The organism is Acinetobacter entericus (assembly GCF_026168575.1).
In the GTDB taxonomy this organism is placed as follows: domain Bacteria; phylum Pseudomonadota; class Gammaproteobacteria; order Pseudomonadales; family Moraxellaceae; genus Acinetobacter; species Acinetobacter bouvetii.
In genome coordinates this window covers 54,031-169,373 of sequence record NZ_JAPEQW010000003.1, presented here as the reverse complement: position 1 = coordinate 169,373, position 115,343 = coordinate 54,031, and the positions used below count along the sequence as shown (strand labels likewise).

General features: G+C 44.5%; 111 protein-coding genes and 2 pseudogenes (2 of these 113 only partly in view). 71 read left to right on the top strand and 42 right to left on the bottom strand.

The genetic code is table 11. The annotated features are described in order from the left end of the window. The 13 genes and pseudogenes from gltB to OKC24_RS03685 form a co-directional block, all read left to right on the top strand. Positions 1-1,502, top strand: partial view of a glutamate synthase large subunit gene (gene gltB / locus OKC24_RS03745; protein WP_131276139.1) — the 3' end only. It extends 2,974 nt beyond the left edge of the window; 1,502 of the gene's 4,476 nt are visible here — the last part of the coding sequence; the start codon falls outside the window, past its left edge; it ends in the stop codon at positions 1,500-1,502. Between the two features lie 90 nt (positions 1,503-1,592). Further along, positions 1,593-3,014, top strand: a complete 1,422-nt coding sequence (locus OKC24_RS03740) for a glutamate synthase subunit beta (protein ID WP_130143993.1) — start codon at positions 1,593-1,595, stop codon at positions 3,012-3,014. Between the two features lie 276 nt (positions 3,015-3,290). Next, the gene (locus OKC24_RS03735; RefSeq protein WP_131276138.1) at positions 3,291-4,175 is read left to right on the top strand and encodes a metal-dependent hydrolase; all 885 of its coding nucleotides are present in this window, start codon (positions 3,291-3,293) and stop codon (positions 4,173-4,175) included. A gap of 433 nt (positions 4,176-4,608) precedes the next feature. Further along, positions 4,609-5,199 carry a LemA family protein gene (locus tag OKC24_RS03730; protein WP_130143991.1) on the top strand — a complete coding sequence of 197 codons (591 nt, stop codon included), beginning with the start codon at positions 4,609-4,611 and terminating at the stop codon, positions 5,197-5,199. 30 nt (positions 5,200-5,229) lie between these two features. After that, positions 5,230-6,321 (top strand): TPM domain-containing protein, encoded by a 1,092-nt coding sequence (locus OKC24_RS03725; RefSeq protein ID WP_131276137.1) that lies wholly within the window; start codon positions 5,230-5,232, stop codon positions 6,319-6,321. Beyond that, complete coding sequence (locus OKC24_RS03720; protein WP_265464816.1) at positions 6,315-6,875, top strand: TPM domain-containing protein; 561 nt, start codon at positions 6,315-6,317, stop codon at positions 6,873-6,875. The genes OKC24_RS03725 and OKC24_RS03720 overlap by 7 nt, the downstream gene beginning before the upstream one ends. Before the next feature lie 203 nt (positions 6,876-7,078). Further along, complete coding sequence (locus tag OKC24_RS03715) at positions 7,079-7,540, top strand: pilin (RefSeq protein WP_130143988.1); 462 nt, start codon at positions 7,079-7,081, stop codon at positions 7,538-7,540. 66 nt (positions 7,541-7,606) lie between these two features. Further along, positions 7,607-9,490 (top strand): hypothetical protein, encoded by a 1,884-nt coding sequence (locus OKC24_RS03710; protein WP_130143987.1) that lies wholly within the window; start codon positions 7,607-7,609, stop codon positions 9,488-9,490. A gap of 179 nt (positions 9,491-9,669) precedes the next feature. Continuing rightward, complete coding sequence (locus OKC24_RS03705; protein WP_130143986.1) at positions 9,670-10,095, top strand: pilin; 426 nt, start codon at positions 9,670-9,672, stop codon at positions 10,093-10,095. Between the two features lie 9 nt (positions 10,096-10,104). Further along, a complete protein-coding gene (locus tag OKC24_RS03700) occupies positions 10,105-10,968 on the top strand; it encodes a glycosyltransferase family 2 protein (RefSeq protein WP_228257536.1) in 864 nt (287 codons plus the stop codon). Positions 10,969-10,974: 6 nt separating this feature from the next. Further along, positions 10,975-12,690 carry an ABC transporter ATP-binding protein gene (locus OKC24_RS03695; protein ID WP_265464815.1) on the top strand — a complete coding sequence of 572 codons (1,716 nt, stop codon included), beginning with the start codon at positions 10,975-10,977 and terminating at the stop codon, positions 12,688-12,690. Between the two features lie 402 nt (positions 12,691-13,092). Further along, the gene (locus OKC24_RS03690; RefSeq protein ID WP_165381111.1) at positions 13,093-14,232 is read left to right on the top strand and encodes a glycoside hydrolase family 99-like domain-containing protein; all 1,140 of its coding nucleotides are present in this window, start codon (positions 13,093-13,095) and stop codon (positions 14,230-14,232) included. Positions 14,233-14,857: 625 nt separating this feature from the next. Beyond that, a pseudogene (locus OKC24_RS03685) lies at positions 14,858-14,959 on the top strand (IS5/IS1182 family transposase); the annotation flags it as partial. A gap of 117 nt (positions 14,960-15,076) precedes the next feature. On the opposite strand, the gene OKC24_RS03680 reads toward OKC24_RS03685, so the two are convergent. Beyond that, the gene (locus tag OKC24_RS03680; protein WP_130143983.1) at positions 15,077-15,730 is read right to left on the bottom strand and encodes a class I SAM-dependent methyltransferase; all 654 of its coding nucleotides are present in this window, start codon (positions 15,728-15,730) and stop codon (positions 15,077-15,079) included. Between the two features lie 456 nt (positions 15,731-16,186). Here OKC24_RS03680 and OKC24_RS03675 point away from each other — a divergent pair, with 456 nt between their 5' ends. From OKC24_RS03675 to OKC24_RS03660, 4 genes are read left to right on the top strand one after another with little or no spacing between them, the layout of a single operon-like run. Further along, positions 16,187-17,101, top strand: a complete 915-nt coding sequence (locus OKC24_RS03675; protein WP_130143982.1) for a glycosyltransferase — start codon at positions 16,187-16,189, stop codon at positions 17,099-17,101. 29 nt (positions 17,102-17,130) lie between these two features. Then, complete coding sequence (locus OKC24_RS03670) at positions 17,131-18,036, top strand: glycosyltransferase family 2 protein (protein ID WP_165499129.1); 906 nt, start codon at positions 17,131-17,133, stop codon at positions 18,034-18,036. Between the two features lie 3 nt (positions 18,037-18,039). After that, positions 18,040-19,134 (top strand): UDP-galactopyranose mutase, encoded by a 1,095-nt coding sequence (gene glf, locus OKC24_RS03665; protein ID WP_130143980.1) that lies wholly within the window; start codon positions 18,040-18,042, stop codon positions 19,132-19,134. A 33-nt stretch (positions 19,135-19,167) separates the two neighbouring features. After that, positions 19,168-20,259 (top strand): glycosyltransferase family 4 protein, encoded by a 1,092-nt coding sequence (locus OKC24_RS03660; protein WP_228257535.1) that lies wholly within the window; start codon positions 19,168-19,170, stop codon positions 20,257-20,259. 2 nt (positions 20,260-20,261) lie between these two features. Here OKC24_RS03660 and OKC24_RS03655 read toward each other — a convergent pair whose 3' ends face one another. The 7 genes from OKC24_RS03655 to gmk form a co-directional block, all read right to left on the bottom strand. After that, positions 20,262-21,479 (bottom strand): glycosyltransferase, encoded by a 1,218-nt coding sequence (locus OKC24_RS03655; protein ID WP_130143978.1) that lies wholly within the window; start codon positions 21,477-21,479, stop codon positions 20,262-20,264. Positions 21,480-21,685: 206 nt separating this feature from the next. Then, complete coding sequence (gene bfr, locus OKC24_RS03650) at positions 21,686-22,150, bottom strand: heteropolymeric bacterioferritin subunit Bfr (protein WP_130143977.1); 465 nt, start codon at positions 22,148-22,150, stop codon at positions 21,686-21,688. 276 nt (positions 22,151-22,426) lie between these two features. Beyond that, positions 22,427-22,621 carry a bacterioferritin-associated ferredoxin gene (locus tag OKC24_RS03645; RefSeq protein WP_005013177.1) on the bottom strand — a complete coding sequence of 65 codons (195 nt, stop codon included), beginning with the start codon at positions 22,619-22,621 and terminating at the stop codon, positions 22,427-22,429. 221 nt (positions 22,622-22,842) lie between these two features. Continuing rightward, positions 22,843-23,226, bottom strand: coding sequence for a deaminase RidA (gene ridA / locus OKC24_RS03640; protein ID WP_067669215.1), 384 nt, complete (start codon positions 23,224-23,226; stop codon positions 22,843-22,845). A gap of 71 nt (positions 23,227-23,297) precedes the next feature. Beyond that, positions 23,298-25,403: a RelA/SpoT family protein gene (locus OKC24_RS03635; RefSeq protein ID WP_265464814.1), complete on the bottom strand. Its 2,106-nt coding sequence runs from the start codon at positions 25,401-25,403 to the stop codon at positions 23,298-23,300. A gap of 216 nt (positions 25,404-25,619) precedes the next feature. Then, entirely contained in the window at positions 25,620-25,898 is a 279-nt protein-coding gene (gene rpoZ, locus OKC24_RS03630; protein ID WP_130143975.1) for a DNA-directed RNA polymerase subunit omega, read from the bottom strand. Positions 25,899-25,974: 76 nt separating this feature from the next. Then, a complete protein-coding gene (gene gmk, locus OKC24_RS03625) occupies positions 25,975-26,601 on the bottom strand; it encodes a guanylate kinase (protein WP_130143974.1) in 627 nt (208 codons plus the stop codon). 133 nt (positions 26,602-26,734) lie between these two features. Here gmk and ispH point away from each other — a divergent pair, with 133 nt between their 5' ends. The 12 genes from ispH (at position 26,735) to rplS (ending at position 38,453) form a co-directional block, all read left to right on the top strand. Then, positions 26,735-27,685 carry a 4-hydroxy-3-methylbut-2-enyl diphosphate reductase gene (gene ispH, locus OKC24_RS03620; protein ID WP_265464813.1) on the top strand — a complete coding sequence of 317 codons (951 nt, stop codon included), beginning with the start codon at positions 26,735-26,737 and terminating at the stop codon, positions 27,683-27,685. A 163-nt stretch (positions 27,686-27,848) separates the two neighbouring features. Then, on the top strand, positions 27,849-28,340 hold the full coding sequence (locus tag OKC24_RS03615) for a GspH/FimT family pseudopilin (RefSeq protein WP_265464812.1): 492 nt from the start codon (positions 27,849-27,851) through the stop codon (positions 28,338-28,340). Continuing rightward, entirely contained in the window at positions 28,337-28,846 is a 510-nt protein-coding gene (gene pilV, locus OKC24_RS03610) for a type IV pilus modification protein PilV (protein WP_265464811.1), read from the top strand. The genes OKC24_RS03615 and pilV overlap by 4 nt, the downstream gene beginning before the upstream one ends. Then, positions 28,846-29,844, top strand: a complete 999-nt coding sequence (locus tag OKC24_RS03605; RefSeq protein WP_265464810.1) for a PilW family protein — start codon at positions 28,846-28,848, stop codon at positions 29,842-29,844. Before pilV ends, OKC24_RS03605 begins: the two co-directional genes overlap by 1 nt. Further along, entirely contained in the window at positions 29,844-30,653 is an 810-nt protein-coding gene (locus OKC24_RS03600) for a hypothetical protein (protein ID WP_180170705.1), read from the top strand. The genes OKC24_RS03605 and OKC24_RS03600 overlap by 1 nt, the downstream gene beginning before the upstream one ends. A 25-nt stretch (positions 30,654-30,678) precedes the next feature. Then, positions 30,679-35,178 carry a PilC/PilY family type IV pilus protein gene (locus tag OKC24_RS03595; protein ID WP_265464809.1) on the top strand — a complete coding sequence of 1,500 codons (4,500 nt, stop codon included), beginning with the start codon at positions 30,679-30,681 and terminating at the stop codon, positions 35,176-35,178. Between the two features lie 11 nt (positions 35,179-35,189). Then, positions 35,190-35,690 (top strand): type IV pilin protein, encoded by a 501-nt coding sequence (locus OKC24_RS03590; protein ID WP_265464808.1) that lies wholly within the window; start codon positions 35,190-35,192, stop codon positions 35,688-35,690. A gap of 1 nt (position 35,691) precedes the next feature. Continuing rightward, positions 35,692-36,150, top strand: a complete 459-nt coding sequence (locus tag OKC24_RS03585; protein ID WP_265464807.1) for a type IV pilin protein — start codon at positions 35,692-35,694, stop codon at positions 36,148-36,150. Between the two features lie 138 nt (positions 36,151-36,288). Next, positions 36,289-36,546 (top strand): 30S ribosomal protein S16, encoded by a 258-nt coding sequence (gene rpsP / locus OKC24_RS03580; RefSeq protein WP_005013161.1) that lies wholly within the window; start codon positions 36,289-36,291, stop codon positions 36,544-36,546. 18 nt (positions 36,547-36,564) lie between these two features. Next, on the top strand, positions 36,565-37,113 hold the full coding sequence (gene rimM / locus OKC24_RS03575) for a ribosome maturation factor RimM (RefSeq protein ID WP_005013148.1): 549 nt from the start codon (positions 36,565-36,567) through the stop codon (positions 37,111-37,113). Positions 37,114-37,155: 42 nt separating this feature from the next. Continuing rightward, positions 37,156-37,890, top strand: a complete 735-nt coding sequence (trmD, locus tag OKC24_RS03570; protein WP_265464806.1) for a tRNA (guanosine(37)-N1)-methyltransferase TrmD — start codon at positions 37,156-37,158, stop codon at positions 37,888-37,890. Between the two features lie 188 nt (positions 37,891-38,078). Then, positions 38,079-38,453 carry a 50S ribosomal protein L19 gene (gene rplS, locus OKC24_RS03565; protein WP_005013144.1) on the top strand — a complete coding sequence of 125 codons (375 nt, stop codon included), beginning with the start codon at positions 38,079-38,081 and terminating at the stop codon, positions 38,451-38,453. 60 nt (positions 38,454-38,513) lie between these two features. Here rplS and OKC24_RS03560 read toward each other — a convergent pair whose 3' ends face one another. The 3 genes from OKC24_RS03560 to OKC24_RS03550 all read right to left on the bottom strand — a co-directional run bounded on the left by OKC24_RS03560 (position 38,514) and on the right by OKC24_RS03550 (position 42,113). Next, positions 38,514-39,482 carry an esterase/lipase family protein gene (locus OKC24_RS03560; protein WP_265464805.1) on the bottom strand — a complete coding sequence of 323 codons (969 nt, stop codon included), beginning with the start codon at positions 39,480-39,482 and terminating at the stop codon, positions 38,514-38,516. A 180-nt stretch (positions 39,483-39,662) separates the two neighbouring features. Next, positions 39,663-40,628, bottom strand: a complete 966-nt coding sequence (locus OKC24_RS03555; RefSeq protein WP_438800931.1) for an esterase/lipase family protein — start codon at positions 40,626-40,628, stop codon at positions 39,663-39,665. A 453-nt stretch (positions 40,629-41,081) separates the two neighbouring features. Then, positions 41,082-42,113, bottom strand: coding sequence for a lipase secretion chaperone (locus tag OKC24_RS03550; protein WP_131276129.1), 1,032 nt, complete (start codon positions 42,111-42,113; stop codon positions 41,082-41,084). Positions 42,114-42,254: 141 nt separating this feature from the next. Here OKC24_RS03550 and truB point away from each other — a divergent pair, with 141 nt between their 5' ends. Both truB and OKC24_RS03540 read left to right on the top strand, forming a co-directional pair. Further along, positions 42,255-43,160 carry a tRNA pseudouridine(55) synthase TruB gene (gene truB / locus OKC24_RS03545; RefSeq protein WP_130143962.1) on the top strand — a complete coding sequence of 302 codons (906 nt, stop codon included), beginning with the start codon at positions 42,255-42,257 and terminating at the stop codon, positions 43,158-43,160. A 35-nt stretch (positions 43,161-43,195) separates the two neighbouring features. Further along, complete coding sequence (locus OKC24_RS03540; RefSeq protein ID WP_130143961.1) at positions 43,196-43,969, top strand: sulfite exporter TauE/SafE family protein; 774 nt, start codon at positions 43,196-43,198, stop codon at positions 43,967-43,969. A gap of 155 nt (positions 43,970-44,124) precedes the next feature. Here OKC24_RS03540 and OKC24_RS03535 read toward each other — a convergent pair whose 3' ends face one another. Next, a complete protein-coding gene (locus OKC24_RS03535; protein ID WP_130143960.1) occupies positions 44,125-45,000 on the bottom strand; it encodes an EamA family transporter in 876 nt (291 codons plus the stop codon). 192 nt (positions 45,001-45,192) lie between these two features. Here OKC24_RS03535 and OKC24_RS03530 point away from each other — a divergent pair, with 192 nt between their 5' ends. Next, a complete protein-coding gene (locus tag OKC24_RS03530) occupies positions 45,193-47,019 on the top strand; it encodes a hypothetical protein (protein ID WP_265464803.1) in 1,827 nt (608 codons plus the stop codon). A gap of 92 nt (positions 47,020-47,111) precedes the next feature. On the opposite strand, the gene OKC24_RS03525 is transcribed toward OKC24_RS03530, so the two are convergent. Both OKC24_RS03525 and serA read right to left on the bottom strand, forming a co-directional pair. Beyond that, entirely contained in the window at positions 47,112-47,984 is an 873-nt protein-coding gene (locus OKC24_RS03525; RefSeq protein ID WP_265464802.1) for an EamA family transporter, read from the bottom strand. A 112-nt stretch (positions 47,985-48,096) separates the two neighbouring features. Then, positions 48,097-49,329: a phosphoglycerate dehydrogenase gene (serA, locus tag OKC24_RS03520; protein ID WP_130143957.1), complete on the bottom strand. Its 1,233-nt coding sequence runs from the start codon at positions 49,327-49,329 to the stop codon at positions 48,097-48,099. 351 nt (positions 49,330-49,680) lie between these two features. Between serA and OKC24_RS03515 the strand changes: the two genes are divergently transcribed. The 5 genes from OKC24_RS03515 (at position 49,681) to craA (ending at position 55,538) form a co-directional block, all read left to right on the top strand. Beyond that, complete coding sequence (locus OKC24_RS03515) at positions 49,681-51,090, top strand: D-2-hydroxyglutarate dehydrogenase (protein ID WP_130143956.1); 1,410 nt, start codon at positions 49,681-49,683, stop codon at positions 51,088-51,090. A gap of 137 nt (positions 51,091-51,227) precedes the next feature. Further along, positions 51,228-51,599 (top strand): hypothetical protein, encoded by a 372-nt coding sequence (locus OKC24_RS03510; protein WP_130143955.1) that lies wholly within the window; start codon positions 51,228-51,230, stop codon positions 51,597-51,599. Between the two features lie 90 nt (positions 51,600-51,689). Next, entirely contained in the window at positions 51,690-53,084 is a 1,395-nt protein-coding gene (locus tag OKC24_RS03505; protein ID WP_265464801.1) for an AbiH family protein, read from the top strand. An 86-nt stretch (positions 53,085-53,170) separates the two neighbouring features. Next, positions 53,171-54,034, top strand: a complete 864-nt coding sequence (locus OKC24_RS03500; RefSeq protein ID WP_130143953.1) for a pirin family protein — start codon at positions 53,171-53,173, stop codon at positions 54,032-54,034. 274 nt (positions 54,035-54,308) lie between these two features. Then, entirely contained in the window at positions 54,309-55,538 is a 1,230-nt protein-coding gene (gene craA / locus OKC24_RS03495) for a chloramphenicol efflux MFS transporter CraA (RefSeq protein ID WP_130143952.1), read from the top strand. 52 nt (positions 55,539-55,590) lie between these two features. On the opposite strand, the gene OKC24_RS03490 is transcribed toward craA, so the two are convergent. Then, the gene (locus OKC24_RS03490) at positions 55,591-55,890 is read right to left on the bottom strand and encodes a DUF3817 domain-containing protein (RefSeq protein WP_130143951.1); all 300 of its coding nucleotides are present in this window, start codon (positions 55,888-55,890) and stop codon (positions 55,591-55,593) included. Between OKC24_RS03490 and OKC24_RS03485 the strand changes: the two genes are divergently transcribed. Next, entirely contained in the window at positions 55,889-56,029 is a 141-nt protein-coding gene (locus OKC24_RS03485) for a hypothetical protein (protein ID WP_165381107.1), read from the top strand. The genes OKC24_RS03490 and OKC24_RS03485 overlap by 2 nt on opposite strands. 55 nt (positions 56,030-56,084) lie before the next feature. Here the strand turns inward: OKC24_RS03485 and yccS are convergent, their stop codons facing one another. The 4 genes from yccS to OKC24_RS03465 form a co-directional block, all read right to left on the bottom strand. Then, a complete protein-coding gene (gene yccS, locus OKC24_RS03480) occupies positions 56,085-58,235 on the bottom strand; it encodes a YccS family putative transporter (protein ID WP_265464800.1) in 2,151 nt (716 codons plus the stop codon). Between the two features lie 220 nt (positions 58,236-58,455). After that, positions 58,456-59,016, bottom strand: coding sequence for a superoxide dismutase family protein (gene sodC, locus OKC24_RS03475; RefSeq protein WP_130143949.1), 561 nt, complete (start codon positions 59,014-59,016; stop codon positions 58,456-58,458). Between the two features lie 117 nt (positions 59,017-59,133). Then, the gene (locus OKC24_RS03470; RefSeq protein WP_165381119.1) at positions 59,134-60,264 is read right to left on the bottom strand and encodes an AI-2E family transporter; all 1,131 of its coding nucleotides are present in this window, start codon (positions 60,262-60,264) and stop codon (positions 59,134-59,136) included. 124 nt (positions 60,265-60,388) lie between these two features. Beyond that, entirely contained in the window at positions 60,389-61,033 is a 645-nt protein-coding gene (locus tag OKC24_RS03465; RefSeq protein WP_130143947.1) for a ParA family protein, read from the bottom strand. 122 nt (positions 61,034-61,155) lie between these two features. Here OKC24_RS03465 and OKC24_RS03460 point away from each other — a divergent pair, with 122 nt between their 5' ends. After that, positions 61,156-61,623 carry a Holliday junction resolvase-like protein gene (locus OKC24_RS03460; protein WP_130143946.1) on the top strand — a complete coding sequence of 156 codons (468 nt, stop codon included), beginning with the start codon at positions 61,156-61,158 and terminating at the stop codon, positions 61,621-61,623. 12 nt (positions 61,624-61,635) lie between these two features. Next, positions 61,636-62,229, top strand: a complete 594-nt coding sequence (locus tag OKC24_RS03455; protein WP_130143945.1) for a hypothetical protein — start codon at positions 61,636-61,638, stop codon at positions 62,227-62,229. A gap of 33 nt (positions 62,230-62,262) precedes the next feature. On the opposite strand, the gene OKC24_RS03450 is transcribed toward OKC24_RS03455, so the two are convergent. Then, the gene (locus OKC24_RS03450; protein ID WP_265464799.1) at positions 62,263-62,886 is read right to left on the bottom strand and encodes a class I SAM-dependent methyltransferase; all 624 of its coding nucleotides are present in this window, start codon (positions 62,884-62,886) and stop codon (positions 62,263-62,265) included. 285 nt (positions 62,887-63,171) lie between these two features. Here OKC24_RS03450 and OKC24_RS03445 point away from each other — a divergent pair, with 285 nt between their 5' ends. Together OKC24_RS03445 and OKC24_RS03440 are read left to right on the top strand one after the other, a co-directional pair. Next, positions 63,172-63,732: a hypothetical protein gene (locus OKC24_RS03445; protein WP_130143943.1), complete on the top strand. Its 561-nt coding sequence runs from the start codon at positions 63,172-63,174 to the stop codon at positions 63,730-63,732. 55 nt (positions 63,733-63,787) lie between these two features. After that, positions 63,788-64,195, top strand: coding sequence for a protease inhibitor I42 family protein (locus tag OKC24_RS03440; RefSeq protein ID WP_130143942.1), 408 nt, complete (start codon positions 63,788-63,790; stop codon positions 64,193-64,195). A 228-nt stretch (positions 64,196-64,423) separates the two neighbouring features. Here the strand turns inward: OKC24_RS03440 and OKC24_RS03435 are convergent, their stop codons facing one another. Beyond that, positions 64,424-64,756 carry a HopJ type III effector protein gene (locus tag OKC24_RS03435; protein ID WP_130143941.1) on the bottom strand — a complete coding sequence of 111 codons (333 nt, stop codon included), beginning with the start codon at positions 64,754-64,756 and terminating at the stop codon, positions 64,424-64,426. A gap of 158 nt (positions 64,757-64,914) precedes the next feature. Here OKC24_RS03435 and crcB point away from each other — a divergent pair, with 158 nt between their 5' ends. Further along, a complete protein-coding gene (gene crcB / locus OKC24_RS03430; RefSeq protein WP_130143940.1) occupies positions 64,915-65,292 on the top strand; it encodes a fluoride efflux transporter CrcB in 378 nt (125 codons plus the stop codon). Positions 65,293-65,449: 157 nt separating this feature from the next. Here the strand turns inward: crcB and OKC24_RS03425 are convergent, their stop codons facing one another. After that, positions 65,450-65,704, bottom strand: coding sequence for a type B 50S ribosomal protein L31 (locus OKC24_RS03425; protein WP_130143939.1), 255 nt, complete (start codon positions 65,702-65,704; stop codon positions 65,450-65,452). Positions 65,705-65,849: 145 nt separating this feature from the next. Beyond that, positions 65,850-67,148: an ABC1 kinase family protein gene (locus OKC24_RS03420; protein WP_130143938.1), complete on the bottom strand. Its 1,299-nt coding sequence runs from the start codon at positions 67,146-67,148 to the stop codon at positions 65,850-65,852. 199 nt (positions 67,149-67,347) lie between these two features. Between OKC24_RS03420 and OKC24_RS03415 the strand changes: the two genes are divergently transcribed. Continuing rightward, entirely contained in the window at positions 67,348-67,557 is a 210-nt protein-coding gene (locus OKC24_RS03415; protein WP_130143937.1) for a DUF1737 domain-containing protein, read from the top strand. Between the two features lie 88 nt (positions 67,558-67,645). On the opposite strand, the gene OKC24_RS03410 is transcribed toward OKC24_RS03415, so the two are convergent. Further along, a complete protein-coding gene (locus OKC24_RS03410) occupies positions 67,646-68,941 on the bottom strand; it encodes an MATE family efflux transporter (RefSeq protein WP_165381117.1) in 1,296 nt (431 codons plus the stop codon). Between the two features lie 98 nt (positions 68,942-69,039). After that, positions 69,040-69,498 carry a DMT family transporter gene (locus tag OKC24_RS03405; RefSeq protein ID WP_130143935.1) on the bottom strand — a complete coding sequence of 153 codons (459 nt, stop codon included), beginning with the start codon at positions 69,496-69,498 and terminating at the stop codon, positions 69,040-69,042. Between the two features lie 128 nt (positions 69,499-69,626). Between OKC24_RS03405 and hemW the strand changes: the two genes are divergently transcribed. Next, the gene (hemW, locus tag OKC24_RS03400; protein WP_130143934.1) at positions 69,627-70,781 is read left to right on the top strand and encodes a radical SAM family heme chaperone HemW; all 1,155 of its coding nucleotides are present in this window, start codon (positions 69,627-69,629) and stop codon (positions 70,779-70,781) included. 14 nt (positions 70,782-70,795) lie between these two features. Beyond that, positions 70,796-71,755 carry an acyltransferase family protein gene (locus OKC24_RS03395; protein ID WP_130143933.1) on the top strand — a complete coding sequence of 320 codons (960 nt, stop codon included), beginning with the start codon at positions 70,796-70,798 and terminating at the stop codon, positions 71,753-71,755. A 103-nt stretch (positions 71,756-71,858) separates the two neighbouring features. Here OKC24_RS03395 and OKC24_RS03390 read toward each other — a convergent pair whose 3' ends face one another. Further along, on the bottom strand, positions 71,859-73,682 hold the full coding sequence (locus tag OKC24_RS03390) for an acyl-CoA dehydrogenase C-terminal domain-containing protein (RefSeq protein WP_130143932.1): 1,824 nt from the start codon (positions 73,680-73,682) through the stop codon (positions 71,859-71,861). A 230-nt stretch (positions 73,683-73,912) separates the two neighbouring features. On the opposite strand from OKC24_RS03390, the gene OKC24_RS03385 reads away from it, so the two are divergent. After that, entirely contained in the window at positions 73,913-76,354 is a 2,442-nt protein-coding gene (locus OKC24_RS03385) for a hypothetical protein (protein ID WP_265464798.1), read from the top strand. A 49-nt stretch (positions 76,355-76,403) separates the two neighbouring features. Here the strand turns inward: OKC24_RS03385 and aroE are convergent, their stop codons facing one another. The 3 genes from aroE to hemF all read right to left on the bottom strand — a co-directional run bounded on the left by aroE (position 76,404) and on the right by hemF (position 78,719). Then, a complete protein-coding gene (aroE, locus tag OKC24_RS03380) occupies positions 76,404-77,192 on the bottom strand; it encodes a shikimate dehydrogenase (RefSeq protein WP_131276122.1) in 789 nt (262 codons plus the stop codon). 100 nt (positions 77,193-77,292) lie between these two features. Next, positions 77,293-77,499: a hypothetical protein gene (locus OKC24_RS03375; protein ID WP_130143929.1), complete on the bottom strand. Its 207-nt coding sequence runs from the start codon at positions 77,497-77,499 to the stop codon at positions 77,293-77,295. 278 nt (positions 77,500-77,777) lie between these two features. Beyond that, complete coding sequence (gene hemF, locus OKC24_RS03370) at positions 77,778-78,719, bottom strand: oxygen-dependent coproporphyrinogen oxidase (protein WP_130143928.1); 942 nt, start codon at positions 78,717-78,719, stop codon at positions 77,778-77,780. Positions 78,720-78,943: 224 nt separating this feature from the next. Between hemF and hemN the strand changes: the two genes are divergently transcribed. Beyond that, complete coding sequence (gene hemN / locus OKC24_RS03365) at positions 78,944-80,314, top strand: oxygen-independent coproporphyrinogen III oxidase (RefSeq protein WP_131276121.1); 1,371 nt, start codon at positions 78,944-78,946, stop codon at positions 80,312-80,314. A gap of 94 nt (positions 80,315-80,408) precedes the next feature. Here hemN and ribA read toward each other — a convergent pair whose 3' ends face one another. Further along, positions 80,409-81,011, bottom strand: coding sequence for a GTP cyclohydrolase II (gene ribA, locus OKC24_RS03360; protein ID WP_130144103.1), 603 nt, complete (start codon positions 81,009-81,011; stop codon positions 80,409-80,411). Positions 81,012-81,320: 309 nt separating this feature from the next. On the opposite strand from ribA, the gene dxs reads away from it, so the two are divergent. Further along, the gene (gene dxs / locus OKC24_RS03355; protein WP_130143926.1) at positions 81,321-83,228 is read left to right on the top strand and encodes a 1-deoxy-D-xylulose-5-phosphate synthase; all 1,908 of its coding nucleotides are present in this window, start codon (positions 81,321-81,323) and stop codon (positions 83,226-83,228) included. A gap of 115 nt (positions 83,229-83,343) precedes the next feature. Continuing rightward, positions 83,344-84,174 carry an inositol monophosphatase family protein gene (locus OKC24_RS03350; RefSeq protein WP_026253394.1) on the top strand — a complete coding sequence of 277 codons (831 nt, stop codon included), beginning with the start codon at positions 83,344-83,346 and terminating at the stop codon, positions 84,172-84,174. 88 nt (positions 84,175-84,262) lie between these two features. Here OKC24_RS03350 and OKC24_RS03345 read toward each other — a convergent pair whose 3' ends face one another. Further along, the gene (locus OKC24_RS03345) at positions 84,263-85,036 is read right to left on the bottom strand and encodes a hypothetical protein (protein WP_265464795.1); all 774 of its coding nucleotides are present in this window, start codon (positions 85,034-85,036) and stop codon (positions 84,263-84,265) included. A 616-nt stretch (positions 85,037-85,652) separates the two neighbouring features. On the opposite strand from OKC24_RS03345, the gene OKC24_RS03340 reads away from it, so the two are divergent. From OKC24_RS03340 to OKC24_RS03315, 6 genes are all read left to right on the top strand, one after another. After that, positions 85,653-87,533: a DEAD/DEAH box helicase gene (locus tag OKC24_RS03340; RefSeq protein WP_130143924.1), complete on the top strand. Its 1,881-nt coding sequence runs from the start codon at positions 85,653-85,655 to the stop codon at positions 87,531-87,533. Positions 87,534-87,914: 381 nt separating this feature from the next. Next, positions 87,915-88,730 (top strand): ABC transporter ATP-binding protein, encoded by an 816-nt coding sequence (locus OKC24_RS03335; protein ID WP_130143923.1) that lies wholly within the window; start codon positions 87,915-87,917, stop codon positions 88,728-88,730. After that, positions 88,730-89,509, top strand: a complete 780-nt coding sequence (gene mlaE, locus OKC24_RS03330; RefSeq protein WP_130143922.1) for a lipid asymmetry maintenance ABC transporter permease subunit MlaE — start codon at positions 88,730-88,732, stop codon at positions 89,507-89,509. The genes OKC24_RS03335 and mlaE overlap by 1 nt, the downstream gene beginning before the upstream one ends. Further along, positions 89,509-90,192, top strand: coding sequence for an outer membrane lipid asymmetry maintenance protein MlaD (gene mlaD / locus OKC24_RS03325; RefSeq protein ID WP_130143921.1), 684 nt, complete (start codon positions 89,509-89,511; stop codon positions 90,190-90,192). Before mlaE ends, mlaD begins: the two co-directional genes overlap by 1 nt. A gap of 18 nt (positions 90,193-90,210) precedes the next feature. Beyond that, complete coding sequence (locus OKC24_RS03320; RefSeq protein ID WP_130143920.1) at positions 90,211-90,846, top strand: MlaC/ttg2D family ABC transporter substrate-binding protein; 636 nt, start codon at positions 90,211-90,213, stop codon at positions 90,844-90,846. Positions 90,847-90,858: 12 nt separating this feature from the next. Beyond that, positions 90,859-91,146, top strand: a complete 288-nt coding sequence (locus OKC24_RS03315) for an STAS domain-containing protein (protein WP_130143919.1) — start codon at positions 90,859-90,861, stop codon at positions 91,144-91,146. A 93-nt stretch (positions 91,147-91,239) separates the two neighbouring features. Here OKC24_RS03315 and OKC24_RS03310 read toward each other — a convergent pair whose 3' ends face one another. Further along, the gene (locus OKC24_RS03310) at positions 91,240-92,253 is read right to left on the bottom strand and encodes a CorA family divalent cation transporter (protein WP_130143918.1); all 1,014 of its coding nucleotides are present in this window, start codon (positions 92,251-92,253) and stop codon (positions 91,240-91,242) included. 154 nt (positions 92,254-92,407) lie between these two features. On the opposite strand from OKC24_RS03310, the gene OKC24_RS03305 reads away from it, so the two are divergent. Both OKC24_RS03305 and OKC24_RS03300 read left to right on the top strand, forming a co-directional pair. Then, positions 92,408-93,004, top strand: a complete 597-nt coding sequence (locus OKC24_RS03305) for an LOG family protein (RefSeq protein WP_005013031.1) — start codon at positions 92,408-92,410, stop codon at positions 93,002-93,004. Further along, entirely contained in the window at positions 93,001-93,399 is a 399-nt protein-coding gene (locus OKC24_RS03300; protein WP_130143917.1) for an NUDIX hydrolase, read from the top strand. The genes OKC24_RS03305 and OKC24_RS03300 overlap by 4 nt, the downstream gene beginning before the upstream one ends. 18 nt (positions 93,400-93,417) lie before the next feature. On the opposite strand, the gene OKC24_RS03295 is transcribed toward OKC24_RS03300, so the two are convergent. Both OKC24_RS03295 and recG read right to left on the bottom strand, forming a co-directional pair. Continuing rightward, positions 93,418-94,047, bottom strand: coding sequence for a ComF family protein (locus OKC24_RS03295; protein ID WP_130143916.1), 630 nt, complete (start codon positions 94,045-94,047; stop codon positions 93,418-93,420). 120 nt (positions 94,048-94,167) lie between these two features. After that, positions 94,168-96,213 (bottom strand): ATP-dependent DNA helicase RecG, encoded by a 2,046-nt coding sequence (gene recG / locus OKC24_RS03290; protein WP_131276120.1) that lies wholly within the window; start codon positions 96,211-96,213, stop codon positions 94,168-94,170. Positions 96,214-96,263: 50 nt separating this feature from the next. Here recG and OKC24_RS03285 point away from each other — a divergent pair, with 50 nt between their 5' ends. Together OKC24_RS03285 and OKC24_RS03280 are read left to right on the top strand one after the other, a co-directional pair. Then, the gene (locus OKC24_RS03285; protein WP_265464793.1) at positions 96,264-97,046 is read left to right on the top strand and encodes an NAD(P)H-binding protein; all 783 of its coding nucleotides are present in this window, start codon (positions 96,264-96,266) and stop codon (positions 97,044-97,046) included. A 59-nt stretch (positions 97,047-97,105) separates the two neighbouring features. Next, positions 97,106-97,834: a hypothetical protein gene (locus OKC24_RS03280; RefSeq protein ID WP_131276118.1), complete on the top strand. Its 729-nt coding sequence runs from the start codon at positions 97,106-97,108 to the stop codon at positions 97,832-97,834. Between the two features lie 124 nt (positions 97,835-97,958). Here OKC24_RS03280 and plsB read toward each other — a convergent pair whose 3' ends face one another. Further along, complete coding sequence (plsB, locus tag OKC24_RS03275; RefSeq protein ID WP_131276117.1) at positions 97,959-100,535, bottom strand: glycerol-3-phosphate 1-O-acyltransferase PlsB; 2,577 nt, start codon at positions 100,533-100,535, stop codon at positions 97,959-97,961. A 289-nt stretch (positions 100,536-100,824) separates the two neighbouring features. Here plsB and OKC24_RS03270 point away from each other — a divergent pair, with 289 nt between their 5' ends. Next, complete coding sequence (locus OKC24_RS03270; protein ID WP_131276116.1) at positions 100,825-101,697, top strand: acyl-CoA thioesterase; 873 nt, start codon at positions 100,825-100,827, stop codon at positions 101,695-101,697. A gap of 395 nt (positions 101,698-102,092) precedes the next feature. Then, complete coding sequence (locus tag OKC24_RS03265) at positions 102,093-103,340, top strand: dicarboxylate/amino acid:cation symporter (RefSeq protein WP_130143909.1); 1,248 nt, start codon at positions 102,093-102,095, stop codon at positions 103,338-103,340. 8 nt (positions 103,341-103,348) lie between these two features. Here the strand turns inward: OKC24_RS03265 and OKC24_RS03260 are convergent, their stop codons facing one another. The 7 genes from OKC24_RS03260 to OKC24_RS03230 form a co-directional block, all read right to left on the bottom strand. Beyond that, on the bottom strand, positions 103,349-103,762 hold the full coding sequence (locus OKC24_RS03260; RefSeq protein WP_131276114.1) for a VOC family protein: 414 nt from the start codon (positions 103,760-103,762) through the stop codon (positions 103,349-103,351). 149 nt (positions 103,763-103,911) lie between these two features. Continuing rightward, entirely contained in the window at positions 103,912-104,856 is a 945-nt protein-coding gene (locus tag OKC24_RS03255) for a metal-dependent hydrolase (RefSeq protein ID WP_130143907.1), read from the bottom strand. A 163-nt stretch (positions 104,857-105,019) separates the two neighbouring features. Then, positions 105,020-105,904 (bottom strand): ribosome biogenesis GTP-binding protein YihA/YsxC, encoded by an 885-nt coding sequence (yihA, locus tag OKC24_RS03250; protein ID WP_130143906.1) that lies wholly within the window; start codon positions 105,902-105,904, stop codon positions 105,020-105,022. 99 nt (positions 105,905-106,003) lie between these two features. Beyond that, complete coding sequence (locus OKC24_RS03245; protein WP_131276113.1) at positions 106,004-106,447, bottom strand: RrF2 family transcriptional regulator; 444 nt, start codon at positions 106,445-106,447, stop codon at positions 106,004-106,006. Positions 106,448-106,535: 88 nt separating this feature from the next. Then, on the bottom strand, positions 106,536-107,744 hold the full coding sequence (hmpA, locus tag OKC24_RS03240) for an NO-inducible flavohemoprotein (protein WP_131276112.1): 1,209 nt from the start codon (positions 107,742-107,744) through the stop codon (positions 106,536-106,538). Between the two features lie 150 nt (positions 107,745-107,894). After that, entirely contained in the window at positions 107,895-109,478 is a 1,584-nt protein-coding gene (locus OKC24_RS03235) for a helicase HerA-like domain-containing protein (RefSeq protein ID WP_131276111.1), read from the bottom strand. Between the two features lie 18 nt (positions 109,479-109,496). Continuing rightward, positions 109,497-110,699, bottom strand: coding sequence for a PLP-dependent transferase (locus OKC24_RS03230; RefSeq protein ID WP_131276110.1), 1,203 nt, complete (start codon positions 110,697-110,699; stop codon positions 109,497-109,499). Positions 110,700-110,859: 160 nt separating this feature from the next. Here OKC24_RS03230 and OKC24_RS03225 point away from each other — a divergent pair, with 160 nt between their 5' ends. The 9 genes and pseudogenes from OKC24_RS03225 to rpsC all read left to right on the top strand — a co-directional run. Next, positions 110,860-111,597: a type 1 glutamine amidotransferase gene (locus OKC24_RS03225; RefSeq protein ID WP_005012995.1), complete on the top strand. Its 738-nt coding sequence runs from the start codon at positions 110,860-110,862 to the stop codon at positions 111,595-111,597. Between the two features lie 269 nt (positions 111,598-111,866). Continuing rightward, a complete protein-coding gene (gene rpsJ / locus OKC24_RS03220) occupies positions 111,867-112,178 on the top strand; it encodes a 30S ribosomal protein S10 (protein ID WP_004725677.1) in 312 nt (103 codons plus the stop codon). 59 nt (positions 112,179-112,237) lie between these two features. Continuing rightward, the gene (gene rplC / locus OKC24_RS03215; protein ID WP_130143901.1) at positions 112,238-112,876 is read left to right on the top strand and encodes a 50S ribosomal protein L3; all 639 of its coding nucleotides are present in this window, start codon (positions 112,238-112,240) and stop codon (positions 112,874-112,876) included. Between the two features lie 11 nt (positions 112,877-112,887). Beyond that, the gene (gene rplD / locus OKC24_RS03210) at positions 112,888-113,490 is read left to right on the top strand and encodes a 50S ribosomal protein L4 (protein ID WP_005012993.1); all 603 of its coding nucleotides are present in this window, start codon (positions 112,888-112,890) and stop codon (positions 113,488-113,490) included. Continuing rightward, complete coding sequence (rplW, locus tag OKC24_RS03205; RefSeq protein ID WP_005012992.1) at positions 113,487-113,807, top strand: 50S ribosomal protein L23; 321 nt, start codon at positions 113,487-113,489, stop codon at positions 113,805-113,807. Before rplD ends, rplW begins: the two co-directional genes overlap by 4 nt. An 11-nt stretch (positions 113,808-113,818) precedes the next feature. Then, on the top strand, positions 113,819-114,643 hold the full coding sequence (gene rplB / locus OKC24_RS03200) for a 50S ribosomal protein L2 (RefSeq protein ID WP_005012990.1): 825 nt from the start codon (positions 113,819-113,821) through the stop codon (positions 114,641-114,643). A 19-nt stretch (positions 114,644-114,662) separates the two neighbouring features. Beyond that, complete coding sequence (gene rpsS / locus OKC24_RS03195; protein WP_004281508.1) at positions 114,663-114,938, top strand: 30S ribosomal protein S19; 276 nt, start codon at positions 114,663-114,665, stop codon at positions 114,936-114,938. A gap of 9 nt (positions 114,939-114,947) precedes the next feature. After that, positions 114,948-115,277, top strand: a complete 330-nt coding sequence (gene rplV, locus OKC24_RS03190) for a 50S ribosomal protein L22 (RefSeq protein ID WP_001982638.1) — start codon at positions 114,948-114,950, stop codon at positions 115,275-115,277. Position 115,278: 1 nt separating this feature from the next. Beyond that, positions 115,279-115,343 (top strand): annotated as a pseudogene (gene rpsC, locus OKC24_RS03185) (30S ribosomal protein S3) (it continues 752 nt past the right edge of the window).

The window sequence follows — 115,343 nt, the reverse complement described above, 5'->3', positions numbered from 1 at the left end:
TAATCTTTGACTTGAAACAGGTTAACCCACAGGCGATGGTGTCAGTTAAGCTGGTTTCTGAGCCGGGTGTCGGTACGATTGCAGCCGGTGTTGCGAAAGCTTATGCAGACTTCATTACCATTTCTGGCTATGACGGCGGTACAGCGGCTTCTCCACTTTCTTCAATTCATCATGCGGGTTCGCCTTGGGAGCTTGGCTTGTCTGAAGCACATCAAGCGCTTCGTGTGAATGACCTGCGCGGTAAAGTACGTGTGCAAACAGATGGCGGCTTAAAAACAGGTCTAGATGTTGTTAAAGCCGCAATCTTGGGGGCTGAAAGCTTTGGTTTTGGTTCTACGCCAATGATCGCATTAGGCTGTAAATACCTGCGTATTTGTCACCTGAATAACTGTGCAACCGGTGTTGCGACGCAACAGGATCATTTGCGTCAGGAACACTATATCGGTGAGCCTGAAATGCTGATCAACTTCTTCCACTTCATTGCGGAAGAAACGCGTGAATGGCTAGCAGCCTTGGGCGTTGCAAGCTTGAAAGACTTGATTGGCCGTACAGATTTGCTGGAAACCCTGCCAGGTGAAACTGAAAAGCATGCGCATCTGGACTTGAGCGCATTGCTTGAATCGCATCCATCTGCAGAGGGTAAAGCGCAATATTGCCAAGTTGAGGGCAATGCGCCATTTGATAAAGGCTTGCTGGCAGAGAAAATGGTGGCAGAAATGCTTCCAGCCATTGAAGCCGGCACCAGCGGTGAATACAGCTTCACCATCGGCAATTGTGACCGTTCAATCGGCGCGCGCATCTCAGGTGAAATTGCGAAACGCTATGGCAACCTGAGTATGGAAGCGCATCCAGTTAAAATGAACTTAAAAGGCACAGCAGGACAGTCATTGGGCGTGTGGAATGCCGGCGGCTTGCATATCAGCCTTGAAGGCGATGCAAACGATTACGTGGGTAAAGGCATGGCAGGCGGCCGTATTTCGATCTTCCCGCCAAAAGGTTCGCCTTTCCAAACGCAAAATACAGCTATTATCGGCAATACATGCTTGTATGGCGCAACTGGCGGTAAATTGTTTGCTGCTGGTACTGCGGGTGAGCGTTTTGCGGTGCGCAACTCTGGCGCATTTGCTGTCATTGAAGGCGCAGGCGACCATTGCTGTGAATATATGACTGGCGGTATTGTGACTGTTCTTGGTAAAGTAGGCCACAATTTCGGTGCGGGCATGACTGGCGGTTTCGCTTATGTGCTTGATTTGGATAATGACTTCGTTGACCATTACAACCATGAACTGATCGAGCTGAACCGCATCTCTACAGAAGCGATGGAAGAGCATCAAGAGTTCCTTTGCCGCATCCTCGATGAACATATTCAAGAAACAGGTAGTGCTTGGGCGTATAAGATCCGCAATGAGTTTGATTTTTACAGCCGTAAATTCTGGCTGGTGAAACCCAAAGCTGCTAATTTGCAGACTTTGTTGAAAACAACTCAAGCAGATCCGCAATAATTCCACTACTCAAATATTAGGTAGGTGTGGATAACTTTTGATTTATGCACAAGGTGCAGAAGTTATCCACGCTCACCCACGGAGAGAGACATGGCAGAGCGCCTAAATAATGACTTTCAATTTCTGGATGTAGCACGCCAAGATCCGGAGAAAAAAGATCTCACTGTCCGCAAAGCTGAGTTTGTGGAAATTTATAAGCCGTTTACAGCAGAGATTGCCGCCAATCAGACACACCGCTGTTTAGGCTGCGGCAACCCTTATTGTGAATGGAAGTGTCCAGTACATAACTACATTCCGAACTGGTTGAAACTGATTGCTGAAGGCCGTATTTTTCAAGCTGCCGAATTGTGCCATCAAACCAATACTTTGCCGGAAGTATGCGGCCGCGTATGTCCGCAGGACCGTTTGTGTGAAGGCGCCTGTACCCTGAACGACGGTTTTGGCGCAGTCACTATCGGCAATGCAGAGAAATATATCAACGATACAGCTTTCGCTTTAGGCTGGCGTCCGGATATGTCTTCGGTGAAATGGACGGATAAAAAAGTTGCAATTATCGGAGCAGGCCCTGCCGGCTTAGGCTGTGCAGATATTCTGGTGCGCAACGGCGTTAAGCCGGTTGTCTTTGACAAGCGTCCTGAAATTGGCGGTCTGCTGACTTTCGGTATTCCCGAATTCAAAATGGAAAAAGATGTGATGAAACGTCGCCGTGAAATTTTTGCCGGCATGGGCGTGGAATTCCGTTTAAATACTGAAATCGGCACAGACATTACGATTGATCAGCTGCTTGCTGACTATGATGCTGTATTCATGGGTATGGGAACCTATACTTACATGAAGGGCGGTTTTGCCGGCGAAGAGCTGGATGGTGTTGTAGATGCGCTGGATTTCTTGATTGCGAACGTCAACCGTACGCAAGGCTGGGAAAAAGACGTTTCTGAATACATCAGTGTTGAAGGCAAAAAAGTGATTGTATTGGGCGGCGGTGATACGGCGATGGACTGTAACCGTACCTCCATCCGTCAAGGCGCCGAATCAGTGATCTGTGCTTACCGCCGTGATGAAGAAAACATGCCGGGTTCACGCCGTGAAGTAAAAAATGCGCGTGAAGAAGGGGTGGAATTCCAGTTCAACCGTCAGCCAATTGAAATTGTTGGTGAAAACGGCAAAGTGACGGGTGTTAAATTTGTGACCACGCAATTGAGTGAGCCAGACAGCCGCGGCCGCCGCAGCCCTGAGCCAATTCCAGGTTCAGAAGAAATCTTGCCAGCCGATTCCGTGCTTTTGGCATTTGGTTTCCGCACCAGCCCTGCGGACTGGTTTAATGAGGTGAAAATCAATTTGGATGGTTCGGGTCGTGTTGTTGCGCCGGAACAGCAAGAGTTTAAATTCCAGACCTCAAATCCAAAAATCTTTGCGGGCGGCGACATGGTGCGCGGTTCTGACTTGGTAGTGACTGCGATTTGGGAAGGTCGTCAAGCGGCTGAAGGCATTTTGGATTATTTAGAAGTTTAAGATGATTTAATGACGCAATCAGATGCTTATTTGATTCAGGTCCAAGGCATTGCTTGAAAAACCCGCTTCGGCGGGTTTTTTTATTGCGAAGCTGCGCTGCCTGCCTGAATTGCCTGAAATGATACCGAAAAGGAATATGCAGATAAATAAGCCATAATTGACTTGCTACACAGCAAAAAAAGAACATTTTTGCCTATGCGCTAAGCATTTTAGCCATATGGGAAAAGTAAATTCCTGCACATACTGGGCCATTGTATTCGATTAAGAGATACTCAAATGACTCAAGTGGCGGCAGAAAAATCATATCAAAATCGTCCGAAAGCCATTGGCATTACTGTACGGCGGCTGCACTTCAATCCAAAAGCGATACGCCGGCATTATTTTGCCAACTCCCCAGTGATGTCGCATTTATTGACTGCGCTGTCTTCTACCTTTCCGATAGGCGAGCAGTTTTTTGTGCACAGCGTGCGCAATGTGCGCGATCAAGTACAGGATCCAACACTTCAGGCGCAAATTGCCGCTTTCATCGGTCAGGAAGCGATGCACTCCAAAGCGCATGCCGAATTCAATGATGCGTGGCGCAGGGATGATTACAACCTAGACCGTTTTCAGGCATGGCTGGCGCGTAAAGACAGCTATATAAAGAACCTGCATCCGAAAATTCAGCTGGCGATCACCTGCGCTTTTGAGCACTTCACCGCCTTATTGGGCGGCTATATCCTACAGCATCCAGAAGTGCTGAGCACCTTGGATGACGATGCTATGAAACTCTGGGTGTGGCATGCGATTGAAGAAATTGAACACCGTTCTGTTGCTTTTGATGTGTATCAGGCGGTATATGGCGATGACAAAATCCGGAAAATGATTATGCGCAGCGTGACGACTGGTTTTGCCAGCTTAACGTTCTATTCTGCTTCCCGCTTATTCTTGCAGGATCAAAAGAAAAGCTTGCCTAAAGTCGGCGGCAACCTTTTTGGCGTTTATTTATTGGGAAAAATGCTGCTGCAGATGTTTCCAGAGTATTTATCTTATTATAAAAAAGATTTTCACCCTGCTGAGACTGATTACAGCCAAATCATTCAATATTGGAAAAAACGCATGGCGGAAGAATATCAATTAGACAGCTTTCAAACAGAATTAAAGCCGGCGCTGCTGAACTGATTACGTATTTGAATGAATATTCTATCCATTGGCATAGCCTGTCAGGGCCGAAGTTGGCAGGCTTTTATAGCGAAGTTGCAATGTTGAATTTTTTTACTGTACCGGCATGAAGAATACTGAACGTGCTGTTTTGCAATCAATTGAAGTATGCAGTGGGTATTGCGCAGCAAGCGTTTTGCTGAAATGCATCACGTTGCGGATTTGTGAAAAAATACAGTATAGGCGATTTCAAAGTTTGATTTAAAGCCATCAAACTTTGCTGTAAATTTAAAAAGAGGTCACTATATTGGACGCCAAATACCAGCACCATTATAAAACGGGATACCGCAAAGCAAAGAAAAATCATTAAAAAAAAGATACAGAATTTTTGAAAAATACCGATAGAATAAAAAATATTCAAACAAATACAAATAAATACTTGAGGATTAGGCAGATGAACTTGATTAAAAATAGTGCATTGGCCATCGCTTTGGCGAGCACACTTACATTGACCGGCTGCGGCTACAACACGCTGCAAGTCAAAGATGAGGCCGTAACGGCAGCATGGTCAGAGGTGCAAAACCAGTATCAGCGCCGTGCCGATTTGGTGCCGAACTTGGTCAATGTCGTGAAAGGCTACGCGAAACATGAAGAGCAGGTTTTAACGGAAGTGACTCAGGCGCGCGCTAATGTCGCAGGCCTGAAAGTCGATAAAGAAGTACTGGAAGATCCTGCCTTATTTCAGAAATATCAACAAGCTCAAGCGCAGATGACCAGCGCATTGTCACGCTTAATTGCTGTTTCAGAAAACTATCCTGACCTGAAAGCCAATGAGCAGTTTAAAGATTTGCAGGTACAGCTGGAAGGCACAGAAAACCGCATTGCAGTGGCGCGTAACCGCTATATCACCACCGTGCAGGACTTTAACAGTTATGCCCGCCAGTTTCCGCAGGTGATGACCGCTAAAGTCATCGGCATGGAGCCTAAGCCAAACTTCAGTGCAGAGCAGGGGGCGCAAAATGCGCCGAAGGTTTCATTTAACTAATCATCATCCATGAAGTCATAAGGAAGGCTGATGCTGGAATGGTCTAAGCCGCGAAGCATGGCATTAAAAGCCATGACTAAATGGTTGCATATTTTTTTTGCAGCCTGCCTGCTCACGTTCAGCTTTAATGCCTGGAGTGAAACGGCTGCGGCTGATGATGCTGAAATTGCCGCAGCGGGCAAAATTATTCAAAATCAGCAAAAAAGTACGCAGGCCAAGCCAGCAGTGCAGGAATCTGAGACTGCCCTGGCGTCAAATCCAGCCCCGGATATCGCGAATGATATGGCAGATGGAGAATCCATTCGCGGTTTGCCGACACTCAATGAGCCCGTGGTTGATCAGGCGAACTTACTCAGTCCGGCAGAAAAGCAGTCCATTACACAGCAAATTTTGAAACTGCATGCATCCGGCAAAGCGCAAATTGGCATTATTATTGTGCCGACAACAGGGCAGGAAGATATCTTTGGCTTTGCAATGCGGGCAGCAGAGCAATGGAAACTGGGTTCTGCCAAACAGGACAATGGCTTGCTGATGGCGATAGCGGTCAATGATCACCGCATTCAAATCCTTTCGGGTTACGGGCTGGAAGGGGTTTTGCCGGATATTGTGCTAAGCCGGATTATCCGCAATCAAATTACCCCCTATTTTAAGCAAAATCTGTATGCGCAGGGGATTCAGGCTGGATTGCATGAGATTGAAAATGTGCTGAATATGGACCCTGAAGTGGCCGCGAAAGCAGCGCAGGAATTAAAAGAACGGCAAGAGCAGGCCTTGCATGAGCAGCAGGCTAAACAGAAAACCCTCAGCGCAGCTTTATTTATTTTAATTGCTGGGATGCTTGGTTCTTACATCGTCGGCAACCGCCTAAGCGCAGCGACAGCTGCTGTTGCCGGTACGGTGGCGGGCTTAGTGAATGGGGCGGGGCTGGTCACCAGTTTGCTGATTGGCGGCGGAATTTTCTTTTTACTGATTACTGCATTGGCGCAACTGATCTTTCAAGCCGTTTTGTCTGGTGCAGGGCGCGGCGGCGGCCGAGGTTCTGGAGGCGGCTTTGGCGGTGGAGGAGGCTACAGCGGCGGCGGTGGCGGATTTGGCGGTGGAGGCGCTTCAGGCTCATGGTAACAAAATCAGAAACAACAGAAATTTTAACGCAGCCTAAGCTGGAAGAAGTCGCGAGGCCGAGCGTTAAACGCTGGCTGAAGCATTTCTTTTATATGCCCGCGGCCAAACGCTATTTTAATAAGCAAGACCAGCAGGCTATTGCGCATGCGGTTGAGCAGGCAGAGCAAGGGCATGCTGGGGAGATTCAAGTGGTGATAGAAGGGCATATTCCAGCGCATCAGGCTTATTCACAGGATACGCGGGCACGTGCGCAGCAGCTGTTTGCTGAGCTGGGCGTATGGGATACTGAGTTTAACAGCGGCGTACTGCTGTATTTGAACCTGTGTGAACGCAAGGTGGAGATCGTCATTGACCGCGGCATCAAGAGTGCTACTCAGCAGCAGGTTTGGGACAGTATTTGCCAAGATGTTATTGGACAAATGAAGCATCAGCAATACCGTCAGGGGGTGGTTCTAGGGGTATTTGAAATTGGTAAAGTGCTGGCTGATTTTTATCAGCACAGCCGACTGGATGTGAAAAATGAATTAGGAAATGCGCCAATCATTTTAGAGTAGGGTAATAGTTGGGGAAAATGTGACACAAATTGTCACTTTAACGCACAATAAGTGATATAAAAATTACAAAGATACAAAATACTTTTTTAAAGTGCTGTATTTTTTGAAATTTTAATTATAATCAATCTTGGCACAATTAGTGCTATTTATAAAACAAGCTGAACGCTTAATAATTAAATTAAAAGACATTTGTGGAGAATGTTATGAAATCAGTTCAAAAGGGTTTTACCCTTATCGAATTAATGATCGTTGTTGCAATTATCGGTATTCTTGCTGCGATTGCGATTCCTGCGTATCAAAACTATATCGCAAAATCACAGGTTACTCGTGCTGTAGCTGAGTTAGGTGCTGTTAAAACTGCATACGAAGATTGTTTGAATAATGGGCAAGGTAATGGTACAGATTGTCAAATTGGTTGGACAGGCTCGAATATTCAAAAATTACTAACACCAGCAACGGCAGCTGTTAGTACTGCTAAAGCAACAACAAACGCTAATATCACTTCTACAGGCACTATTTCTGGCCAATTTGATGGAGCTGCAGCAGCAACTCTTAAAGATGGTACAGCTAAGAAAGTTACATGGACTCGTTCAACATCAGGTACTTGGACTTGTGCAACTGATGCTGCTTCAAAATATGCACCAACAGGTTGCCCTGGTGTGTAATTTATTTTAAGTAAAAGAGAGTGCTTAGGCACTCTTTTTTTTGCATTTGGTAGGTAAAGAGAATATATGAAAATCTTAAAAAGTAATAAAATAGTTTTTAGCATATTTTTAGCGAGTTTGATTTTTATTTACTGGATCTACCATTTTGGATTTTCAGGTGCCTTTTATTTTGATGATTTTAGACCTCTTTCGAAATTATCATCAGTTAAAGATTTTTCATCAGCGTGGCAATATATTTGGAATGAAACTTCAGGCCCATTAGGTCGGCCAATTTCTATGCTGAGTTTTTTATTAAATGTGAATGACTGGCCGAATAATTCTGAGAATTTTTTTAGAATAAATACAATTATACATCTCATTAATGGCCTGCTTATTTATGGTATCAGCTATAAATTATTCAAATTTTTAAAGCCAAATTCATCTTATATAGCAATTCTCGCTTTATTCAGCAGTTTTTTTTGGCTGATTCTCCCGTTAAATATTTCTACTAATTTAATTGCTGTGCAGCGTATGGCATCACTCAGCGGAATGTTTGTGTTTGCAGGAGTGTTGAGCTATTTATATTGTGTAGATTATCAGCAGAAAAATTATAAATTAGGCAGTTTTCTTTTATATGGTTGTATTACAGTATTTACCTTACTGGCTATGTTTAGTAAGGAAAATGGGCTTTTACTGCCGTTATTACTATTGGTGCTGGAATTAACAGTTTTTTCTTTATCCGATTCAATACAGCAAGGCCGTAAATTAAGAGTGGCGTCTTTAAGTCTTTGTTATCTAGTAGTCCTATTCTATCTTGTAAATGCAGTCTGGCATGCTGAAGAAATTTATGCTTCGCGGCCATATACATTTATTGAACGCATAACTACTGAGCCGCAAATTTTAGTTGATTATTTACGGCTAATTTTTGTGCCAGATATTTATTCATTTAATCCATTTCATGACAATTATCCTTACAATCAATCATTTTTTGAAACAAAATACAGTACTTTTAGTACAGTTTTAATTATTATTTTAATTTTATTGGCTTTACTTTGGCGACAAAAATATAAAGTTTTTAGCTTCGCAATTTTATGGTTTTTGACTGCACATTTATTAGAGTCCACAGTTATTGGTTTAGAGTTGTATTATGAACATAGAAACTATGTAGCTAGCTTTGCTGTATGTTTCGCAGCTGTTTATAGCATGAGTTCAATTCATGGGAAAAAATCACAGATTTTTATGTCTATGCTTTTTATGCTGTATATGGCAGGGCTGAGTATTTGCAGTTTATTAATTACTAAAACTTGGGGTGATCAATATTTGGCAGCGTATGCTTGGCAGTATAACCAAAAAGGCTCTATGCGGGCATCTGAACACTTGGCTTTAAAGCTTTTGGAGGATGGAAACAAGCCAGATGCCTTAATGTTTGTGAAAGAGAATGCTAAAAATTGCCCTGACTGTTTAAATTCTTATTTGCAGCAAATGTTAATTGGCTGCAGTATGGGGTTAAACAGTGAAGTTCAATATACAAAGGAATATCTTTTAGCCTATAGAAAGCCTTTACGATCCGTTGCTGGGGTGCCAAATACTTTAGCAAGCCTTCAGGATGCTGTGGAAAAGAAACAATGTGAATTATTAAGCTTAGATGTATTAAAGGAATTAAATAAAAAGTTTTTGCAATCACCAGTATCTGGTTTAAATGTAGGTAATCATTTAGGCTTATATACAAATTTATATAGCATTGCATTGCTGGAAAAGGATTCTATAGCGGCGGATCAATACTTAGAAAAAATGTGGTTACTTTCGCCGCAGCCTTGGATCGCTTCAATTCAGGTAGATCGTTATTTGGAACAACGAAAATATTCAGAAGTAATTCATTTTACAGAAAATGAAGTTTGTAAAAGAGCGACGAATGAATCGTCACCTTTTAAGCAGGCTTGCTTGCAAAGCATTGAAAAAATAAAAAAATAAAAAATTATGGGGCAGATATAGTTTTTAAATCTGCCCTTTTTTTTAAGTTTATTCTTAAAATGGGAAGAAAGTAACAATAAATAATAAACAACAAAAATAAGATATTGATTTATATTTATTTTATTTTGGCACGAAAATTGACTCATTTTTATATATTTTGTTTTTAAGTGGTAAAGGGTATGACAACAAATAAAGGTTTTACCTTGATCGAATTAATGATTGTTGTTGCAATTATTGGGATTTTATCGGCAATCGCAATTATTTCATATCAAAACTATATGGCGAGAACGCAACTCATAGCCGCATTGTCAGAACTGAATGGTGCAAAAAATCAGTATGAATTAATTATGAATGATGGGGCAACTTCAAGTGAATTTACAATTAATAATATGTTTATTGATGAAAAATCTGAATATTGTAAATACAAAGTATTTGCACCAATTTCAGGTGTGTCACAACCAGCTTTAGAATGTGTGTTGAGCGGTAATGTATCTTCTGTTTTACAAGGTAAATCTATATACTTGAATAGACAGGCAGATGGGCTTTGGGGATGTACGGTATCTGCTGGTGTTGAAAGTAAATATAAGCCGATTGATTGTACTTGAGAGAATAGAGTGAGTGTTAAAAACGTGAAAATAAGCGTTGTTTTGCCGGCAAAAAATGAAGAAGGAGCAATTGGGGAAACAATACTAAGAATAAAAGCTTTAGAAATTATTGATCAAATATTAGTTGTGAATGATGGCTCTGAAGATCAGACACGTCAAATTGCTTTAAATGCTGGTGCAGAGGTAATCGATCATCCTTATTCTAAGGGGAATGGCGCAGCAATAAAGACAGGGGCTAGAAATGCATGTGGCGATGTAATTATATTCATGGATGCAGATGGACAGCATGATCCACAGGATATTCCTAGATTATTAGTGAAAATTAATGAAGGTTACGATTTAGTAGTTGGTGCGAGACAGAGTGGTTCTCAAGCCAGTGTAGGTCGAGGCATTGCTAATAAACTATATAACAACTTAGCAACATATATGTCAGAACATCATGTCGAAGATTTAACATCGGGTTTTAGAGCGGTTCGTGCAGAAAATTTTAGAGAGTTTATTTACTTATTACCAAATGGTTTCTCATATCCAACTACAAGTACAATGGCATTTTTTCGGGCTGGATATTCTGTAACATATGTTCCGATTCATGCGGCTAAAAGAATTGGAAAAAGCCATATTCATCCAATGAAAGATAGTATTCGCTTTTTTTTAATTATTTTTAAAATTGCAACTTTGTATTCACCATTAAAAATGTTTTTACCATTTTCTGTATTATTATTTTTATTGGCTACAAGCTGGTACGGATATACGCTATATGAATTTAAGCGTTTTACTAATATGAGTGCATTATTATATACAGGAAGTATCATGATTTTTCTTATGGGGTTAATCTCAGAGCAGATTACTGCGTTGATGTATAAAGAAAAGTAGGTAAATGTGTTTAGTAGTTTAAAACAGCTTTGGGAAATTCTGTCACCATTAGATAAGCGTAAAGTCTTCTATGTCTTTATTTTAGTGATGGGGATGGCTTTTATTGAATCAGCTGGTGTGATCTCTATCATGCCATTTTTGGCTGTATTGTCTAATCCTGAAGTTGTTGAATCTAATCGCTATTTAAAACTGCTATATGGTTTTACGGGGGCCTTGAATAAACAAAACTTTATACTGTATTTAGGCTTTTTATCTTTAACCATTGTTATATGCTCAACAGTATTTAAAATTGTGACTCAGTATGCAGTCAATCGTTTTGCGAGTTTGCAACGTCACTATTTTGCGACTCGTCTACTTAAAATTTATTTGCAACAAAACTATGAGTTTTTTATTCAGCGTAATAGCGCAACCTTAGTCAAAAATATTTTATCTGAAGTTGATCAACTGATTTGGACGATGATATTACCTGCCCTGACTTTAATGTCATATGGCGTTGTATTATTATCGATGGTTGGTATTCTTCTTCTATATGATCCGCTCATGGCTATTGCAACAGCTTTTGTGTTAGGTATGTTTTATGTTAGCATTTATATGCTAGTACGAAAAAAAATAACCCAAATAGGGCTAGAGTTTACCCAAGCTAACAAAGAGCGTTATCAAACCTGCCAAGAGGCCCTCGCGGGCATTAAAGACGTGATGATTAATAATGCGGAACTAGGTTATGTTGAGAAATTTGACCAATCATCACGTGTATTTGCACGGAATATCGCCACACAGGAAACATTAGGACAAGTGCCACTCAATGTTATAGAAACAGTAGGTTATGGCTGCTTAATTGGCTTGGCGATGCTTCTAGTCGTTTCTGGAAAAGAAGTTTCACATATTTTTCCTGTGCTTGGATTATATGGTTTTGCTGCGTATCGCATGCTTCCTGCTGCACAAAATATATATCGCTCTATTTCTCAAATTAAGTTTGCCGAGCAAGTCTTATCTGTGCTTAAACCTGAGTTTGCATTAGAAAAAGATAAATTTGAGAGTATAGGAAAAGATAGTAATCAATATTTAAAATTTGAAAATTCCATACGTTTAGAAAATATTAGTTTTGCTTATCCCAATCGAAAAGAGGCTCCAATCCTAAACGACTTTAGCTTGAGAGTTAAAAAAAATTCTAGCTTGGGTATTGTTGGAAAAAGTGGCACTGGAAAAAGTACCCTCATGGATATCATGTTAGGTTTACTTATCCCACAACAAGGCAAAGTGTATATTGATGATGTCGAGTTAACTCTAGATAATATTAGTGCTTGGCGAGATTTAGTGGGTTATGTACCTCAATTTATTTATTTGGCAGATAAAACTATAGCCGAAAACATTGCATTTGGTATTCCCAAAAAAAACATAAACTTGGAACAAGTAAAAAAAGTAGCAAAAATTGCTCAAATTGATGATTTTATTGAGAGTAAACTAGCTTTTGGATATAACACTTGTGTAGGAGAGCGTGGCGTTATGTTGTCAGGAGGTCAGCGCCAACGAGTCGGAATAGCACGTGCATTATATAAAAGTCCACAAATTCTATTTATGGATGAAGCAACTAGTGCTTTGGATAATGAGACAGAGCAAGCAGTAAATGATGCAATTCAAGGTTTAGATGGGGATATTACAATGGTTATTATTGCACATAACGAAAGTGCTGTAGAAAAGTGCGTTAATATAATTAAATTATAATTTCCAAAAAAAATAAGGATTTTTTAAATAGCTATTTAATATTATGCAATGAAGAGAAAGAATTATGCATAGTTATGATCTCTATGAGATTATTATATATGCGGTGAATATTTTATTCGCATTTTTTTTTGAAAATTTATTTTATAGCGAATAAAAATAGAATATTATAATGTTTATATAGTAAGTATTTGGTAGTAGTTTGAAATTGAGGTAGTTATGTTGTTTCGAAACATATTTAAAGCTTTTCAAAAGCGAGGTTTTTCGTTTCTGATCTTCGTTTTGAAATTGATAAATAGATATGGTTTTAGTACAGCTAGAAAATGGTTGATTAGTTATGATGTTAGTTCCTTAAGTTTAGGTAGGACTGGATCTCTTCGATCTCAGCTTCTAGATAGCAGTGGTATGGATCATGACGGACACAATTCCCTATATGTAGCTTATGATGAAAAAGATATTGATATTGATAAATGCCCAGTAAAAACAATTGCTTTCTATTTACCTCAATTTCACCCAATCCCTGAAAACGATCTTTGGTGGGGGAAGGGTTTTACTGAGTGGACTAACGTATCAAAGGCAATACCTCAGTTTGATGGTCATTATCAACCACATTTGCCGGGTGAATTTGGGTTTTATGATTTACGTATAAAAGAAATACAGAAAGCACAAATTGAACTTGCGCGAAATTATGGAATATATGGGTTTTGCTATCACTTTTACTGGTTTGATGGGGCAAGATTACTGGAAAAGCCCTTAAATGAAATCCTAGCAGATAAAAATCTTGATTTTCCATTTTGTATTTGTTGGGCAAATGAAAACTGGACAAGGCGTTGGGATGGTTTAGAAAATGAAGTTTTAATGAAGCAAAGTTATTCATCAGACTTCGCTTTGTCTTTTATTCGTGATATCGAGCATATATTACGGGATCCAAGATACATTCGAGTTAATGGGCGTCCTCTTCTTATCATTTATAGAATATTATTATTGCCAGATCCGGCTGCTACTGTTGAGTTTTGGAGAAAATACTGTAGAGATTGTGGAATTGGAGAGATTCATTTAGTTGCAGCATTGACTTACGATCTTATCGATCCATCTATTTATGGCTTTGACGCAGGTGTTGAATTTCCGCCTCATCAAACCTTGTCAATGAAAATACATAAGCCACTTTTAAGATTATTTAATCCAAAGTTTAGTGGAGCAACAAGGTGCTATTACTCAATTGTTGCGTCAGAAACAACACTTAGAAAATATTCATTCCCGTGTTATCGAACAGTTTTTCCATCTTGGGATAATACGGCAAGAAAGCCTGATAATGGGCTTATTTTCCAAGGAGGCGATACAAAAATGTATCAAAAATGGCTTGGTTGTGCTTTTGATTCTGCTATTGAGTCTAAACGGGCATCACGATCTATTGATTCATTAGTATTTATTAATGCATGGAATGAATGGGCTGAGGGTGCGCATCTTGAGCCAGATAGAAAATATGGATATGCATGGTTAGATTCAACAGCAAAGGTTGTCGCAAAATACTCAACTAATATGTAGTAAGCTATATTGCCAGTATTTAAAGCTAAAAACGATGATAGATTATGGATTAGTTAATTTATTATGATCTCTTTTGATATTGGTAATATTATATTTATTATTAAAATTTTAAATGTTTTGTATTTAGGCTTATTTTATAAATTAGTTTAAAGATTTGTTAATTTTATGAGTGAGTGTTTATATTTTTTTATTTTAATATAATTGATCTTGTATTGTAATTTATTGTGAATGTTTGTGTGTTCCAGTTAATATCTTTATTTACCTGTTATTGATTTCAGTTGTCGTGTCTTATTAATAATATAGAGGTTTTTTTTTCTTCATTTTTGTGAATCATCTCTTTAATTATTTTGATGCTAATCATTGTAGTTCACTAATTTTCCCTGCCAAGTGATGGCTTTTTATGTTGAAAAATTACTACAATAGAGTCGCCAGCTCATGATGTGAATGGGGTGGGGGAGTTGCTTCTTCAAATGGCTTGGTTGCGCAAACCAAACATGAGAGGTTTATTCATCAATATAATTTCAAAATGAATAAACCCATAGCTAAAATCTATTGGACAACAAATTGGTCCTCTCCTATGCAAAAAGAATAGACTAAATTTGTCTAGGATACTGGGAGCAGTCCAGCAAGGAGTTTTCCTAATCAGGTGAATGAGACTCATGCACGTGTAACGGTCTTGAATAAATTCACAGAATTAAGTAGACCTCATACCCAAGTTGTCACTTAAATTCGGGGTATTTAGAGTAGCTCTGTCTTTCAAGTCTTTATGCAGCAACGCCTCTTCAAGTTAATAGATATTGTATAATGTATTTAGGGTTAATTTTTTAAAAATCGTAGGTGGTATCTATTGATTCTGTTTTATTCGGAAGGCAAATTGAGTAAACATAATATCCCATCCAAATAAGAGGCCCAATAAAATCTTGAATAATGGCCATATATAACGATATCTTGTTGTGGTTATTGGATTAATACCAGTCAAAACGTCAATGTCATATTGATGCTCTAAAAAGGCTCTACGAAGGCTTCGCTTTGTAAAAAAACGTAAGTGTGTACGGTCAAGAACACCATATGGTTCATATTTCCAGTCTTTTTTAAGTATTAGTGAGTACAGAACAGGTAAATAGCGAATGTTTGGAATAGAGCCTATGATATAGCCATCAAAAGTCATCTTATTGCGGATTTCTTTAAGAAACTCATCATGACTGACCATGTGTTCAATTACGTCATTACAAATAATTAAATCAAAATAAGCATCGGGTAGTTCATTTTTAACAGATTCATAAGTACCAGTCAGTACTCTATTTATTTTTAGTGCTGCTATATTTGCAACTGATATTACCGGTTCGATACCCCAATATTCACAATCTGACCTTAAATTTGATCGGAATCCACCTTCGCCACAACCAATTTCTAGTACACGAGTGTAGCGTTCTGGTAGAAAGGCTACGATTTCTGATCTAGACCCAATATAATAGTGGGAGGTGGGAGGAACATTCATTATACTAATCCGAAATCTAGTGCTAAGTATGTGATCATATCAAACAAAATGTTTGTACTCTAGAGATGGCATGTTTGTTACTGATAAAAAATCTTGGCGTAGATTTTTTGTTAATCATGTTTGATTTTTTTATCTTAAGTGTGATGAATCTAACAGAAATACTATCTATATTTTATATAGTAGAGAGATGTATGTATGGGAAATATTATACTTTAGAATATCAGAATGAGGAATTAAAACTAATCAATATACTCAGATGCTTATTACTTAAATAGTCCAATCGTTATGAAGTAATTATGGTGTGCTAGAGCGCTCTATTGCCTTATCATTAGATTATAATTCATCATGATTATTACTTATTATGTGCACTAATTGAGCTTACTTAAATAAGCTGTAATATTTTTTGTAGTTTGATATTGTTATATAATTATTTCAGTGGAATAGGGAGTTGTTACCATTATTTATCCATTAATTTCTATTGCATTAGCTACCTTTAATGGCGAAAAGTTTCTTGTACAACAAATGGATTCTTTGTTGTCTCAAGACTATCCTAACTTAGAAATAGTTATCTCAGACGATTGTTCTAGTGATCGTACTTGGGAAATATTACAGCATTATGCTGTGAATGATGATCGAATTAAACTTTTACCTCGTGAGAAAAATCTAGGCTATGTCCATAATTTTATACGTGTATTTATGGCATGTAAGGGGGAGTTTATTTCTCCTTGTGATCAAGATGATATTTGGTATCAAAATAAAACAAGCCGTCTCTATGAATCTATAGGTGATGCAACACTTACTTATTGTAATAATAGGTTTATTAATGAACATAACAAATCTTTAGGGAAGAGATTTTCAGATACAGTGAGTATGATTTCTGGGTCAGATTCTAGAAATTTATTATTTTGCGCAACCGTATTGGGACATACAATGCTATTCCGTAGAGATCTTCTTAATTTTAATGTTAGATTGGATATAGCTCCTTATATAGATTGGATACTATCTTTTTTGGCGGCCGAGAACGGATCCATTATATATTTAGATGAAGTACTTGTTGATTGGCGTCAACATGGTGATTCTGCTACAGCTCATATTAGAAAAAAATTAAAAGGATCAAAGGAAAAAGCATTGAAAGCGGATCAAGAGCATCTTAAAGCATGCCTATTAATTCCAAGCAAACATCACGATTTTATTTTAGTAGCTTTTCTGGCATGGAATAAATGGGTTAATAGTTACATTAATTTTTCTATGTTTAGATTAGTTATTCGTTATGGTTCTATTACACATCGTGCTCATGCAGCAAGATTTCCGGCATTAAAATATTTATTGGGTTATAAATTAAAAAAACTATTACGACCAAACCACTACTGATGGATGATGCTTTTTTTGAGAGTTTTTATATGAATATTAATGCACTTGTTGTGACGTATAATCGTAAAGAATTACTTGTAGAGTGTATTAAAGCTTTAGAGTTACAAACATTGACGCCATCTAGGATTTTGGTTATTAATAATGCATCTACTGACGGAACAGTAGGGTTTATAAAGAAATCCAATTTACTTGAAAATAGTAAAATAACATTAATTAATTTGGATGAAAATATTGGTGGGGCAGGTGGCTTTTCAACTGGAATGAAATACGCTTTTGATAATGGTGCTGATTATGTTTGGATGATGGATGATGACGCAATGCCTCATCCTAAAGCACTTGAAAATTTGATGAAATATGCAACTTCAAAGCATATCTATGGTTCATTGGCAATCAATGGAGAGTATACTGCATGGAAAACATACTTAATTTCAGAAAATAGATCTGTTAATTTAAAAGAAGAAGTACCTGAAATATCCGAAGTTCAAAGTCTTCCATTTCTTGGTTTTTTAACGAGTAAAGAGATTTATAAAAGTATTAAGTTGCCTGATACATCTTATTTTATAGCAGCAGATGATACTGAATATTGTATGCGTGCTCAAGAGAATGGTTTTAAAATATTTATTTGCGGGAATAGTTATATTGATCATCCAAAGGCTGTGTATCAAGAGTTTAATGTTTTGGGAAGAACAATTAATTATGTATCCTTGCCACCTTGGAAACGATATTACGATACTAGAAATAGAATTTTTATAGCCAAGAAATATTTTGGCATTAGACTTTATTTACTAACATTACCAAGTATTTTTTTTAGACTCTTAATCTCATTAACTATTGAAAAAAATAAATATCAACAGTTAAAGGCATATTTTTTTGGGGTATATGATGGTTTGCTTAAAAAAGGTGGAAAGCGTCATGAGCAACGAGGATTTATTTAGCAAATGAACATTTTGATTATTGGTGCTGGTTTTGCTGGATCAGTTGTTGCAAGAGAGCTTGCGGAAGCTGGGCATCAAATATTAGCTGTCGATAGACGTGAACATATTGCAGGTAATGCTTTTGATGTAAAAGATCAACATGGCATTCTCATTCATCAATATGGCCCGCATATTTTCCATACTAATAGTGAAAGAATTTTTAACTATCTTTCGAAATATACTGAATGGTATCAATATGAACATCGTGTCCGTGGTGTCGTGGATGGAAAAGAATATCCATTTCCCATTAATCGTGATACTTTAAATCAACTTTATGATTTAGATTTAACAGAAGAACAAGCATCTGAATATTTTGAAAAAGTACGTGAACCCAAAGAAAAAGTACTAACCAGTGAAGATGTTGTACTTAATTCAGTCGGTCGAGATTTATATGAAAAGTTCTTCTTAAACTACACCAAAAAACAATGGGGTTTAGATCCATCTAAACTAAAAGCAGGTGTGGCGGCACGTATTCCAACACGTACCAATACAGATGACCGATACTTTACCGATACTTATCAAGCAATGCCTTTACATGGCTATACAGTTATGTTTGAGAATATATTAGATCATCCAAATATTAAAATTCAATTGTCTACAGAATTTACAGATATTTTAAAATCTAATCTCATATTTGATCATATTGTTTATACAGGGCCGATTGATGCTTTTTACGAATTTAAATTTGGCCATTTACCTTATCGATCATTACGCTTTGAACATGAACATTTATCATCTCAAGAATGGTATCAGTCTGTTGGAACAGTAAATTATCCAAATAATTATGAATATACGCGTATTACCGAATTTAAACATCTAACTGGGCAAATGCACTCATCCACTTCTATTGTAAGGGAATATCCAACAGCAGATGGTGACCCATACTACCCGATTCCACGAGATGAAAATGAGGTTCTATTTAAGAAGTATAAAGCTTTAGCAGATGCTGAAGAGAGGGTAACCTTTGTTGGGCGTTTAGCTGAATATCGATATTATAATATGGATCAGGTTGTAGGCGCTGCCTTAAATGCAGCTGATAAAATTTTAGTGAGAAAATAATTGAAAATAGCATTCTTATGTAAACGGCAATATATGTCTAAAGATGTAATACTGGATAAATATGCCCGTTTATATGAGATACCAAATCAATTAGCATTGTTAGGACATCATGTAGAATGTTTTTGTTTGAGTTATCAATCTCATTCTGAAGGGCGTTGGGATGAGTCTAATGAGTCTAAAACATTGGTTTGGCATTCAAAAAGTTATAAAGGCGTGAAAAAAGTTGGGTTGATCACTTACCCGATTTTACTTTTACAGCGGCTAAAAAAAATTCAACCAGATGTAATTGTTGCTGCTTCAGATATTCCTCACATTGCATGGGGGGCATGGTGTGCTAGAAAGTTAAATATTCCATTTGTAGCTGATCTTTATGATAATTTTGAAGGATTTGGTCAAGCTAAAATTCTAGGTATGAAAACGCTTTTACGCAAGGCAGTATGTCGGGCGGATCTCATAACAACAACAAGCCAACCCTTAGCTGAATTAGTGAAACATGCTTATGGGGCCCAAGGTAAAGTTATATCGATGCCGAGTACAGTAGATACTAAAATATTTGTATCAAATAATAAATCTGAAGCAAAAAAGTTATTAGGTCTACAGTCTGATTGTATTTATATTGGTACGGCAGGTGGGTTGTATCGTGATAAGGGGGTTGATGTGATTTACCAAGCCTGGAAAATTATTGAAAAACATATGCCGAATGTACATTTGGTCATTGCTGGCCCATATAATGATAACTGCCCACCACCAGAAGGCGAGAGAGTTCATTATCTAGGTTCATTAACACATTCAAAAATTGCAATGCTATTTCAGGCTTTGGATGTTGGTATCATCTCAATTTTAGATACGCCTTTTGGGCGCTATTGTTTTCCCCAAAAAGCCTATGAAATGTTGGCATGTCAATTACCTGTTGTTGTTGCGAATGTAGGGGAGATGAATTATTTATTTAAACAAACACCACAATCGTTATTTGAAGCTGGTAATGCTCAAGATTTGGCAAATAAATTGATGAAACAGATTCAAAGCCCAGTGCAAAATCATGTTTTTATAGAGGATTGGACTGGGGTGATTCAACAAATCGAACCTCATATTTCATCTCTTAAGGAATCTTTTAGACTGTCATAACATTATTTATTTTGAGAAAAACAGGCAATACTCATATGTAAAATATTTGCATATTTTTTTGAGATACTTTCCCAATCTATCAAGTCGATTGCATTTTTCCTAATATGTATGGCTCTTGCTTGGGCAATTGCAGGGTATTTTAGTGCTTCTGATATGGCATTCACCAACTCTTGAGTATTGCTAGGGTTAACTGCAATTTGTTGAATCTCTGCACCTAATAAATCTTCAATACCTGCAACATGTCCCACAATAGCAGGGCATCCAGTACCAATTGCTTCCATAAGCGCAACAGGTAGCCCTTCTTGATCGCCATTATCAGCTCGAACAAATGGGGCAACAAAAAGTGTAGCTTTTTGATAAAGTTCAGGTAATTGTTCTTGAGCTAGTGCGCCAAGAAATTTAACATGGTTTTTAAGACCTAAAGCTTTAACTTGTTGTTTTAGTATTAATTCTTCAGGACCAAAGCCAGCAATATTTAGGTTTAAATTAGGGTGTTCTTTAAGTAAATGTGGTAAAGCGAGAAGTAAATAATTTAGACCTTTCTTTGGGACTAAACGGCCAACAAAAAGTAATTCATGGGTATTTCTGCGAACTTTTAAATTGGGGGTGAAACGATTTTTTAAATCTACACCCATAGGAATCACTTGTAATATTTTAGGTTTAATGGAGACTTGAGCTAAATATTCCTCCATCGCTTGACTGACAACAGTCATTGCAGTTGCTTGTTCTGCCACTATTTTTTTGACTTTTGTTAAGGTGTTACCTTGCAGCCCAAATAAATCACCTCCATGTGAAGTCACAACAAAGGGGATCTTATATGCTTGAGCGAGAATACATGCAATCCAACCTTGCGGAATTAGCCAATGTGCATGAATTACATCAATTTTATGTTCTTTTAAAATTTTTCTAATTGCTAAATATTGGCCTAAAATAAAGCCAGGAATCAGAAGCCATTTCCATCTATAAGTTTTTAAATTATTAACGATGCCTCCATTATTAACCAAAGACTGTAATCCCTTAGGTGCATAGCGATATCGAATTACCTCTACGCCATCGAGTACTCCATCAACGTCTGAATCTACTGCATCAGGTACAAGTGCAATAACATTAAATTCAGAGGTTAATCTTTTGCTTAGTTCATGTATAAAACCAGGTTCATGGTCTCCAGACCAGCGCGGATATGTCGATGCTAGTACTAATATTGTTTTTTTTGTAGGCATTAAGTGCTCGGGTAAAATCGATCAAATGTGTGATTAAATAAGTTTAACAATAATTACTGAGATATGTTATTTATTGAAAAATTGATGCTTGTTACTATATATCATACCGAAACTTTATTTATAATGCTTAATATTTCAAACAGCGTTCTTTGGTATAGGATAAATATAAAAAACCCACATCAGCAGGTTTTTTATCAAACTATCTGTTAAATCCGACTCTGAATATAATTCTCAAGACCTACGGTCTCAGCTAGATCCAGTTGTGTCGTAGTCCAGTCTAAATACTCTTCTTCTTTCTCTAGAATTTCTTGGACTAAATCACGGGTAACATAGTCTAGCTGCTCTTCAGCAAGCGCTACGGCCTTTTGAATGGCTTCAATATTTTCTTTGACTTTGCGTACATCGCAGTTGAGTACTTCAAGCGTATGCTGGCCAATATAAAGCTTGCCCAAGTGCTGCAGATTCGGCAATCCTTCCAGGAAAAGAATGCGTTCAATAATTTTATCCGCATGCTTCATTTGACGGATGGACTCTTTATATTCAGCAGAGCCCAGCTGTTCAATGCCCCAGTCATTAAACATGCGTGAATGCAGGAAATACTGGTTGATTGCAGTTAAATGATGATAGAGCACCTGATTTAACTGATTAATTACATCACGATTGCCTTTCATTGCATTTGCTCCATCAAACATAAGGCCCTGAATAAAATATGCGGGCTGGAAAATTTCAGTCTTAGAAATATCTTAAACAAGAAGCAGGGTGTTGGCGAGTAATTTATTGAACAGCAAATGAAAATCGCAATCAAAAACGATTGCTCCGGAATACAGCCCGGCATGCATAAAATAAAAACCCGCTTAGAGTCAAAGCGGGGGAGGAGGAATGATCATCAGACCATTGGTGTTGTCATTATGATTATTGGGTTGAATTTTGAATATTAGTTAATGCGCTTAAGCGGCGATGGCTAAACGGGCCGCAATTTGCGAGACTTCATCACTGATAATTGCGCGGGCTTCTGGGGCGCAACGGCCACAGCAGGTGCCTAAATCAAGCATATCGCGCACTTCACGGTAGCTCTCAGCGCCATTGGCGACCGCATCTTTAATGTCTTGATCAGTAATACCGCGGCACAAACAAACGTACATGGATTTACAGCCAGATAGTTTAAATAGGATAAGTAATATTATTGATAATTATTATCGTTTGTCAATAAAAATCATTTTAAAAAGCAATGAATCTGATTGGAATCCTGAATAAAAAAACACCGCCTGAGCGGAAATTTGAGTATTGCTCGAATTTCCGCTCAAGGGCGGCTCATAATTTATAGTGAAAATATAAAGCTAGAACTTTAATTTTATTATGTAACTTATTGATTAATAATGACGATACCATCCATTTCTACCAGTGCATCTTTGGGCAGGCTCGCCACACCGAGAGCTGCGCGCGCAGGGTAGGGCTGAGCAAAATATTCGCCCATAATTTGGTTGACCAGCTGGAAGTTGGATAAGTCAGTTAGAAAGATATTCAGTTTGGCGATATCGGCTAAAGTCCCGCCGGCGGCTTCACAAACGGCTTTGAGGTTGTCAAATACGCGGCGGATTTGCGCTTCAATACCGTCTACCAGTTCCATGCTGTATGGATCTAAGCCAATTTGGCCTGAAAGATACAAGGTATTTCCAACCAGAATGGCTTGAGAATAAGTGCCGATTGCGGCGGGGGCATTTTCAGTATGGATTACTTGGCGAGGCATTGATTTCTCCTTATATCTTATGCAGACATCATACCCGATCTGACACGATCGAGTGCGCTTTATCGAAATAATTAGCTGGCAATAGAGGTTTCAGCCGTATTGAGGGGCTGGGCAAGGCGCGCAATGCGGGGGAATCCGAAATGCATGCGCAGATTGCGGATGACTTCGGCGATTTGCTTGCGGTTGTGTACGACGATGTTGACATAGGTCTTGCCGTCATGGGGGCGGACGGACTCCACCCCGACTTTTTCTTTACGGCATTGATAAATCAGTTCAGACACCTGTTCATCATTCATATTGATATTGATGCTGAGATAGGCGCTGAAACTGATTTCATCCGTATTTTCGGTATTCCACTGCAGCGGCATAATGTTCTCCGGATGCAGATGCTGCTCATGCAAAAGATTATGGCAGCGGGAGCGGTGAACAATCAGCCCGCGTCGGGATAAATGCCCTTGAATCGGATCGCCGAGCACCGGATTGCAGCAGTGTGCATACTTAACATCAATGCCTTCCGTGCCTTGAATCAAACGGTCAGATGCTGCGACTTCCCGTGGCGCATCTTGCGCAAATAAATGATTTGCCACCAGCTGCGGCAGCAAATCACCAACGGCTATTTGCTCATAGAGGTCGTCTGGGCTGTTAATGTGCCGCCATTCCAGAACGTTTTCCCAGTCGGATTGAGTGAGATCTTTGATAGAGCGGTTAAACAGCTTTAAGGCGCGATTCAGCGCTTGCTGGCCGACAAGGCGCTGTTCATCTAAATCCTGATCGCGCAAAATATTTTGCAGCGCGCGGCGCGCCTTTTGCGTATTGATAAAGCTCAGCCAGTCTGGGTTGGGTGTTGCAAGCACATCGGTGATAATTTCAATTACCTGGCCGCTTTGCAAAGGCGTGGACAGCGGTTTGGTTTCGCCATTGATCTTTGCGCCTACGGCATGGTTGCCGAGGAATAAGCTGGCAGAATAGGCAAAATCGACTGCTGTCGCGCCTTGAGGCAATTCATGCAAATGGCCATGCGGGGTGTAGACCCAAATTTTTTCTTGATGCAGATAATCCAGCAGGTCATTGAACGTGGTTTTGGCGCATTCACCGTCAACCAGTACATTCAGATTCTGCATAGACGCCTGAATGGCGGAGCGGCAAGCCTGCGGCGCATTCTCACCTAAAACAACACCGAAGCGGGCGGCTTTGCGCATAAGTTCGGTTTGAATAGTGAGTGACAGTGTGGTCTTTTCGCCTTTTAAGCGCATCATCAGTGATTGGTTGCCGCCAGGCAGTGGACGGCGGATATGGTCTTCATAGTGCAGCACTTGAAAGCTGTTGCGCAAGATTTCAGCAAGCCGGTCACAGTCGGCAATGCTTTGCAGGATAATCTCAAAGGCGTGACTGTGAGTCAGCTCTTGCAGGTCAATGTCATTTTTGACGAAGTGGCGCAGCAATTCAATATTGTTGTTTTTCTTTTTGATGCGGCCGGCAATTTTATGCTCTTGCAGAAGGGAAGTTAAGTTGTTTTCCCATTTAGTTTGATATTCACAGCGTTTGGGCTTGGTTTTCAGCAGGGCATCCTGAACATTGTTATACATATCCAAATCTAAGTTTTGGTAGCAGAGATGCTCAAGGTTGTCGGCCATTTCATTCATGCCGACCAGACGCGCCATTGGAACAAAAATTTCAAAGGTTTCTTGCGCTATGCGGGCGCGCTTATCAGGCCGCAGCGCGCCTAGGGTGGTCATGTTGTGATAGCGGTCAGCCAGTTTAATAATAATGACACGCGGGTCTTGCAGGGTGGCTTGCAGAATCTTTCGAAAAGAAGCGGCTTTATTGTATTCTTTGTCACTGGAATGGCTCAGTTTGGTTACGCCATCGACCAGTTCAGCGACAGTTTTGCTGAAGCGTTCAGCAATATCTTCTTTATTGAATTCGGTGTCTTCAATGACATCGTGCAGCAGGGCTGCCATCAGCGTTTCTGCATCCAGGCGCATATGCGCTAAAATGCAGCTGACTGCAATGGGGTGTAGAATATAGGGGTCACCGCTTTTGCGGGTAATGCCGTCATGCGCCACATCAGCATAATCGCAAGCTTCAAGCACACGTTCGACATCGCTTTCTGAAAGATAAGCGTCGATAATTATTTTGAGCTGCTGCTTGGCTTGGCTGACCTCTGGGCCTGGCATAGAACACCTTTTACTGCTGAATTACAAATGAAATGGTTAATCCTCTAATGAAATGCATATTGCATAACTTGTCAATTTTTTCAGTAAAAAAAAGTGAAAAAAATAGCAGGAAAACCAAATTTAGGCTTTCTTTATAACTGTTCTTGCGCAAATATAAAAGATCGAACCATAAAAAAAGCCTAGTATAAAACTAGGCTTTTTGACCGGATCATCTTGTTAGAAAGAAAAACCGTCTAAATTCAAGTTGTTTGCAGAAAGCGCAAGATCCAAGCTAGATGCCTGATAGTCTTGATCACGCTGTTTCAAAATGTCTTTAGATACGTGGCCTTCAGCAATTTCGCGCAATGCAACCACTGTAGGCTTGTCGTTATCCCATTCTACAGTCGGCTCAATGCCTTGACGTGCCAATTGACGCGCGCGTTTGCTTGCCACTAGTACAAGCTCAAAGCGGTTGTCTACATGGTCTAAACAATCTTCAACGGTTACGCGTGCCATAAGAATTCTCGTTTGAATAGTAAATTTGAACAGACTGCGCAGTATAAAAGGCTTTGCCTGCAGACTCAAGTTTTAATCACAAAACACTGGTCGGGGTAATCAGTTTTTGAATTAAATCCTGATGGCGCTCAGACTGCTGTTTCAGTACCAGGCGGTTGGCAATGATGACAGCTTCAAGATCATGCAATGCTTTATTGAAGTCATCATTAATAATGACAAAATCAAAATTCACATACTGCTGCATGTCTTCAACAGCGCAGCTGAGGCGGTGTTCAATCACTTCGACAGAGTCTGTGCCGCGGTTGGATAGGCGCTGGCGCAAATCAAACTGGCTAGGCGGCAAAATAAAAATTTGTTTGGATTCAGGAAAAAGCTTGCGGACCTGTTCGGCGCCTTGCCAGTCAATTTCAAGCAAGACATCGTGGCCTTTTGCCAGCTGTTCTTTTACTGTGCGCTGGGCAGTACCGTAATAGTTGCCGAAAACTTCAGCATATTCAATAAATCCGCCTTCTTGAACCAATGCCAAAAAGTCTTCTTTGGTTGAAAAGTGATAATGAACGCCGTCAAGTTCGCCAGGGCGCTGGCCGCGGGTCGTATGGGAAACGGAAACATGCAGATTATTGACACGTTCAAGTAGGGCTTTAACAAGAGATGTTTTGCCTGTTCCTGACGCTGCAGAAACGACAAACAAGAGACCCGACATGATATTTTTCCTGATATGATAAAATATCTTCTCTATTTTAGAGCAGACGACCTGCAAACAAAATAGCCAAGCGTCTTTTTGTTGGCATTTATTTTAAAATCGTTTGCGCATTGATTTGAACATTGAGGGTTCTATGGAAATTGTATTGGCTAATCCCCGTGGTTTTTGTGCAGGTGTCGACCGAGCAATTGCGATTGTGAACCGCGCCCTTGAATGCTTTAATCCGCCGATTTATGTGCGTCATGAAGTGGTGCATAACAAATTTGTGGTCGATGACCTGCGTCAGCGCGGCGCTATTTTTGTGGATGAGCTGGATGAAGTTCCGGATGACAATATTGTGATTTTCAGCGCGCATGGTGTATCCAAAGCAGTCCAGCAGGAAGCGGAGCGGCGCGGCTTGAAAGTGTTTGATGCAACCTGCCCGTTGGTCACCAAGGTGCATATTGAAGTCACCAAGTATGCGCGCGAAGGCGTAGAGGCGATTTTGATTGGTCATGAAGGTCATCCGGAAGTCGAAGGCACTATGGGGCAATACGATACCAAAAATGGAGGTTCGATCTATTTGGTAGAAGATGAAGCAGATGTGGCGGGCCTAAATGTCCGAAACCCAGCCAAAGTGGCTTTTGTGACGCAAACGACTTTGTCTATCGATGATACGGCTAAAGTGATTGATGCATTGCGTACCAAATTCCCTCTGATTCAGGGGCCGCGTAAAGATGATATTTGCTATGCCACGCAAAATCGCCAGGATGCTGTCCGCGATTTGGCTGCGCAATGTGACGTGGTTTTGGTGGTGGGTTCGCCAAATTCATCGAACTCAAACCGTCTGCGTGAGTTGGCGGAGCGGATGGGCAAGCATGCATATTTAGTGGACAATGCGGATCAGCTTGAGCAGAAATGGTTCACTGAAACTGCCAAAATTGGTGTCACTGCAGGCGCCTCTGCGCCGGAAATTTTAATTAAGCAGGTGATTCAGCGTTTGCAGGATTGGGGAGCTGCGGCGCCGCAGGAGCTGGCAGGCCGTGAAGAAAATATCACTTTTAGTTTGCCAAAAGAGTTACGTATTCCTGTAACTCAGGCATAAAGTGTTGATTACTTAACATTCTGATATTTTTAAAAATTTGACAGATAATTGCTTTTTGGCAATTATCTGTTTTTTTATGCCATTTATCCTTATTTGTGTTGGTTTTGTAATTTAATTAGATATTATTTTTAATAGGGTAACGTTTTGGTGCCTTGGGGGGCGTATGCAGAAAAATAAAGGATTCACATTAATTGAGTTGCTGGTGACGATTGCTGTGCTGGCGGTTGTTGCTTCAATTGCAGCGCCTTCTTTTAGCAATTTATTGATTAAAGAGAATCTTAAAACTACGGCTTTTAATATGCGGGATACTTTAAAAGAAGCCCGCAGTCGGGCATTGCTGAACAGGGCGTCTACTGTGGTATGTACATCATTGAGCAAGTCTGCATCTGCTGTTACTCAAGATGGATGCGGTGCAAATTTGACAAACTATGCAACGACTATGTCGGCTTCGCTAAAAAAAGATAGTGTCTTTGTGGTAAATGTTGAAAAAAAAATAAATGTTAAAAGTACGTCGAGCGACAGTTTTGTGTTTTCTGCTCGAGGAAATTTAACGGCTGCACAAACCATCACTTTTTGTTCTTCTGCTGGGTCATATGTTTTAACGGTTGGTATCCCTGGAACAGTTGAAATTACACAAGGGGGAGCCTGCTCATGATGAGTGTTTCCAGCCAAAAAGGCGTTGGATTGATCGAAGTTCTGGTTGCGATGTTAATCCTTGCTATCGCAATTCTGGGCTATGCGGCGCTGCAAGTCAGAGCAACAGCTGCGACAGAAGAATCAATTAAAAGGGCTGATGCGCTTATTTTACTGAATGGACTTGCAGAAAAAATAAGATTAAATCCGACAGGTGATTACAAGGCAGCTGTACCGAGTTCTTTGCCTAACTGTAATAGCGGCTGTAATGCGGCGAATCAGGCGCTTTATGACTTAAAACAATACAGTGATGTTGCGGGATCAAAAGGGATGAAAGTTGGCGTAATGAATTGTTTAAATACTTCGGCAAGTCAGGAGCGATTATGTTTAATCGCGGCTTGGGGGGAAACTCAGCCAATTACTGATGCTAAAGCTACTCCAGATGCTCCCGCAGTTCAAAATGCATGTTTAAAAACAGATGGAAAATATGCAGATGATTCTAGTTGCTTGGTGCTGGAGGCATATTAATGAAAACATTTAAACAGGCTGGTTTTACACTTATTGAGTTAATGATTGCAATCACATTGGGCCTGATATTGGTTGCTGTAGCAATTCAGATGCTTGTCAGTGGACAGCAAAACTATCGGATTCAATCCTCTGCTGCGTCTTTGCAGGATAGCGGTTTATTTGGGATTAATTACGTCACGAAAAATATCCGTTTAGCAAACCATGGCAATGCCAGCATTATTAATGATGAGTCTCTGTACGGCGGTATTGTGTTAAGCAATCAAACGAGCAGCACGGCTACTCCTCCTGCGGATGGCAATTTAAAAGGTTTGAAAATTGGAACTGCCTTGCTGACGGGCAATAACTTGGTATCGGCAAGTGTGAATAATGACAGTGCATTTAGTACTTTTCCAAAAAGTGATCAGCTGGTGATTATGTATCAAGCACCTATGGATACTTTCACATGTGATGGTAAAAAAGTACGAGGGCCAGTAAAAATACGAGAAACAAAAGAAACAGGAGAAATCAGTATCACCTATGCCAAAGGCTGGTATGTGATTGAAAGATATTATATTAATAAGGCATCAGGCAAGGATGAAGCAAACCTGAATTGCTCCTCAAGTATGTTTATTGCAGATGGAGAAACTGTTCCACAAACTTATGAGTCTCAAACTATTAATGCTGTAAATACACTGACAGCAAATTATGTAGCAAATGCTGGTGAAATTATTGCAAAAAATATTGAATACATGAGAGTGCAATTGGTTGTTCGCAATACCAATGGTACTACACGTACTTTAGGTGTGAATGACTATAAAGCAATTACGACATTGCCGCGTCCAGCTGTAATTGGGGTGAATCTAGGCTGGCTTGTACGTTCTTCAGAAAAAGTAGCAATGGCTGAAAAAACAGAATTCAAAGTTTTAGATCAGACGATTACTGCGGCAAAAGACGGTTACCTGCGTCAGGTTTACACCACAACAATTGCGATCCGTAATGGTGGATTGGGGGATATCTAATGATAAATCATTCAAAACACCAGCAGGGTGTAACCCTAATTACTGTATTGATTTTACTGATATTGATCACAGTTGTTGGCTTATACGCTATCCGCAACAGTATTTTTAGCCTAAAGCTAGCGACGAATGCTCAAGTCCAAACCTTATTAATGCAGACTTCCGACGTTGCATTGGATCATTTAGAAAAAAACTTTAATGCCAATGAAAGCACAAATTTAGCGGGTACGCCAATTGGGCAAGTTTTATTAGATGGCAACCAAGGTAAGGAGCTGCAGTTTTGTTTTAAACCAACAGAAATAGAAAGCAGTGCGGCTAAAAATAACATGTTCTTTAATCTTGGAGATTTCCGGATTATTGAGCGAGCTTCGGCGACTGCTGCTACAGGTGTAAGCGCTGCGCTTTCTGGAGATATTGATGCGGTTTGTAATCCAGAAAAAATGTTTTCTATCAGCCGTAAAGCAATTGTGACGCAGGTTTCTGTGGTGAATCCGGATGATCCTGCAGTGGAAATGCGCAAATTTGAATTAACCAATAAAAATACAGATTTGAAGGCGGATGTAGATACCAAGCGTATCCGTGTGGTTGCCACATCGTTTGCTCCTGCAATGGCGCCGTCTGTAACTTTATCGGATATGAATGCGTGTTTGAGCGGGCGTGTAATGGATGATCTGTTATTAAAAAATAGAGCTGATAGTACAAGTGGGCAAGTTAAAGTTGAAACTTTGCATGAGTGTCTAAATCAGCTGGGTGTGCCGCTAAATACGCAAGTTGCAGAATATGTAGTCCGCTTAACCGAAGCAAAAAATTAAGCACTGGAAGATTGGGAGAAGAGAAATGAGATTAAAACCCCTTGTAATAATGATGGCCTTGCTTCCAGTGATGGCGGTGCCTACAAGTACGGCAGTTCTTGCGAGTGACTTGAGTCTGTATAGAGGAAATACGACTGGAAAAACGTCTATTCTACTTATGCTGGATACGTCTGGGAGTATGGGGATTAGTTCACTGGTGTTGCCTAATAATAATACATTAGGCAGTCCTGGTGATGTCGATCCACAGTATGCAAATACAGCCACACCAATGTGTGATAGAGTAAATGTTGATGAAGGTGGAGTATTTAAGCAATGGGCATATAATGCTTTAGATAAGCGTGTTGGAAGTGATACTTATAATAAAACATCATTTAAGAAAACTGTAAATATTAACGGTCGAGTAATTTCATACTATTTACGTGGTTGCGGTAATCCAAGTATTGATTCTGCTGGAAAATTAATTGAGTCTTCTACAGGTAAATTTGATCGTTTATCTCGTTTAAAAGATGCTCTTATTCAATTGTTGGCTGATAGTAGTATTCCTAACACTACTTATATGGGGTTAGGACATTTTTCTGCAAAAACACCTTTAACCGTAGGAACTACAACCAACAAATTAGTTGATGGTCACTCTGGAAGAATATTAGTTCCAAATGCACAACTAAATGCAGCCCAAAGGGAGAAATTGATTTTACAGTTAGTGAGTCTTAAATCAGTCGACACTACAACTAATGAAGATGGTACAGCAAACGCTAATTTAAAATTATCCAGTACAGCCTATCCAGATATTTTTAAAGCCTCAAGTGGTACGCCAACAGCTCATGCTTATGCTGAAGCAGCAGCCTATATGATGGGAACGACTACAGGACAGGATTCCAGCTTACCTTCAACAAGTACAATCTTGTATGATGGTTATTCTGTGATGCAAAAATCGGATGATGCAACTAAACAAGTTTATTATGTATGTGTCGCATTAGGTACTGAACGTCCAACTGCATTAGGCGCAACCGTGATGGCTTGTGATAATGAGTGGAACAAGAGCGAGTCGGATTGGTACGATGCAACAAATAAGCGTATGGGCTCAACAATTAAAATTTACAAACCCAATGGTAGTGGAGGTTGGCTACAAGTAACACCAATAGAGTTGAAAAATACACAAAATGTGGGAGATATGAATTCTCTATGGGAGACTCATGCAAAATTACCTGTGGGTTGGCGCTATGGTGGCTGGATGAAACTAGCCCATGAACCGATGGATATTGAACCTATTGGTGGTAAGGTTTGGGGGAATAAGGGAGCAAATAATCTAGTTTCTTATCGTAGTAGTCCTTTCTCGATAAAAACTGGTACAACAACACAAACAGTAAATACCCAAGGATTTCAAAATTGCCCATCAGGTTATTCTGTGATGAGCAACTGGATTGCATTATGTCAAAAATCAGATATATGGACTAGGAATGCGACGAATGAGGAAAAAAAAGCTAAAGAATGTTTGAGTCCAGCGGATGGAAGTGTCAATCCATTACCTGATGCTAGAAACGAACAAGGTAACCCTCATACCGAGACTTACAATATGAGACAAACATCTTATGTTAGTTCAGGTAAAAATAATGAAAAAGATAGTGTATGTAAGCAAACTGTTTCCGCAGTGAATCGCCCATGGGGAAATATTACACAAACCGTTACAACTTCAGGTCCTGTTGATAATAATTATGGCGGTTTTGCTTATTCTGCGACTAATACAAAAAATGGTAATGTATATGAAGCAGGCGGTTCAACTAGCTCTTGTGATGGTAATGGTATTTACTTTTTAACAGATGGTTCACCAAACTCGACTAAAGATAGTATGGCGCAGACTATCATGAATACATCTTTAAATAACTCTGCTTCATTTGGTTTTACTGGGAAACCATCAGGAGCAGGCGTTTTAGTATCGCCAACTCTAAATTCTGGTTTATTTAAGGGTGAGACTGGAGGGTGGGAGTATATTGGTGAATATGCTAAAAAAGTGCGTAATAGAACAGATGCATCTAATACGCAAAAGAACCCTGCTGATATGAACATTAAAACAGCTGTGGTTGGTTTTGGTGCTTCATTTGCCGGCATTACAAAAAATGCTGATGGTACTTATAATTGTTCGAGTGCGCCAAATGATGATGCAAAAAATGCATGTTTATGGGGCAGTAAGGCATATGGAGACGGCGGATTTTATTATGCTGAAAATTCTGACGATATTAAAAATAGTATTATTAAATTTGTATCGGATGTAACAGTTGGTTTTACCCCTTCAAGCTTGGGCTCTATTTCTGTACCGCGCGATCCTTTAGATCAGACTAAGTCAATGACTGAAGGCTTTTTCCCAATGATTATGCCTATGGAAGATTCTACCTTCCGTACATGGGCGGGGAATTTAAAGAAATATAAAATTCTTGGCGGTACGCTAAAAGATAGCAGCAATAATGCGATTTATAAAGTTGAAAACAATCAGCAGATTATTAACTCATCTGCAAAGGATTTATGGTCAAACGCAGCTGCTGGTGCAGATCATTCAATAATTAATAGTGGCGGTGCATGGAATAAAATTCCTGTTCCATCTACAGCTTTGGCTGCAGCAGACTCAATCAGCAATATAGATAGCGAGCGTAAAGTCTATATTCTAGATGGCAGTTCTTTAAAGAAAGTTACCAAGACAAATCTGGCAACGGATACTACTGGTACAGATGCACTGAGCGGGACTTACACAATTAACCAGCGCTTAGCTTTGTTGAATTATATGGGATATCAAACTACATTCCCTGCAGCCGCGACTCAAACAACTTTAACTTCTACAGAAATTAATACGCTTGCAGTTAATCCTGCTAGCCCATATAGATTCCTTGGCGGGGCTGTACACTCAACACCTTTAATGCTTACTAAAGAGGCAACAGTAAGCGGGGCTAACGCGGCAGGTACTCGTGATGAATACACTGTTTATGGCTCTATGGATGGCGGTTTGCATATTGTAGATGCTAAAACTGGTAAAGAGCAGTCGGTATTTGTTCCGCCAGAAATTATAACGAATCAATATGATACGTTGGCTGGTAAAGATTCAAAAGGGGTGGGTAGCCTGTCGGGTATAGCTTATGGTGTAGATGCGCCATGGGTAGCGGACAATACTTTTAAAGTGCAGATTACTAAGTCTGGCACGACTGCAACCACAAAATATGTTGCCAATAAAATGAATATTTATGGCGGTTTGCGTATGGGCGGCAAGGGGCTTTATGGATTGGATATTCTTAGTCCAGCAAGTCCGAAGCTGTTATTCCAAATTAAACCGACAACATCAAATGAATTTCAGCGAATGGCTCAAATCTGGGCTAAACCGACGATTGCTGAAATTCGTGTCAAAGGCGAACGTAAAAAAGTTTTAATTTTTGGCGGCGGTTATGATGCTGATGTTTATGAAAAACCAGCGGCTACTTTTACAGAGCCGTCCTCAACTTATGGCAATGCTTTATACGTAGTAGATGCTGCAAATGGCAACTTGATCTGGATGAGCAGTTCAAATGGTTCAGGAATTAGCGAAACTTATAAAAAAACGATCAATAACGATATAAATTACAGTGTAGTGGGGCAGCCTGTGGTGCGTGATTATGATGCAGACGGCCTTGCAGACATGATTTATTTTGCAGATTTGGGCGGACAGATTTTCCGTGTAGATTTGAATAACAACAATCAAATGTCTGCAACAACAAATACGAATATTGCAGTGCGTGTGCAACCCTTAGCGAAGTTAAAAAATGGAGCATTTGTACCGCGTTTTTATGACCGTTTATCGACTGCCGTCTTTGATGATGGGCAAAACCGCTTTGTACTTGTGACAGCGGGTTCTGGCAATCGCAGTTTTCCTTTGGAAGCAGAGGTTGGCGGGAAAAACAAAATCTACGGTTTAATTGACCGTGATGCAGCGGCCAATGGTTTGGAAAACTCGAGTTTCACATATGCTGCAACTATTTTGCCAGCGAATTTGGCTAATTCAGGCATACTTGGCAAAACGGCTACTAAGCAAATTTCTGCTGCTGACATTGCTAATATGAAATTAACAACTGGCAGTACTATGCTTCGCGGCTGGAGCTTTGAACTTCACTCAGTAGACTCTGGAAATTATGCGCGTGCATTTGAAGAGTCGCAGCTCATTACTGGCGATTTATATGTTAGCCTGTATGATCCGCAAGCGACATTGACTGGAACCGTGAGCGGCTGTGGTGGCGGTGTGACAGGTATCTCTACGACTCACCGTATTTGCATGCCGTATGGTGACTGTGCAGCATATGTTAAAACCAGCTATCAAGGTATTAATGGTCCTGCCTTTGGCGCAGTTTCCTCTACGGATCCACGAACAACCATGTTAGTTGGACCTATTGCGGAGACACAAGAAGCTTGTGTGGGGAATTGCCCAACTGCAAATACAGCTTTAACTAATAAAAATCTGTATACATATAGCCAGGCACGTAAGATTAAGCCTGTCCGCTGGTTTGAGTGGTAAGGGAAGCGTGTATGGGGAAATTTCAAAAAAACACAGCAGGGTTTACCTTGCTTGAATTGATGGTTGTTGTTGTGATAGCTGCAGTTCTTGCAGCTATCGCTATACCCAGTTATCAAGCTTATACTGCCAGGGCGTACAAGTCTAAAGCACAATCTGAAATGCTTAAAATTGCTGAGCGGCTGGAAAATTATAAAGGCAAGCAATTAAGTTATGCAGGCTATGTACCAGAGCATCAAACAGCGAATAAGGGTGAAATTAATATTCCATATGATTCAGGAACTGATTTTGATTATCAAATCAAATTAGTCGATATCAATGATTCAACCATTGCCTTGGAAGATTCTGCTGTTGGACAAGGGTGGAAAATGATTGCGGTTCCAAATCAATTAAAAGGAAATGCACTGAGAGCTTCTCAATATTTATTATTGGATTCTCGTGGGGTGAAATGCATGACTAAAGATGCGTTAACAGTTTCCAGCACCAGCTGCACGAATGCCGAAGATTGGAGATAGTATGAGAGGATTTAAAGGATTTACTCTTGTAGAGTTGCTGATTGTCGTTGTTATTATCGGAATATTAGCGGCAATTGCATTGCCTTCATATCAAAGTTATGTAAAAAGAAAAAATCGCGTAGAGACTCAAAGTACAATGATGGAAATTGCACAAAAATTGCAGTCCTACAAGTTGTCTAATGGAGATTATGGGGTAAATAATTCTACGTCGAGTTATGCGGTGAATCCATTGACTAACCCAGCTATTTATGGACAAACGGTATCACCAAGAAGCGGTCCTGCATTGTACAACCTAACGATAACAGCTTCTCCAAATGCATCTTGGACAATGACAGCAACACCTATATCAACAGGGATGCAAAAAAGTAACGGAGCACTGACCTTGACGCATTCTGGTACACAATGCTGGTTTAAAAAAGATGATGCTACAGGCAGTTGCTTAAGCTGGGCTGATAAATAAATTCAAAGCTGCGGATAAGTGAATATTAATCTTTCCCTTTGAGTGAATTTAACGTAAAATATTGCCCTCTATGAAAGGGGTTTGAAGTGTATCGATGGTCGGTACAGGGATAATCCGTAAAAACTATAAGGTTGTATCATGGTAGTTATTCGTCTTGCACGCGGTGGTGCTAAAAAACGTCCGTTTTATCAAATCATTGTGACTGATAGCCGCAATGCACGTGACGGTCGTTTCATCGAACGTATCGGTTTCTTTAACCCTACAGCACAAGGTAAAGCAGAAAAACTTCGTTTAGATGCTGACCGTTTTGCTCATTGGGTTTCTCAAGGCGCTCAACCGTCTGACCGTGTTGCTTCTTTAGCTGCTCAAGCTAAAAAAGCTGCAGCTGCTGTTTAATACGGTAGTAGCTTGCCCATGACACCAACACAGAATGTTCCAGAAGATCGTATTCAGATTGGACAGCTACGTTCAGCATATGGATTAAATGGGTGGCTCTGGGTCTATTCCAATACAGAACCTATGAGCAACATCTTTGACTACCTGCCTTGGTACATTGAGACCAAAGCAGGTTGGCAAACAGCAGATGTAAAACGCTGGAAACCGCATGGTAAAGGCTTAGTTGTTTCGCTTAAAGGTGTGAGCGATCGCACGGCAGCAGACAGTTTGGTGGGTACCAATGTTTGGATTTCAAAATCGCAGCTGCCTCAAGCAGGCGTGGACGAGTATTACTGGTCAGATTTGAAAGGCTTAACCGTGTTAGGCCTGAATGATGATGAGCAGGAAGTGAATCTCGGTCAAATCCACGAGCTGTTTGAAACAGGCGCTAACGATGTGATGGTGGTTCGCGCTACCGCAGACAGCGTCGATGGCGAAGAGCGCATGATTCCATGGCATAAAGATGTGGTGCAGCGGGTTGATCTCGAAGCGGGTCGCATCTACGTGAATTGGGGCGTAGATTATTAATCCTTTTAGGATTCACTCAGCAGGAAAATAGAGGAGTCTGCGGTGTTTTTTGCAGTCATTACGCTTTTTCCTGAAATGTTTGAAGCGATTACAGCCTACGGTATCAGCGGGCGCGCGGCAAAAAACGAAATTGTGCAAGTTCATTGCATCAATCCTCGGGAATTTGCTGAGGGCAACTACAAGAGAGTGGATGAACGTCCATTTGGCGGTGGCCCCGGTATGGTGATGATGGCTGAGCCTTTGGCAAAAGCAATCCACCGTGCCAAAGAGCTTGCAGCGCAAGCAGGTGCAGTTCACGTTCCAGTGGTGTATATGTCACCGCAAGGAAAGACCTTAAATGAATCCGCAGTACAGCAGTTTGTCGAATATGACGGCCTGATTGTATTGTGCGGGCGCTATGAAGGTGTTGATGAGCGTTTGATCCAGCAATATGTTGATCAGGAATGGTCAATCGGAGATTACGTATTATCGGGTGGAGAGCTTCCTGCGATGGTTTTGTTGGACAGCATTATCCGGAGGCTTCCGGGTGCGATGTCTGATGAGCAGTCACATGTGCAAGACTCATTTGTGGATGGTCTTTTAGACTGCCCGCAATACACCAAGCCAGATTATTTTGAAGGTTTGGATGTGCCAGAGGTTTTAAAATCCGGGCATCATGCCAATATTGAAAAATGGCGGTTTTTGCAGCGCTATCAGCGGACACTTGAACGCCGTCCAGAGTTGGCGGAACAGGTCGAACTGACGAAGCAGCAAAAAAAATGGCTGAAAGATTTGTAAGGCATGGATGAGTAATCATCTCTGTCTTCGAAAACAGTACTTAAAATTATTTTAAGTATTCTTTAATAGGCTCTTTATTGGCTGAGATGGTCAACAATAAAGAGAAAGATAATCGGGTGTATGCGCCTTAGCCTCTATACCCAGCGGATATCAGACCTCTTCTGACCCGCACATATCGGAGATACCCCATGAGCGGTAAGCATCCTTTAGTTCAAGTAATTGAAAACGCACAGCTAAGAACTGATCTGCCTGAATTTGCACCAGGTGATACAGTGATTGTTTCTGTAAAAGTTAAAGAGGGCGACCGTGAACGTCTTCAGGCTTTTGAAGGCGTTGTAATTGCGAAGAAAAACCGTGGCTTGAACTCAGCGTTCACAGTACGTAAAATTTCTAGCGGTGTTGGTGTTGAACGTGTTTTCCAAACACATTCTCCAATCGTAGCTAAAGTAGAAGTTAAACGCCGTGGTGATGTTCGCCGCGCTAAACTTTACTACCTACGCGAATTGTCTGGTAAAGCTGCACGTATTCGTGAAAAATTGCCAGCTCGTAAAGTTAAAGCTTAATTTTAAGTTTTCACACGAGTTAAAAAATGCGCCTAAAGGCGCATTTTTTATGCCTGTATTTTATAAGCCCTGAAGCTTTAAGCGGTTGGCATGCTGACGGTAGACATCTACAGGATCCGGGGCGAATAAAGCCTTTAAGCCTAAGACCTGATTGACTTCATCCAAATGGTTCCAATTGTAATTGTCGCGGATGGTTTTACCGAATTTGGCGCTGCATCTGGGCACGAGGCCATCATTATCCTTGCCGCCATCAATCAAAAGGGCTGTGAATTTCAGCGCTGAGTCTAAATCCAGCACATTGGTCACTTGCCCGACACCGGTAAATGAATAGTTATAAATGCCTTGTTCGAGAGCTTTGCCATCACCGCAGGCTGTAGCAGGAATGCCGATTGGGAATTTGGCGTTATATGCGGCTGAACCCGCCAAAGTGAGGCTTCGGCCGCCTGCCAAAGCATCATGCGGATAACTGTTTGGGTCTAACCCCTGTGCCCAAGTGATGGCTTTAGACACAAAGTTGACTGCGCCGACTAAGGGCGCTTCAACCGCAGTGCCTTCCGCTTTTAAAATGAGGTCCGCAACTGGCGAGCCTTTATGCGGCCCGCCAATGCTGGTCAGGGATGCAACAACATCTGGGCGCACACCTGCCACATAGCGGATTGTCGGGCCGCCATGTGAATGGCCGACCAGATTTACTTTGTCTGCGCCTGTAATCGCGCGGATTTCTAAAACTTGCTGCAGCAACTGCTCACCGCGGACTTCTGTGGAGTTTAAAGGGGATACGCGGGTTGCCCAGGCGCTGGCGCCATTGCGCGCTAAATCAGGCAAGATCTGATACCAGTAGTCTAGGCCAAGGTCATCGGTGCCTACCCGTATAAAGCCAGCCATGCCGTGGTTAAAAACGATTGGATATTGGGTTTTGGCATAGGCCGATACGGTTTTGTCAGCTTTTACCTGAGTGGCTTGCGACGCGCCGGCTGTGCTTCCAATAAAGACGAACAGTATGCCTGCCGCGAGAATTCCATATTTCATTGATGCATCCTCTGTTTTTTTAATTTTATTTTCTGACAATACAAGTTGTCACCAATATAAAAACAGCCTGCTGAAAGAAATGCAAAGCACTGCAGATAAAGTGTATTTGGAGTTGTAACAAATTTTATTTATATGCATTGAAAGATAAAAAGCCCGCTCAGCATGGGCGGGCTTCTGTGCTTATAAGCCCTGAAGCTTCAAGCGGTTGGCATGCTGGCGGTAGAGTGCGACAGGGTCCTGTGCAAACAGGCCTGTTAAGCCAAACATCATATTGGCTAAGTCGGTATGGTTCAGCTTGTAGTCATCGCGGATCACTTGACCGATGTACGCGCTGCAGCGCGATACCATGCCGTCATTGTCCTTATTGCCGTAAGATAGCGGCCCTAACTGCATCAGGATGGTGTCAATATCCAGCAAGTTGGTGGTTTGCGCTACGCCCGTCCAAGAGTAGTAGCGCACGCCTTTCGTATCGACTGAATTTAAGTTCTTGCTGCAGTTTTCAGAAGAAGCCAAAACGCCGGCGGCAACGGCAGATTTTGCGACAGTTGCATTGAAGGCGGCAGATCCTGTTTGCGACAGCGATTTCATTGAGGCATCAAAATCAATGCCCAGCTCAGGCTTGGATTGCGCCAAGGCAATCAATGGCCCAATAATATAGTCGCCTAAAATATTAAAAGCAGATTTAGTCAGTTTGTTGCCTTGGATATCATCGGCTACTTTAGAACCGTGATAGGTGCCCGCGACTCCGGTAATTGATGCCAGATACTGCGGCTTAGTCGCGGCAACATAAAGCACCGTCGGGCCGCCATGCGAGTGGCCGATCAGATTCACTTTGTCTTTGCCGGTAATGGCAAGCACATCTTCAACTTGGGTGATCAGCTGTTCTCCGCGGTATGCTGTGGTGTTTGCCGGTGAAAGCTGGGCCGCGAAGACGGTTGAGCCGTTGCGCGCCATATCCGGCAAAATTTGATACCAGTAGTCAATATTGAAACTGTCATTGCCGATGCGGGACCAGCCTAACCAGCCGTGAACCATTAAAATCGGATACTTGGTTTTCGCATAGTCAGATTTAGCTGTTTCTTTGACTTGCAAAACGCTTGGAGCCGCCTGTGCGCCTGCCGATAATCCTAACGCGAAGCCCGCCATTATGCCTAAAGAGGCCATTTTGGCTTTTGTTGTGAAAGTACGCATATGCATTCCTTTGTTTGGAGTTGTTGTTATTGCTGTTTTTAATAATGTGTAGCAAATTGCGTGCAGCAAACTCTCTAATGCATCTTGAAAAGGATATTCAAAAAGTGTTGCGCAGAACATCCGGGTTGTTATTTTTAGAGAGTGAAGATAAAGCAGATGCCACGCTATTTTTTCATGAAATTTGATTTATTCCATGTCATTTGGGGTCTCAAAATGTCCATAAATGTCATCTATTTGCTATACATTTGTCCTGAAAAGCTAAGAAAAGCAGGGATATTGACCTTCTTTTTCCGTTTTATTAAAGAAAAACAGAAACAAAGAATATTGTGCGGCGCGAAGGCATGCCGAAAATAAAAAAAAGGATGCATGTGCATCCTTAAATTTCATCAAGGTGTTTTTGCCGCTGCGTTATTCACTATAAGGCAATTTATCGCCCTGATCATGCGCAGTTTCAAAAGTGTTGACACGAAGCTGTTCTTCTTTGCTGCTGAAATGCTGTGCACGCAGTTGCTGTACCGCTTTTTGCTTTGCATCGTCACTCAGGCCGCTTTTCAGAATACTGTCGCGTTCGGATAAGTAGCTATTGACGGTATTCTTCCAGTCAGCGCGCTGCGTATCTAGGGTTTCTAAACGCTGTGTTGCTTCCGGGCCAACTAAATTCATGCGCATTTGATGAATTTCTTCGGCTGAACCGCCGCGCGCTTTTATGTCAGCCGTCAGTTTATGCAGATCTTCCAGCTTATTCATCTGTTCCAGATTTTCTTTCCAGTCCTCCGGCAATTCATCAAACAATGCTTTCAGCTTTTGAGCCTTTTCGGCTTCACTGAGCTTTTTGTCATTGATCACGTCCATCCGTTTCAGCGTGTATACGTGATAAGTATTTTCTGTGCCAAAAAGGCCTTCAATTTCATAATCTGAAAAGAACTGCTTTCGCAAGTTTTGCGTACTGTTGTAAATCGAACGGTAGTACTGCGGATCATCCTGACTTAGATTAGGCGCCTGCAGGCTACCTAAACGCGCGCGGTAATCCATGTAGCGGTTCCATAAATCTAAAATTTGCGTTAAAGACGGCTCTTTATAGTTTTGCGTGATGTAGGCTTTAAAATCTTTTTTGATTTGCTCAATGGTTTTTTCGCCGTACTGGGTAATGAAATATTCAAAACAGTCGCGGGTGCGCTCATTCACCATCAAACGGCTGGACGCGTCCAAACTCATTTGGCAGTTGATTTCAGTATCTTGCTGGCTCGGGCTGAAATAAGGCAAGCCGTTCGGACTGCGCGCCTGCGCCTGAGGCGTACCGCTGCTGCTGCTGGCAGCAGAGGGCTGGCTGGCGTTTTGTGTAGCTGATGCTTGACCATCATTCGGTATAAGCCAAAAAATAAATGCGCCGACGGCAAGAATAATCGCGCCTGCTATGATCCATAATTTGTGTTTCTGCATATCCCATGCACCTTTTATCCGTTTTATTTGTTTTATAAATTATGCAATGGAGCTGAATATGCCACAGCTTCAGCATAAAATCACAGAAAAGTTGTAAATATTCGGTTACCATGGCGAAGATTCTTCTCGCTTGTTTTTCTCATGAAATCATCTTCCGCTAAAATTCAGCGCCGCCATATCAGCGGTGTTTTTTTGCTTAATAAACCTTTGGGCATCAGTTCCAATGCTGCTTTGCAAAAAGTGCGCTGGCTCTACCGCGCGCAAAAAGCTGGGCATACCGGCGCGCTTGATCCGATGGCTTCGGGTTTATTGCCGATCTGCCTGGGCGAGGCGACCAAGTTCTCGCATTATTTGCTGGATTCTGTAAAGCGCTATCAAACCACTGTTTTTTTAGGCCACAGCACAACGACTGGCGATGTGGAAGGGGAACGCTTGCTTGAGAAAGCAGTGCCGCCGCTGACGGAAGAACTTATTCAGCAGGTTTTTGCGCAGTTTGTTGGGGATATTCAGCAGGTGCCGCCGATGTATTCGGCCCTGAAAAAAGACGGCCGGCCGCTGTATGAGCTGGCGCGCAAAGGCATTGAAATTGAACGTGAAGCGCGTCCGATTACGATTGAAGCCATTCAGCTGTTGTCTTTCACCGAAAACAGCATCAGCCTAGATGTGACCTGTTCAAAAGGCACTTATATCCGGGTTTTAGGTGAAGATATTGCCAAAGCTTTAGGCACGTATGGCCATTTGACTTATCTGCACCGTATTAAAACGGGGCATTTTGAACTGATTCCCAGCTATACCATTGAATATTTGGAAACATTGACCGAAGCAGAGCGTGAGGCCTTGCTGCTGCCAGTCTATTCTCCCATTGATCATTTTCCAAAAGTGCAGGTGCCGGAAGGCCGCGCGGAGTATTTCAGCCGAGGCATGGAAAGCAACATTGAATATGAAGCGGTATCCGAAGCGCTGGTTTTTGATGGTGAAAAATGCCTTGGTTTGGCGGAAATCACCGAGCGCAAGCGCTTAGTGCCAAAACGCGTATTAAACCTCTAAACCTATTTTTAAATAACTGATTTAAGGCAAAAATTGTGGAAATTGAAATTATCTTGAGCCTGCTGTTTTTTGCTTTTTTTGCCGGCGCGATAGACGCTGCGGTCGGCGGAGGCGGGCTGATTCAAATTCCAGCAATTATGAATGCCATGCCGCAGCTGTCTCCTGCAACGGTTTTCGGCACCAATAAGCTGTCCTCTATTTTCGGAACAGCATCGGCATCCTATTCTTTTTTACGCCAAGTAAAATTACGCTGGAAATTGCTGGCGGTGATTGCCAGCTGTGCTTTTATCGCTTCCTTTGCCGGTGCAGCCTGCGTGTCGATGGTGCCGAAAGAAGTGCTGCGGCCCTTTGTGCTGGTGATGCTGATCGTGATCGCCATTTATACGCTTATGAAGAAGCAGTTTGGCCAAGTGCATACCCGTCAGGAGCTGACGCCCAAAATCCTGCTGCTGGCGGCGGCGGGCAGCCTCGCCATTGGCTTTTATGACGGCATTTTCGGGCCAGGTACGGGCAGTTTCTTTATTTTCTTTTTCATCCGCTATTTAAAAGCCGATTTTTTGCATGCATCTGCGCTGTCTAAAATTGCCAATTTAACCACGAACCTTGCCGCTTTGAGCTTTTTTGCGCCGACAGGGCATGTGCTGTTTGCTGTGGGCGGCATGATGGCGGTGGCGAATATTTGCGGTTCAATCGTTGGGGTAAAGGCTGCGCTGAAATACGGCAGCGGCTTTATCCGGATTCTATTTTTGGTTTTGGTCAGTGTGCTGATTGTACGCTTGGGCTATCAAACCATTACGGGGCAATCCTGAAGAAAATTTATGGCAGGCGCCAGAAGAGGCATCTGACCGCCGAAATGCATTCACTGAGCTGAAGATGAATGATTTACTCATGCGCGGGAATGCAAACAGGCATACGGTTTGGCGGAACAGCAGTTTTGTTTTATAAATTCGTCCGCTGCCAGTATTCATGACGTTGCGGCGCTTTGATCTTTAGATGATTTCAGCGTAACGCCGATGGATGCAATCATCACACAGAACAGTGCTGCCCACTGCAGCAGGCCAATTTTTTCCCCCAGCAGCACCAGTCCCGTCAGCGCTGCCAGCGCCGGCGAAAGGCTGGATAATGTGCCGTAGCTGAGTTTGTTCAGCTGTTTTAAGGCTTTTAAGTCCAAAGCATAAGGGATGGCCGTTGCTAAAATGGCAATGGCCAGCGCTTTGCCCCAATATTGAGTTTGCAGCAAAGCGGGCGCATCGTGGTAGAGGCCGATGGGCAGCAAAGCCAGTGCTGATAGGGTGATGGCGATGGTCAGCGCATGCATGCCAATATTTTGATGCACTACTTTTTGCCCGAAATAAATATAAAAAGCCCAGCACAATCCTGCACCCAGCGCGCAAGCTGCACCCGTGACAGAAAAACCGGCGCCTGCGGTTTGCCCCCAAGGCACCATCAAGGCGATGCCGGCAATGGCCAATAAGACCCATACATAATCGCTGCGCCGCTGAATTGACAGCAGGGCCAAACCCAAGGGGCCAATAAATTCCAGACCGACTGCAATGCCTTGCGGCAGCTTTCCGAGCGACATATAGAACAAAACATTCATGATGCAAAGCGCCACGCTGTAACAGAGTAAATCACGCCATTTTAACAACGGCAGCCGCTTTAGAATGCGCCAAGAACGGAACATCACGCAGACGATAACAGCAGCAAAGCATAAGCGCAGAATGGTGACGCTCAGCGGGTCCAATACAGTAAACAGCTGTTTGGCAAACGAGGCGCTGATTTGATACGACACCATCGATAAAATCATATACAGCACTGCAAGGTATTGGGCATTTGGCATAAAAATTCAGCAGCTGGGTTGGAAAGAGCGGGTTGCTGGATTATAGAGCAATTGGTGCATGAAAAGATGCAAGATGGTGCAGGCAGTGCTGGGCAGTTCATGTGAATAATATTGTTCGTTTGAACATAATATAAATAAAATCAATAATGTGGTGCTTATTTATCCAGCACTTCTGAATTAAGAGAAATAATAATGAAATTACAACAACAGCTGCATGCCGTATTGGTTGCATGTGTTTTGGGAGTCCCGCTTGTGGGCTGTGGTTCTGGCTCTGGTGATGATGCCTCAGCAAATGAAGTGTCTACTGAAAAAGCAGTGACGGCATTGGTCCAAACCTCAACAGGATCGAACCTTGCTGGCGCTGAGATCAGTATTTTGGGGCAAAGTTTTGTCACGGATGCTTCTGGTAATGCACAATTTAATGTGAAGATTCCTCAGTCTGCAAAAACCGTTGTGGTGAGTTTTAAAAAAACGGGTTTTATTACACAGGCTGTTGAGTTGAAAGTTGAAGAACTGGCACAGTTATCTGCAAACTTATTGCCGATCAAACAAACATTGACTGTCGCTGCAATTGAAGACGCCCAAGTGATTCAGGCTGCATTTCTGAATGCCCAAATCAGCATTCCTGCAGGGGCATTTGTATTGCCGAACGGTCAGCCTGCAACAGGAGCAGTCAAAGTTGAATTTACCCCTTGGGATATTCAAAGCAGTGATTTGAATGCCATGCCAGCCAATGGTGTGGCGGTAGATTCCAAAGGCAATCCTGCACTTTTAATTAGTGCAGGCATGATGACGGCAACATTTACCAATGCCGCTGGTCAAAAGCTGCAGCTGAAGCAAGGCGTGACAGCTGACATTCAAATGGACTTGCCGCTCAATAGCATCAATAACCAAGCCATGACGGTGGGCACCAGTATTCCAATGTGGTATTTCGATGCTGCAAAAGGCAAATGGGTTGAAGAGGGAACTCCCGGAACAGTCATCGCTTCTCCGCTTTCTGCTACGGGCTTGGCGGTTCAAGCCACCGTCAGCCATTTCTCAACCTGGAACTGGGATTTCAAATTTGAAAATCCAGGTTCAGTGAATGTGAAATGTAAATCAGCCAATAGCTATGTGCCTTGCCATATTACTGCGGCAGTGGAACTCAAAGATGGTTCAGGTTTAACCAAAACCAACTCAATTCCTGCTGAAGGTGTGGATATTGTGAATATGCCAACTGAAGGCACAATTCATTGGACAGCGAAAGATACGACAGGCACCCTCATTGGCTCTGTGACGTCGCAATTGCCGAATGATAAAAATGTGGTGATTGATTTAGGCATCCCCGCAACCAATAACAAAGTACAGTGCACGCTTGAAGATGGTTCAGCAGTCGAATGCAGCGGTGAGTTTACCACTCTAGTTGGCGTAGAATATAAAGCAGCTGAATTTACGGCGCCAAAAGAAGGCGTACGTGTATTGACGGGCTTAAAGTCTAACAAGGATAAACTAACTTGGTCAGCGCAAACGGCAATTGCCCTTGAGGGAGATCAATGGGTGCGATATGTTGGCGCAGCTGTTTCTACAAGTAAATCGGATGTGAAAATTGTACTGAAAGACAAAGAGGTCGTGGCATCGGACAAGGGCTTGAGCTTCTATGTGCAGTGTACATCTGAATATAACGATCAAACAGGCACATGGAGTTCAAATAATCCAGAGTTGATCGGCAAACCCTGCGAAGTGCAGATCGGCATTGGGCTGGCAGGTTCGGAACAGCAGCATATCCTGAATTTCAACTCAGTCTATGGCCAGAAGAAATTAATTCGCTTGCCGAATCAGTACGCTGGGTTTACGTGGAAGAATGAAGGGAATATTGCATATATCAATGTAGAAGGACGTATGCTTCAAGGAACTTATTGCGGTTCTGCTTACGGTAGCGATGGTTTTGGACGTGATGAACAGCCAACGCTTAGCATACATTTGTATGGCGGCAATACGCCTTCAGGTAGTGAAGAATATTTCTGTCAAATTCCTACTTAAAGCAGCATTTGAATAGCAGCAAAAAACCGCGTTTTGCTTGAGAGCGAAACGCGGTTTTTATTTCATTTAGAAATTTAATTGGCGGCGGAGGATTATTTTCTTTGTCTGGCTTGTTGCGTCGTCACTGTACAGCCAATTGAAGCAGCAATAATCACCGCCAGCGCCAGCCATTGCGTCCACAGCAGCTGTTCACCTAAAAAGACAAAGCCTGACAGCGCCGCAATCGCAGGCTCTACACTCATGAGCGTGCCAAAACTCAGCGCGGATAAATTTCTGAGCGCGATCATCTCTAAGGTAAAAGGCAGTGCGCTGGCCAGTATTGCAAGAGCGATAAAATAAATAAGATTGGAAGGCTCAAATACAGACGCTGGCATCCCTGTAAACAGTGCAATGGGCAACAGACAGAGCATGCCGACAAACATCCCTAAGCATACGGTATGGTTGCCAGAGAGGCCGGAAGGCCGCTGACCTGCCACAATATACAGCGCCCAGCAGGCACCGGCGCCCAGTGCAAAGGCAATGCCGATAGGATCTAAAGGCTGTGAAGCCTGATCAAAAGGGAAGAGCAGCGCCAAGCCTAAAACTGCCAGTCCGACCCCAATAAAGTCAAATTTCTGCCGTGCATAAAACAGCGCGACACTGAGCGGGCCAATAAATTCAAATGAGACCGCAATGCCCAGCGGCAAGCGGTTAATCGATAAATAAAACAGCGCGTTCATGCCAGCTAACGCCACGCCGTAGCTGATGATGGCTTTCCAGCGCACCTGTTTGAAATTGGCCTGCCAAATCCTAAAAATCACGGCCAAAATAAGGGAACCCAGCAAAAGGCGCAAGCTGGACACAGTCAAAACTGGAAATTGATTAAACAGGATTTTGGCCAGAGAACCGCTGCTTTGCATGCTGATCATTGCAATCAGCAGCAGGAACAGCGCTTGCACATGGGGCGTATTTTTTAAATTCGGCATGTGCTTACTATACTAAATTGGGTTCGATTTCTCGAGGAGCGGGAGAGTAAAGCTGAAGCTTAAAAATAAAAAAAGCCACAGGCCGCAGCCTATGGCTTTATATGCAATTGAATTAGAACAATACGCGGACGCGGATTGTGCCTTCAACTTCGTGCAAGGTATCTAAAGCTTCTTGAGATGCAGTAGCGTCTACATCCATCACTAAGTAACCTACATCGCCTTTAGTCATTAATGACTGGCCAGAAATGTTGATGCCGTGTTCAGCAAACAGGTTGTTGATTTTTGACAGCACGCCTGGAATGTTTTTGTGAATATGCAGTAAGCGGTGTTTGCCTTCAGTCAATGGAAGCGCAATTTCCGGGAAGTTTACTGCAGATAAAGTCATGCCTTTATCTGAATAAGCCACAAATTTCTCTGCCACTTCTAGGCCGATGTTCGCTTGCGCTTCCATGGTTGAACCGCCGACGTGAGGGGTTAAAATCACGTTTGGCAAGTTGCGCAGCGCAGAAACAAATTCTTCGCCGTTGGCTTTAGGCTCTTTCGGGAACACATCAACTGCTGCGCCGGCAATATGGCCAGATTTGATGGCATCCGCAAGGTCATCAATCAGAACGCAAGTGCCGCGCGCCGCATTGATGAAGATTGAACCTTCTTTCATTTGCGCAAATTGTTCTTTACCCATGAAGTTGCGTGTAGAAGGTACGTCAGGCACATGGATAGACACAACGTCAGCATTGGCAAGAAGTTCATTTAAAGAACCGACTTGACGGGCATTGCCTAGCGGCAATTTAGTTACTGCATCGTAATAAATCACTTGCATGCCCATGCTTTCAGCCAGAACCGAAAGCTGAGAGCCAATTGAACCGTAACCGACAATCCCTAAAACTTTACCGCGTGTTTCAAATGAACCCACTGCAGATTTGTTCCATCCGCCCGCATGTGTATCTGTTGATTTTTCAGGTACACGGCGCAGAAGAAGGATCGCTTCAGCAAGCACCAATTCAGCCACCGAACGGGTATTTGAATACGGCGCGTTAAAGACTGGAATACCGCGAATCATCGCTGCATTCAAGTTCACTTGGTTGGTGCCAATACAGAAACAGCCCACAGCAATCAGTTTGTTCGCCGCTTCAAACACTTCTTCAGTGAGTTGAGTGCGCGAACGAATACCGATGAAGTGCGCATCTTTTACCGCTTCTTTCAGCGCGTCGCCTTCCAGCGCTGTTTTACGGTAATCGATGTTGGTGTATCCGGCAGCATTTAAAGTGTCGATGGCGTTTTGGTGAACACCTTCTAACAACAAGAAACGAATTTTATCTTTAGGCAGTGAAAGATGTTGGCTCATTACGGCTCCGCTACAAAGGCCAAATTTAGTGGCGGTATAATAGCATAGGACAATGCGGGATATACATTTCCTTTATGACCGCTGTGTGAGGTATTTTGACAAAATATGTGACCGTTAGTGCCGCGCGCGTTCTAAATAAGCCTGTAATTTCAAAGGCGTCATTGTAAAAACAGGTTTTTCTGCGGGTTTTGCTGAAAAATGCCTTATAATGTGCACACGTGAAAAACGGATCTGATTTCTGTTTCTTTTCTGCTCACGTCTGCCTCATCTGGTGCTGGCGCCATGCTGTGCACAACTGAATGATTTATAGGCTATTTACAACTTGTTTACTTCTTGCAAGGTCTGAAAACGATGAATGCTCCAGTCGCTTTAACCCCAGAGTTATTAACCCAATTGACCGCTATCGTCGGCGAAAACCGCATTAAAACTGATGCGGACAGTCTCGAAAATTGGGGACGTGACCATACCAAGCACTTCGACCCAAACCCGTCGGTCATCGTTTTTCCATCATCGACCGAGCAAGTGCAAGCCATTGTTCAGCTTGCAAACCAATTTAATGTTGCGATTACCCCATCGGGCGGCCGTACAGGCTTATCTGCCGGCGCAGTCGCAGCCAATGGCGAAATCGTGGTGAGCATGGACAAGATGAACCAGATTCTTGAGTTCTTCCCAGCAGACCGTATGGTGCGCGTGCAGGCAGGTGTGGTGACTGAACAGCTGCAGAACTATGCAGAAGAACAGGGCATGTACTACCCGGTTGATTTTGCATCAGCAGGTTCATCGCAGATTGGCGGCAACATCGGCACCAATGCCGGCGGCATTAAAGTGATTAAATACGGCATGACCCGCAACTGGGTGCTGGGCCTAACCGTGGTGACGGGTAAAGGCGATGTGCTGCGTTTAAATAAAGGCATGATTAAAAACGCGACCGGTTATGCGCTGCAGCATTTGTTCATTGGCGGTGAAGGCACCTTAGGCTTGGTGACGGAAGCTGAAATTAAGCTTGAGCGCCAGCCGCAAGACCTGCAGGTGATGGTGTTGGGCGTACCTGACTTTGACGCTGTGATGCCTGTACTGCACGCCTTCCAAGCTAAAATTGACCTGACTGCATTTGAGTTCTTTGGTGAACTTGCCATGAAAAAAGTGCTGGACAATGGCCATGTGCAGCGTCCATTTGAAACAGAATGCCCATTTTATGTATTGCTGGAGTTTGAAGCGCCGTTTGAGCCGATTATGGACAAGGCGATGGAAATTTTTGAGCACTGCATGGAGCAGGGCTGGGTACTGGATGGCGTCATGAGCCAAAGCCTAGAGCAAGTGCACAGCTTATGGCGTTTGCGTGAAGACATTTCTGAGTCGATTGCGCCGTTTACGCCGTACAAAAATGATATTTCAGTGCTGATTACGCATGTTCCTGCATTTATTCAGGAAATTGATGCAATTGTGGCGCAGAACTATCCTGACTTTGAAATTTGCTGGTTTGGCCATATCGGTGATGGCAACCTGCATTTAAATATTTTGAAACCTGCAGATTTAAGCAAAGACGAATTTTTTGATAAATGCAAAGTGGTGAATAAATACGTATTTGACATTGTGAAAAAATACGATGGCTCAATTTCTGCAGAGCACGGCGTGGGCATGACCAAAAAGCCGTATTTGGGCTATACCCGTTCAGCGGAAGAAATTGAATACATGAAAGCGCTGAAAAAAGTGTTTGACCCGCAGGGCATTATGAACCCAGGCAAATTATTCGATCTTTAATTGTTAAGATAGAGCGGAAAAGCGCATCGGATGATGCGCTTTTTTTATGGTTATAAAATGGCTTACATTTGTGAAATAGTATTCTTTAAATAAAAACGGCATGATGAGCGTGGAAAATTTAAGTTGGGGTCAGAATTATGTTTCGAATATTGGCAGCATCTGCATTGTGTGTCGGGATTCTTTCGGGGTGTGCGACCACACAGAAAATTGTGCATAAAGTTGGAAATACAGATACGCCGCTGGCGCAAGTGCTGAAAGAGCGTTCAGATTTACGCAAAGAATTGTCGACGGTCGAAATCCGTCAGTATTTTAACAGTGTTGAATCGCCAACGGCGGCAGAAGTGAAAGTGACTGAAACTGGCTTAATGGATGATTCTGTACGTTCAGTCCGCACGATTTACCGTTTTAAAAATGTAGAAGGTGATTGGGAGCGTACCAGCACACAAAAAGAATATCAGTGTGCGCGCGGGAAAAGTACCAAGACTTTTCAGACTGCGAAATGCCCTTAGTCAATCTTTAATTTATGGTTGAAGTTTAGGTAGTTATACCTCATAAAAGCGTATCGGTGGATGCGCTTTTTTATTGGGTAAATAAGAACAATGAATATTTTAATTGTGGGTAACGGTTTTGATTTGTCGCACTATTTGCCGACGAAGTATGATCATTTTATGGATGTGATGAGAGCAATCGAGGAAAAAGATACAGGGCAAAAAATCAAGGATTTATCAATTTATAAGGTTGATGAATGGATGGAAAAAATAGATAAAATGCTTGAGAAAAAAACTGATTGGGAGTTTCCTGATTATGCAATGAGTTTTGATGCACTTTTTTCTAAAACAAGAGAATTCAATTTTATTGAGAAAACGAAAGAATTTTATTTAACTGAAAACATTAAAATATCAACAAAAGATGTTTTGAAATTACAATGTCGTTTAGAGTTAAATCGTTGGTATCAATATTTTAAAAAGCATGTAAAAGAAGTAAAAAATTGGATTGATTTTGAATTAAAAATCGAGGAAGTCATATTTAGCTTTGCTCAGGCAATTCCATTTATTGAACAGCAAAATAGAAACTCATCAAACTCTTTTAGTATGGGTGAGTGGGAGCAAGAAGTAGGTAAAAAGAATACTATAATTTTGGAAAGTTTTAATATTTTTGAAATAAAGGGGCAAAAAAATGGATTTAATAAACAATTTTGTTATGGAAGCAATGATAGTCATGGAATGAATTCAGTATTATTTTTATCATTTGCATATGAACAGTTAGAAGAATTTATAAAAATTTTTGATTTGTATTTAGAGTTGGTCGTATCGCAGTTAACAGCTAATTGCTTACTTGGAATCGATTCAAAGGATTGGGTTTATCCTGATAAAATTTTTTCATTTAATTATACGAATACATTTCAGCGCATTTATGATTTAGTAGACGTTGAATATCTACATGGAGGTCATGGTCAGTATCAAAATATTGTTCTAGGTATTTCTGATATTGAAGATAATGGTTTAAAAAAAATTAAAGCATTTGGGTTTACCAAATACCATCAAAAATTGTTTAAAGATACTGATTACCTATTTTTAGATTCATATAAAGAAAAAATAAAATTAAATAAGAAAGAAATTGAATCTTTGAATAAACAACTGATGGCACCAATGGGGGAGCCTTATATAAGGGCTTTGCAAGCAGAACTTAAAGAAAAAACCTTAGCACAAGGTTTAGAGCTCAATTTTTATATTTGGGGACACTCATTAGATGTTTCTGATAAGGATTACATTATTGATTTGTTCAGCTTAAATGATGATATAGATCGAAATGTAAGAGTTATCGTTTACCATTTTAATAAGACAGCAAAATTTGATTTGTTAAACAACTTATTAGCCATTTTAGGAAAAGACAAAGTCGAGCAATGGATGAAAAATAAATGGCTGGCTTTTAAACCTAATCCTGAAATTAAATTTGGTGAAACTGCAAATGTAAGATTGGATCAGGTGTCCTAAAACTGCGACACTGAAACCTGCTTAGCCTATCGAATCCGCTATTCGGTTAGGCTAAGCTTAAAACATTAAATAATGCCTACAATAATATGAAAACCCTTGCCTTTATTCACACTGAAACTGCACGCTCTGCCGTGGGTGACTTTACTCCAGTCACCTCAATTTTTTCCCACTATGAATTAGGCAATACCGTTTCCCCCTTTTTATTGCTTGACCATATAGGCCCCGGCACATTAAATCCCAGCGCATTGCGCAAAGGCGTTGATGAACACCCGCATCGCGGTTTTGAAACCGTCACCATTATGCTGAAAGGTGAACTGGAACACCGCGACTCTACGGGCGGCGGCGGAATCATTTCTGCTGGCGATGTGCAATGGATGACGGCTGCTTCTGGAGTCATTCATAAAGAAGTGTTCAGCGAAGCTTTTTCTCAAACTGGCGGGCCCTTTGAAATGCTGCAGCTGTGGGTCAACTTGCCGGCCAAAGACAAAATGAATCCGCCGCGCTACCAAAGCCTAGACAACGCCAGTATTCCCAAAGTGGATTTAGCCCATGCTGCAGGCTATGTCCGTGTGATTACAGGGGAATATCAAGAGCAAACTGGCCCCGCGCAAACCCATACGCCTATGCAGGTTTACGATATATTCCTGCGCAAAGGCCACACGCTTCAGCTGCCTGCGCAAGAGGGCGACACCACGCTGATTTATATGCGTTCCGGCCGTGCCGCTTTTCAGGCAGAAGATCAAGAATTAGGAGATCAAGGCATGGCGGTCATGTCGAGCCGCGGTGAACTGGTCGAACTGACTGCCCAGCGGGATTGCGCAATTTTATATTTAAGCGCTGCTCCATTAAACGAGCCGATTTATGGACGGGGCTATTTTGTGATGAATCATTTTGATGAAATATTGCAGGCCTACGAAGACCTGAAAAATAATCAGTTCATTCAGCCTTGACGAATGAAGGCTTAACAAAAGTTACAATACATCCTGGGCAAACACTGCTAAAATACGGGAACTTAAACCTGCGGGTGTACAGGCTTAAGTTTTCATTTTTTCACCCTGAATTTTTATTTCTTTTAAGCGTCCTGTGAATACGGCGCGAAACATTGCGGATCTCCCGCGATCTCCACATTTTAATTATTTATTACAGTGCTTGCATTGGGCTGACGTGTCTCTCCCCGAAAATAGGCCAAGTCCAATCCTGTACGCATCTTATATGTAGATAACAATGCAAAACGTACATACTGAAAAGTTAAGCCGTGCCACCTTAATGTTCCCATTGGCGCTGGTTTTATTTGAATTTTCCGTCTATATCGGTAACGATTTAGTCCAGCCCGCGATGCTAGCCATTACCCAAGATTTTGGCGTAAGCAGCTCTTGGGCGCCATCGTCCATGTCCTTTTATCTGTTGGGCGGCGCTTGTGTTGCGGCTGTTTTAGGCCCGCTGTCCGACCGTCTGGGCCGGAAAAAAGTGCTGCTGGGCGGCGTGGCATTTTTTACCCTGTGCTGTTTAGCTATTTTGCTGACTCATACCATTGAAAGCTTTTTAACCCTGCGTTTTTTGCAGGGCTTTGGCTTGTCGGTCATTTCCGCTGTGGGCTATGCTGCTATTCAGGAAACCTTCGAAGAGCGTGATGCCATTAAAGTGATGGCGCTGATGGCGAATATTTCCCTGCTGGCGCCTTTGCTGGGGCCGGTGCTGGGTGCATTTCTCATTGATCATGTGTCATGGCATTGGGGCTTTATCGGCATTGCCTTGCTGTCTTTTTTAAGCTGGTTTGGCCTGAAAGCCAAAATGCCGAAACAGCAGCGCAGCATGCCTAAGCAGCCGATAGGCTATATTTTAGATGACTTTAAACGGGTCTTTAAAAATAAGCGCTTTTTAGGCCTGACTTTAGGCTTGCCGATGGTCGCGATGCCGCTGATGCTGTGGATTGCTCTGTCTCCAGTCATGCTGGTCGAAGAGCTGGGGCTTAGCAGCATGCAATATGGCTTGGCGCAGTTTCCTGTGCTGGGCGGATTGATTGCCGGTAATATCGTGCTGATTAAGATCATCGACAAGCTGCCTTTAGGCAAAACCGTCTTGATTGGCTTGCCGCTGATGCTGATCGGCACGGCTGCTGTGCTGCTGGGAACTGTTTTTCCGCAATACTTTTTATATAGCGCTATTTTAGGCATGACGCTGGTCAGTTTTGGCGAAGGCATCAGTTTTTCAGTTCTGTACCGCTTTGCCTTAATGTCTTCTGAAGTCTCAAAAGGCACTGTTGCGGCTGCCGTTTCCGTGCTGATGATGTTCTGCTTCTTTATCGTGATCGAACTGGTGCGTGTGCTGTATGAACACTTTCATATTTGGGCATACGGGGTGTCATGTTTTGCCCTTATTGCGCTGTGGTTCAGTTTTCCGCGCGGTGTATTGAACAGCGTCTTGCAGCAAAGAAAGGCGGAAGGGGAGTTTTAACACTCGCCATAAAAAATCCCTCAATCAGTGAGGGATTTTTTATGGATTAGATTCAAGCCTCTGCCTGAGGCTGTTCAATTTTTTTTAATTTTGCATCAAAAACGAAAGGCCCAAAGGGCAGGATAGATGCAATCAGACCCAGTAAAAACATTTTTAAAGACCATTTTTGCTTTTCGCACACGGCAAACAGCACAGCAAGAAATCCAATAAACAGCAGTCCGTGCCCCATGCCGATGTATTTAACTAAGATCGGATTATCCAGCCAATATTTCATGGGCATGGCAATAAACAGCAGCAACAGAAAAGAAGTGCCTTCGAGTGCGCCAACAATGCGTAAAGTTTGGATATTCATGGTCACTGCTTTAATGAGGATGAACCCTGAGTGTACTGAATTTAAAGCTGAAAAAGAACTGTATTTATTGAACGATTATGATAAAAATCAGATATTAAAACCAAGTTTGGCGCTGGGTTTTCATGCTGAAGATTTTTAAAAATCACGGCGCTGCTCAGTTCAGAAAGAATTTAACGTGATTTTGAATATGCGCTTTATTGAATATCCTGACGCAGCAGTTCGGCCTGCAAATGGAGCAGTTCTGGTAAGGTTTCCAGCAGCAGGCTGATTTGCTTTAAGACCAGCTGCAGCCGGCTGCTGAGCTGCGCTTCGGTGTTTAAGTTTTGAATTTCCAGCAGTTTCTGCTGAATTTCCAGCTCAGGCAGCGTGCGCTGATGCAGCAAAGCATGCATTAAGGTATTTTTGCACCACAGCATTAAATCCAGAACTTGTGCATCCTGTACTTTTTCGCGGTGGCTGCCCAGCGCTGAAATATAGCTGAGCTGGCTATGGCTATACACCAAATAGCGGAAAGCGTAATGAATCAGTTCAGGATTTGGGTTGGGTTCGGTACTTAAACTGGAAATCATGCTGGCCAGCTCGGTCTGCGCATTATGCGCTGCGCGCCGTGCGCGGCGGTACGCAATGCTGTTGTCGTGACCATGCTGATACTGCTGCACCACTGCATCAAAATAATTCAGGGTTGCATTCGCGCTCTTTTTAATGGTGGCGGAGATGTTGCGGAAATCCCAGTCCGGCCAAATAAAGCTGACGGCAAACCAGGCAATCAGGCAGCCTAACAGCGTGTCTGCAATTCTGGGCAAAATAATGGCATAGCCCGCGCCTTTTAAATTGAAAATCAGCAGCACCATTAACGTGGCCATTAATGTGGCCATGGCGTATTTTTTTGCGCTCAGGTAAAAGAAGCTCACGCCAAAAATGACCGTCAGCAGCAATTGCCCTTCTATGCTGGGCACGAAATATAAAATCGGCACACCCAGCATTACGCCCAGTATCGTGCCTAAAGTCCGCATTTTTAAGCGGCTTTTTGTGGCAAAGTAACGCATTTGGCAGACAAATAAACTGGTCAGTAAAATCCAGTAGCCATTTTGGGCAAAGGGCAGCAGGGAAATGCTGTAGCCGACGGCAAACACAAATGCAATGCGCACCGCATGACGGAACAGCGCCGACTGCGGCGTTAAATGCTGTTTTAATTTCAGCCAGAGGTCATGCCAGCCGTGAATATCATCATCGTATAAATTCAGGTTGTCGATATGCTGCTGATAGCGCTGCTGCTGGCGGTTCTGCAATTCACTCAGATGCAGAAAGCGTTCATGCACACTGTCTAAATTATTTAAAATCAATTGCAGGTTTTTCACTTCAATATTATGCGGATTATCCCGCACCCAATCCTGCATCGAACTGTGCAGATGGCTGAGCGCCAGACTGGCCTTGGCGCTGGGCTGATAAATGTCATTGCGTAAAATGCATTGCGCCAGTTCATGGCAGGCTAAGGCCTGCAGGCGGATATTTTTCTGAATGCGGAAAATCAGGTCGGTACGGCTGAAGTTTTGATGCAGCTGTTCATAATGCAGATAGTTGGAGCTTGCCTGCTCGTGAATATCCTGCGCTAAAAAATACAGATTCAGCCAATAAATGGTGCTGCTGTTGGCGCGGGACGCTTTCAAGCGGGTCAATAAAGAGCTTTTGGTGCTGTTCAAGCTTTGCACCACGGCGCTGTTCTGAATCGATAGGCCATAGAGCAGGACTTCAACATTGTCTTGATTATCCGGATCAAACAGCTGGGCCTTGGCATTCAGTAAATCTGCAATTTGATCAAAGCAGCGCGATAGATTGTCCTGAACTGCCAGCGTCGGCTTGATCAGGTAAAACAGAATCGCCGTTAAGCCATACCACAGCGCGCCAAGAACAAAGCAGCTGGGCTGGAAATACCACTGCGCGTATTCTCCCAGGCCAAACATGGTGTAAATGGACAGCAAAATGGTGCCAAAGGAAATCGCTGCATAACGCTGTCCCAGCGCACCCATTAAAATGAAGCAGGCGCTGGACAGCGACAGGTATAAAATAAAGAGGAATTTGTAAGGATGCAGAAAATCTAAAATGCTGCTGACACTGAAAAACAGGATGCAGACATAAGCCAAATTGCGCAGGCGGATGCTGAGCCTGTCGTCAAAATCGGTCAGGACAGTAGCGATCGCGCCTAAAGTTACAGGAACAATCAGCTTATGCAGGCCTAAAAAGTATAAGCCGAGGGTGGCCCCGCTTAAAACAATGCAGATCTGCAGGCAATAAATAAGAATTGCATTGGATTGGAAAGGCTGAAACCACTGGCGGACGCTGTTCACGGCTGAATGATCAAGGCCAAATTTATTATGCAATAAGCCTGAACTGATTTGTAAAAACTGTCAATTTAATATCAAAAGAAAAACATCAAAAATCTGGAGTTAAGCATTTATGCCGCAGGGGCTGAATTATAAAAAACAACGGACTTATCATCCGTTGTTTGGGCTGTGAATAACTGAAGATTTATCCACAGAACATCCTGAAAAAAGAATATTGTCTGAACTATTGAATCACACCGCAAGCGATGCGGTCACCGCCGCCGCCAAGCGGTTTTGGGGAGTCTGAATAGTTGTCACTGCCCGCATGCACCATAATCGCTAAATTTTGCACATCGGCGGCTTTAATGCGCGGCGCCAGCAGAGTCACTTTGGCTGTACCGTCTGCGGCCACATTCAGCAAGGGCAAATCACCCAAATGTCCAGTCAGCGGGTTGCCGTGATGGGGCGCGTGATTGGGGTTGTAGTGGCTGCCTGCCGCCAAAGCAGCGCCGGCTTTACCGTCTTTCATGGCAGGGTCACAAGAGCCTTTTTCATGAATGTGGAAACCATGCGGGCCGGGCGGCAGCTGACTTAGGCTGGTGCGGATCACCAGTCCAGCAGCGCTGTCATGCAGTGAGATCGTCCCGATTTCCGCACCAACACCTTGCGCGCTCACCGCATGTATAATCACGGTTTGTTCATGGTCTGTTGCAGGCAAGGTTGCAGTGGTGGAACAGCCCGCGGCGAATAAGGCAGCCAGTGTGCAGGCTGCACTCAGTTTGAATTTCAGCAAAGATGACGTCATCTTTGGGCATCCTTTCTAATATGAACTAAATTATTGAAACAGATCAAAATTAGAAATGCCATGAGATTTCCGTGACAGGTTTGTAACGGATGAGCGCCTGCGCATCGTCAATTCCGCCTATTTTTTGGGCGGAGAATTGATGTCATTCAAGTCTGAATCTAAGTCATGCGCCATAGTCGCTTTTGGCATTATGACTGGCTCAATGTGGGTCTCATGCAGCCATTCACGCCAAATCGCCAGCAGCACCGCCAAAATCACAGGGCCGACAAATAAGCCCACCATGCCGAAACTGGCCAGTCCGCCCAGTACGCCAAACATAATCAGCAGGAATGGAATTTGTGTTGCGCCGGAAATCACCAGCGGGCGGATCACGTTGTCGGCCGTGCTTACGATGCAAACGCCCCAGGCCATGACGCCAATCGCTTCTATGGTCTGGCCTTGTGAAAACAGCCACAGCGAAACCGAAGTATAGGCGACTGGGGGGCCGAAAGGGATCAGCGCCAGTACAAAAGTCACTATAGTCAGCAGCATGGGGTTAGGCACACCGGCAACAAAATAGCTGAGGCCGGCCAAAGCCGCCTGTGCGACCGCTGTTAGGCCGACGCCGTAAACGACAGCGCGGGTGGTATCGGAAATCGTTGAAAGATAGTGATGCACGCGCGGCCCGATCACCATTTCCAAGGCTTTGCTGACTTGACCTAAAATGGTTTGACCGTCACGGTAAAAGAAGAACAGCGACATGACAGCAAAGCACAGTTTAAAGATATTTTTGCTGACTTCATTCAGCAGAATTTTGCCGTAATTGAGATGGCCTTGAATCCACAGCTGTACAGACTGAATGATGCTGTTTGGGTCATTATTCAATTCACGCAAAGTACGCGACACTTCTTTGCCGATAAACGGCAGCTGGCGGATAAAGTCAGGCACATTCACATGGCCGGAAAAGACCTGTTTCTGCAATTCATAATACAGGTTTCGCCCTTCATGCTGCAGCAGGAAAATGGCAAAAATGACCGGCAGGCCAACCACCAGAACCACCAGTAAAATCATCAGCGTTGCGCTGAGGGTGGAACGCTGTTTGCACGTGCGCAAAACCCGCTGATACAGCGGCCAAGTCATGTAGGCAATAATGGCTGCCCAAACGACAGGCACAATAAAGTATTTCAGCACACTGAAGCTTAGGAAGAGCAGGGCAAAAAACAGCCCAAACAATAAGACTTTCTGTAAGGTAGGCGCGTACTGGTGCACTGAATTCATGATCACTGACTTGGGCCGGGAACCCATATTAACTGAAAAAAAAGCACTCGAATATGAGAGCTTGGTAAGTATTGGATGTATTGATCCGTTCAATGCCTAGAGTGTTGATTCTGCATTAAAACCAATTGCTTGGATCATCAATAATAGCATTTAAAAGCGGCTGCCATTGCGCCTGCATGCTTAAATAATTCTTTTGAGTTTTATCAAAAATACTCAGGCCATGCATCGCCAGCTGGCCATAGGCGGTGCGTTCTGAAATCCAGGCGGCCGGTTCATGCTCAATTTTATTGAAAAAATCCTGAATGTCTTTAGAGCTTGCTGAGTTGGGCTTAACGCGGTTCGCCAGCAGCAGAATCTGCACTTTGCCTTTGCGGATGCGTTTAATCTCCTGCAAATGCTTAAGGAAGCGCCGGGTTGAGTCGATATCAAAAAAAGAAGGCTGCAGCGGGGTAATAATGGCATGCGCTTCACTGACCAGCTGTTCCGCATGTTCGCCGGACAGCGCGCCTGGCGCATCAATAATCAAATATTCGGTATTTTTAGGCGTATCGCCAATCGATTTTTCATGGCGCCAGTCTAAGCTTTGAATAGGCGCTGCCGTATCGGGGCGCTGCTTGAGCCATTGCAGCGCAGATTTCTGATTGTCCGCATCGGCCAAAGCCACTTTATAGCCTTTTTGCGCCAATGCTGATGCAAGATTGATCGCAGTGATGGTTTTACCGCATCCGCCCTTTTGATTGGCAACTAAAATTGTTTTCATGACCCTAAATGATTTTATTCTGCTCGGCCCTAGCATATCATTCTTTTCAGCGCTGAATAGGGGTCATGACAAAAGTCGCAGCGCAATTCAAAGATGCATGTTTTAATTTAGGAAAAAAGATCATGTCCGTATGGATGGCAATGCTGATTGGCGCCTGCATAGGTGTGGTGCTGACGACGCTGATTTTAAGCAATACACGCAATGGGCGGGTGCGGGCAGAATATGAAAAGCACATTGCAGAGCTTGAATTGGAGCATCAGCAGGCTTTGGCTGCCGCGCAGAAACGCAGCGTCAACACCAGCCGAGCGGTATTGAAAGGCAAAATGGCCGAGCAGCTGGCGCCGATTTTGCCTGAATTTCAGTATTTGCCGAGTGACGCTAAATTTCTTGGCGATCCTGTAGACTATATTGTCTTTGACGGCTATACCGATTACCGCGATGGCGATGGCTTGGCGGAAGATATTGAAGTCGTACTGATAGATATTAAAAGCGGCGGCGCGCGCTTAACCAAAGGCCAGCAGGCAATTGCGCAGGCCATTGCCGCCGGAAATATCCGCTTTGAAACGATTCGGATTAATTTTGATGACTAGCCGAAACTCAAGATGAAGCAATTAATATGGGCATTGGCTGCACTGGCGGCGCTGATTTGGGGCTGGAAAGAATATTTCAGGGAAATTCCCCATCTGGAGCAGCCTGGCGTATTGAAAAATTTCCACGTCGAAGCGCGCCGTGAATTTTCAGGGCGCTTTACCGTTGCTGCGCAGCGCTTTTATGCGCCGCATAGCCGTGTGCTGTATAAGGCATCTGCATGGGTAGGGGAATTCAATGATCTGGCTTATCTCAGCAATGTTGATGTTCTGCTGGCTCAAGGGGCGCTGGCAAATCCTCAGCATTTGAAACAGGTTGACTTTGACCAGCACAGCCGCTGCTATACCTTTAGGCTGCGGCCCAATTCAAGCTTAACCGCGGATGACGTCCGCGCAGACAGTGTGAACATCAGCGCAGTAGCATCCAATGAACATGTTGCAAAACAGCTGCGCCGTTTAAAAGCGGGACAGCGCGTAGAGCTGCAAGGGCAATATGCCGAGGTCACGCAGTTAAAAACGGGGAAGCTTTTCGTCACAGGCATGAGCATCGCGCCGCCCAGACCGCACTGCGCTATTGTAAAAATTACGTTTATTCAGATGTTGAAATAACAGCCGCCGCCTAAGCGCCTGATGCTTGATATTTTAGCGTTTAACGGCCCGGGCCAGCAGCATGCGCTGGCCGATGGCAGGAATGCCGGCAGCATCAAAGTACTGGCATTCTTTTAGTTCCAGCTCTGCATCTTTTAATGCGCGCTCAATATCGCGGTTGAGGTGGCATCCATCGGCCAGACGCTTCTGAATCGGCGTCAGCAGATTTTGCAGGCGCTGAATATTCGGCCGTTCATTATGCAAAACATGTTCTACCAGATGAAAGGTTCCGCCCACTTTCAGCACACGGTACACTTCATCCAGCGCCTGTTCTAAATGGGCAATGCTGCACAGCGTCCATGTGCTGACAATATGGTCTAGGCTGTTGTCTGCAAAGGGCAATTTTTCCGCGCTGGCTTGAATGTGCTGCACGTGAAAAGGCGTTTCATGCAGCCGCTGCAGGGCGAGATGATAAATATCCGGATTCGGTTCTAAGGCATACAGCGTATTAACCTGCTGATAAAATGGCAGATTCAGGCCTGTGCCGAAGCCAATTTCCAAAACCTCTCCTGAAATGGGCAGCAGCAGTTCGCGGCGCTTATCCATCAGGCTCGGGGTTTGCATCACTTGATGCAGCACATGAGGGAAAATGTGCTGCTGATAAAATTTATAAATCATTGAATCTCTTTTTTATTGCTGTTTACCAAAGCTTAGCTGAACTTGCGGCTGAGTTTAAGCCTGCGCTGACGGATTCTTTCATATTGTTACCAAGACGCTAAGGTTTCTTCAGATTTCTTGCGTAATATAGAGTTACAACTATGCTCAAGCTATATATTTAAGCTGTATTTAATTTTGCGTATGTAATGTCAGGTGAATGAATCTGATCCTGCCTGCAGCGTTTTAAGCGGAAGGGCTAAAGCGATGAATGCGCAATTTAAATGCAATGACAGAAGAGGTAAGCCGATGATTAAACGTATTTTACTCAGTGCAGCTGCTGTTGCGCTGCTGCTGAATTCGGGCGTGCATGCATCGGCAGATTACAATATTGCCAAGGGTTTGGCGCCGACCGCCAAAGACCAGTCTATTTCGGTACTTCAGCCTTTTAAGGGCGATTTCCGTATTTTAGGGTCTAAGCAATATACTGATGATGAGCAGGCAAAGTTCTCGCCGATTGATTATGCGGTGAGCTGGGGCTTGTTTGCTGAACCTGAAATTGCGCGCCACATTACAGTCAATCAATATGACCGCTATTTAAACTGGCGGATGGACAAAGTGCCTGTGCCTGAAAAGCAGGCCATGATGATGGTTTCCAATATGCACATCATTCCGTCCAATCCAGAAATTGCCAAGCAAATCAAAACAGTTAAACGCGGAGACTTGGTGCGTTTGCAAGGCAGTTTAGTTGAAATTAAAGACAAAGATCTGGTGTGGACTTCTTCACTGACCCCAACCGATACTGGGGATGGCGCGTGCGAAGTGTTCCGTGTCGATTCCATTCAATGGATTGAACGGGTCAAAAGCTAAGGCGTATTGAACAAAAATCAAAATTCAGCGGCGATGAAAAACAAAGGTTAAGGTTATGAATTTAAAAGCGCTAGGTCTGGCGGCAGTGCTGGGCTTAGGTCTAGCGGGATGCAGCAGCATGAGTTCAACTGTAGATGGCAAAACCCATATTTTTACCGGACAGCAGTCTTGTCCTGCGTTGCTGGAAATAGACCGCGGCCAGACCATTGAAGTGATTTTGGATGAGAACCCGAGTACAGGCTATGTTTGGACCGTGGCGGAGAATCCAAAACTGTTCAAGATGGAAGAAATATACGAGTCAGATCAGACTAAAACCGAAGTGCCGACTGTAGGCAAAGGCGGTCAGAAAATTTACCGCTTTACAGCTTTGCAGGCAGGCCAAGAGCAGCTGCATTTGAAGCATGCGCGTGCTTGGGAAAATACAGCAATTGATGAGTGGAAATGCCGAGTTCGAATTTCTTAATGTATTGCTTTAAATCATTAGATTTATTTTGGCTTCAGTCAGTGCTATTGGTTCTTATTGGGGCTATGAGATCTGATTGGAAAGTGACTTTACTTTTGTCGGGCCAAAAGTAACAAAAGCCCCTTGTTTTTCTGATAATGCATCCATGTATCACAGAAAAACAGCCAGCATCCCTGCTGGCTTCCGCGTATCAATGAGCAGTCGAACTTCAACAATACGGCAGGTGGATTATTTCACTATCAGCGCTTGGCCTTCAAATTGAATGCCATCCCAGCCATTTTGCATAAACTGGCGGATATTCTGATGATCGGCGCCTTCAGGTGTTGCCACTACCGCTGCATAATGCTCTGCAAATAGGCTCAGTGTTTGCGCTTGGTCTAGGCCATTCAATTGAGCAAAAGAAAACACTTTTGCGCTGCCTTGATTTTCATTGGCGCTATTGGCCTGCTGGCCATTTTTGAATGCTGTCGGCGTATGTGCATAGCGCGCTTCAATGAAGGCAATGACATCTGCAAACTTCGCTTCGCCAGCATGAAGCTGGTTCAATAATTCTTGAGCCATGAGTTTCTCAATCCGTAGAATAAATAAGTAAAAACAGGGGCAATATAGCAAGTTTTCAGTCTCAGATTCATTAGAAATCCGCTGATTTTTTGCGTTATAGTGGTGGAGTGGCCTGCAGGTTCAGGCGTATTTCTGTTCATAATAAATTTGGAATCATCATGAATTGGCTATTGGTTGCCCTTGGCGGCGCTATCGGAGCATGCTGCCGTTACTCAGCGAGTGTTTGGCTGGTTAAGCCGAATGGGCTGTTTCCGTGGACGACATGGGGAGTGAACCTGCTGGGCTGTTTTTTGGCAGGTGTCTTTTTTGCATTCACGCAAAAATATCCTGTATTGCAGCAGGAGGCCCGCTTATTTTTAATGGTGGGGATATTGGGCGGATTCACCACATTTTCCAGTTTTGGCTTAGAAACTTTTCAGCTGCTGCGGCAGGGGCAAAATGGCATGGCTTTGGGCTATGCATTTTCCAGCTTAATGATTGGCGTCATGGTTTTAAGTTTGGGCTTCTACGTATTTCAGGCGATTTTGAAAAATTAAAAATACAGCGCCACGTTCAAAAATTGTTTTGGCATGGGCTTTAAAATTTGTGCGGATATCAGAAATTGCACATAAAAAAAGAAGCCTAAGCTGGAGGAGGGGTCTTAGGCTTCTCAATAGTTTTAGTTTAAAAGCAAAACCTTAACTGAATATGAACTTATTGTGAGCGTTTGAAACGCGCGAAGCGCTTATTAAAGCTGGCGACACGGCCTTCATTGCTGGTTTGACGCTGTTCACCTGTATAAAAAGGATGAGATGCGCTGGAAATATCCAAAGTCACATAAGGATATGTTTTGCCTTCATGCTCACGCGTCTGTACAGTTTCTAAAGTGCTGCCAATGACAAAGAATGCGTTGGCATTGGTGTCATGAAACAGCACTTCACGGTAATTTGGATGAATGTTGGCACGCATGCGGAGGCTCCCAGTTATTTTGAATTAATGAAATGTTATAATATAACAATTAAAAAATCAAATCATGCCCAGTTAATTTCTGTAACTGGGCAACAGCAGATCTTAACCTGTCTGCTGATGCTGCGGGCATGGCTTGAATCCAGGCCTATGCGCGCGGCGGCACCAGCTCTTCAAACAGATCTGATAAATTGTCCTGCATTTTTAAATGAATCATATTCCAGTAATGGCCGGATACTGTGCGGTTGACCATCAGCGTATCTGGCGAAGGCTTAAAGACATCCCAGTATTTCAAGGACGATTTCACCAATTTGATCCCGTCATGGTGCGCAGAGTTTTCAGCAAAATCATACTGCGTAGTCAGGGGGCGCATCAGCACTTCCAGCCATGCCTGATACAGCTCAGCAGGGAATTTGCCTTTTTCTGACAGGGAGTGCAGCGCATCCAGCTGGTTTTCTATTTCTGCTATATTGCTTTCACGGGCAGCCTGAATCAGTTCTTTAAAATGATGCACAATGTCACTGGACAATGTTTTCACCCCGCCAAAATCATAAATAATCACCGTGCCGTCTTCCCGAAAAGCAAAGTTGCCAGGATGCGGGTCACAGTGAAAACGCTTCAAGAAAAAGATTTCCTGTCCCAGCGCGCGGAAGAGCCGGCGGCCTAAGGCATTGCGGGTTTCCAGCGGCCAGCTGCTGGCGGTTTCAATGCTTTCGCCTTGTTCAAGGCTTAATGTCAGCACATGGCGTGATGAATAATCATTATAGACTTTCGGAATAATGATTTTACTGTCGAGTTTTTCATGGAAAGCGCGGGCAACTTCTAAATTTTGCGCCTCTATTTCATAATTCAGCTCATTATCCAAGCTTTCCTGAATTTCGTTAAATAGCCGCTCCTGCAGCTTGCGGTCAATTTTCAGCACACCCATCAGGCGCAATGCTAAACGGACTTGCTTTAAGTCACTGTCGCAGGCTTCATCGATTCCGGGATATTGCACTTTGACCACCACTTGCTGGCCATCAGGCAGCAGCGCCTTATGCACTTGGCCTATGGAGGCAGCTGCAAAAGGCGTTTCCTCAAAGCTTTTAAAGATGCTGAGCAGCGGCTGGCCGAGTTCTTTCTCCACTTGCGCTTTAATTTCCGCAAAGGGCATGGGCGGCGCCTGACGCTGCAGTTTTTCAATGGCTTTGGCGACTTCAGGCGGAAAAATGTCTTTGTATTGAGAGGCAATTTGGCCCACTTTCATCACCGCGCCTTTCATTTCGCCGAGTGTGTCGGCAATTTGCAGGCCAATCTCCTGAAACATTTTGCTGCGGGATGCATTTTTCTGCTCTTCATCGGCAGTTAGGTTTTTAATTGAATTGGAAACTGTCTTGCTTGCAATACTTGCTGTCATGCTGGCAAGTTTCATAAAGCGGCGGCCGGGTGTACTTGCCGTTTTTGCCATAAGTGATGCCTCAAGCTTGAATTTTTAAATATGCTTCTGATCATAGGCGCTTATCCGTCCGCTGCCTACTTTAAAATGTTAAATCTATGTTTCTATTTGATTCTTTATCAGATAAATACAGATTTTAACGGCTTGTTTTTTCCATTATGCACAGCGCAGCTTAGAATAGGCTGAAGCGGAATATTGAAGTGAATGCTGAATGAAAATTTATAGATACCTGACGGGCAAAGATGATGTGAACTTCTGCGCTCGGATCACCAAGGCCTTAAATGAAGGGTATGAGCTGTATGGTTCGCCAACTATGACGTTCAATGGTGCGGATGTGATAGTGGGGCAGGTGATTATGAAAGAGATAGAGGATGAGTCTGAAATGCCGGCAGGCTTAAAACAGGCGGTTGATCAGCTTTAAGCCTTTATGCTGTGTGCTGAACAGGCGTGTTCAGATGATGCAGTTGGTGAAGGAGCTCTGCTGCAAGCTCCTTCATGTTAAGGATGGCTTAATTGGAAATCAGCCGTTTGTTATTCATAAATAAACGGCTGAGAAGCAGTACGCATGCCACCGTCAGGCCGACAATCAGGCCAGTCCAAACGCCCGCCGCGCCCATATCGGTAAAGCGCGCCAGATAAATGCCGACAGGGAAGGCAATGATCCAATAGGCAACCATGGTAATCCACATCGGGCCTTTGGTGTCCTGCATGCCGCGCAGGCAGCCTGCAGCGCTGACTTGCCACGCATCCATCAGCTGATAAGCGATAGCGAACAGCACTAAATAGACGGCTACTGCGGCCACGTCGTAGTCACTGGTATACAGCGCAACAATCTCATAGCGCAGCAGCCACAGCAGGCTCATGGTGGCCAGCGCCAGTACGGTCGCAGTGATTAATCCTAAAAATTGCACTTTGCGCATGGCCAGCCAGTTCTGTTCGCCATAATAGGTGCCGACGCGGATGGTCAAGGCAATCGCTAAGGACATGGGAATCATAAACAGCTGCGAGGTAATTGAAATGGCCACTTGATGCGCCGCGACAGTAATCTCGCCCAGCGGGCTGAGAATAATCGCCGCGGTGCTGAAAATACTGACTTCAAAGAAAATAGCCAAACCGATCGGCAGCCCCAGTTTTAAAATCCGCTTTACCCAATAGCTGTTGATGCGTTCAAAAACCGCAAAGGGCTGGGTTCTTTGATAGGCCTGGCCTTTGAACACATAGGCCGCCAATGCGAAGAACATCAGCCATTGCAGAATCGCCGTGGCGAAACCGCAGCCTGCTGAGCCTAATTCTGGAATTGGCCCAAGGCCGTACATAAAGACGAAGTTCAGCGGAATCAGCACCAGCAGCGCAATCAGGCTGATGGCAGTGACTGGGCGGGGGAATCCCAAGGCTTCTGAATAGCCGCGCAAAGCCGCATACATGGTCACGGCGGGCATGCCTAAGCCGATGGCATGTAGAAATAAGCTGGCTTTAGGCAGCAGCGCTTCCGGCACACCTAAAACAGGCAGCAGAAATGGCGCCATTTGCAAAATTAAACAGGCGATAATGCCCAGAATCAGCGCAACCCATAAGGACTGGCGCGCAATAATGGCAATTTTTTCCGGCGTACGCGCGCCATTGGCTTCCGCAACCAGCGGCGTGGTGGCAATCATAATGCCGCTGAACAGCAGCATGACCGGAATCCACAGCCCGACACCGACCGCAATGGCGGCTAAATCGTTTGCGGATAAATGCCCGGCCATAATGGTATCAATCAGTCCAAAGCCGGCTTGCGCAAACTGAGTCACTAAAATGGGAAGCATCAAGTGAAACAGTTTTTTAATTTCATAGGAGTTGGTTGTTGCAGATGCAGCATTTGACACAAAAATCACTCATTTCATCATGTGCTTAGGACGATGGTTTAGCGCTGTAAAGTGAGAAGCACACCGGTAAAAATCACCACGCCACCTAAAAGTCGCTGCCAGTTAACAGGTGTTTTTTCTGTGCCGAGCCAGCCATATTGATCGACAATCATCGACATGACAATTTGTCCGAAAATAATCAGGCCAGACAGGCTTAAAAAGCCTAACTTCGGCGCCGTATAAATACTGACGCTGATGGAGTAAACGCCTAAGCATCCGCCCAGCCATAAAAACCACGGAATTTGCCTAAGCGTATCTACATTCGGTTTTTCGGCGGATTGAAAAAACACCAAGACAGCCAGCGCTATTGTACCAACCAAAAAGGATAAAAGGGCGGCTTGCAGCGGCGAATACAAATATTCCCGCAATTGGCTGTTGATGGCGGTTTGAATAGTCATGGCAATGCCAATCCCCATGGCAAGCGGCAGCAGCATCAGCAGATGGGAGGTTATTTTCATTCTGTCGCCCCTGATTTTTATTTAATTTTATTCAGTTTAACGGATTGGGCTGCAGAATAGGTAAGCGTGTTGATGGACTCATGTTAAAATACATTCATATCTGAATTGTCTTTTTTTGAGCGCTGTCCTTGTCTGAATTAAATCCTGCACTGGTTCCCTTATCGTTATACATTCACATGCCGTGGTGCGTGCGCAAATGCCCATATTGCGACTTTAACTCGCACGCTGTGCCAGACGGCAAACTGTCTTTAGATTTGGAGCAGGAATATCTGCAGGCGCTGGTTGCAGACTTTAAAACCCAGATTGATTTTGCCCAAGGCCGTGAGATTCACAGCGTATTTATTGGCGGGGGAACACCGTCTTTAATTTCAGCCAAGGGCTATCAATGGCTGTTTGCACAGCTCAAGGCGCTGCTTGCTTTTGAGGAAGATTGTGAAATTACGCTGGAAGCCAACCCCGGCACTGTCGAGCATGATCCATTTGCTGGCTATTTAGAGGCAGGCATTAACCGCCTATCCATCGGTGTGCAAAGTTTTAATGCCGATCATTTGCAAAAACTAGGTCGAATTCATTCTGACGATGATGCTGTTTCCGCCATTCAGCATGCAAAAGAAGCCGGTTTTGCGCGGGTCAATGTCGATTTAATGCATGGCCTGCCTGAACAGACCTTAGAACAGGCCATGCTGGATCTGAAACTGGCGGTGGAAAGCGGCGCGACACATGTCTCTTGGTATCAGCTGACGATTGAACCGAATACGGTCTTTTTTAGAACCCAGCCGGTTTTGCCGGTAGATGATGTTTTGGAAGATATCCAAGAACAGGGCGAAGCGTATTTAACCGCGCAAGGCTTTGTCAATTACGAAGTGTCTGCATGGCGCAAGGAAAAACCGTCTGCGCATAATTTGAATTACTGGCAATTTGGCGATTATCTGGCGATTGGCGCAGGCGCGCATGGCAAAGTGACTCAGCCTGATGGCGTATACCGTTTTCAGAAAACCCGTTTGCCGAAAGATTATTTAGCCAAGGTGCCGGCAGAGCATTTGCAGTTTAAGCGCATTGAAGATGCAGACCTGCCGTTTGAGTTCATGATGAATGCCTTGCGCTTAAATGACGGCGTAGACGCCAGCCTGTATGCAGAGCGGACAGGCCTTGATTTAGCGGAATTGAATGAAAAGCTCGTTCCGCTGCGCCAGCGCCAGCTGATGTTAAATGATTTAAGCCGGATTTCATGCACAGAGCAGGGCCATGTGTTTTTAAATTCGGTGCTGGAAGAGTTGTTATAAATGGCATATTTGCCATGCAGTCATTAGAGCATATGAATATGCAGCGTAATATTTCAATTGATCTTCTTAAATTGGCTTTAGCGGTCTGTGTGGTTTTTTTGCATACCCATATTTTTTATGATTATTCAAGCCTGCTTGAACATAGTTTAGTGCAAGGCCTTTTTAGAATCGCCGTCCCTGTATTTTTGGTGATTACAGGGTATTATTTTTTATATATTGATAATTTTAATAAATTTAAAAAATGGCTGAAGAGAGTTTTTATTTTATATGCACTATGGATGATTTTTTATTGTCCGATTTGGTGGTCTTCTAATTTATCTTACAATATTTCAATAATTTATAACGGCTATTTTGTCTTGTGGTATTTGGTTGGGGTAATTTTGGGTGGTGGGCTGTTATATTGCTTAAGAAACCTCAGCGGAAAAAAACTGTGGATTATCGCGAGCCTATTCTTTATTGCCGGTGTGGCCATTCAGCAAGCCGGCAATCTGCATTGGTTCAGCGGCTATTGGGACTGGAAGCTGAATCAGTACACCACGCATAGAAATTTTTTAACCGTGAGCTTTCCATTTATGGCTTTAGGTTTTTTAATGCATAAATATAAAGCTCTCACCATTGATAAATTTAATATAAAAGGCTGGCATATTGTTATTTTAATTGGGCTTGTGATTTTTGAGTCTTTATTGAATTACTTTTTGATCAGTAAAAAAGAAAGCTTAGATCAGATGTTTTCGCTGTATTTTGCTGCGCCAGCTATCGTCGCATACTGCCTGAATAGGGAAATGCTCAGCAGCCATAAGGAAATCGCCAATCTGTCGACCGCGATATTTTTGATTCATCCGTTCTTTATCTATCACTTGAAAAGCTATTTTATCGGACAGCAAACATTATTCAGCTTTGCTGTTTTACTGTGTTCTGCCGCCGCAGGCTGTTTATTGGTGCTGATGAATAAGAAGGTAAAATATCTATTATAAAGATGTAACAGCGCTTTGAGTGCATGAAGAGATTTTAGAGGGGAAAGATCCTGCAGAAAAAAAGAGCGCCGAGGCGCCCTTTTTTAGGTCAGCAATTTAAAACTCAGTAATCAAAGCTGAAATGCTCAGCCGCTAAAGAGGTCATGGTTTTAGACGGGTTGACCATGGCTTCTGCATGGCCTTGTGTGCGCGGCAGCATGCGTTCAAAGTAGAAGTCAGCCACTTTGATTTTCGCTTTATAGAATTCAGGAACTTCCTGGCCTTCGCCAGCCGCTAATTTTGCAGATGCCACTGCCGCTTGCTGCGCCCAGAAATACGCCATCATCACATAGCCCGAGAACATCAGGAAGTCCGTTGAAGCTGAAGAGACGATATCGCGGTCTTTACGCGCCGCCAGCATAATGCGGACGGTTAAAGCATTCCATTGTGCGCAAAGCTTAGTCAAGTCCCAGGCAAAACGGCGCATGTATTTATTGCGCGCATGCTGGCCGCAGAATTTTAAAATTTCAGCGGTATAGTCGCGAATCACTTTGCCCTTTGAGGTTAAAAGCACTTTACGGCCGATTAAATCCAGCGCTTGAACGCCAGTGGTCCCTTCGTACAGCGTAGAGATGCGTGAGTCACGGACAATCTGTTCCATGCCCCATTCTTTAATGTAGCCGTGGCCGCCGTAAACCTGCATGCCGTGGTTGGCTGCTTCATAGCCTAATTCAGTCAAGAAGCCTTTAAGAATAGGGGTATAGAAGCCAAGGTGATCATCATGCGCTTCAAAGGCCGCAGTGTCGCCGCGCGTTAAGGCGTCAGCCATTTTGTCGGCAATTTGCGCAGCGTAATAAATCATCGAACGGCCGCCTTCCGCGATCGCTTTTTGCGTCAGCAGCATGCGGCGCACATCGGCGTGGTGAATAATGGCATCAGCCACTTTATCCGGGTCTTTTTTACCTGATAACGCGCGCATAGACATACGGTCTTTGGCATATGGCAATGCGCCCTGGAATGCCAATTCAGCATGTGCAATGCCTTGAATTGCAGTCCCAATACGCGCGGTGTTCATGAACGTGAACATCGCGTGCAGGCCTTTGTTAGGCTCGCCAATCAGGAAGCCTTTGGCATTGTCAAAGTTCAATACCGCAGTCGCTGAAGCGCGGATCCCCATCTTGTGCTCAATTGAACCGCAAGTCACAGGGTTGCGTTCACCCGCAGAACCATCGGCGTTCACCATAAACTTAGGCACAATAAACAGCGAAATGCCTTTGGTGCCTGCAGGCGCATCTGGAAGGCGGGCAAGGACAATATGCACAATATTATCGGTTAAGTCATGTTCGCCTGCAGAGATGAAAATCTTTGTGCCGCTGATGGCATAGCTGCCGTCAGCATTTGGCTCAGCTTTAGATTTCACTTGGCCTAGGTCTGTGCCGCATTGAGGTTCTGTTAAGCACATAGTGCCTGACCACGTGCCAGCGACAAGGTGCGGCAAATACTGATTCTTTTGCTCTTCTGTACCAAACTGCATGATGGTGTTAATGCAGCCGACGCTCAAGCCAGGATACATTTGGAATGACCAGTTGGCTGTGCCCATCATTTCTGACTTAATCAAGTTCAGTGATTGAGGCAGGTTTTGACCGCCAAATTCTTCAGGAAAAGAAAGGCCTTGCCAGCCGCCTTGCACGAACTGGTCATAGGCTTCCTTAAAGCCTTTCGGCGTTTTAACATCGCCGTTTTCAAAGTGGCAGCCTTCAGCATCGCCCGTTTGGTTCAATGGCGACAAAATATTTTCACAAAAATCGGCAGCGCCTTCAAGAATCATATCTACAGTATCAGCATCCGCAGCTTCACCGTTAGATAAGGTTTGGTAATGTGCCGGGTAATCAAGTACTTCATTCATCAAGAAGCGAATGTCGTGTAAAGGAGCTTTATAAGCAGGCATAATGTTAATCCTAATTTAAAAATAGTTTTGGATTATCTGAATCGATGATTTGATTATTCACAATAATGATCAAATTACATTGATGCCACAGACTGAGAAAATTGTCAGAAATGCGAATTTGGTATGAAAGGCTAGCTTTACTTTAGGATGCTTCTGTTACAGTGGCAATTGATCATTTGTTTAATTTTTCATAATTAAAGTCTAAATAAACTGGGTATTAAAAAGAATTTATGCGTCTAAAATATTTAACTTTCTGCGTATTGGGCCTGAGCTTAAGCGCCTGTACACAACATGTCATTAAGTCCACTTCAGCAACTGAACAGGCTTTGGGTGAACGTGCCGCGGCGGGCATGAATGCCGTCTTTGAAACCAGCAGCTATGACGTGAATGGACAGTTTTCTATTCAGGCGCAGCTGAATGACAGCGCGGCATCCAAAAAGCAAAGTCCGGCGCAGCGGCAGCCGTCCGGGTTGAATCCGGAATTAAAAAAGCAATTAGATCAGTTGATTAAAACTCAAAAACTGCAATTGAGTTCGAAAGAGCGCAAACAGTTATATGACGCAGTTGCCAAAGAGCAGGATCAGGATGGATTCTTGACTGGCGGGCGTGGCAGCGCAGGTGCCGGTGTGGCTGAAAGCCTGCTGAATGTCTTAAATGACCTCCAATTCAGCTATGATGGGTCGGTGCATTATCGTCAGAAAATGGCCAATTTAAATTTAAACCTAAAATATCAAAAGCCGACGCTGCTGGTGCAGGCGCAGCTGCCGATGATTGTCGATTTGAATGATTTCAAGCTGTACACCAACTACTTTGCCTTTATGCCATTTATGGTCAATCGTGACAGCCAGGCGTCATATGCTTATGTCGATTTTTCAAAATATAAAGATGAATTCAATCAGGTCAATTTTAAAAAATTAGCGCTTTATCTTAAACAGTTAAATGCATTGCCTTATGCGTTGGCAACGCCAGACCAAGTGGCGGCAATCAATTTAAGCGCAGCTGAAAAGCAGCAGGGCTTAAGCAGTAAAATCCGTTATCAAGGCACTTTAGAACAATTAGCACTGCAAATGAGTCTGTTTGAGTGGGTCAATGCGCCTTATTACGACACACAAGTCAAAGGGCAAAAGCAGCCGTCGAAAGATGCGGCCATTGCTCAGGCTGAGGAAGTCTCTGCACCTGCTCATGATGCGGCTCAAATACGGGCCTCCGATGATGAAACAGAAGATCAGCTGAGCGCGGCTGCCGATGATTCAGCAACACGTGTAGAAGCGCTGATACAGGCCAAAGCCCATGCCATGTTCGCGCATGAAGAGGCTGTTTCAGATCAGGCGGATGTCGCAGAAGCTGAGGAAGAAGAATCGGGTGAGCGCGATGAGGCTGCCGATGCGGCGATGGCTGCAACCGCGTGTGCATCTGAGGATGCCTGCGATGCATCCCGTGAAGACTCTGTGACTCATGTAGAAGCGCTAGCAGCGTCTGGATTATCGGATGACGCTTGTCAGGCCTTAACCCAAGCGAAAAAAGTACCTGCGGGCTATTTTACTTTGTGCCGCGAATGGTACGGCATTGATGTCTTTAAGCTGGCCTTGGAACAGGCCGCGGAAGAGCAAGCTGCGCCAGAACATCCCAAATTGATGGCATTAGAACAATTAAAACCGATATTTACGGTGTATCAGTCTGAGCAGCTGACCGATGTGCATCGCTTTAAGCAGCTGTGGCAAAAGCATGACGCTGAAATTCAGCAGGCCTTAAAGCAGGATCAGCGTGATGCAACCGCATTCACGATGGATGTAGCTTTAGATCAGGCAGGGCGCTTGCAAGCTTTGGATTATGACCTGTTGATTAAAGATGAAAAAATGGGTCAGTTTAAGTTTATGAGCCATAACCAAGTGTCCAATTATGGCCGGGCCAAACCGATTGACCGCAATGTATTAAAAAATGCCAAGTCGATTGAGGAGGTTTCTAAAGGCTCATTGCTCGAGCGTGCGTCCAAGGGCCTGCTGGGTTCTTTAGGTGCAGGCCAGGAGGAAGCGTCGACGTCTGCCAATGACGCGGATGCAAAAACTGCAGATGAATATCTAAGCCAAATTGCGTTAGATACGTATAAGCGGACAGGTTCATGGCTGAAAAGCTATCAAGCCGTTTTTGGACTGTATGCCGCCATTAAACAGTCTGAGTTAAGCAAACATTATTCTGCGGCAGAACTGAATGAAATTGCAGAACTTTCGGCTTATCATTTCAATGAGGATTTACCGAAGCCTAAAGGCGCGTCATTGACGCGGTTAAACCAGTTGGCAGAGAAGCATCAGTTAAAAAATCCAGACAGTTTCGATGACCTGGGCTATTCAGTAAATAAAATTGTCAATCAAGCGACCGAAGAATACAAAGTACAGCAGCGCTGGAATCAAAAAATGAAGCAGCACAAGACCCGGCAAGCGGTTTTTGCAAACTATTATGCAGAAACATTTGCAGATGAATATTCACTGAGTGCTGAACAAAAGCTCCAATTAGACAAGGCGTCACAGGTATTTGCGCAAGCGTTTGCTGATGATTTGAAACATAAGCTGTCAGAAAAGTCGATTCAAAATTTAGACGAAAATAGCCTCGATTTATTTGATGATGGCATTTACCGCGTGGTGTATCACGATGTGATGACGTATCTTCCAAAATAAGGCACTGAAAAAAAAGAACCTCTGCGGAGGTTCTTTTTTTGGCTAAAATTTATAAAAAATCTTTTAAGTCGGGTTTAACGCCATTCCAAATGCGGAAAGATTCAATGGCTTGACCCACCAGCATGCCAAAGCCTTCCGAAGCAGGAACCCCGCGCGCTTTGGCTTGATCTAAAAAGCTTGAGGTTTTGCCATAGGCCATTTCGTAGGCCTGCTTGAATTGCAGCGCTTTGGGCAGAATCAGGGCATCGCCGCTGAGGCTGGCAGATGTCGCATTAATGACAATATCAAAATGGCCTTGCAGCGCATCCAGGCCGGCAGCGCTTAACTCAGCTGCAGGCACGGCATCTTTTAAATCTTCAACCAGCTGTTCAGCACGGGCAAGGGTACGGTTGGCAATCACAATTTTTTTCGCACCGGCCTGTACCAGCGGATAAATCACGCCGCGGGTTGCGCCGCCTGCGCCAATAATTAAAATGTCTGTGTGTTCCAGATTCCAATCCAGCACCTTAATGGCGTCCACAAGGCCCTGACCATCAGTATTGTCGCCATGTAATTTACCGTTTTCCATCCATAGCGTATTTACGGCCTTGGCAATTTTAGCGCGTTCAGTTAACACGGCGCAGGCTGCAAAAGCTTGTTCTTTAAATGGAACGGTGACATTCATGCCGGCGCCGCCTTGCGCAAAAAATGCCTTCATGCTGGCGTCAAAACCGTCCAGCGGCGCTAAGCGTTTGCTGTAGTGCAGATCAATACCGGTTTTAGCTGCAAAGGCATGGTGCAGCTCCGGTGAGCGGGATTGTTCAATTGGGTTGCCAATAACGGCGAATTGCTTGCTCATCGCACAAAATCCATGTGGAGAAATGTGCATCAATATACGGCAAATTGCGGGCGCTCTAAAGCGCTAATCTGAAATTAGGAAGGAAGGCGGTTTGCGGCTGCTAGGGATTGCACACGGCTAATACTGCATCCACCATTAAAAATGCTGCGCTGATGAGAATGCCTGCCAGCGCAAGCGCCATGCTGGTAAATGCAAAGTTGTCGTTGAATGCGCTTTCTGAGAAAACAGCAGTGCTGATGGATCCTATCATGGCGGCAATAAATGCCCAAAACAGCAGGGCAGCGGAGCTGATTTTTTTCGTATTCATTATGCTTTGCCTCATGCAATTGAGAAGAAATATACAGAGTTTACATGTCATTTCTGTGTCTATGCTGATACTACACGAGCCAAAAAATAAAGGGTGAATTTGTTGAAAAATTAACAGGAGTTTCAGTCAGGAATTTGTGTTGACGCGTTAATCTTTGCAAGGCCGGTGTAAAAGATGTGAATGGCTGGCAGCCAGTGTAAAAACTTGTATGCAAGCTGCAGAGAAAAACCTCCAGAAATAGAGGTTTTTCTTTTGCTTTTAGGGTCAGCAGCACATGTTTATTTCAGCTTGCCAAGCCAATCTTGCGGTTTTAAATAATAGTCGGTCAGTTTTTTCTCTGCAGAATGTTCATCCCATTCTGGACGGTAGGACCAGCCCGCCAGCGGCGGCATGCTGACCAAAATGGATTCAATCCGTCCGCCAGTCTGCAGGCCAAATAGGGTTCCGCGGTCATAAACCAGATTATATTCCACATAGCGGCCGCGGCGGTAGAGCTGGAAATCACGCTGCGCTTCGCTATAAGGCTTGTCCTGATTGCGCTGGAAGATTGGCAGGATGGCTTCTAGATAGCCGTTTCCGACAGCCTGCATATATTGGAAGCAGGTTTCAAAATCCCATTGATTTAAATCATCAAAGAATAACCCACCCACGCCGCGCTGTTCATCGCGGTGTTTTAAGTAGAAATAATCATCACACCATTTCTTGTGTTCGGCATAGACCGCTTCGCCAAAAGGCGCACACAGGTCATGTGCAGTTTGATGCCATGACCGCACATCTTCATCATTCGGATAAAACGGCGTCAGGTCAAAACCGCCGCCGAACCACCAAATCGGGTCTTGGCCTTCTTTTTCCGCTACAAACAGGCGTACATTGGCATGTGAAGTCGGCACATTGGGGTTTTTCGGATGAATAACCAATGAAACCCCCATAGCCTGCGCTTTGGCGCCGGCAATATTCGGATGGCGTTCTGTCGCAGAAGCAGGCAGCTTGGAAATATTGATATGCGAGAACATCACCCCGCCTTTTTCAATCACGGCGCCGTTTTGCAGGACACGCGAGCGCCCGCCGCCTCCTTCAGGCCGTTCCCAGTCATCAATCATGAACTCGGCTGAACCGCCGCCAGCACGTTCCTGCTGTTCGAGCGCAGCGCAAATGCGGGCTTGCAGGCCGGTAAGGAAATCTCGGACACGCTGAATATCTGCGGAAGTTGGATGCTGCATCTGGACCTTCAAAAGGAAAATCAAAAACTGTAAACATCAAAACATAGATTCAGCAAAAACTTAAGGGATTTTTACTGATGCGCATGCTTGAATATTTGGCGATCTGCGGGTTAAGAATACAGATGAGGGCGCTTTAATCCGACTAAAAGGCTAGGTTGAATTCAAAAATGAAGCTCCGCAAAATAGGGCGGGAAAGATTTATTTTGAGCAATCGGGCGGCGCGTATGCAGCAGTTAAAATCACTGATTCAAAAGTACAATGTGCCGGGTCCACGCTATACCAGTTATCCGACTGTGCCGTATTGGGATGAGCAGTCCTTTTCATTGGCGCTTTGGAAACAGACCCTGAAGCGCTCCTTTGATGAATCCAACCGCTCTGAAGGCATCAGCCTGTATATTCATTTGCCGTTTTGCGAAAGCCTGTGCACCTTTTGCGGCTGCCATAAAAAAGTCACTAAAAAGCATGAGATGGAGCAGCCTTATATTCAGGCCGTGCTGAAAGAATGGGACTTGTATTGCCGGCTCCTACAGGATACGCCTGTGATTAAAGAAATTCATTTGGGCGGCGGCACCCCGACTTTTTTCTCGCCCGCGCATTTAACGCAGCTGATTGACGGCATTTTGTCCAAAGCGGAAATCGCCAAAGAATATGAGTTCAGTTTTGAGGGGCATCCGAATAACACTACACGGGAGCATTTGCAGGCGCTGTATGACTTAGGCTTCCGTCGGGTCAGTTATGGCGTGCAGGACTATAATGAAGCCGTGCAAAAAGCCATTCACCGCATTCAGCCCTATGAAAATGTAGAACGCGTGACGCAGTGGGCGCGTGAGATCGGCTATACCTCCATTTCACATGATTTGGTCTTTGGCCTGCCGTTCCAAAAACTTGAAGATGTGCTGCAGACCATTCATCAGACCCAGCGCTTGATGCCGGACCGTCTGGCTTTTTACAGCTATGCGCATGTGCCCTGGATTAAAGGCAATGGCCAGCGCGGCTTTAAAGATGCTGATGTGCCGAAAGATGACATGAAGCGTCAATGCTATGAGGAAGGCAAAAAGCAATTGCTGGCGCAGGGCTATCATGAAATCGGCATGGATCATTTTGCGCTGCCATCCGACGAAATGGCGAAAGCGTTTGCAGAGGGCAGCCTGCACCGCAATTTTATGGGTTATACCGCCTCTAAAACCCAAGTGATGATTGGGCTTGGCATGTCTTCCATCAGTGACAGCTGGTACAGCTTTGCGCAAAATGAAAAGAAACTGGAAGATTATTATGCGCGCCTGGAACAGGATGAAATCCCGGTTTACCGCGGGCATGTGCTGTCGCAGGAAGATTTGATCATCCGCAAGCATATTCTAAATTTGATGTGCCGCTTTAACACGTCTTGGGATGCTCCAGTACAATATTTTGCTGAATTGCCTCAAGTTTTGGAACAGCTGGCAGAAATGCAGCAGGATGGCTTGCTGCAGATTCATGAGAAAAATATTCAGGTGACTGAGCAGGGCAAGCCTTTTGTGCGCAATATCTGCATGGCTTTTGATTTGCATTTAAAACGCAAAGTGCCGGAGAACCGGATTTTTTCGATGACGATTTGAATCTCCCCTAACCCCTCTTTAGCAAAGAGGGTAAAGCCTCCCTTTACAAAAGGGAGGTTTGGAGGGATTAATTTATGGCGAATTTAGAGGACTTTTAAAAATCATCCTTGTCGTACATATGCGACATGCGCTCATGTTTGGTTTTTAAATATTGCTCATTGAAGGGGTTTAAGCCGACGGTTAGCGGCACACGGTCAACGACATTGATGCTCAGATCAGTCAGCGCCTTAATTTTTAACGGGTTGTTGGTGATCAGCAGCACTTCTTTCACCTGTAAATGATCCAGCATGATCGTGCACATATCGTAGCGGCGCGCATCTGCCGGCAGGTTCAGCATGAGGTTGGCGTCTACGGTGTCGTGGCCTTGATCCTGCAGCGCATAGGCGCGGATTTTATTGGTTAAGCCAATGCCGCGGCCTTCCTGACGCAAGTATAAAATTACCCCTTGGCCGGCTTCATTAATCAGTTTTTGCGTGGCCTGCAATTGCGGACCGCAGTCGCATTTTAACGAGGCAAAGGCGTCACCGGTTAAGCATTCTGAATGGATGCGCACAAGAACCGGCCCTTGCGGCGGGGTTTCCAGCCCTTTAGAGAGTGCCACATGTTCTTCGCCGGTTTGAGGATCTTGAAATACCGTAATTTTAAATTCACCAAATGCAGTAGGTAATCTCGATGTTGCGACAAATTCTATAGGCACAGTCAAACCCGTTTTTTCGTTCATAAAGTGGCTAAAGTATAGCGTAATGCTTGGACATTGGTAGAATTGCTACTATGAATTTATGCAGAAGATTTTCTTTTTTGTATAATGCGAACGATAATAGTTGATAAATAGTAAGATTATTCAGGATAATCTCCACCATTCTACAAACACCCGATTTTTGAGTGCTGTTCAAAATTGCAACGCTAGAAATATGGCTGATTGCAGGTGATACAATCCGACGATATGATCGGATATCCATTTGACCTAGCTTAGAATTTGCCAGGCTTTAGAAGGCTTTGCCATATTATGCTGTATACAGAAATACCGTCTCGACGTCCCAATACACCGCTGCTGGATACAATCGATCATCCGCAGCAGCTCCGTTTGCTTGAGCGCAGCCAGCTTGAGCAAGTGGCGGACGAACTGCGTCAATTCATTTTGTATGCAGCGGGGCAAAGCGGCGGACACTTTGGCGCAAACCTTGGCGTAATAGAGCTGACCGTTGCGCTGCACTATTGTTTTAATACGCCGAATGACCGCCTGATTTGGGATGTGGGGCATCAAGCCTATCCGCATAAGGCTTTGACAGGCCGCCGTGAGCAGCTGGTTACCATCCGTTCTAAAGACGGCTTGGCGGCTTTCCCGGCGCGGGAAGAATCTGAATTTGACACCTTTGGCGTCGGCCATTCATCGACGGCAATTTCAGCTGGATTGGGCATGTCGCTGGCGCGCCGCTACCAGAAAGATCCGTGCGATGTCGTGGCGATTGTCGGTGATGGCGCGATGACTGCAGGCATGGCTTTTGAAGCGATGAATGATGCAGTTGCGCACAATGCTGATCTGATGGTGGTGCTGAATGACAATGATATGTCAATTTCATGCAGCACGGGCGGTTTTGCCAAGCATCTGGCTGCGCTCTGGGAACGCGGCGAATCGGTCAATATTTCAGAAGACGGCGACGCTTTTGTGCAGCCTTATCCTGAATGGGCCTATAACTCGCGCCTGCACAGCGCAGCGACGGATGCCGCGGACAATTTATTTAAAGCGGTGGGTTTTGATTATTTCGGCCCATTTGACGGCCATGATGTGAATCAGCTGGCGCAAGTGTTTGATGCGCTGAAAAAGCGTTCTGGCCCGCGTTTAATTCATATTTACACCAAAAAAGGCAAAGGCTTTGTGCCTGCTGAAGCCGATCAAATCAAATATCATGCGATCTCTAAACTGAATGCGCCTGCAGTGGCCAATACAGCACCCAAGTATTCAGATGTGTTTGGACAGTGGCTGTGTGATGAGGCCGCGCAGGATGAGCGTTTGATTGCCATTACGCCAGCCATGTGTGAAGGCTCAGGCATGGTGAAGTTTGCACAGCAGTATCCTGAACGCTATTTTGATGTGGCGATTGCAGAACAGCATGCAGTGACGTTGGCTGCGGGCATGGCGTGTGAAGGCTTAAAGCCTGTGGTTGCGATTTACTCGACTTTCCTGCAGCGCGGCTATGACCAGCTGGTGCATGATGTGGCTTTGCAGAATTTAGATGTGACCTTTGGTATTGACCGTGCTGGCTTAGTGGGTGAAGACGGGCCAACGCATGCGGGCGCTTATGACTATGCTTACATGCGCACGATTCCGAATATCGTGATTATGGCGCCAAAAGACGAAAATGAATGCCGTCAAATGCTGCATACCGCATATTTGCATAAGGGCCCAGCAGCTGTGCGCTATCCGCGCGGCAATGGCCTAGGCGTAGAAATGCAGAATAAGCTGACTGCGATGGAGATTGGCAAGGCGGAAATTCTGGCGGTTTATAATGAGCAATACGGTGACTGCATTTCTGTTTTAGCTTTTGGCAGCCGGGTGCAGGCTTCATTGCAAGCGGCGCAGTCATTTGCAAAACAGCATGATGTTGCTGTGCGTGTGGTGAATATGCGTTATGTTAAACCTTTGGATGAGCAGCTGATTGATGCAGTTGCGGATGATACGGCATTGTTTGTGACGGTGGAAGAGCATGCTGTCATGGGCGGTGCGGGCAGTGCTGTGAATGAATACTTGGCTAAGGCGCACATTGTCAAACCCATCTGCAATTTGGGGCTGGAGGATGAGTTCCTTCACCAAGCGACACACAGCCAAATGTTGCAGCAGGCAGGCTTGGATGCACAAGGTATTGAAAATTCAATTAAACATGCGTGGCTGAAAGTTATAAATATCGCGCCATAAGCCGTTTAAAAATTTTAGAAACATTTTTCCCCTAAAAGCCCGGATATTTGCTAAAATATCTGGGCTTTTATGCATTATTCTTTATCAATATCTTCAAATTTGTAGTGGGTGTTCAATGGAACCTATGGTGGTGATGGCTGCGCGTGCGGCTCAATTAGTCGGTCAAGAGCTTTTAAAAGCGCATCAAAATCGTCATAAACTCGATCTGCAAGTTGAAGAAAAAGGTATTGATGGCCCTGTTACACGTGTAGACCGTTATTTAGAAGAATTAACGATTGCAACGCTGAAGAAAAGCTATAAAAACCACAGTTTCCTGGGCGAAGAGTTTGGCCTGCAAGAAGGCAATGGCCACGATGCTGACTGGTGCTGGATTATTGACCCGCTTGATGGCACATTAAACTTTATTCACGGTGTTCCTCACTTCTGTATTTCCCTTGCAGTGCAGCACAAAGGTGTGACGCAGCATGGCGTAATTTACGATCCTGTAAAAGACGAATTATTCTCTGCAAGCCGCGGCCGCGGTGCAATGATGAATCAGCGCCGTATCCGTGTAAATGTTAAAGACAGCCTGGAAAATACCTTTATGGGTGTCGGCCATGCTTACCGTAAAGTCCGCAATGGTGAAGTTGTATCTTATGCAAAAAACCATTTTAACTCTTTGTTGAATGTCACTGAAGCGGGCGCGCAATTCCGCCGTTCAGGCTCTGCAGCTTTGGACTTGGCTTACGTGGCGGCAGGCCGCTATGATGCATATTTTGAACTGGGTTTAAAACCATGGGATATCGCAGCAGGCGAACTCATTGTGAAAGAAGCGGGCGGTACAGTTGTTGATGCACGCGGTGGTTCTGAGTCTATGGACAACGGTCAGGTGATCGCATGTTCTATGAAAATGCTGAAACCGTTGATGCAGGCGGTTGTTCCTGCTTGGGGTGACGCTGCGAAGTAATTTATGCTTTCGTAGATTGAGTTTTAAAAAGCCTTCATGAAAATGAAGGCTTTTTTGTGCGATATTGAAAATAATGAAATTTATAAAATCAAATATGAGACAGAATTTCCCGTGAAAATTCTGGAAATTCTCTTTCACAATATATCTTAATTTGCTGAGCCTTTCTAAGCTCTTCTATCTCATATGAAGTACTGTCTTGTTTGTTTTTATCATAATGTTTCCATAAAGCTAAATAGTAGTTTTTATTCTTATATTTATGAAATACAAAAAACTCTCCGGTTAGTTTTCTTATAGGTTTTCCCTCTGCTTCCAATCTTTGTTTTAGTTTATTTATTGCTTCATCCTCAACTCCCAGTCTCATTAAAAAATGATCTAAGAATTGTTCTTTATAAAGGTTTAACAAAACATTCAAGGGTTTGTGTTCGCTACGCTCCATTCGCTTGTAAAACATTGAATTTATTTCTTTATGATATGCAGAGTTGCGATCGCCATATTTCTGTAAATAGAGTTTTTGAATAGGTAACAAACCACCTTCGATATAGTGTTTATAGTGCAGCCCTTTTAATCCCTTTTTGGAAATTTGTACTTCTTTTGAATATGATTGAAATTGTTCAGGTTTTTCTAGATGCTCAATTTCATTAATTATAGAAAGACTCTCTTCAAAGTGAAGCTCAATCAATTCTTTAATAAAAAGCCAGCTAAATCTATTTCCAATTAAATCTTTCCACTTGTGGGTTTTGAGTCTTCTTTGTAAGTTATAAAAAGACATTTCTAATTTTTCAAAAGTTTCCTTATCTGGGAAGTTAAAGTTTAAAACTTGATTAACTTCCTTAAAACTTAACTCATAAATTCTATCTTTCATGAAAAAATCCTTTCAGTTCAGTTCAGTTCAGTTCAGTTCAGTTCTAAATAAAAAACTGCTTTATCTAATTATGAATAAAACTCCCTAAAATTTTGGGTTCTGACAGCATAATTGAGATACAGATAGGAAATGGTTTTATGGTTCTTTTATAACTAAATTTTTATAAATTTCCTATACATCAAAGTATCAACCATTTAGGCATTTCCCTTTGTAAGGGTGAAAAAAGAAGTAAAGCTTTAGGTTTGGAGATATTTATCTGGCCTATTTAGTGGGGCCATTAAAAATCACTCACAGGAAAAAACAATAAAACTTCGTGACATTATTTTAAATTCTGCTATACTCCGCCCACGCACTAAATTACGTTCATTACCTGAACATTTCTCTTCTATATTGTGTATGCGCGTCCGGTCCAAAGAGAGGACAATATTTCGCGCCCCACCCAATCGCTTAAGCGATTCCTTCAGGTTGCGGCTGTTATCAAATGTGCGTTATACGCATCGTCGTTCTCGGATCGCCGCTGATTCTATATTTTCAGCGATTATTGCTGTGCCGCTTTTTGCCGATGTCCATCAGACCATATATTTAATGGAGCACCCACATTAGGGTGAATATCTCTATGAGCAAAACTTTTGCTGATTTTTCTTTAGACGAGTCGCTGCAACAAGCACTTGAGACTCTTGGTTTTACTACACCAACTCCTGTGCAGGAGCAATCAATTCCTGCAGCAATGGAAGGTAAAGACCTTCTTGTATCGAGCCAAACAGGTTCTGGTAAAACAGCTGCATTCTTACTCCCAACTTTAAATGCTTTAGCTGGCGAAGATACATTCCTGCCTTTCAAAGAACGTATGAAGGCTGTGACTCAACCAAACATTTTGGTTATTTCACCAACACGTGAACTTGCACAGCAAGTATGTCAAGACGCGATTGCGTTTGTACGCCACATGAAAGGCGTGCGTGTTGCTGCAATCATGGGCGGCATGCCTTTTGGTAAACAAATCCAGCAATTAAAAGGCGCGCAAGTTGTTGTTGCAACTCCAGGCCGTTTATTGGATCTTGTTAACCGCCGTCAAATCAAACTTGATAAAGTGGATGCTTTAATTGTCGATGAAGCAGACCGCATGCTTGATCTTGGCTTCTCTGAAGACCTTGAAGCAATCAGTGATTTGGCTGCAAACCGCAAACAAACATTAATGTTCTCTGCGACTTTTGCACCGCGCATCATTAATCTTGCTGAACGCATGATGAATGATCCGCAGCGTATTGCAATTGAAACAGGCCATTCTACAAATACAGACATCACCCAAACTTTACATTGGACTGATGGCTTCGAGCATAAGAAAAAATTGCTGACGCATTGGTTAAGTGCTGAAGATCTTGATCAAGCTGTTGTATTCGCTTCTACTCAAGAAGACACCGATATGCTGGCTGAAGAGCTTGCAGAAGCGGGCCTTTCAGTTGTCGCGCTTCATGGTGCAATGCCGCAAACTGTACGTAACCGCCGTTTGCGTTCTATTCGTGAAGGCCGTGCAAAAATTCTTGTTGCGACAGACGTTGCAGCGCGTGGTCTTGACGTACCGACAATTTCACACGTCATCAACTTCGGTCTTCCAATGAAGAACGAAGACTATGTACACCGTATTGGCCGTACAGGCCGTGCGGGCCGTACTGGTAAAGCAATCACTTTGGCGACTTACCGTGAACGCGGTAAAATCCGTGCTTTAGAAGACTATTTAGATGCACGTTTAGAAGTATCTGAAATCGAAGGTCTTGAGCCGTCTCCACCTCCTGCACGCGGTGGCCGTGATGGCGGCGGTCGTGGCCGTGATGGCGGTGGTCGTGGCCGTGGCGGTCGTGATGGCGGCCGTGGCGGTTTCGGTGGCGGTCGTCGTTTTGAAGGCGAAAGCAACTTTAAACGTCGCGAAGGCGGTGATGATCGTCCACGTCGCAGCTACGATGACAAACCTCGCGGTGATCGTCCATCATTTGGTGGTGAAGATCGTCCGCGCCGTGAGTTTAATTCAGATCGTCCACGCCGCGAAGGCGGTTTCGGTGATCGTCCGCAGCGTTCTTTTGATGACCGTCCAAAACGTGATTTTGGTGATCGTCCAGCGCCGCGCCGTGAAGGCGGTTTCGGTGACCGTCCGCAGCGTTCTTTTGATGACCGTCCAAAACGTGAATTCAACTCTGATCGTCCACGCCGTGAAGGCGGTTTTAACGATAAACCTCGTTTTAACTCGAATGATGACAACCGTGGCAACAGCGTAGATTACAAGCCGCGCCGTGAAGGTTCTTTCGGTGACCGTCCAAAACGTGATTTTGGTGACCGTCCAGCGCCACGCCGTGAAGGCGGTTTCGGTGACCGTCCGCAGCGTTCTTTTGATGACCGTCCGAAACGTACTTTTGGCGGTGAAGATCGTCCAAAACGCACTTTTGGCGAAGACCGTCCAAAGCGTGAGTTCAATTCAGACCGTCCGCGCCGTAAGTTTAACGACTAAACCTGGGGTTTAGTCCTAAATTGAAAAAAGCCAGTGTTTCCACTGGCTTTTTTTATTGCACATTTTATTTAATGAAATGTATACTGAGTCATATTTTCAATATTTTTTGATGATTATGAATAGCAAATCTGTTGAGTTGAAAAAAACGGCATTGATCGTTATTCTGCCTTACATTGGGCTGGCATTGCTCTTATCTAATATTTTTTACTACATTTATAACCGTTTTAATTGATCAAAACTGAAGTGCAATAAAAAATAGATCTTAAACAACAAATACAATACTGCGCTATTCCAGTAAAACTGATTACATGGAATGGTAACATTTTAAACTCTAATCCTTTATAGTATGCATGCTGAAAAAATGCAGGAAAACGCTCAGCTATGAATAATCAAACACCTCAGCAAGCTCAATCACTGATTGAAGTGAAAAATTTGAGCTTCAAGCGGGGCGAGCGTGTTATTTATGACAATGTGAGTTTAAACATACGCCGCGGACAAATTACGGCGATTATGGGACCTTCCGGTACGGGTAAGACCACGCTATTGCGATTGATTGGCGGACAGTTGACGCCTGATCAGGGTGAAGTGCTGCTGGATGGCAAGAACATTGGATTAATGACCCGCCAGGAACTTTTTGCCGCGCGCGCCAGAATGGGCATGCTGTTTCAAAGCGGCGCGCTATTTACCGATATGTCTGTCTATGAAAATGTCGCATTTCCGATCCGTGCGCATACTCAGCTGCCAGAGCATTTAATTGCTGAAATGGTGGCGCTGAAACTTGAATCAGTCGGGTTGCGCGGTACGGAACAATTCATGCCTTCTGAGCTGTCGGGCGGCATGAACCGCCGCGTGGCTTTGGCGCGCGCGATTGCGCTGGACCCGGAACTGATCATGTATGATGAGCCTTTTGCCGGGCAGGACCCGATTGTCATGGGTGTGCTGACCCGTCTAATCCGTTCGCTGCGGGATGCTTTGGATTTAACCACGATTATTGTGTCGCATGATGTTGCGGAGACCCTGTCAATTGCCGACTATATTTATGTGGTTGCAGAAGGCATAGTGCAGGGCGAAGGTACGCCAGAACAGCTGAAGGAGCATGCATCTCCTTTTGTGAAGCAGTTTTTGACGGGTTCAATCGAAGGCCCAGTGGATTATCAGTTCAGTCATCAACCTTATTTAAATCATGAGGTGCATTAATGAATGCAATTGCCTCATTAGGCAGGCGCGTCATTGAGCGCGTCCGCGGCATAGGCACAGCTGCGCTGATGCTGCTGCAGGTTTTATTTTCTTTGCCGACTTGGCTTGGCGTGCAGCTGTTTATTTACCAAATGTACCGTGTTGGCGTGATGTCGCTGCTGATTATTGTGGTCTCAGGCTTATTTATCGGCGCGGTGCTGGGCTTGCAGATGTACAGCATTCTAGTGACTTTTGGCAGTGAAGCGATGCTGGGCGCTGCGGTTTCTCTAACATTGTTGCGGGAGCTTGCGCCAGTAGTGGCTGCGCTGCTTTTCGCCGGCCGCGCCGGTTCTGCTTTGACCGCGGAAATTGGCTTGATGAAAGCCACTGAACAGCTGTCCAGCATGGAAATGATCGGTGTGGATCCTTTAAAGCGGGTGATTTCGCCGCGCTTATGGGCGGGTATTTTTAGCCTGCCGATGCTTTCAGTGATCTTTGCCGCCGTTGGCATTATGGGCGGAAAAATGGTTGGTGTGGATTTTCTTGGCGCCGATGAAGGCTCTTACTGGAGCGGTATGGAAAATGCCGTACAGTTTTATAAAGATATTTTTAACGGCACAGTTATTAAAAGTTTTGTGTTTGCATTTATTTGTACTGGAATTGCCGTGTATCAGGGCTATGCCTGTGAGCCGACATCCGAGGGAATTGCAACATCGACGACCCGTACCGTGGTGTATTCGTCGCTGTGTGTTTTAGGTTTTGATTTTGTGCTGACTGCGGTCATGTTTGGAGGTGTTTAATGAAATCACGTGCAAGTGAACTGGCCGTCGGTGTATTTGTTATTTTATTCGGAATTGCATTGTTTTTCTTAGCGATGCGCGTCAGTGGCCTAGTGGGCAATACCATGAAAGACCCTTATGAAATGACAGCGGTCTTTGAAAACGTCAATGGCATCAAGCCGCGCGCAAAAGTTGCGATGAGCGGTGTGAAAATCGGCCAGGTCGATGCCATAACCTTAGATCCTGTAACCCGTTTGGCAACGGTGCATATCACATTAGACGGCAGTCTGACGACGTTTAATCCGGAACAGCTGAAGCAAGTGCAAAAAGAGGCCTTAGAAGAATTGCGCTACAGCAGCGACTATGCAGCAGCAGATGCCGCGCAACAAAAAGCAATGGAAAAGCAGCTGATTGATAACATGAAATCCATCACGAATATTGATGAAGATGCTTATATTATGGTTGCAACCAATGGTTTATTAGGTGAAAAGTATTTGAAAATCATACCGGGCGGCGGCTTGAATTACCTGAAACGCGGTGACCGCATTGCCAATACCCAAGGTACGATGGAAATTGAAGATTTAGTGACTAAATTTGTGACTGGCGGCGCCGGAAAGTCATCAGAAAACTCGAGCAGTGCCCCAGCATCATCAGATAAAGCATCTGCAGAGCCAGCAGATGCAGAACCTGCATTTGTTGATTAATTACTAAGGAGATATTGCGTGAATACTTTATTTAAACAGACGCTTACAGCAAGCATTCTTTCAACCGTGATTGCGGGAACTGCTTTTGCTGCGCCGTCTGAAGCCCCGCCTGCATTTGTTAAAAAAGTCGCAGATGGCTTAATTTCACGCTTAAAAGCAGATCACAGCAAACTGCAAAACAACCCTGCAGCGGTCAAAGCGATTATCCGTCAAAATCTAGACCCGTATATTGATTCACAAGCGTTTACCCGGATTGTGATGGGGACGTATGCAACGAATCAATACAGTTCAGCAGCCCAGCGCGCTCAGTTTGAAAAGAACTTCCGCGAGACGCTGATTGAAAATTACGGCAGCGCATTTGCGAAATTTACCAACCAGACTTACAGCATGCGTCCATACAAAGACAATGGCAGCAAGAATCCGGTGGTGACCCTCGATTTCAACAATAACGGCGAAAAAATTCCTGTATCTTTCCAATTGGCGGATAAAGGTTCGCAATGGAAAATCCGTAATATTAATGTGTCAGGCATTGACCTTGGCTTGCAATTCCGCAACCAGTTTGCCGCAACAGTAAAGCGCAATGGAGGCAACTTGGATAAAGCAATTGCCAACTTCAAGCCAGATGCGGAAGCTGCGGTTGATAAGACAAAATAAGACAGGCCTTATATGATTAAGTTTGATCAGCAGGAAATGCAGGTTTCTGGAAAAATTGACTACAGCAATGCTGAGCAATATTACCAGAAGGGCCTGAACGTGATTCAAGCGCAATCCCAGTTTCCTGTTGTGGTGAATCTATCACAGCTGGAACATGGCAGTACGCTGGCTTTGGCGGTATTGGTGCGCTGGCTGCGTCAGACGCCGGATGCGCAAGGGCTGCAGTTTAAGGCTGTACCTGCAAAAATGATGAAGATCATTCAAGCCTGCCACTTAGAACATGACTTGCTGCTGATTTAATATAATTGATATCTGTAAAAGAAAGCGCCTTCAGGCGCTTTTTTATTGGGATAAACTCCTCCCTTTATTAAAGGGAGGCTGGGAGGGATTTTATCAAATCCATTTTTTCCAGCGGAAGTAAATCATTGGGCCAACTAAGAATGCGATCAGAATCAAGCTGACCACAATAAAGCTGGTTGCGCCATGCGCAAACGGCAGCACATCGGTGTTCATGCCGTAGATGCTGGCAATCAGCATGGGCGGCGCCAGCATGCTTGGCAGGATAGAGAAGCGGCGGATAGTATCATTCTGTTCGGTGTTAATGAATCCAGAGGTGGTGTCCAGCAGGAAGCGCACTTTTTGGAACAAGAAAGCGTCATGTTCAACCAGTGAGCGCACATCTTCACTGAGTTCCCGAATATCCGCATCATAAATATGGCTGCCCAAGGCGCGCGGACGCGACAGAAAGGTCAGCACGCGGCGCAAGTCAATCAGGCAGAGCTGGGCTTTCCCGAGCATATCTTCCAGCTGCGCTAAGCGCGTGATCATATCATCCAGATCTAAAATCATTTCACGGTGGCGGTTATTCAGCACTTCTGTGGAATACTTTTCCAAGTCCTTGTGGATATCTTCCAAGATATCCGCAAGCTCATCCAGCTTGGCTTCCAGCAGGCCCAGTAAAATCCAGGTCGGATCTTTATAGTCAATTTCATAGTCATTGCGGCGCGCGCGCGCGCGAAAAGCGCGGAAAGCCACCAGCTTTTCACCGCGCAGGGTGAATAGGCGCTCTTTATGCAAAATGAATGCAACCGTTTGCACTGTCGCTAAAATGCTGGAATTTTCTTCCGCTTCGCCATCAACCTGAAAATTTTTATTTTTCGTTAAAAAATACGTACTGATATGCAAAATACCGTCGTCATCACGGTAGAATCGTGCAGAAGACGAAATATCCTCCAGCGATTTCAGGGTCGGCATATTTTGACCGTAGGCATCTAAAATCCATTGCTGTTCTTCTTGAGAGGGGGCAATGAGGTCGAGCCAGACTAAATCAGGATGTAAATCAAAGTCGCCGTTAATGGTGGCGTCTTCCAAGCTACCGCGCTCTGTGGCGTAAAAGGCTTCAAGCATGCCGTCTTTTCTCCTTTGCGCAGTATGTGTAAATGAATGCGTGTATTTTAGACAAGGATTTGAAGAAATACACTGTTCGAATGGTTATTTTATTAAAAAAACTCCATGTAGTTTATTTTAGCGGCATGACAGATTGATAACACGGTGAAACTGAATGAAATCTATAGCAATTTTTTGCGGTTCTGCATTAGGAACAGACCCGATTTATTTAAAGATGGCGCAATTGGTTGGACAAACATTGGCTCAGCATCAAATTACGCTGGTGTATGGCGGCGGCCGCTCAGGATTAATGGGCATGGTGGCAGACAGCGCCCTGCAGGCTGGCGGCAAGGTGATCGGTGTGATTCCGAAGCAGCTGGTTGACCGTGAATTGGCGCATCCGGATCTCACAGAATTGCATATTGTTGAAAATATGCATGAGCGCAAAACGCAAATGTCAGAACTGGCTGACGGCTTTATTGCGATACCGGGCGGTGCCGGAACACTGGAAGAAATTTTTGAGCAGTGGACTTGGGCGCAGCTGGGGATTCATCAAAAACCGTGCGCATTTTTAAATGTTGACGGCTTTTATGATGATTTGCTTAAATTCATTCAAACCACTGTTGATAAAGGCTTTACCCATCAGCGTTTCAGCAGCAGCCTGATTGCATCGGACGGCATTGAAGAAATTCTGCAGCAGTTTAAAGCGTATGTGCCGCCGCAGCCTAAATGGGGCATGGCCGATCAGCAGAATTTAGTGAAACGTGCATGAAAGTAATTACTGTTGCGGCAGGAATTGTCCTGAACGATCAGCATCAATTGCTCTTGGTGCGCAAGAAAAATACGTCATGCTTTATGCAGGTGGGCGGCAAGCTTGAGCCGAATGAATTGCCTGAACACACCATTATTCGGGAAATTGAAGAGGAAATCGGCTGCACGGCGCAAATTCAGCATTATTTAGGCCGCTTTGAAACGCCGGCAGCCAATGAGCCAGATCATCTGCTGGTCAGCTATGTTTACCATGTTACTTTAGACCGAAACCCGGAAGTTCAGGCGGAAATTGCGGAAATGAAATGGGTGGGTTTGGATGATGCAGAAACAGCGCTAGCGCCATTAACCTCAGAAATTGTGATGCCATGGGTTAAGCAGTATCTGGCATCAGCTTAACAGTCTTTTTCTGTGCTGCTATTGAGCAGCCGCTAAGCATACCGCGGATATCTGCTGGCAGTTCAGCTGTTCTAAACACTGTTTTAGGGCGTGAATGGAGCTGCCGGTGGTCACCACATCATCTACAATCAAGACTTTTCGGTAACGAACTCTTAGCTGTTCATTCATTACAAACTGCTGCTGAATATCCTGCAAGCGCTCTAAGCGGCTGAGGCCTTTCTGCGAGTGCTGCTGCAAGCGCTGAATTGGCTGCCAGATGGGGACATTTAAATGCGCAGACAATCCTTTGGCCAGCAGCAGGGATTGGTTATAGCCGCGTTCAGTCAATTTTTCCAAAGAGATCGGCATCGGCACGATGGCTTGAATTTTAGGCAGCTTTAATTCGCGCAGTAAACCAGCCAGCGCCGTTTGATAATGCAGATGCTGCTGATATTTAAATTGCTGAATGATGCGGTCTAAAGGATAAGCATAATGGCAGGCGCTAAAAACCTGCATTTCCTGACGCAAAACGGGTTCTTTTAGCCAAGGCAGGCTGTTCCAGCAGTCTTTGCATAATGTATGTTTGTGCTGTGCATCGATGCCGCAGAGCACGCAAGGCAGCATCTGCTTTAAGCCGTGGCGCATGAAGCTGTTGAATATGTTTAGCATCTTTTTTCTCGTTCTTTTTTATTGAATTGTTTTTTTGTGGTTATTTATGCCGCATTATCAACACTTGCTGCTGCGGGCGGCTCATTTCAGTTTTGAATGTTTTTGCTGCTGTAAAATTGTTTAAACATAGGCATAGCGTGGCGCTTCAGGCAGCCAGCGTTTAAGCAGGGCTTCTGCATTTTGCGGATAATTCTGTAAAATCTGCTGCGCCACATAATGCGCCTGATTCAGCAGGTGGTCATCGCGTTCTAATTTGGCGACGCGAAAGCCCATATCGCCGGTTTGCTTGGTGCCTAAGAGTTCACCCGGCCCGCGCAGTTCCAAATCTTTTTCCGCAATCATAAAGCCGTCATTGGTTTCACGCATGATGCGCAGCCGTTCCTGTCCATTTTGTGACAGCGGACTCTTATACAGCAGGGCGCAGAAGCTGGCTTTGGCGCCGCGTCCCACCCGTCCGCGCAATTGGTGCAATTGAGAAAGCCCCAGGCGTTCCGCATTTTCAATCACCATAATCGAGGCATTCGGCACATCCACACCCACCTCAATGACGGTGGTGGCAATCAGCAATTGCAGTTCATTGTTTTTAAACTGCTGCATCACGGCCTGCTTTTCATCGGCTTTCATTTTGCCATGCACCAGTCCGATATTCAGTTCAGAAAAACGCTCTTTAATTTCGGCAAAGGTGGCTTCAGCGGCTTGCGCATCTAAGGTTTCAGACTGTTCCACCAGTGTGCAGACCCAATAGGCCTGTTTGCCTTCGGCGCAGTTGCTGGCAATACGCTGCAGAACTTCTTCCCGCCGATCCAGCGGGATGGTCACGGTTTGAATCGGCGTACGGCCGGGCGGCAGTTCATCAATCACTGAAGTATCCAAATCGCCATAAGCAGACATGGCTAATGTGCGCGGAATAGGCGTTGCGGTCATCACCAGCTGATGCGGTGTCATGCCGTTCAGGCCTTTATTGCGCAGCGCCAAGCGCTGATCGACGCCAAAGCGGTGCTGCTCATCAATAATGACAAGGCCAAGTTTAGCGAAGGCGACATTGTCTTGAAACAGCGCATGGGTGCCAATGACCAGATTTGCTGTGCCATTTTGGATGGCCTGTTCAGCCGCCGCGCGCGCTTTGCCTTTTTGCTTGCCGGAGAGCCAAGACACCGTCAGGCCCAAAGGCTCAAACCATTTTTTAAAATTCAGATAATGCTGTTCGGCCAGAATTTCAGTGGGCGCCATTAGCGCCACCTGCCAGCCTTCTTCTAGGGCATGGCAGGCTGCAACGCCAGCTACCAGTGTTTTACCCGCGCCGACATCGCCCTGTACTAGGCGCAGCATCGGTTTGTTTTGTTTTAAATCTTTGGCAATTTCTTTAGATACCCGCTTTTGAGCGCCGGTCATTTCAAAAGGCAGCGTGCTGAGCAGGGCTTTGGCAAAAGTTTGGCTGGGGCTGAACGAGGGCGCTTCAATCTGCTGCACATAGGCGCGGCGGGTCAATAGGCTGACTTGATGCGCCACCAGTTCTTCAAAAATCAAACGCTGCTGGGCAGGATGTGAGCCTTGCGTCAGCTGCAGCATATTGGCATTTACCGGCGGATGGTGAATATAATCCAGCGCTTGTTTCAGCGCATAGCCATTGGTGAATTTCTGCGGCAGCAGTTCGGGCAGATGATCACTGTGATTTTCTAAAGCCTGCTTAACGTATTCACGCAGCTTGGGCTGGGTCAGACCATCGGTGGCAGGGTAAATGGCGGTCAATTGAGTCTGCAGCAGCGGGGTGCGCTCTGTAATCAGCTGCAGTTCGGGATGGTACGTTTCCAGCCCGCGCGCGCCAACGCGGATTTCACCAAAGATGCGCAGGCGGGCGCCCATTTTCACGCGGTCGGTAATGCCTTTATAAATATGGTAAAAACGTAAGGTGACTTTGCCCGTATCATCGTCCAGCAACACCGCCATAGATTTGCGTTTTCCCGGCGGGAAGTCCACACTTTTCACTATGCCTTCGAGTAAGTAGCTGCGTCCAGCCGTGAGCTGATTCATGGGGATAATGGTGCTGCGGTCTTCATAGTCGCGCGGCAAATGAAACAGCAAGTCGTCGGTGGTAAAAATGTGGAGTTTTTCGAGCAATGCGGCCGCAGCATTTCCTACGCCTTGCAATTGATGAACGGCAGCCATTTTCCCTCAGTATATCTTCAAACAGAAATAAATCTGTGATTAGGTGTTAAATGCATATTTTATTTATAGGTTATGGTAAAACATCTCAGCGCGCGGCAAAACAGTTATTTGCGCAGGGCCACCAAATTACCACAATCAGCCGAAGCCCGAAAACTGACGCGTATGCCAATCATCTGATTCAGGATGTGCATCAATTGGATTTAAGCGGCATAGCGCCTGTAGATGCGGCCTATGTGCTGCTGTCGCCAAATGCATCGACTGTAGAGGCTTATCAGCAGACTTATGTGGATACCGTTCAGCCCATTGTCCAGGCTTTAAAAAAGCATCCGATTCAAAAAATCATCGTGGTGTCTTCTACACGGGTGTATGGCAAGAATGCGGGTGAGCGTGTGGGAGATGAAACGATACCCATGCCAAGTGATGAGCAGGGCAGGCTGCTCTTGCAGATGGAACAGCTGTATCGAGCGGTGTTTCCTGAACAGTGCGTGATTGTCCGTCCGACAGGAATTTATGGAACATCTGCTGCACGCATGCAGACGCTGGCAGCGACGACAAAGAGCTATCCAAATATTCATTGGGCAAACCGCATTCATATTGATGATCTGGCGCGTTTTTTAGTGCATCTGCTTCACGTGGAACATACAGAAAAATCATATATTTGCACCAATAATTTACCGCAGCCTTTGCATGAGCGGATTTTGGCAATTCAACGTTCATTAAGTTTGCCCGAGCTGGTGCTGGAAAGCGGCAGGGAAAAGGGGAAACGGATTTTTGCGGAGCGGATGGTGGCGTGCGGATTCAGGTTAGAGTATAGGGATAACATGATTTTATAATAATTTAGAATAATTTTTTGATACATATTCAAATAGAGAAATAGGAAAAGGATAAATAAATGGTAGGTTTTGTTTCAGGAACATTGGTTCATACAGATAAGGGGCTGGTACCTATTCAAGAAGTTAAAGTTGGTGATTTGGTTTGTGTAAAATCAACTTCGGATGAACTTATAGGGGCGCGGGTAAAAGGAATAATAGTAAATCAAGAGCAGGAAATCTGGGCGCTGACGTATTTTAATCCTATTCCTGTCAATGGTTTTTTTAATAGAGCAATTGTTTTGGTTGCTTCAGATCAGCAGGTTTGGGTGAGTGAATACGAAGATGATGTTGGTGAGGTGAATGCAATCAATGGTTGGGTGAGGGTGGATGAGCTTTACCAGTGTGAAGCAAAAGGGCTGCTGGAGAATCAGCAGGTGATTGGCTTAGTTGCCAATCCTATTTTGGCAACGCCTAGTTTATCTTTAGGGTATACTGTTGAAGAGTTTGAATGGAATCCAGAATATCTTTGTACAGTTAATAGTGGTCAGACAGCGTTGTTCGGGATAAAGCATCTTACAGGCGGTTTAGCTTCAAGGTATGATGTAGAAAAGGAGATAGTGCCTTATAACAAAGAGGTGATTAAAATTGCACAACTTGATGATGTGCCTGTTGCTGAGTTTTTAGCTTATTATCAAAATGCGCAATTAAAAGGATACGAACATAAATTCAAGCATTCAACTTACCAATTGCAACTAGATCAACATCAGTATTATTTTGTACAGAAAAAAGGGATTTTGGTGCATCAATAATTTAAAAAATTTGATGAATGAAATATTGAGAAGTTCCTCCTTCTGTAGGGAGGAGGTTAGGTAAAATTTTTTTCACATCACCTCTCCCTAACCCTCTCCTACAAGGAGAGGGGATTTAAGGTGCTTATTTCTTCTTGCGCTTTAAGCGTTTCTTAGCTTGTTCAGCTGCCACTTTATCTAAAGTCTCCTTGAGCTCTTCATCGCTGAAGGTGGTGATATGCTGCAGCATTTGCAGAGTCACATCATCCAAGACCAAATTGGCGTATTGCGCCACGTTCTTAAAGTTGTCATCAAAGACAATCGAGCCTTCTTCATTTTTGCCAATATAGTTTTGCTCCGTCAGCACCTTAATAAAGCTTTGGAACAGCGCTTTGTCAAAGAACTCTGGCGAGTTGAACTCATACAGCACAGATAGGCGCTGACCCACCAAATGGCTCAGCTCTTCCACCTGACGGGTCGAAATATTGCCCGAACCGCGCTGGGTAATCAGTGCCAGCGTCATGTAATAGCGCTCTAGGCTTTGCATCACAGGCGCAGCCAACACCACCAGCTGATTGTGATTTTCACTGTTCGGCAAAGGAGAAAGCAGGTTGCCTTCGGCATCTTCTGAAATCAGCTTGGCGTGAATCAGTGCATCTGCATAGGCGCAGATCTGATCTTTCAGCTCTTCATCCTGCCATTTTAAAAACAGTTCAGCTTTTAAGAACGGATACAGCGTGCGGATCACATTGATCAAGTCACCCCGGCGGATTGAACCGTTGTGTTCAACCAAGGCCGCAATTAACGACGGCAAGACAAAGGCATGCAGAATGTTATTGCGGAAGTAGGTCAGCAGCACAGCTTGATTGTCTGCAATGGCAATAATATCGCCTAAAACATGCTTCACACGCTTAATCAGTTTCAGCTTCAAGCCGTAAGCAATAATTTCCTTGCCGGACAGCGGCGTCACTTGCATGCGCGCATCATACGGCAGCGCGGTCAGCAGCTTGCGGTAGGTATCCAGCTGTTTTACGCAGATTTCTTCATCCAGCGTATGTTTTGGCGTTGCCAGTAAAATCAGCGACAGCAAAGAGACTGGATTGATGACGACTGCACGGTTGATATTTTCCATAATCGCATGCGCAGCACTGTTCACAGCATCGGATACTTCCTGCGGAATTGGCGCGTCATTGCGTTCTACCGTGATTTGATCTGCACCGTGCTGTTTCAGCATGTCATCTAAAAATACCGGTTCGCCGAAGTTCACATGCACTTTGCCAAAAATGCGTTCAATTTTACGCAAGGTTTTCACAATGCCTAAAATGGATTCGCCTTCTTTCGGCTTGCCGTTCATTTCACCGACATAGGTTGCGCCTTCCATCAGGCGTTCATAGCCGACATAGGTTGGCAGGAACACAATCGGTTTTGCGCGCCCGCGCAAGTGGCTGTGCACAGTCATGGCCAGCATGCCGGTTTTAGGCGGCAATAAGCGGCCTGTGCGTGAACGCCCGCCTTCAATAAAGTATTCAATAGGCGTATTGCGCGACAGAATGCTGTACAGATACTCTTTGAAAACGGTAGTGTAGAGGCCGTTGCCGCGGAAGGTGCGGCGGATGAAGAAGGCGCCGCCGCCGCGCAGAATCTGACCGACAAAGGGCATGTTCAGGTTGTCGCCGGCGGCAATGTACGGCACCATCAGGCCGCGCTTATAAATCACATAAGACAGCAATAAGTAGTCAATATGGCTGCGGTGGCATGGGGTATAGATAATCTCGTAATCTTTGGCCAGCTCACGCACGGTGCTGAAATTGTGCACTTCTACGCCGTCATACAGCTGCGTCCATAAGCGGGTCAGCGCAACATCGGCAAAACGCACAGTTGAATGCGAATAGTCCGATACGATTTCCTTTAAATAGCCGATGGCGCGGCGTTCAGCTTCCACCATGCTGACTTTGCCGCGGATGCTTTCGCGGCGGATGGCATCCTGCACATCCGGCGCTTTAATCAGGCCATGCATCACATTGCGGCGGTCAGATAAATCCGGGCCCAGCACCACTTCACGCTGCGCATCTAAATAATCATTTAAAGTGCTGGTGATATACGTTGCAGGAGAGGAATTCGGGTGTGTAGTTTTGGCGTAATCAATCAAATTACGCAAAGACTGGCCTTCATGAAACTCAATATAGGTTTGACGGCCATGCAGGCCAATATTCACCAGCTGTTTCACTTTGCTTGGTGTAGACCATGTATCAGTAAATAACAGCTTCAGCCATGAATCCTCTTTTTCCGGATCGCGGCCCCACAGCAGGGTCACTGGAATCAGTTCTACATCTAAATTCGGCTGCTGTTCTAAAGCTTCAATCAAGCGCAATAAGCGCGGCGGAAAGGCATGCGGCGGCGGATTCAGCAGATTGTTTTCATCGCGGTGCTGTAGAAAAAGCATAGAAGCTTTTTCGATGTGATTGCCTAGCACCAGCGGATTCAGCGCCGGATGCAGCTTCAGGCGGCGGGTTTCACCATCCACCACCAGCGCGTTGCTGCGCGAGTGGTTCAGCATGACATAACAGACAATTTTCTGCGGGGGGCTTGTGCTGTCTTCGCTCTGGGCGGCAAGAGCTGCCGGTTCTGCAGGAATTTCTCCCAGAACGTGCGGGGTTACGACAAGGTCAAGCAGCTTGCTGGAAAGCTTTCTATATATTTGACCAAAACCACTTTTGGACATACAAACTCCTCGTTAAACGGCCGGAATTTTTTAAAATGCAGGGGCGGCCGGTTATTTTGCATAATTGTACTGAAAAACAGCCAGTCATTTTCTGGTAAATCACAGGCTAAGTGTAAGATTTTATCGTTAAAAAGCATATTTTGAGCAGATTATTGAAAAAATTCGCCGTGACACGGCAGTCAGCCAATCTCTAGGGATTTACTCTGAATTTATGGCAATATAGGCGTATTCTGCATGCATGCTATTTTTGCCTGATTTTGGGCAATCCCAAACATTTGATAGGTTGCTTATGAATGCCTTAACACAGGAACTCGTAGAACTGCTCAGCTTGGAAAAGCTGGAAGAAAATATTTTCCGCGGGCAAAGCCGCAATTTGGTGGGTAAGCGGGTATTCGGTGGCCAGGTTTTAGGACAGGCTTTAAGAGCTGCGTCATATACTGCAGACAGCCCAGCGCATTCACTGCATGCATACTTTTTGTATGGCGGTGATATCAATGCGCCGATTATTTATGAAGTCGACCGCCTGCGGGACGGCAAAAGCTTTTCCAGCCGCCAAGTGCGCGCCATTCAGCATGGCCGCACCATCTTTACCGCAATGATTTCTTTTGCAGGGCAGGAAGATGGCTTGAATTATCAAATTTCTGAGCCTGAATTGCCTGCGCCGGAAAGCTTGAAAAATGAAGCCGAGCTGAAAAAGCAAATGGTGGAATTTGTGCCGGAAAATGTCCGCGCCAGCTTTATGCGCGACCGCCATATTGAAATCCGTCCAATCAATCCGAGCAACCCTTATCAGCCGCAGCCTGAAGCGCCGACCTATGCGCATTACTTGCGCACGCACGATCCGATTGCGCCTGAAGTGGATGACATTTCACTGCATCAGGCGATTGCGGCCTTTTATTCGGACTTTACCTTAATGACGACGGCGCTGCGTCCGCATGGCTTGAGCTATTTGTCGCCTAGCTTGCAATGCGCTAGCATTGATCATGCCATGTATTTCCATAAGCCCTTCCGTGTTGATGAGTGGGTGCTTTATGATATGGACGCAACGGTCAGCGCCAATTCACGCGGCTTAAATTTTGGCCGCATGTGGCAAAAAGGCCAGCTGGTCTGCAGCACGACTCAGGAAGGCTTAATCCGTTTGCGTGAAATTGAAACGCAATAAGCGCTTGCATGCCATAAAAAAACTGGACCCTGTGTCCAGTTTTTTTATGCGGCCGGCGATAAGACCTTGATCCGCGGCTTATCTGCAATGGGGAACATCGTCGGAGATGTCTTTATGGCAGCCATGACCGGGGTGGGCAAATGCCGCGCTGATGTGCAGCAGCAGGACAGTGATCAGAATAATTTTTTTCATTGTGAACCTCTTATAATTATTTGCTTAGACGAGTCTCTGATGAAGCATATTTTATGCCGTGAGTTCCGCAAAGTATTGCTGATTCAGATAAAGTGAGCGCTGTATTTTGCGCTATTTGTGCTGAGCTTGTGACAAAAAAATCCTCGATTCTGCAGGGGCGGCATGGCATAGTGCCAGCAGGAAGACATCAATAAGCATACGCCATGAGCTTGAATACACAGATTTTAATTGCCGCAATTCTGGGTGTGGCCTTTGGTTTTTTACTCAACCTGTTTCCGCAAACTCCATTTTTTAATGCCAGCCTGTATGGTTTAGGCATTATCAGCAGTGTGTTTATCGGCCTGCTGAAAATGCTGCTGATCCCGCTGATTTTCAGTTCGATTGTGGTTGGCGTTGCGAATTTGCAGGCCGGCGGGCAGCTGAGCAGAACATGGAAAATTACTTTAGCCTGCTGTGTCACCACCACCACTTTAGCGCTGATTTTAGGCTTAGCCTGCGCGCATATTTTTGAGGTGGGCAAGGGAGTCGATGTTGTGATGTTTCAGGATGCGATGAATCAGCATCAAACCCCGGATACTTTAACGCCTGCATCATTTTTTACGAATTTTATTCAAAACACCCTGATTAATCCTTTTAAGGCTTTTGCAGAAGGCAATGTGCTGGCCGTGGTGGTGTTTGCCTTATTCATAGGCGCCGCTTTGGTGACAGGCGGAGAGAAATTCCGCAGTGTGCGCAAGCTCAGCCAGCAGTTTTTTGACATCATGATGCTGATGATTGGCTGGGTAATGAAGCTGGCGCCGCTGGGCATTTTTGCCTTGCTGGCCAAGCTGATTGCAACAGAAGATATTACGGTGCTGAGCCGTTTGGCTGAGTTTGCCGCCGTTGTAACAGGAACCACGATTTTTCATGGCGCAGTGGTATTGCCAGCGCTGTTGTGGATTTTTGGCAAGATGAGCCCGATCACATTCTTTAAAGGCACGCGTGCGGCGCTGATTACCGCATTTGCCACCAGTTCCAGTTCCGCCACCATGCCGCTGTCCATGAAATGCGCGCAGGAAAATTTAGGCGTGCGCCCGCAAACGGCAGGCTTTGTCATTCCGCTGGGTACACAGTTGAATATGGATGGTACGGCGCTGTATGAGGCTGCTGCTGCACTGTTTATTGCCAATTTAATGGGCTTGGATTTAAGTCTAGGGCAGCAGCTGGTAGTTTGCGCCACAGCCATGATTGCTTCATTAGGCGCGCCGGGCATTCCAAGTGCAGGCATGGTGACCATGATTATGGTGCTGCAGTCTGTGGGCTTGCCAGCCGAAGCCATTGCAATTTTATTGCCGATTGACCGTTTACTGGATACCGTTCGGACCGTGGTCAATGTGCAAGGCGATATGATGATTAGTGTGGTGGTTGACCGTCATACCAAAGATCTGGAACAGCCTGCGCTGCAGCATTAAATGCATGTTTAAGGGAAACAGGGATTATAGGCAATTTCCCACAGATGTCCGTCCAAGTCCTGAAAATAGCCTGCATAGCCGCCGTAAAACCTAGGCTGTGTGGGTTTTATTTCTTTGGCGCCTGCGAGTATGGCTTGCTGCATAAGCTGATCAACTTCAGTTTGGCTTGAAACATTGTGGCCTAACGACATTTGTGTGGCGCAAAAGGCAGTTTTCTCTAAGCCTGTATCATGACTCAAGCTGTTCTGCGGCCAGAGGGCTAATTTAAGACCCTGCTGCAAATCAAAAAAAGCCACAGCGCCGTATTCAAACTCTGTTCCAATCATGCCTTGGCTTTTCAGCCCTAATCCTTGATGGTAAAACTCAAATGCGGCATCCAGATCTTTAACCGCAAGGGTGATGACGCTAAGGTGCTGGCGCATGTGCAGATCCTCATTATTCTTGTATGGATTCATTGATCCTAGCGTGTTTGCAACAAAGCTTGTTAAGCCAACTGTTTCAATAAATGTGCTTGCATCAGGCCTAAAAAAGCAGGACCTAAGCCTGCTTTTTCAAAGACGAAACTAATGTGTTATGCGACTTTTAGTGTTGCGCGTTTGGCTGCAGGGGACTGATCTAAATACGCAATCGCATCCTCTGTTTTAGCTTCATGCAGTGGATCGTACCACGGCATCAGATAACCCAGCTGCTGCGATACCAGCCAAAGCGGATGCGGCATCATGCCATTGTCTTTTTGCGCAATGCGCGCCCATTCGCGCCAAATCCAAGGTTTATACACGGCCGGCTTAATTGATGCATAACGGGGGTCTTGTCCCATGATATGCGCTGCGCCATCCACCCAAAGGCCTAGCACGGCAGCAATTACAATGACGCTTTGATAGTAACGCGAGACATAGCCGCCGCCTAAATGGCGATACAGATCAAATGCAACGGTACGGTGTTCAATTTCTTCAGCGCCGTGCCATTTGACCAAATCCAGCATGTTTGGATCTGCGCCTAAGCGCTCCCATTCTTTATTCTGCAGGACATATTTGCCCAGTACACAGGTCATGTGTTCAACCGTGGCAATAATGCCTAAACGGAATAGATCCCATTGAGGCTCTAATGCTTTTGGCATATTCAGACCCATCGGCTGGTCTGCGAGGACCTTGCCAAAAAGATAATCCATCACTTTTAAATTGCGGCTAACGTCAATATTGCGCAAGCTGAGATATTCTTTATTGGCAGAGCTGTGCGCCTGCGCGTGCATTGCTTCTTGTCGAATAAATGCTTTGACGTCTTCTGCCAGTTTTTCATCGGTGATTTGAGGCAGGACTTTGTTGTACAGACGGCAGAACCAAAATTCACCCGCAGGCAAAATCATATTGATTTCATTAACGAAGTAGCTGACAAAAGGCTGGTTCGGAATCCAGTCGACAGGGGTATTCTGCCATTCAAATTTAACTTTCCTGGGTTTAATGCTGTAGCGGATAGAAGAGCCGATTTTTGATTTTTTAAAGCGGGAGAGCAGAGTCATGAAAATATCCTTATTATTTTGCGCGCCGTGCATTGAGTGATTCAATTGTGACGCTGAGTATCATGGGCTCAGTATGAAAAAAAAATCCTGCATTGTGATTAGCAATACAGGACATTTAATATCAAAACATGATGCTTTTTGTCAGACAAGACGCCGGAAAGGCTTATTTGCTGTCAGCCTCTGGCGTCTGCGCTTCATCTAAGGCTGCGGCATCGTCAAGAACTTGATCCTTAAATTCATCATCGGCATCATGCTCAAACTCGTCATTATCCATCTCGCCGTCATCGGCTTCGGCATCAGGAATGCTGTCTAAATCAAACTCTGCCGATTGCTCCAGCGTGAAATTCAAGCGTCCGCCCATCACGCTGGCGAGTTCTTGCAGGCCTTCTTTGTTCAGGGATGAGAACAGCTGGATAGAGAACTGCAGCTTCATTTTTTTCAGCTGCGCTTTCACTTCCTGCAGCGCTTTGGACGCAGGGCCGCGGTTCAATTTATCAGATTTGGTCAGCAGCACATGCACGAATAATTTACGTGAATGCGCCCATTCCAGCATCATAATGTCAAAATGCTGCAGCGGGTGGCGGATGTCCATCAGCAGGACAAGGCCCTGCAGGCTTTGACGGTGAATCAGGTAGTTTTCCAGCTCTTTCTGCCACACAATTTTCATGGCTTCCGGCACGGCGGCATAGCCATAGCCCGGCAAATCGACCAGGCGCTGGTCTGGGTTGCCCAAGCTGAAAAAGTTGATCATTTGCGTGCGGCCGGGCTTTTTCGATGCGCGCGCCAGCTGCTTCTGGTTGGTCAGCGCATTGATGGCGCTGGATTTTCCGGCATTGGAGCGGCCAGCAAAGGCAATTTCATAGCCGGTATCTTCGACACATAAATTCAGTTTCGGCGCGCTCATTAAGAATTCAGCTTTACGCAGCCAATTTAAAGCGCGTACAGAGTATTCAGTAATGGCCGGATCAACTTTTTTCTCATAGCTGATCTTTTGCTTAGGCGCATTGGCTGTCTTACTGTTTCTGGATTTTCCTCTGTGCTGATGCATAACTCAACTTCAATGACTGATTTACAAGCAGCTATTATAAAGGAAGTCGTTCGGGCAAGCGAACTTTGATCTTAACGAAGAAAACAGCCGCAGCTGCAATTACAGATTGATCAGCTGAATCGGTGAATTTGTGGTGTATTTGGATGACGGCGGTGCGTTGAGCACATCGGCCAAAGTGTATTGGTCGAGGCTTTGATAAAACTGTTCCATGGCCTGATCTAAAATGCCCTTCAGTCCGCAGTTGCTGCGCAGGACGCAAGGCGGCGTGTTGCATTCGACGATTGGTGTTTCACGCTGCAGGATGCGCACAATTTCCCCTAATGGGAGGATAAGCGCCTGCGGGTTGAGGCGGATGCCGCCGCCTTTGCCGCGGGTGGTAATCAGCCAATTCTGCTTTCCCATAAAATGCACAATTTTGACCAGATGGTTTTGCGAAACATGCAGATCCGCTGCAATTTCGGCAATGGTGTACGGCATTTCTTTGGGCTGAGCGATATACATCAAAAGGCGTAGCGCGTAATCGGTGAATTTATTCAGCTGCATGATAATACTGTAAATTTAGGGGAAATAAATTAGGGTTAGTCTAGCATACCTAAACTAACCCTCTATCTATTTCAGGCTGACGTGTAAGTTAGTGTTTAACACCGCCTGTGCCGAAAGCCTCACTGTGGATGTTCTCAGCTGGAATGCCGCGGGCAATCAGGGCCTGGTGCTGTTCAGCCATAAATGGCATCGGGCCGCACAGGTAATAGTCTGCATTTGCCGGCAGTAGAGCGCTGTCAATTTTGCTGAGGTCTAAGCGACCTTCAATTTCGTAGTCTTCACCTAATTTGTCGCCGGCATGCGGGAACTCGTAGGCAGTCACTGTGTTTAAGCGTGGGTATTTGGCTTTTAAGTCATGAATATGCTGCTTCATGGCATGCACTTGCTTGCTGCGGCAGGCATGAATAAAGGTCACCGGCTGCGGCATATCTAAGGTCACCAGCTGATTCAGCATGGCAATCATTGGGGTCAGGCCTACGCCGCCGCTGATAAATACATTGCGCTTATTCGGGTCAACCAGATAGAAGTTGCCCGTCGGCGCAGACACTTCAATTTCAGCGCCTTCTGCTAGACTGTGCAGGGTATTGGATACCCAGCCTGCCGCCAAGCCGGCTTTTTCATCTTCGCGTTTTACCGAAATACGCAAATAGTCTGCCTGAGGGCTGGTAGAAAGGGTGTATTGGCGCGGCTGTTTTAGCCCCAGCTCTTCAACAAAAACGCGGACTGAGATGTATTGGCCCGCTTCATATTTTGGCAAATCGCCGCCATCGGCAGGCGCCAAGTAGAATGAGGTGATTTCATCGCTTTCCTTCACTTTTTTGGCAATTTTAAAATTGCGCCAGCCTAACCAGCTGCCTTTGGTTTGTTCGTGCTGATCGTAAATGGATTTTTCGGTGCTGATGAATAAGTCAGCCAGCTGGCCATAAGCGGCGGCCCATGCATCAATCAGCGGATCTTCCATGGAGATGCTGAGCACTTCACTGATGGAGTGCAGCAGATTTTCACCGACAATATTGTAATCAGGCGCTTGAATGTTCAAGCTGACATGCTTATGCGCAATAAGCTCAACCACAGGCAAAAGCACAGATGGATCTTCAATATTTTCAGCATACGCCAATACTGCGCCAGCCAAAGCCTGCGCCTGAGCGCCGCTGCGCTGATGGCCCATATTGAAAGTTTCTTTCAAGTCAGGATTGTTGCCCAGCATGCGGTTATAGAAATAGCCTGTCAGCGCGACACCATTTTCACGCAGTACAGGAACGGTAGCTTTTACAAGGTCAATTTGCTGCGGAGTCATAGCTGATCTCTCATGGCGGTTATTTATAAGATGTATTTAAAATACATATTAAAGGGTGTATTGGCAATACATCTTTTAATAAAAACCATAAAAAAATTATGGGATATAAAAATATCCCATAATTTTGTCTTTATTGATTGGGCTTTTAGATTATTTATTGCCGAATAGGGAACCCAGCAGCCCGCGGACAATTTTTTGTCCGGTTGAACCGCCCAAGCTTCTGGCTGCGCTTTTGGCAAAGGTGCCTACGGTATCCTGAATCAGTTTCTCACGCTGTTTAGCGGCGCGTTCGTCTTCCTTAGCCTTTTCGCGGGCAATGCGCTCCTGTTCGCGCGCCTGCTGCTTTGCTAAGGCTTCCTGTTCCTTGATTTGCTGTTTAGCCAGCGCTTCCTGTTCTTTGGCCTGCACTTTGTCCTGTTCTGCCTGAACAGCCTGCTGCTGGCGGTCAGCGACTTTTTGCTGCAATAATTCAAATGCGCTTTCACGGTCCAGGTGCTGTTCATAAATGCCTGTCACGATGCTTTGCGCCATAAGGGCCTTGCGCTCTTCGAGACTGATGGGGGTAAAGGATGAGTACGGCGGCATCACCCAGCCGCGTTCGACCATTTGCGGCGTGCCTTGCTCATCTAGGCAGCTGATTAAGGCTTCTCCGACGCCCAGCTCGGTAATGGCTTGATCCACTTTGAATTCAGGGTTGGCGCGGAAGGTATCCGCAGCCGTTTTGACCGCTTTCTGATCTTTCGGGGTGAAAGCGCGGAGCGCATGCTGCACACGGTTGCCCAGCTGGCCTAAAACACTTTCCGGCAGATCCAGCGGGTTTTGCGTAACAAAATAAATGCCGACGCCCTTGGAACGGATCAGGCGCACCACCTGTTCAATTTTTTCCTGCAGCGCCGCGCTGGCATTATCAAACAGCAAATGCGCTTCATCAAAGAAGAAGACCAGTTTGGGCTTATCCATATCGCCCACTTCCGGCAGCTGTTCAAATAGTTCGGACAGCATCCACAGCAGAAAAGTGGCGTACAGTTTTGGGGTGTTCATCAGCTTGTCTGCGGCCAAAAGATTGATGTTGCCGCGGCCCTGGCTGTCAGTTTGAATGAAATCCAGAATATTCAGGCTGGGTTCGCCAAAGAACTGATCGCCGCCCTGATCGGCCAGCGCCAGCAGATTGCGCTGAATCGCGCCAAGGCTGGCCGGAGACAGGTTGCCGTACTCCGCTTTAAATTCAGCAGCATGTTCCGTCACATAGCTGATCATCGACTTCAGATCTTTGAAATCTATCAGCAGTAAGCCCTGATCATCGGCAATGCGGAATACTGCGGACAGCACGCCTTCCTGCGTATCATTCAAATTCAGCATTTGCGCCAACAGCAGCGGGCCAATCTCAGACACGGTGGTGCGGATGGGATGGCCCTGCACGCCAAATAAGTCCCAGAACACCACAGGGGAAGAAGAAAACGGGATGGACTCAATATTCAGTATTTTGAGCCGCTCATTAAATTTAGCATTGCTTTCGCCGGCTTTGGCGAGGCTGGAAACATCGCCTTTGGCATCGGCTAAAAATACAGGAACACCGATGCGGGAAAAGCTTTCCGCCAATACTTTCAGGGTCACGGTTTTACCTGTACCTGTTGCGCCGGCAATTAGGCCATGGCGGTTGGCAAATTGTGAATGCAGGACAATATCCTGCTGCGTATTGGCGGTTTTTTTGGCAATGGCGATAGGTGTTCCCATAAATAGTCCTGTTTTGATTTATTCGTTTTGCGGTGTTTTCATTTGTTTTAACGCGTTTTCTATATCTTGAATTAAATCTTGCGGATGTTCCAGCCCTATGCAGAAGCGCACCAATAAACCTTGTTGTAAATGTGTATGCGCCAAGGCCCGCATGTCTTTCAGGTCGTAGAGCATGACAAGGCTGACCGGGCCGCCCCAGCTGAAACCCAGTTTAAATAAAGAAAGGGCATCGCAAAAAGCGCGGACCGCCTTTAAGTCATATTCAGGCTTGAAAATTACGCTGACCAAGCCCGCGCTTTGCCCAGCAGTGCAAATTTCTTTCCAGTACGGATGGCCTGCAGAAGCTTCATCCGCGGGATGCAGGATCTGAATAAACTCGGGCTGCTGTTTGAGCCAATGCATCAAGGCCATTGCGCTGTGCGATTGATGCTCATAGCGGATTTGCATCGATGCCAGGCTGCGCTGGATTTGCGCCGCGTCATCGCCTGAGATGGAAATGCCCTGCAGCGCATGCATGCGGAAGAGCTGATGATGGAGTTTTTCATCTCGGGTGACCACGGAACCCATTAAAATATCACCGCCGCCGCTTGGATATTTGGTCAGGGCATGCACGCTGATATCAACACTCAGGTGTTCATTGCCGAAGTCAAAGGCATTGAAGGCGAGGCCCGCTCCCCAAGTATTGTCCAGTGCGGTCAGGATGCTGTGTGCTTTGGCCTTTTTAACCAAGCCTGTTAAGTCTGGAAATTCTAAAGTCACGGAACCTGCAGCTTCTAGCCAGATCAGTTTGGCTTTTGCTGAGGGCTGAAAGGTCTCTGCATCAATTGGATTATAGACCTTCACCGCAATGCCGTATCGCATTTGCAGATTGCGCAGATGTTCCATGTTTGGCCCATAGATATTATCCGCCACCCAGACTTCATCGCCTTGCGCGAGAAAGCAGGAATTCACCAAGTTGATGGCGGATAGTCCGCTGGGCGCCAAAAGGCTGAATTCACCGCCTTCAATCTGCGCAATATTGTCGCCTAGCGTAAAAGTGGTTGGTGTGCCATGTGTGCCGTAACTGTAATCATAGCGTTCAGTCCAGTGGCGATTAAATAGGGCATCGGTATTGTCAAAAATGATGGTGGATGCACGAAATAAGGGAGGCTGTACTGTAGAGATGAATTGCGGGGCTTTTCGTGGTGCATGAATTAATGCAGTTTGCGGTTTTTTTTTCACAGTACAGCTCTAAAATAGGGTGAATATTCATTCTAAGCTTAAGAGATCACTCTTATTTTCGCCACTGATTGTTTGAATTGTTTAAAAACGGCAAAGCCGGGGTAAAGTTGGCTTTATTTTTGCAAAAGCAACCCTATAGCTACAACAATAGGGATGGCGCATGAAGCCGCATTTGAAAGTACATTATTTTCAGCATATTGCTGGTGAAGGGTTCGGAAGCTGTTATTCATACTTGAAGGAAATGAATGCGCGCATGACGGCGACAGAGTTTTTTGCGCTTCCTGTCGATTTGGCGCTCGACATCGAGGCATTGCCGCATGTGGAGGATGTTGACCTGCTCATCATTATGGGCGGAACAATGAGCGTGAATGATGAAGCCAATTATCCTTGGCTGAAGATAGAAAAACGCTGGCTCAGGCGCTATTTGGCGCTAGGCAAGCCGGCGATAGGCTTATGTTTGGGCGGGCAGCTGATTGCCAATGCGCTGGGCGCGGCGGTCAGTAAGAGCGCCGCGCAGGAACTGGGCTGGACCACGGTTCGAAAGATAAATTTTGTCCCGGATGAGTGCTTTCAGCTGCCGGAACAATTCAATGTGATGCAGTGGCATTCTGAAACGTTTGAAATCCCTAAAGGGGCAGTGCATTTGGCGGAAAATGAAGCCTGCCGTAATCAAATGTATCAAATTGGAAAAAATGTGCTGGGCTTTCAGTTTCACCCGGAAATTACGCCTGAGGCTTTGGCGCTATTTCTTGAAGATGATGAAGAGTTGGCTTTATTTAATGGCGTCTGCCAGCAAAGTGAGGATGAACTTAAAAAATCTGCCAAAGAGAAATTTCTTCAAGGAAATCAATTATTAAATAAAGCAATAGAATATGTGCTGAGAAAAACGGCATGCTGAGCAAAATACAGGCGATTATTCTGCAAAGAGATTTCTGAAATTATGTAAAAAGAGGAAAAGATATTTGCTTATGCATTAAACAATGGATATAATGAGCGACCCTTTAATGAAAGGGGGTTGGCTGCGAATAAAGCAGTTAACATCGTGACAGTCGCGGCATCGATCGTGACCTTAGTGATAATTCACTGCCTTTGACACTTGCCTTATTTTTAGTGGGGTGAGATGCGTCAAAGGTGATTCTTTATATTTTTGGCTTGGAGTTAACTGGTATGTCTAACCAGAGAATCCGTATCCGTCTTAAGTCTTTTGATCACCGTCTAATTGATCAATCTTCTCAAGAGATCGTAGAAACAGCAAAACGTACAGGCGCGCAAGTTTGCGGTCCTATTCCGATGCCTACACGCATCGAGCGTTTTAACGTTCTTACTTCACCACACGTTAACAAAGATGCGCGTGACCAATACGAGATCCGCACTTACAAACGTTTGATCGACATCGTTCAACCTACAGATAAAACTGTTGATGCATTGATGAAGTTGGATCTTGCAGCTGGTGTTGATGTACAGATCGCATTGGGTTAAGGCTTTCGGTTAATTAACGCTCTAAGTTAATTAAGCCGCTTTTTTAGAGGTTTATGCACATGGCTATTGGTTTAGTCGGTCGCAAGTGCGGTATGACACGCATCTTTACAGATGCTGGTGTTTCTGTGCCTGTAACAGTGATTGAGGTTGATCCTAACCGCATCACTCAAATCAAAACGCTTGAAACTGATGGTTATCAAGCGATTCAAATCACTACTGGTGAACGTCGCGAATCTCGCGTAACTAACGCTCAAAAAGGCCACTTTGCGAAAGCTGGTGTTGCTGCTGGCCGTTTGGTTCAAGAATTCCGCGCTACAGAAGCTGATCTTGAAGGTCGTGAAGTTGGCAATACGCTTACCGTTGAATTGTTTACAGTGGGTCAAGTTGTTGACGTAACTGGTACATCTAAAGGTAAAGGTTTCCAAGGTGGTGTTAAGCGTTGGAACTTCCGTACGCAAGATGCTACACACGGTAACTCAGTTTCTCACCGTGTTTTAGGTTCTACTGGTCAAAACCAGACTCCTGGTCGCGTATTCAAAGGCAAAAAAATGGCTGGCCATTTAGGTGCTGAACGCGTAACTACACAGGGTCTTGAGATCGTTGCTATCGACGTTGAACGTTCAGTTCTGGTTGTTAAAGGCGCGGTTCCTGGTGCTACTGGCGGCGACGTAACTGTTCGCCCTACGATCAAGGCCTGAGGGGAAATATTATGAATTTAAATACTGTTTCCGGCTCTGCTGTTGAATTGTCAGAAGTTGCTTTCGGACGTGAGTTTAACGAAGCTCTTGTACACCAAGTGGTTACAGCTTACTTAGCTGGCGGCCGTCAAGGTTCTAAAGCTCAAAAATCACGTGGCGATGTATCTGGCGGCGGCAAAAAGCCATTCCGTCAAAAAGGTACTGGCCGTGCACGTGCTGGTTCTATTCGTAGCCCAATCTGGGTTGGCGGCGGTAAAACTTTTGCTGCTCGTCCACAAGACTGGTCTCAAAAAGTTAACCGTAAAATGTACCGCGGTGCTATGCAATGCATCCTAGCTGAACTTGTTCGTCAAGATCGCTTAGTTTTAGTTGAAGAGTTTGCTGTAGCTGCTCCAAAAACTAAAGAATTGCTTGCAAAACTTAACGACTTAAATGCCACTCGCGCATTAATCGTTACAGATGCTGTTGATGAGAACTTGTATCTTGCTGCTCGCAACATTCCACACGTTGATGTGGTTGATGCTGCTGCAATTGATCCTGTTAGCTTGATTGCGTTTGACAAAGTTGTTATGTCTGTAGCTGCTGCTAAGAAAATTGAGGTAGAACTCGGATGAACAACGAACGTATCTATCAAGTCCTGCAAGGGCCTGTATTCTCAGAAAAAGCACAAGTTTTAGGCGAAACTGCTGGTGTTCAAGTATTTAAAGTTGCACTTGATGCGAACAAACTTGAAATCAAAAAAGCAGTAGAGCAACTATTTGGTGTTCAAGTTGTTAAAGTTAACACTACGATCACTAAAGGTAAGACTAAGCGCTTTGGTAAGACATTAGGACGCCGTTCTGATGTTAAAAAAGCATACGTCACCCTGAAAGCTGGCCAAGATGTTGAAATGGCTGACTTGGGCGATACCGCTGAAAACGCAGCGGAATAAGGACGAAAATTATGCCTATTCAAAAATGTAAGCCAACGTCTCCGGGCCGCCGCTTTGTAGAGAAAGTCGTTCACGACCATCTTCACAAAGGCGCGCCTTATGCACCGTTGGTTGAAGCTAAAAAACGTACTGGCGGCCGTAACAACAATGGTCACATTACGACTCGTCACGTTGGTGGTGGCCATAAACAGCACTACCGCCTTGTTGACTTCAAACGTAACAAAGACGGCATCCCAGCTGTAGTTGAACGTATTGAATACGATCCTAACCGTACTTCGCATATTGCTCTTTTGAAATATGCTGACGGTGAACGTCGCTATATTATTGCACCTAAAGGCCTTCGCGCTGGTGATTCAGTTCAGTCTGGTAACGATGCTCCAATTCGTCCAGGTAACTGCTTGCCGCTTCGCAACATGCCAATCGGTTCTACTCTTCACAACATCGAGCTTAAAATCGGTAAAGGCGCACAATTAGTACGTTCTGCTGGTACTTCTGCTCAATTGTTGGGTCGTGACGGTTCTTACGCAATCATTCGCCTTCGTTCAGGTGAAATGCGTAAAGTACATGTTGAATGCCGTGCTGTGTTAGGCGAAGTTTCTAACTCAGAAAGCAACCTTCGTTCACTTGGTAAAGCAGGTGCATCACGCTGGCGTGGCGTTCGTCCTACTGTTCGCGGTATGGCGATGAACCCAGTTGACCATCCACATGGTGGTGGTGAAGGGCGTAATAAAGGTATTCAACCTGTAAGCCCATGGGGTCAAAAAGCTAAAGGGTACAAGACACGTACCAATAAGCGTACGACTAAGATGATCATTCGCGACCGTCGCGTTAAGTAACAAGTAAAGGAATCTGACAATGCCTCGTTCTCTGAAAAAAGGCCCATTCGTCGATGCGCACTTGTTCGCTAAGGTTGAAGCGGCTATCGCGGCTAATAACCGTAAGCCGATCAAAACTTGGTCGCGTCGTTCGATGATCCTCCCGGATTTTGTTGGTTTAACAATTTCTGTCCATAATGGCCGTAACCATGTTCCAGTGATCGTATCTGAACACATGGTTGGTCACAAACTAGGTGAATTCGCGCCAACTCGTACCTATCGTGGTCACGGTGTTGACAAGAAGTCTAAACGTTAAGGTGCTATGATGGAAGTTACTGCTAAATTACGCGGTGCCGCTATCTCGGCACAAAAGGCACGTTTGGTTGCAGACCTTATTCGCGGCAAATCTGTTGCGCATGCTTTAAATATCTTAAACTTCAGCAACAAAAAAGCTGCGGTTTTGGTTAAAAAAGCATTGGAATCTGCGATTGCAAACGCTGAACATAATAACAGTTTAGATGTAGACGACCTTAAAGTTTCTACGATTTACGTTGATGAAGGCATGAGCCTGAAACGTATTATGCCGCGTGCTAAAGGCCGTGCAGATCGTATTACTAAGCGTACTTGTCACATTACCGTTAAGGTAGGGGTTTGATATGGGTCAGAAGGTTCATCCAATCGGTATCCGCCTTGGTGTTGTAAAACGTCATAACGCCAACTG

Excerpts from the sequence above, each read along its gene's own strand:
- OKC24_RS03740 (WP_130143993.1), top strand. The coding sequence starts at position 1,593 with ATGGCAGAGCGCCTAAATAATGACTTTCAATTTCTGGATGTAGCACGC.
- OKC24_RS03735 (WP_131276138.1), top strand. The coding sequence starts at position 3,291 with ATGACTCAAGTGGCGGCAGAAAAATCATATCAAAATCGTCCGAAAGCC.
- OKC24_RS03730 (WP_130143991.1), top strand. The coding sequence starts at position 4,609 with ATGAACTTGATTAAAAATAGTGCATTGGCCATCGCTTTGGCGAGCACA.
- OKC24_RS03725 (WP_131276137.1), top strand. The coding sequence starts at position 5,230 with ATGCTGGAATGGTCTAAGCCGCGAAGCATGGCATTAAAAGCCATGACT.
- OKC24_RS03720 (WP_265464816.1), top strand. The coding sequence starts at position 6,315 with ATGGTAACAAAATCAGAAACAACAGAAATTTTAACGCAGCCTAAGCTG.
- OKC24_RS03715 (WP_130143988.1), top strand. The coding sequence starts at position 7,079 with ATGAAATCAGTTCAAAAGGGTTTTACCCTTATCGAATTAATGATCGTT.
- OKC24_RS03710 (WP_130143987.1), top strand. The coding sequence starts at position 7,607 with ATGAAAATCTTAAAAAGTAATAAAATAGTTTTTAGCATATTTTTAGCG.
- OKC24_RS03705 (WP_130143986.1), top strand. The coding sequence starts at position 9,670 with ATGACAACAAATAAAGGTTTTACCTTGATCGAATTAATGATTGTTGTT.
- OKC24_RS03690 (WP_165381111.1), top strand. The coding sequence starts at position 13,093 with ATGGATCATGACGGACACAATTCCCTATATGTAGCTTATGATGAAAAA.
- OKC24_RS03680 (WP_130143983.1), bottom strand. The coding sequence starts at position 15,730 with ATGAATGTTCCTCCCACCTCCCACTATTATATTGGGTCTAGATCAGAA.
- OKC24_RS03670 (WP_165499129.1), top strand. The coding sequence starts at position 17,131 with ATGAATATTAATGCACTTGTTGTGACGTATAATCGTAAAGAATTACTT.
- glf (WP_130143980.1), top strand. The coding sequence starts at position 18,040 with ATGAACATTTTGATTATTGGTGCTGGTTTTGCTGGATCAGTTGTTGCA.
- OKC24_RS03660 (WP_228257535.1), top strand. The coding sequence starts at position 19,168 with ATGTCTAAAGATGTAATACTGGATAAATATGCCCGTTTATATGAGATA.
- OKC24_RS03655 (WP_130143978.1), bottom strand. The coding sequence starts at position 21,479 with ATGCCTACAAAAAAAACAATATTAGTACTAGCATCGACATATCCGCGC.
- bfr (WP_130143977.1), bottom strand. The coding sequence starts at position 22,150 with ATGAAAGGCAATCGTGATGTAATTAATCAGTTAAATCAGGTGCTCTAT.
- OKC24_RS03645 (WP_005013177.1), bottom strand. The coding sequence starts at position 22,621 with ATGTACGTTTGTTTGTGCCGCGGTATTACTGATCAAGACATTAAAGAT.
- ridA (WP_067669215.1), bottom strand. The coding sequence starts at position 23,226 with ATGCCTCGCCAAGTAATCCATACTGAAAATGCCCCCGCCGCAATCGGC.
- OKC24_RS03635 (WP_265464814.1), bottom strand. The coding sequence starts at position 25,403 with ATGCCAGGCCCAGAGGTCAGCCAAGCCAAGCAGCAGCTCAAAATAATT.
- rpoZ (WP_130143975.1), bottom strand. The coding sequence starts at position 25,898 with ATGGCACGCGTAACCGTTGAAGATTGTTTAGACCATGTAGACAACCGC.
- gmk (WP_130143974.1), bottom strand. The coding sequence starts at position 26,601 with ATGTCGGGTCTCTTGTTTGTCGTTTCTGCAGCGTCAGGAACAGGCAAA.
- ispH (WP_265464813.1), top strand. The coding sequence starts at position 26,735 with ATGGAAATTGTATTGGCTAATCCCCGTGGTTTTTGTGCAGGTGTCGAC.
- OKC24_RS03615 (WP_265464812.1), top strand. The coding sequence starts at position 27,849 with ATGCAGAAAAATAAAGGATTCACATTAATTGAGTTGCTGGTGACGATT.
- pilV (WP_265464811.1), top strand. The coding sequence starts at position 28,337 with ATGATGAGTGTTTCCAGCCAAAAAGGCGTTGGATTGATCGAAGTTCTG.
- OKC24_RS03605 (WP_265464810.1), top strand. The coding sequence starts at position 28,846 with ATGAAAACATTTAAACAGGCTGGTTTTACACTTATTGAGTTAATGATT.
- OKC24_RS03600 (WP_180170705.1), top strand. The coding sequence starts at position 29,844 with ATGATAAATCATTCAAAACACCAGCAGGGTGTAACCCTAATTACTGTA.
- OKC24_RS03595 (WP_265464809.1), top strand. The coding sequence starts at position 30,679 with ATGAGATTAAAACCCCTTGTAATAATGATGGCCTTGCTTCCAGTGATG.
- OKC24_RS03590 (WP_265464808.1), top strand. The coding sequence starts at position 35,190 with ATGGGGAAATTTCAAAAAAACACAGCAGGGTTTACCTTGCTTGAATTG.
- OKC24_RS03585 (WP_265464807.1), top strand. The coding sequence starts at position 35,692 with ATGAGAGGATTTAAAGGATTTACTCTTGTAGAGTTGCTGATTGTCGTT.
- rpsP (WP_005013161.1), top strand. The coding sequence starts at position 36,289 with ATGGTAGTTATTCGTCTTGCACGCGGTGGTGCTAAAAAACGTCCGTTT.
- rimM (WP_005013148.1), top strand. The coding sequence starts at position 36,565 with ATGACACCAACACAGAATGTTCCAGAAGATCGTATTCAGATTGGACAG.
- rplS (WP_005013144.1), top strand. The coding sequence starts at position 38,079 with ATGAGCGGTAAGCATCCTTTAGTTCAAGTAATTGAAAACGCACAGCTA.
- OKC24_RS03560 (WP_265464805.1), bottom strand. The coding sequence starts at position 39,482 with ATGAAATATGGAATTCTCGCGGCAGGCATACTGTTCGTCTTTATTGGA.
- OKC24_RS03555 (WP_438800931.1), bottom strand. The coding sequence starts at position 40,628 with ATGGCGGGCTTCGCGTTAGGATTATCGGCAGGCGCACAGGCGGCTCCA.
- OKC24_RS03550 (WP_131276129.1), bottom strand. The coding sequence starts at position 42,113 with ATGCAGAAACACAAATTATGGATCATAGCAGGCGCGATTATTCTTGCC.
- truB (WP_130143962.1), top strand. The coding sequence starts at position 42,255 with ATGAAATCATCTTCCGCTAAAATTCAGCGCCGCCATATCAGCGGTGTT.
- OKC24_RS03535 (WP_130143960.1), bottom strand. The coding sequence starts at position 45,000 with ATGCCAAATGCCCAATACCTTGCAGTGCTGTATATGATTTTATCGATG.
- OKC24_RS03530 (WP_265464803.1), top strand. The coding sequence starts at position 45,193 with ATGAAATTACAACAACAGCTGCATGCCGTATTGGTTGCATGTGTTTTG.
- OKC24_RS03525 (WP_265464802.1), bottom strand. The coding sequence starts at position 47,984 with ATGCCGAATTTAAAAAATACGCCCCATGTGCAAGCGCTGTTCCTGCTG.
- serA (WP_130143957.1), bottom strand. The coding sequence starts at position 49,329 with ATGAGCCAACATCTTTCACTGCCTAAAGATAAAATTCGTTTCTTGTTG.
- OKC24_RS03515 (WP_130143956.1), top strand. The coding sequence starts at position 49,681 with ATGAATGCTCCAGTCGCTTTAACCCCAGAGTTATTAACCCAATTGACC.
- OKC24_RS03510 (WP_130143955.1), top strand. The coding sequence starts at position 51,228 with ATGTTTCGAATATTGGCAGCATCTGCATTGTGTGTCGGGATTCTTTCG.
- OKC24_RS03505 (WP_265464801.1), top strand. The coding sequence starts at position 51,690 with ATGAATATTTTAATTGTGGGTAACGGTTTTGATTTGTCGCACTATTTG.
- OKC24_RS03500 (WP_130143953.1), top strand. The coding sequence starts at position 53,171 with ATGAAAACCCTTGCCTTTATTCACACTGAAACTGCACGCTCTGCCGTG.
- craA (WP_130143952.1), top strand. The coding sequence starts at position 54,309 with ATGCAAAACGTACATACTGAAAAGTTAAGCCGTGCCACCTTAATGTTC.
- OKC24_RS03485 (WP_165381107.1), top strand. The coding sequence starts at position 55,889 with ATGGTCACTGCTTTAATGAGGATGAACCCTGAGTGTACTGAATTTAAA.
- OKC24_RS03490 (WP_130143951.1), bottom strand. The coding sequence starts at position 55,890 with ATGAATATCCAAACTTTACGCATTGTTGGCGCACTCGAAGGCACTTCT.
- sodC (WP_130143949.1), bottom strand. The coding sequence starts at position 59,016 with ATGACGTCATCTTTGCTGAAATTCAAACTGAGTGCAGCCTGCACACTG.
- OKC24_RS03465 (WP_130143947.1), bottom strand. The coding sequence starts at position 61,033 with ATGAAAACAATTTTAGTTGCCAATCAAAAGGGCGGATGCGGTAAAACC.
- OKC24_RS03460 (WP_130143946.1), top strand. The coding sequence starts at position 61,156 with ATGTCCGTATGGATGGCAATGCTGATTGGCGCCTGCATAGGTGTGGTG.
- OKC24_RS03455 (WP_130143945.1), top strand. The coding sequence starts at position 61,636 with ATGAAGCAATTAATATGGGCATTGGCTGCACTGGCGGCGCTGATTTGG.
- OKC24_RS03450 (WP_265464799.1), bottom strand. The coding sequence starts at position 62,886 with ATGATTTATAAATTTTATCAGCAGCACATTTTCCCTCATGTGCTGCAT.
- OKC24_RS03445 (WP_130143943.1), top strand. The coding sequence starts at position 63,172 with ATGATTAAACGTATTTTACTCAGTGCAGCTGCTGTTGCGCTGCTGCTG.
- OKC24_RS03440 (WP_130143942.1), top strand. The coding sequence starts at position 63,788 with ATGAATTTAAAAGCGCTAGGTCTGGCGGCAGTGCTGGGCTTAGGTCTA.
- OKC24_RS03435 (WP_130143941.1), bottom strand. The coding sequence starts at position 64,756 with ATGGCTCAAGAATTATTGAACCAGCTTCATGCTGGCGAAGCGAAGTTT.
- crcB (WP_130143940.1), top strand. The coding sequence starts at position 64,915 with ATGAATTGGCTATTGGTTGCCCTTGGCGGCGCTATCGGAGCATGCTGC.
- OKC24_RS03425 (WP_130143939.1), bottom strand. The coding sequence starts at position 65,704 with ATGCGTGCCAACATTCATCCAAATTACCGTGAAGTGCTGTTTCATGAC.
- OKC24_RS03420 (WP_130143938.1), bottom strand. The coding sequence starts at position 67,148 with ATGGCAAAAACGGCAAGTACACCCGGCCGCCGCTTTATGAAACTTGCC.
- OKC24_RS03415 (WP_130143937.1), top strand. The coding sequence starts at position 67,348 with ATGAAAATTTATAGATACCTGACGGGCAAAGATGATGTGAACTTCTGC.
- OKC24_RS03410 (WP_165381117.1), bottom strand. The coding sequence starts at position 68,941 with ATGCTTCCCATTTTAGTGACTCAGTTTGCGCAAGCCGGCTTTGGACTG.
- OKC24_RS03405 (WP_130143935.1), bottom strand. The coding sequence starts at position 69,498 with ATGAAAATAACCTCCCATCTGCTGATGCTGCTGCCGCTTGCCATGGGG.
- OKC24_RS03395 (WP_130143933.1), top strand. The coding sequence starts at position 70,796 with ATGCAGTCATTAGAGCATATGAATATGCAGCGTAATATTTCAATTGAT.
- OKC24_RS03390 (WP_130143932.1), bottom strand. The coding sequence starts at position 73,682 with ATGCCTGCTTATAAAGCTCCTTTACACGACATTCGCTTCTTGATGAAT.
- OKC24_RS03385 (WP_265464798.1), top strand. The coding sequence starts at position 73,913 with ATGCGTCTAAAATATTTAACTTTCTGCGTATTGGGCCTGAGCTTAAGC.
- aroE (WP_131276122.1), bottom strand. The coding sequence starts at position 77,192 with ATGAGCAAGCAATTCGCCGTTATTGGCAACCCAATTGAACAATCCCGC.
- OKC24_RS03375 (WP_130143929.1), bottom strand. The coding sequence starts at position 77,499 with ATGAATACGAAAAAAATCAGCTCCGCTGCCCTGCTGTTTTGGGCATTT.
- hemF (WP_130143928.1), bottom strand. The coding sequence starts at position 78,719 with ATGCAGCATCCAACTTCCGCAGATATTCAGCGTGTCCGAGATTTCCTT.
- hemN (WP_131276121.1), top strand. The coding sequence starts at position 78,944 with ATGCAGCAGTTAAAATCACTGATTCAAAAGTACAATGTGCCGGGTCCA.
- dxs (WP_130143926.1), top strand. The coding sequence starts at position 81,321 with ATGCTGTATACAGAAATACCGTCTCGACGTCCCAATACACCGCTGCTG.
- OKC24_RS03350 (WP_026253394.1), top strand. The coding sequence starts at position 83,344 with ATGGAACCTATGGTGGTGATGGCTGCGCGTGCGGCTCAATTAGTCGGT.
- OKC24_RS03345 (WP_265464795.1), bottom strand. The coding sequence starts at position 85,036 with ATGAAAGATAGAATTTATGAGTTAAGTTTTAAGGAAGTTAATCAAGTT.
- OKC24_RS03340 (WP_130143924.1), top strand. The coding sequence starts at position 85,653 with ATGAGCAAAACTTTTGCTGATTTTTCTTTAGACGAGTCGCTGCAACAA.
- OKC24_RS03335 (WP_130143923.1), top strand. The coding sequence starts at position 87,915 with ATGAATAATCAAACACCTCAGCAAGCTCAATCACTGATTGAAGTGAAA.
- mlaE (WP_130143922.1), top strand. The coding sequence starts at position 88,730 with ATGAATGCAATTGCCTCATTAGGCAGGCGCGTCATTGAGCGCGTCCGC.
- mlaD (WP_130143921.1), top strand. The coding sequence starts at position 89,509 with ATGAAATCACGTGCAAGTGAACTGGCCGTCGGTGTATTTGTTATTTTA.
- OKC24_RS03315 (WP_130143919.1), top strand. The coding sequence starts at position 90,859 with ATGATTAAGTTTGATCAGCAGGAAATGCAGGTTTCTGGAAAAATTGAC.
- OKC24_RS03310 (WP_130143918.1), bottom strand. The coding sequence starts at position 92,253 with ATGCTTGAAGCCTTTTACGCCACAGAGCGCGGTAGCTTGGAAGACGCC.
- OKC24_RS03305 (WP_005013031.1), top strand. The coding sequence starts at position 92,408 with ATGAAATCTATAGCAATTTTTTGCGGTTCTGCATTAGGAACAGACCCG.
- OKC24_RS03300 (WP_130143917.1), top strand. The coding sequence starts at position 93,001 with ATGAAAGTAATTACTGTTGCGGCAGGAATTGTCCTGAACGATCAGCAT.
- OKC24_RS03295 (WP_130143916.1), bottom strand. The coding sequence starts at position 94,047 with ATGCTAAACATATTCAACAGCTTCATGCGCCACGGCTTAAAGCAGATG.
- recG (WP_131276120.1), bottom strand. The coding sequence starts at position 96,213 with ATGGCTGCCGTTCATCAATTGCAAGGCGTAGGAAATGCTGCGGCCGCA.
- OKC24_RS03285 (WP_265464793.1), top strand. The coding sequence starts at position 96,264 with ATGCATATTTTATTTATAGGTTATGGTAAAACATCTCAGCGCGCGGCA.
- OKC24_RS03280 (WP_131276118.1), top strand. The coding sequence starts at position 97,106 with ATGGTAGGTTTTGTTTCAGGAACATTGGTTCATACAGATAAGGGGCTG.
- plsB (WP_131276117.1), bottom strand. The coding sequence starts at position 100,535 with ATGTCCAAAAGTGGTTTTGGTCAAATATATAGAAAGCTTTCCAGCAAG.
- OKC24_RS03270 (WP_131276116.1), top strand. The coding sequence starts at position 100,825 with ATGAATGCCTTAACACAGGAACTCGTAGAACTGCTCAGCTTGGAAAAG.
- OKC24_RS03265 (WP_130143909.1), top strand. The coding sequence starts at position 102,093 with ATGAGCTTGAATACACAGATTTTAATTGCCGCAATTCTGGGTGTGGCC.
- OKC24_RS03260 (WP_131276114.1), bottom strand. The coding sequence starts at position 103,762 with ATGCGCCAGCACCTTAGCGTCATCACCCTTGCGGTTAAAGATCTGGAT.
- OKC24_RS03255 (WP_130143907.1), bottom strand. The coding sequence starts at position 104,856 with ATGACTCTGCTCTCCCGCTTTAAAAAATCAAAAATCGGCTCTTCTATC.
- yihA (WP_130143906.1), bottom strand. The coding sequence starts at position 105,904 with ATGCATCAGCACAGAGGAAAATCCAGAAACAGTAAGACAGCCAATGCG.
- OKC24_RS03245 (WP_131276113.1), bottom strand. The coding sequence starts at position 106,447 with ATGCAGCTGAATAAATTCACCGATTACGCGCTACGCCTTTTGATGTAT.
- hmpA (WP_131276112.1), bottom strand. The coding sequence starts at position 107,744 with ATGACTCCGCAGCAAATTGACCTTGTAAAAGCTACCGTTCCTGTACTG.
- OKC24_RS03235 (WP_131276111.1), bottom strand. The coding sequence starts at position 109,478 with ATGGGAACACCTATCGCCATTGCCAAAAAAACCGCCAATACGCAGCAG.
- OKC24_RS03225 (WP_005012995.1), top strand. The coding sequence starts at position 110,860 with ATGAAGCCGCATTTGAAAGTACATTATTTTCAGCATATTGCTGGTGAA.
- rpsJ (WP_004725677.1), top strand. The coding sequence starts at position 111,867 with ATGTCTAACCAGAGAATCCGTATCCGTCTTAAGTCTTTTGATCACCGT.
- rplC (WP_130143901.1), top strand. The coding sequence starts at position 112,238 with ATGGCTATTGGTTTAGTCGGTCGCAAGTGCGGTATGACACGCATCTTT.
- rplD (WP_005012993.1), top strand. The coding sequence starts at position 112,888 with ATGAATTTAAATACTGTTTCCGGCTCTGCTGTTGAATTGTCAGAAGTT.
- rplW (WP_005012992.1), top strand. The coding sequence starts at position 113,487 with ATGAACAACGAACGTATCTATCAAGTCCTGCAAGGGCCTGTATTCTCA.
- rplB (WP_005012990.1), top strand. The coding sequence starts at position 113,819 with ATGCCTATTCAAAAATGTAAGCCAACGTCTCCGGGCCGCCGCTTTGTA.
- rpsS (WP_004281508.1), top strand. The coding sequence starts at position 114,663 with ATGCCTCGTTCTCTGAAAAAAGGCCCATTCGTCGATGCGCACTTGTTC.
- rplV (WP_001982638.1), top strand. The coding sequence starts at position 114,948 with ATGGAAGTTACTGCTAAATTACGCGGTGCCGCTATCTCGGCACAAAAG.